Consider the following 96,777-nt stretch of genomic DNA (forward strand, 5'->3'; position numbering starts at 1 on the left):
CTTCAGCCGGCACGCCGACCGGCAGAGGCTCGCCGTCGAGTTCGGCGCCACCGACATCGTCACCGAACGCGGCGACGAGGGCGTGGCCAAGATCAAGGAAATGACCGGCGGGCTGGGCGCGCACTCGGTCATCGAAGCGGTCGGCACCCAGGAGTCGATGATGCAGGCCGTCCGCTCCACTCGCCCCGGCGGGCACATCGGCTACGTCGGGGTCGCCCACGGCGTCGCGCTGCCCGGCCTGGAGCTGTTCTACGCCGCCGTGCACCTGCACGGCGGCCCGGCCCCGGTGCGCCGTTTCCTGCCCGACCTCATCCGGCTGATCTGGGACCGCACGATCAGGCCCGGCAGGGTCTTCGACCTCGAACTGCCGCTGGAGCAGGCCGCCGAAGGCTACCGGGCCATGGACGAGCGCCGGGCCGTCAAGGTGCTGCTGCGCCCCTGAGAACGGCCGGCTTCCGGCCCGTGCCGCGCGTTCACACGGCACGGGCCGGGCGCGTCACTTGCGCTTCTCGATCTCCTCGGTGAGCTGCGGGACGACCTGGAACAGGTCGCCCACGACACCGAAGTCGGCGATCTCGAACAGGGGCGCCTCGGCGTCCTTGTTGATCACGACGATGGTCTTGGAGGTCTGCATGCCGGCCCGGTGCTGGATGGCTCCGGAGATGCCGGCCGCGATGTAGAGCTGCGGGGAGACGGTCTTGCCCGTCTGCCCGACCTGGAACTGGTGCGGATACCAGCCCGCGTCGGTCGCGGCCCGCGAGGCGCCCACCGCCGCGCCGAGCGCGTCGGCGAGCTTCTCGATGATCGCGAAGTTCTCGCCCGAGCCCACGCCCCGGCCGCCGGAGACCACGATCGCGGCCTCGGTCAACTCCGGACGGGCGCCCTTCTCCTGGACGACCCGCTCGACGATCCTGGCCGCGCGGGCGGCGTCCGACAGCGCGACCTCCACCTTCTCCTCGGCGCCGGCCGCGGGGGCGGCGACGGGGGCGGTGCTGTTCGGGCGGACCGTGATGATCGGCGTGCCCTTGGTCACGCGGCTGTGGACGTTGACGCCACCGCCGAAGATGGACTGCTCGGCGACGAAGCCCTCGCCGACGCCCACCGCGTCGGAGATCACACCGGAGTCCGTCTTGATCGCCAGGCGGCCGGCGATCTCCTTGCCCTCACCGGTCGCGGCGACGAAGACGGCTGCCGGGGACCGCTCGGTCACCAGATGCGCCAGCACCTCGGCCTTGGGGGCCGCCACGTAGTCGCCGATCTCGTCGGCGTTCGCCACGTAGATCTTCTCGGCGCCATACTCGGCGAGCCTGGCCTTCGCGGCGTCGGAGTAGCCGGGGCCTGCCCACACGGCGGCGGGGGTGCCCAGCGACCGGGCCAGGGTCAGCAGTTCGAGGGTGACCTTCTTGACGTCACCGTCGACGTGCTCGACGAGAACCAGAATCTCACTCATCACGGGGCCCCTCAGATGAACTTCTTCGACGCGAGGAACTCGGCGGCCTTGGCTCCGCCGTCGCCCTCATCCTTGATCACGGTGCCCGCGGCACGCGGCGGGGCGGCGGCGAAGTCCACGACCTCGCTCCAGGAGTTCGCGAGGCCCACCTGGTCGGCCGCGATCTCCGCGTCGGCGACCCCGAGGGTCTCGACCGGCTTCTTCTTGGCGGCCATGATGCCCTTGAACGACGGGTAGCGCGGCTCGTTGATCTTCTCGACCACCGACACGACGGCCGGCAGCGACGCCTCGACCTTGTCGTAGCCGTAGTCGGTGATCCGCTCGACCCGGATGGCCGTGCCCTCGACCTCGACCTTGCGGGCGAGCGTGAGCTGCGGCGCGCCGAGCCGCTCGGCCAGCATCGCGGCGAGCATGCCGGTGCGGGCGTCGGTCGACTCCGACCCCAGGATGACCAGGTCGAAGCCGATCTTCTTCAGTGCCTGGGAGATGGCGTAGGAGGTGCCCAGGGCGTCCGACCCGTGCAGCGCGTCGTCGTGCAGGTGCACCGCCTTGTCGGCGCCCATCGCCAGGGCCTTGCGGATGGTCTCGGTCGCCTTGGCGGGGCCCATGCTGAGGACGGTGACCTCGCCTCCATGGGCCTCCTTGAGCCGCAGCGCCTCCTCGACCGCGTACTCGTCGAGCTCGTTCACGACGCCGTCGGCGGCGTCGCGGTCGAGCGTCTTGTCATCGGACCTCAGCTTGCGCTCGGTCGCCGTGTCGGGGACCTGCTTCACGCAGACGACGATGTTCATGGCCGGTGGCCGACCTCCCCTTTCCGTACGGCTGACGCCGCGGTTCTCGGTACGTGGCGCGGGGTACGCGCACGTGATGCAAGACTGCCAGGTGCTAGCGGGCGCGCCTGTGCAGGTGGCCCGGGTGTCGAGCTGACCCTGGTCCCCCCAGGCGTATGTTACCCATCGGTAGCTTAGGTGCAAACCTCCAGGTTTTTACGGCCGCGTCCTTCGGCTGAGGAATCACCCAGAACCCGGTCACGCCCACTGCCACCCTACCGAACTATGTTCCGGAAGCATCGCGGAGGCCCCACGGCCGGAACTCACCCCCGCTCCGGCGTCCGATATGTTGGCATTTCTGCGGGCCGATCTTGGGGGGGTGCCGCCGGTGCGCAGGATGTGGGTGATCGTGGCCATGGTCGTGAGCCTGTCCGGCTGCGGCGTGGTCACCGACATGATCGCGCACCGCGCCGACGCGCCCAGCCCGCCCGCGTCACCACGGCCGGCGTCGAGCACCGCCCGCACTTCGTCCGCCGGCCCCACCTCCTCCGCCACCCCCGCTAACACCGCCACCGCCGGGACGGGGCTGACGCTCCCCGAGGCGAGGCAGGCCATGACGAAGTGGGTGGGCGAATACAACGCGACGCTGCGCAAGCGCAAATGGTGGAACAAGAACGACCTGCTCGACGCGCTGTTCATCGAGGCGGCGCTGCACGAGGGCGTGCTCGAACGCAACCACGAGATCTTCGGCTCGAAGCCGGGGCACAGGCCGATCCACGTGATCGGCACGCCGACGATCTACCTGCCCCGGCCGGAGCTGCAGCCGTCGATCGGCGACTGGTTCATCGCGCAGGCGACCTACAAGGACACCGAGGGCCACGCCCGCCCCCACGTGCTCGCGTTCTTCCGCTCACCCGGGCAGCCGTTCAAGCTGGCCGTCGCGACCCCGCTCCACTGGGGCCGGCGGATGCCCAAGCCGCGGCTCGACGCCGACGGCTACATCACCGACATGGACAACGACATGGCGCGCGCCGTGACCCAGGAATATCTGAACTTCTGGAACAACGAGAAGAAAGAGGGCGCCTCCGGCTATCGCCTGGCCAAGGACAGCTACAGCCGCAAGGCGTTCCCCGCCGTCAACAAGGGGGCGTACGTCGCCTTCGAGGGGCACGGGGCGGTCTTCGGCTTCCGTACGTCGGACGGCGGCTCGTTCTTCCTGTTCGGCATGGTCAACAACCCCCACCACGTCAACCAGGTGCTGAGCGAGGCGCTGGTGGTGCCCCGGGGCAGCCGGACCATCCAGGAGGTCGGCGCCGACTGGTTCTCCTAGCTCGCGACCACCAGCATGACGAGCAAGAACACCACCGTGCCGACGGCCATGAGGAGCGTCACAGTGCTGAACAGCGTGCTGAGCAGCGCCCACACCGCGACGGCCCCGACGCCGCCCGCGAGATCCACCACGAGCCGCCGCCGCGACCTGCCCAGCAGCCCGAACCCCGCGTCCACGAGCAGCGCGATGCCGTAGAGCACCAGCAGCAGGAGCGACACCTCGGGCAGGTTGGCCCGCGCCGCGGCGGCGAACAGGCCGACCACCACCGCGGAGCCGATCACCCAGCGGCGGTGCAGCTTCTCGCGGTGCGCGGCGCGCGGGTCGTCCACCTCTCCCCTGCGGCTCTCCCGCGCGGGCCGGCGCTCCCGCCGGTCTCCGGGCCGCCACTGCTGGGTGGGCGCCTCCGACAGCGCGGGCCGCGCCGGCTCGATCCCGTCCAGCACCGGCGCGGCCTCTTTGAGGAGCCCGGCCAGCTCGGCCGTCTCCGGGCGGTCCACCGGATCGGTGCTCAGGCAGCGCTCCACGATCGGGACGAGCCACGACGGCACGCCCGTCAGGTCGGGCTCGCGGTGGACGACCCGGTAGGCGATCGCCGCGGCCGGCCCGGTCCCGTACGGCTGCCGCCCCGAGGCGGCGTAGGCCAGCGTCGCCCCCCAGGCGAACACGTCGGCCTCCGGCCCGGCCTCCCGGCCTTCCAGCACCTCGGGGGCCAGATAGCCGGGCGTGCCGACGACGGCGCCCGAGGCGGTGACCGAGGCCGACTCCAGCGCGCAGGCGATGCCGAAGTCGATCACGTACGGCTCGCGCTCGGAGACGATCACGTTGGCCGGTTTGAGGTCGCGGTGGACGACCCCGGCCGCGTGGACGGACTCCAGCGCCTCCGCCAGCCCCAGGGCGAGCCGCAGCAGGTCGGCCCCCGCGACCGGACCGTCGTTGGCCACGACCGCGCTGAGCGGCCTGCCCTGGACGTACCGGGTGACGATGTAGGGCCGCTCCCCCGACAGGGAGGCGTCCAGCACCTCGGCGACGTGGGCCCCGCGCACCCGGCGCATGGTCTCCACCTCGCGGGCGAGGCGGGTGATGGCGAACCCGTCGGAGGCGACGTGGGGATGCAGGACCTTCACCGCCACCGTGCGCCCGTCGGGGTCCAGTGCGAGGTGGACCTCACCGAACCCCCCGGAGCCGAGGGCGGAGACCAGGCGATAGGGACCAAGCTGTTCCGGCGTGCCCAAACTGTGTCTCCCGCTTCGCTCGTCGGGACGCTCTCATCCGATGGTCGCGCCGAAAGCGCGCGTCGAACACTTCCCTCGCCGCTCGGAGTCGGTCGTCCCTCGCTCCACTCGCTCCTCAGTCCGGGCACCGGGCGCGCCCCTCCGGCGTGCCGGTGCCGTTTCGCTCCATGCCTTGCGGTTCACTATCGGGATCGGGCCGGTCAGGTCCAGAAGGTCAGGAAGCCCAGGCCGATCCTGTCCATGATGTCGCCGATCACGCCGCCGATCAGGTTGACGACCGTGTTCTGACCCCTCTGTTTGAGGTCGGCGACGATGTGGTCCACCGCCACCGACGGCGGCCGCCAGGGGATCCACGAGGCGTCCGCCGACAGCGCCGTCATGACCGCGAACAGCGCGACCGTGCCGACCGCGATCGTCACGATCATTCCCGCGCCGGGGCTCCGGATCACCGCGCTCAGCGTCCGGGAAACCGCCTTGCGGGGGGCCTTCCCGCCGGGCAGGAGGAACAGCCCGGCCACGAAGGCGCCCGCGGCGTACGCCGCGGCGGGGTCGGGCCTGACCCCGCCGAGGTAGTGGAATCCGCCCCAAACGCACATCGCGAACATCAGGGCCAGCGGCACCTGCACCACTGTCGCCAGCCCGGCCTTGATCAGCGCCCACGGCGTGCCGAGCACCGCGAGGAGCGGGTCGGCCCCGCTGCTGCCCCGCGCCGCCCGGCGGTCGGCGAGGTCGCCGAGCAGATACTGCCCCACCCGCAGGCACAGCGCCGCCACGACGGCGAACAGGCTCACCACGACCGGCAGCAGGCAGGCCAGCGCCACGATCGTGGCCAGCAGCAGTGCCGCGAGCACGGGATGCGGGGCCCGGTAGGGGGCCCGCCTCGCCTCGGGCTCGTACGGCGTGGCAGGAGGCGGCGCGACCCGGGGCTCCGGGTAGCCCGCCACCCGCTGGTCGGTGTACGGCTGGTAGACCGGCGGCTCGTAGGGCGCGGACTGGTAGGGCGGCGGCGCCTGGCCGTACGGCAGGGCCTGCGGGTGCGCCGGGGGCGGCGCGGACTCGGGACGGCGCTGCCTGGGCGCCCGCGACTCCCTGGGCTCCCGGCGGGGCCGCTCCGGCTCCACGTAGTTCACCGGCGGCAGCAGGTCGGAGTAGCTGTCGTCGTCGGCCGGCAACATGCCGGTGCGGCTCCCGCCGGCGCCGTTCAGTGTGCCGGATCCGTTCACCGGGCCGCCGTCCCTCCGCGCCACTTCGTCGAGCACGCGCGTGCCGTCCAGGATCCGCGTCCCGCCGTCGCGCGGCGGCTCGTGGGCCGTCTCCCTGAGCACGGTGACCGAGGGGTCGAGCTGACGGGTGAGCCTGAGCAGCGACGCGGCCGTGGGGCGCGACGTCGCCTCGGGCGTCATAGCGAGGCGGAGCCAGTTCCGCATCCAGGCCGGCGCGAGGTCCACCTGCGCCTTGCCTTCGAGGATGTTGTAGCAGATCGACTCGAACGTGCCCGAGCCGAACGGCGCCTTCCCCGTGGCCGCGAAGAAGACCGTGGCCGCCAGCGCGTGCACGTCGGCGGCCTGGGTGATCTCGGTGTCCCGGATGATCTCCGGGGCGAGATAGCCGGGCGTGCCGACGAACATGCCCGTCTGGGTCAGCCGGGTGGCGTTCACCAGGTGGGCGATGCCGAAGTCGATCACGAGCGGCTCGCCGTCCACGAGCATCACGTTGGCCGGCTTGAGGTCGCGGTGGATGACATCGGCCGCGTGGATGGCGACCAGGGCCTCGCACAGGCCCACCGCGAGCCGGATCACGCCGTCGTCGCTGAGCGGCCCGTCTTCCAGCACCGTCTGCTCTAAGGTCCGCCCGGGGGCGTACCGCGTCACGATGTAGGGAGCGGCGCCGGTCAGGTCGGCGTCGAGGACCTCGGCGACCCGCTTGCTGCGCACCCGCCGCATGGTCTCGACCTCGCGGGTGAGCCGGTCGCGCGCCTTGAGGTCGGTGGCGACGTGCGGGTGCAGCACCTTGACCGCGACCTCGCGCCCCTCCGCGTCAAGGCCGAGATGGACCACCCCCATGCCGCCCTCGCCGAGCTGCCGCAGCAGCCGGTAGGGCCCGATCCTCTCCGGAGCCTCAGTAGCCGACATGTCGTCCCCCGTCACCCGTTCCCCGCCTGGTTACGCAGGTCTTCCAGTCGTTCCAGTAATGACACAACGTCGATTGGGCCCCAGAAGTGCCCTGCTGTCTGATTACCCAGAAGGCTGGAGAGCGCGACCGCCGCCGTCAGCACCGCGAGGGCGCCGATCCCCCAGGCGAGCCCCCTCGCCGCCCCCTCCCCCGGCACCAGGGAGGCCAGGGTCCGCCGCATCTGCCTGCCCGGGCCCACCACTCCGGGCCCCGCGCAGATCGTCCACAGCGCCGTCGCGACCCCCCAGCTCAGCGCCGCGAGCCGGAGCGCGGACGTGTCGCCGAGCAGGATCGTGAGCAGCAGCGTCACCGGCAGCCCCAGGATCAGCGCGTACGGCACGAGCGCGATCGTGATGCCGATCGACTTCACGAGCTCCGCCGGGCGGCTCAGCACCCGCAGCACGTCGGCCGCCGCGGCGCCCGCGGGACGGCGGGAGTTGAGGTGCGGCTGGGCCAGGTCGGCGGCCCGCAGCAGCACCACGGCCGGCACGGCCACCAGGCACACCAGCAGCGGCGCCACGACCGCGAGCGACGTCATCACGACGAGCAGCAGCGCGCTCGCGATCCCGTACGTCTTGGAGCGCTGGAACAGCCCGCCGGGCGAGAACGGCATGGGCGGCGGGGGCGGCACCCGCACCGTCGGCATGAACGGCGTGGGGTTCGGCTGGTGGACCTGCGGAGTCCGCTCGTAGATCTCGGGCGCGTGCCCGAAGATCGCGTGGTCACGCGCCGCCACGTCCCCCTGCTCGTAGGACCCGTGCTGTGCGGATCCCTGCTGTGCCGTCCCGTGCTGTGCCGTCCCGTGCTGGGCCGTCCCGTGCTGGGCGGGCCCGGGGGATGCCGCGCGTGCTCCCGTGGGGTCGCCGGCGACGGCCTGGCGCACCTCCTCGGAGGTCACCCGCCGGGTGGGGATGTCGCCCTCAGGGTGCAGCATCGGCGTGGGCCACTCGTCCGCCGGCCGGACAGGCGGCGCTGCGGACGGCCCGCCGGTCGCGACCCCGGGGCCCGCCACGGGCGTGCCCGGGAACGCGGGCGGCCCGGACGGACCAGAGGGACCGGACGGGCCGGTCGGCGAGGGGCGGGGCGGAGCCATCCGGGTGGGGATGTCGCCCTCGGCCGGGCCGTGCGGCGCGCTCGGACCGCTCGGGCCGTTCGGACCACTCGGGCCGCTCGCCGGACTGGTCGCCGGGCCGTTCGGCCCGAGGCCCGCCCGGCGCAGGTCCTCTCCGGTCACACGGACGGTCGGGAAGGGGTCGCCGCCCTGGCCCGCCGCCGGGGTCTCGCGCAGCAGCGAGACGAACTCCTCGGCCTTGCCGCCCGGCTGGGACGGCGTGACCGGCGGCGTCGCCACGGGCGCGACCGGCGGGCCGACCGGCGGCACCGGCGACCCGCCCGGCGGCGGCCCTGTGACCGGCCCTGTGACCGACCCTGTGACCGACCCTCTGACCGGCCCTCCCGGGCGGCCTGGCCCGGGGACCTGCTGACCGCCGGTGTCGTCCACATTGGGCACCGTCGTGATCTCGTCGGGCACGCGGGGCCTGCCGCCCGGCGACTGGGGCAGGAGCCGCGAGAGCTGCCGTACGAGCTCGGCCGCGGTCGGCCGCCGGGCCGGGTCGCGGTGGAATGCGGCACGCAGCATCGGCTGGATCGGCCCGGGGGCGGCCTCGACGTTGGCCCGGCCGGAGGTGATGTTGAAGAAGATCATCTCCAGCGTGCCCTTGCCGAACGGCGGCTGGCCGGTGGCGGCGTAGAGCACGGTGCCGGCCCAGGCGTGCACGTCCACCTGCGGCCCGGCCTCGTGCCCCTCGATGATCTCCGGGGCGAGATAGCCGGGCGTGCCGATGAACATGCCGGTCTGGGTGAGCCGGGTGGCGTCGACCGCCTGGGCGATGCCGAAGTCGATCAGCACCGGCTGGCCGTCCAGCATCAGCACGTTGCCGGGCTTGAGGTCGCGGTGGATGACCCCGGCCGCGTGCACGGCGGCGAGCGCCTCGGCCACCCCGACGGCGACCTTGAGCAGGGCGTCCAGGGGCAGCGGGCCGTCGTTCTTGACGATCTCGTCGAGCGGCCGGCCCGGCACGTAGCGGGTGACGATGTACGGCCTGCGTCCCGTGACGTCGGCGTCGACGACCTCCGCGATGTTCGGCCCGCGCACCCGCCGCATGGTCTCGACCTCGCGCGACAGGCGTCTGCGCGCGACGTCGTCGCCCGCGACCTCCGAGCGCAGGACCTTGACGGCCACCTGTCTGCCCTGCGGGTCGAGGGCGAGGTGCACCACGCCCATGCCGCCCTCACCGAGCCGCCTCAGCAGCCGGTACGGGCCCAGTCGGTCGTCCTGATTCATTGCCTAAGCACCATACCGACTAAAAGAACGCCCATGAGTGAACCATCGCGCCACATCTCCAGTCAGCACAACGGAGAAAAGACGCCGACGGTTTCCCGGCAGTCGGTCAAATGGTGAGCGCGAGAACCTCCCCACGCGTCGCCGCGACCAGCGCCTCGCCGGAAAGCGCCAGCTTGGAGCGGCGCACACCGCTGCCGATCACCACGAAAGGCCGCCGGGTCACGTTTTCGTCAACGAGCACCGGCCAGCCCTCGGGAAGGCCGATCGGAGTGATCCCTCCATACTCCATCGCGGTCAGTTCGACGGCCTCCGTCTGCGGAGCGAAGGACGCCTTCCGCGCGTCCAGGTGGCGACGGACGATTCCGTTGACGTCGGCCCGGTCGGTGGCGAGCACCATGACGGCGGCGTACCGCGTCTGCCCGCCCCGCTTGGCGGCGACGATGACGCAGTTGGCCGAGTCCTCCATCGCCACGCCGTACCGCTCGCAGAACGCGGCGGTGTCGGACAGCGCGGGATCGATCTCGGCGACCTTCACCGTGACGTCGAGCGAGGCCACGGCCTTGGCGACGGGATCGGCGAGCAGGTCCGGCCGGTCGGACGCGGGAACCCATTCGAGCGGCATTCAGCCCTCCTTGACGGCGCGCTCGTGCAGTCGGGTGACCACCCTAGAGGCAGCTCCGAGCAGGGCGGGCGTCAGCCGTACCGGCCGCTGCCGCAGGCGACCTGGCCTCCGATCATGGAGAAGAGCCCGAACACCGCCATGATCTCGTGGTAGTCGTCGGTGGTGAACTCGGTGTGCCGAGTTCCGGCGAGCCGTACGCCGGGCACGATCGAGCAGGCCGCGGCGATGGCGGTGGAGTTCCACTCCACACCGAGCGTGTACGGCGGCTCGACCACGTAGGGCCGGAAATCGGACAGCCTGCCCAGGGCACGGGCCGCGGCCTCGCGAATGCGCCGCGAGGCGACGGCCGGGGGCAGCAGCTCGGCGGAGAACTTGTCGATGCCCTTCTTCACGGCGACCGTCTCGACGTCGCCGAGCAGTTCCCTGGCCTCCTCGCACACCGCCTCGTCACCGGTGACGAGCGCGACCGGCACGCCCAGCGAGCCCGCGAAGCCGGCCACGATCCGGGTCTCGCCGCAGACCTCGCCGTTCAGGTAGACGTTCTGGATCTCCTTGCCCATCCACGTGTGGTTGAGCACCCCGTGCGGCACCCCGGCCCGTGCGTGATAACCCGCGAAGCAGGCGGCGTCCATGCCGGCGACGAGGCCCTGACCCATGCGGTGCGGCTTGCCCGGACCCCTGATCAGCGTGGCGCGCTCGTCCAGCAGGTCGATCCTGAGGTTCTTGGTGGACCCGTGGGCGTCGTTCACCAGCACGGACGCGGCGCCCGCGTCGAAGGCGCCCTGGATCACCGCGTTGGCGTCGCCGGTCATCAGCTCGCAGCCGCGCTCGTATCCGCGGCCCCCGAGGTGCATCTCCTCGGGGTCGGTCAGCCCGGTGACCCCCTCCATGTCCACCGACAGGTAGATCTTCATATCGCCGCCCATGCCTCCACCTGGCGCTGCTCGTCCGCGGTCATGAGCCCGACCTGCTCCCGCATGTACGCGCCGACTCGTTCGCGCCAGGGCTCCGGCGTCTCGTCGATCGAGGGCGGGTAACAGCGGTCCATCCAGCGGGTGGACTCGACAGTCGCCTTAAGGTACTCCGCCGCCTTCGCGAACGGTGTGTCCTCGATCCCCGGCACCCGCGCGCAGCCGTACTCGATCGTCTCCTGGCCAGAGTACGGCGGCGGCTGCTGCCAGGCGCGTGCGGGGACCGACCGGGCGGTGAGCGTCGTCGTGATCGGCCGCCCCTCGACGGCGGCGAGGATCAGCTCCTTGCGCAGGCACTTGCCGCACTTCCGGCATGGTCCCGAGGCGTCGCCCCGCAGGCACCAGCGCACCAGGTGCGCGAGGTCGGAGCCCAGCGCCATGCGCATGGTCACGGGCTCGCTCACGCCCCCGACCGGGAGCACCAGCGGGAGCCCCGCGGCCGCGTACAGCGGGGCCCATTTCCCCTGCGGCGCCCACATGGGGTTGTCCGGGGTGTAGCGGTTGACGTAGCGGTCGCTGCCGAGCCAGCGCGACCCGATCTCGTAGCCCAGCGCGACGCCGCCGAGGTCGAGGTCGTCGGCGAGGAGCAGCGCCCCCACCGTGACGGCGTGGTGCTCGGGGAAGCCGGGCCGGGGACGGCTCAGCAGGAACTCCAGGTCCGACTGGGCGATGTGGAGTTCGCGGCCGGTCTGCCGGGCGAGCTGGGCCAGCACGTCCGAGCGGTAGTGCGTCCACCGGTTGGGCACCCGGGGGTGACTGACCCGCTGGAAGTGCACGAACGGCGCGTCGGGGAACATCGCGGCCACCGCCATCGAGTCGGCGCCCCCGCTGTAGGAGATGGCGAGGCGGGTGCCGCGCCTGGCGTCCGCCCCGACCGGCCCGGCGTCCACGCCCCACGCCGTACGGAACGCCTCGGCGAGCCCGGCGGAGATCGGCCGGTCGAAGGTCACCCGCCGCCTGGTCCACGGCGCGACGACGGTCCACGCCGCGACCGCGAGCAGGTCGGGATGGGGGGACGCGCCGGCGTCCCCTGTCCGGACGTGGCAGGAGTTGGTCCGCAGTTCGACGGGGTGACCGTCGGTGCAGGCCCCCGTCGTCTCGTCCTCCGGGTCGAGCCGGAAGACCAGCCGCCACACGTCCGCGTCACGCGTCCATCGCACCCGCACGACCGGTCACCCCGCCCGCCCGGGAGCGCCCACCCGCGCCGACAGGTCGTCGATCGCCTGCCAGATGCGCATCTCGTTCTGCAGCAGCGTGTCCACCGCCGCAGCGATCTCGGTGGCCAGCCGGTGCGCCTCGGCCGCCTTGGGGTCGGCGGCCGGGGTGGGCGCGGCGGCCGGTTTCACCGGCGCCGTGGAGATCCGCCGCAGCCGGTCGACCTCCTCACGCAGCCCCACGACCTCGCGGCGGAGCATCTGGACCTCCCAGATGGCGTCCTTCAGGTCCTGCCGGTGATCGGGTTTGGTGACGTATCGAGAGTCGAGCCGGGACAGCAGCGCCCGGCGCAGCCGTGACAGGCCCAGCACTCGCAACCGCATCATGGACCGCCACGATAGTGGCATTTTGGAGCGTTTCTTGACGCAAAATTTGAAGTCGCTCAAAGGACCCTGGGAAGCCGCGATAAGGCCGGTTCGCGTCGGTCGCGCCTCTCACCACGCAATACAGTCGGCGGTTGTGCTTTACGGCAGATCGGCGGAGACGGCCGCGATAGACGACCTGATCGCCCGGGCCGGGAAGGGTCAGGGCGGCGCGCTCGTGCTGCGCGGCGAGGCCGGTGCGGGCAAGACGGCGCTGCTCGACCTGGCGGCCTCCCGCGGCGCGCCCATGCGCGTGCTGCGCACCACGGGGGTCGAGGCGGAGGCCGACCTGGCGTTCGCCGCCCTCCACCAGTTGCTGCTGCCGGTGACCGGGCTGCTCGACGCGCTGCCGGAACCGCAGGCCGAGGCCGTACGCGGCGCGCTCGGGCTGGCCCCCGCCGGTTCGGGCGACCGGTTCCTGCTGGCGGCCGGGGTGCTGTCGCTGCTGGCCGAGGCCGCCGCGCCGGACGGGCTCATCTGCGTCGTGGACGACTTCCAGTGGGTGGACCGGCCGTCGGCCGACGCCCTGCTGTTCGCCGCCAGGCGGCTGCGCACCGAACCGATCGCGATGCCGCTGGCCGTACGCGGCGACACGCCGGTGCCGGGCCTGCCCTCGCTGGAGATCGCCGGGCTGGCCGAACCTGCGGCCGCCGAGCTGCTCGACGCCGGCTTCACGCTCGCGCCGCCGGTCAGGCGCGAGCTCGTGGCGCTGACCGGGGGCAACCCGCTGGCGCTGCGCGAGACGGCGCGGCTGCTCACGGACGCCCAGCGGGCCGGTCGGGAACCGCTGCCCGACCCCCTGCCCGGTGGAAGCCGGCTCTTCGGCGACCGGGTGGCCGCGTTGTCCGCGGGGGCACGGCTGACCGCCCTACTGGCGGCGGTCGAGAGCGATCTCGGCCTGGTGCTGCGGGCCGCCGAGCGGCTGGGCGCGGACGAGGCGGCGCTGCCCGAGCTGGAGTCGGCCGGGCTCGCGGGCGTGTCCGGGACGCGCGTGCGGTTCCGCCATCCGCTGATCCGGTCGGCGGTGTACGAGGCGGCCTCCCCCGCCGCACGCCGCGAGGCGCACGCGGCACTGGCCGAGGTGTCGGATGCGTCCGAGATATCTGAGGGAGACCGGCGGGCCTGGCATCTGGCCGGGGCCGCGCTCGGTCAGGACGAATCGGTCGCCGCCGCCCTCGCGCGGGCCGCGGAGCGGGCCCGGGACCGAGGCGGCTATGGCGCCGCCGCCACCGCCCTGACCAGGGCCGCCGAGCTCACCCCCGCACCGCTCGTGCGCGCCCGGCGGCTCACGGACGCCGCCGAGGCCGCGTGGCTCGGGGGCCGTCCCGGCCAGGCCGAGTCGCTGCTGGCCGAGGCGCGCGAGCTCGCCGGGGCGGACACCGCGCTGACCATGGAGATCGCCCGGCTCCGCGGACGCTTCGAGCTCAACTCCGGCAACGCCGCGGAGGCCGTACGGATCCTCGCGGCGGGCGACACCCTGGACATGCTGGCCGACGCCTCGGAGGCGGCGTCGTACGTCGGCGACACGGCGGCCATGATCGAGATCGGGCGGCGGGCGGCGGCCTTCCCCGAAGGGTTCCTGCGCGACGTGGTCGCCGGCATCGGCGCGACGCTCGCGGGCGACGGCGGGCACGACCTGCTCAGGCGGGCGCTCGGCCGTACGGGTGAGCTGCGCGAGGCGGCCGATTTCCTGTGGGCGACGGCGGCGGCCAGCCATCTGGGCGAGGTGGACCTGTCCGCCGAGCTGGCCGAGCGGGCCGGGCGCGTGGCCAGGGTCTCGGGGATGGCCGGCCAGCTTCCCGTGGTGCTGGAGTTCGTCGCCACCGCGGAGCGGCTCGCCGGGCGCCTCGCCGAGAGCCGGGCCGTCTCGGAGGAGGGCCTGGAGCTGGCGCGCGAGGCCGGATATGCGAACACCGTGGCGGCCCACCTGGCCAACCTCGCGGCCGTGGCGGCCCTGCGCGGCGAGGAGGAGGCCTGCGCCCGGCATGCCGGGGAGGCGCTCGCCATCGCCGTCCCCCACCGGGTGGGCCTGCGCGCCGGGCTCGCGGCGTACGCCCTGGCCATGCTCGACCTGTGCCTCGGCCGGTTCGCCGCCGCCCACGACCGGTTCACCGCGATCGCCGCCGCGGGCCCGGGAGCCGGTCATCCCACCGTGGTCTGGCGGAGCACGCCCGACCGGATCGAGGCCGCCGTCGGCGCGGGCGACGCCGACGCCGCCCGTGCGGCCCTGGAGGCGTACGAGCGCTGGTCGTCCCATGCGGGGACGGCCGAGTCGCGGGCGCTGCTCGCCCGGTGCCGCGGCCTGGTCCTGCCGGACGACCAGGCGGTCGAGGCGCTCGGCGAGGCGTCGCGCCTGCACGCCAACCCGTTCGAGGCGGCCAGGACGGGACTGCTGCTGGGCGAGCGGCTGCGCCGTACGCACCGGCCGGGAGAGGCCAGGGCGCACCTGCGAGCGGCGCTGGAGACGTTCCGGCGGGCGGGAGCCGATCCGTGGGCGCGGCGCGCGTACGGCGAGCTGCGCGCGGCGGGCGAGAGCGTCCGGCCGGAAGAGAACGGGCCGGAGGAGAACGGGCCGGAGACGCCCGTGGCGGTGCCGGACGTGCGGGGGACGGCGCTCGACGCGCTCACCCCGCAGGAGCTGCGCATCGCCACCCTGGTGGCGGACGGCGCGACCAGCAAGGAGATCGCCGCCCGGCTGTTCCTGAGCCCGCGCACGGTCGAATATCACCTGTACAAGATCTATCCGAAGCTCGGCATCACCTCGCGTACGGAGCTGGCGCGGCTAGTAGTTCTACGGAAGGCGCCGGCGGCCCCGCGCAGCATGCTTTAGCCCATGCCAAACATCTGGAGTGAAGAGTTCGGGGCCGCGGCCGACGCGCCGATCGTGCTGGTGATGGGGTCGATGTCGCAGGGGATCCTGTGGCCGGACGCGTTCGTGGGCCGGCTCGTCGCGGGCGGCCGGCGCGTGATCCGCTACGACCACCGCGACACCGGGATGTCCGACGTCGTCGACTTCTCGAAGGATCCGTACACATGGGATGACATCAAGGACGACGTGCTGCGGGTGATGGACGCGCACGGATTGGACAGCGCGCATCTGGTCTGCCACTCGGCGGGCGGGCTGCTCGGGCAGCTGATCGCGGTGGAGCGGCCGGAGCGCGTGCGGACGCTCACCGTCATCGCCTCGTCGCCGCTCGGCGGTGGTGAGGGCGCGGTGCTCATGCGGGCGCTGATGGGCGAGCCGCAGCCCGAGGGCAGCCTGCCCGAGCCCACGCCGGAGTTCGTCGCGTTCTACCGCGAGGTGATCGCCGCGCCGCCGCCGCGCGACCGGCGGGAGCGCATCGAGCGCATGATCGCGGAGGACCGCGTGCTGCACGGCACCGGCCTGCCGTTCGACGAGGACGCCTCGCGCAGGCTGGCCGAGCGCGTGTACGACCGGGCGCGGGACCTCGACGCGGCGGCCAACCACCGGCTCGCGGCGGCGGCCAAGCCCGGCTTCGAGCCGGTGGGCGTCCTGCACCGGATCGAGGCGCCCACCCTGGTCGTCGAGGGCACGCACGAGCCCGCCAAACCGGGCCACGGGGCCGTCATCGCCGAGCGGATCCCCGGCGCCCGGCTGATGACGGTCAAGGGAATGGGCCACACCCTGCCGCCCGAGGTGCACGCCGAGCTGGCCGGCGCCGTCCTCGCCCACACGGCATGACCCGTCAGCGGCCGGTGAATTTGGGGCGGCGCTTCTCGGCGAAGGCCGTCATGCCCTCCCGGGCGTCCTGGGTCGCGAACAGGCCGGAGAACTGGAGGCGTTCGATCTCCAGGCCGGTGTCGAGGTCGGTCTCGAGGCCGTGGTCGATCGCGAGCTTGGCCGCCCGCACCGCGGCGACCGGCCCCTGGGCGAAGGTCGCGGCGAGTTCGAGCGCCGCGGTGTAGACCTCGCCGTCGGGCACCACCCTGTCGACCAGGCCGATGGCGAGCGCCTCGGCGGCGTCAACGTGCCGCCCGGTGAAGATCAGGTCCTTGGCCCGGGCGGGCCCGACGAGCCGGGGCAGGCGCTGGGTGCCGCCCGCGCCGGGGATGATCCCGAGGGTGATCTCCGGCTGGCCGAGCTTCGCACTCTGCCCGGCCACCCGGAAGTCGGCGCACAGCGCGAGCTCGCAGCCGCCGCCCAGGGCATATCCGGTGATCGCCGCGATGACCGGCTTGCCGATCCGCGCGACCGCGGTGAAGCAGTCCTGCAGAGCGCGCGAGTGCACGGCCATGTCGGCGTAGGACATGACCGCCATCTCCTTGATGTCGGCGCCGGCCGCGAAGACCCGTTCGCCGCCGTAGACGATGACCGCGTGCGTGCTCGGATCGGCGTCCACGAGGCGCGCGGCCTCCGCGATCTCCTCCTGGACCTGCCGGTTCAGCGCGTTCATCTTCGGCCGGTCGAGCCGGATCGTGGCGACGTGCTCGGAGATCTCGACCCTGACGAATTCACCCATGGCCCCCACCATAAGGGGGAGATCAGCGGCCGAGCGGGAGGGGCCGCGAGGGCGTGGCCGCCATCGCGGCGGTGACCTCGTGGTAGACGCGCTCGTATCCTCTGATCATCACGGGCACGTCGAAGTGCCGGACGACGCGGTCGCGCACCGCGTGCGGGTCCAGCGCGGAGACCGCCTCGATCGCGGCGGGCAGCTCCTCGGGCGTGTCGCGGATGTAGCCGGTCACGCCGTCCACCACGATCTCGGGCGCCGCGCCCCGCCGCAGCGCCACCACCGGGGTGCCGCAGGCCATCGCCTCGATCATGACCATGCCGAAGGGCTCGTCCCAGAGCAGCGGGAACACCAGGCACCGGGCCCGGGAGAACAGGTCGCTCTTGAGCCGCTCGTCCGCCTCCCCCAGGTATTCGACGCCGGGCCCGAGCAGCGGCTCGATCCGTTCGCGGAAGTAGGCCCGCTCCGCCGGCTCGGTGCGCCTGCCGACCAGCAGGATGCGGCGGCCCGCCGCCCGCGCCGCCTCGATCGCGAGGTGCGCGCCCTTGTCGGGGCTGAGCCGCCCCAGCCACAACACCCAGTCGTCCTTGCGCTCCCGGAACGGCCACGCGGCGACGTCCACCGCGTTGTGCACCCGCCCCACCCAGTTGAGGCCGGGCGCCTGGGCGCGCTGGGCCGAGGAGATGGCCACCAGGGACACGTCCGTGCCGAGGCTCCGGTAGTAGTCGCCCAGCTCCCCGCTCACGTCGCTGTGGCAGGTGACGACCGTCGGCACGAGCCGCCCCCCGGCGGTGAGCGGCCCGGCCAGCGAGTGGTCGTGGACGACGTCCACCTCCAGGCCCCGCAGGAGGCGGGCCGCCTCGGCCGCGTGCACCACCTCGGGGAAGGGCTCGCCGATCCGGTCCGAGGGCGGCTCGTCGTAGGTCCGCAGATCCACCTCGCGGCCGGCCCCGATGACGGTGACCCGGTGCCCGCGCGCCCGCAGACCACGGACCAGCGTGGCGGTCACCGCCTCGATGCCGCCGTACGCGCGGGGCGGCACGTCATACCACGGCGGGGCGATCATCCCGATGTGCAGGGCCTGTGCCATGGTGCTGGTCTTACCCCTCCCACCTGCGAAGAAAGCAGGAGGGAGGGGTGATCGATCAGCGCAGGGTGCCGTTGGTCATGCCGACCGGCTCCTCCGGTACGGCGATGAGGCCGAGCTCGGCCACGGACGCCATCAGCGGGTGGAACGGGACCACGCGCACGGTGTAGCCGAACGCGCCGGTGCGGTCGAGCGGCACGACGCCGGTGTAGTGCGCCCGGCCGTCGTCGCCCACCGAGTCGACCTTCAGCGTGACGTAGCTCGGTGACAGCAGCTCGTCGTGCGCGCCCACCCGGCCGTAGGCGGCCTGGACCTGGACGTCATCCGGCGACAGCTCGCCGAGGGCGATCGTGGCCCCCAGCTCCAGCCGGGCCCCCAGCTCGGGGGTGTCCCCGACGCCGGTCGCCTCGACGTGCTCGACGCGTACACCCGGCCAGGCCTTGGCCACGCGCAGCTTCCACGCCGCGAACAGCCGGGCGTTGCTGTAGCCGTCGGCCGCGAGCGACCGGGCGGAGACGGCCGCCGGGGTGTACAGGTCGGTCACGTAGTCGCGCAGCATGCGCCCGGCCAGCACCTTCGGCCCGAGCGAGCTCAGCGTGTGCTTGACCATCTCCAGCCAGCGCCGCGGCAGGCCGTCGGCGGCCCGGTCGTAGAAGCGGTCGGCCACCTCGCGCTCGATGAGGTCGTACAGCGCCGTGGCCTCCAGCTCGTCGCGGCGCTCGGGGTCGTCCACTCCGTCGGCGCTGGGAATCGCCCAGCCGTTGTTGCCGTCGTACCACTCGTCCCACCATCCGTCGCGGATGGACAGGTTGAGGCCGCCGTTGAGCGCCGCCTTCATGCCGGACGTGCCGCACGCCTCCAGCGGGCGCAGCGGGTTGTTCATCCACACGTCCGAGCCCGTCACCATGAGCTGCCCGAGCGCCATGTCGTAGTCGGGCAGGAAGACGATGCGGTGCCGCACGTCCTCCGAGTCGGCGAAGCGGACGATCTGCTGGATGAGCTTCTTGCCGCCCTCGTCGGCCGGATGCGCCTTGCCGGCGATGACGATCTGCACCGGCTTGTCCGGATCGAGCAGCAGCCTGCGCAGCCGGTCGGGCTGGTTCAGCATGAGAGTCAGCCGCTTGTACGACGGCACCCGCCGGGCGAAGCCGATCGTCAGGACGTTCGGGTCGAGCGCCTCGTCCACCCAGCCCAGCTCGGCCTCGCTGGCGCCGCGCTGGCGCCACGACTTGCGCAGCCGCCGCCGCGCCTCCACGACCAGGCGGGCCCGCAGCGTGCCCCGGATGCCCCAGATATCGGCCTCGGACAGCTTGTGCGCGCCCTCCCAGCCCTGCGCCTTGTCGATCAGCGAGGGCAGCTCCGCGCCGGCGAGCTCCATCATCTCCCGGCCGACCCAGGTCGGGGCGTGGACGCCGTTGGTGATCGAGCCGATCGGCACCTCGTCGACGTCGAAGCCCGGCCACAGGCCCTGGAACATCTCCCGGCTGACGCGGCCGTGCAGCTCGGACACGCCGTTGACCCGCTGGGCCAGCCGCATGCCCATGACGGCCATGTTGAAGACCGACTTGTCGGCGTCGGGGCCGTCGGGCTCGGCGCCGAGCTCCAGGATGCGGTCGACCGACACCGTCGGCCAGGCGTTCGACCCGCCGAACTGCCGGGCGATCATCTCGGCCGGGAACCGGTCGATGCCCGCGGGGACCGGGGTGTGGGTGGTGAACACGGTCCCGGCGCGTACGGCCTCAAGGGCCTCCTCGAACGACAGCCGGGCCTCGGTCAGCTCGCGGATGCGCTCAAGGCCGAGGAAGCCGGCGTGGCCCTCGTTGGTGTGGAACACCTCGGGCTCGGGGTGGCCGGTGATCCGGCAGTAGGCCCGGATGGCCCGCACGCCGCCGATGCCGAGCAGCAGCTCCTGCATCAGGCGGTGGTCGCCGCCCCCGCCGTACAGGCGGTCGGTCACGTCCCTGGCGACCGCGTCGTTCTCGGCGACGTCGGAGTCGAGCAGGAGCAGCGGCACCCGGCCGACCTGGGCCACCCAGATCTGGGCGTGCAGCACGCGCCCCTCGGGGAGGCCGATCTTGATGCGCGCCGGGGCGCCGTCCTCCTCCTTGAGCAGGGTGAGCGGCAGGCCGCCGGGGTCGAGGGAGGGGTAGTGCTCAAGCTGCCAGCCCTCGGCGGAAAGGGACTGGGTGAAGTAGCCGTGCCGGTAGAGCAGGCCGACGCCGAGGATCGGGACACCGAGGTCGCTGGCGGCCTTCAGGTGGTCGCCGGCGAGGATGCCGAGGCCGCCCGAATACTGCGGCAGGGCGGCGGAGATGCCGTACTCGGGCGAGAAGTAGCCGATCGCCTTCGGCGCGTCCTCCAGCGACTGGTACCACCGGGGGGCGGTCATGTACTCGCGCAGGTCGTCGGCGGCGTCGGCGAGGCGGCGCAGGAAGCGCCGGTCCTGGGCGAGCTCGCGCAGTCTTTCGGCCTCGACCGCGCCGAGCAGCGCGACGGGGTCGTGATCGACGCGCTCCCAGACCTCGGGATCCACCTCGGCGAACAGGTCCGTGGTCTCGGGGTGCCACGACCATCTGAGATTTTGGACCAACTCGCCCAAAGGTGCGAGCTGTGAGGGAAGGACGGTTCGGACAGTGAACCTGCGGATAGCTCTCACGGGGCCAGACCCTAGTTACTCAGCGCCACGACGCGCGACCGAATCAACCTTGCCGTACTGCGAAGCCAGTTCTCGAACGCTTTCACCACCATCAGACCGGTTCAAACCTCACCAAAGTACCCTTGACCTGGTGATGTGCGTGCCGGACTGCGGCGGCCGGCACGCAATGATCGATCTCCCCGCGGAGTCATCCCAAACACGCGAGCGGTCTTTCGTTCCGCAGGGGTAAGAGTGGACTATTAGGGCAACCCCTGTATGATGAGAAAGGACCGCGGCCAGTGGTCCGTGTCTCGTGCTGCCGCCTGACCAGAGCTGTTCCTGCCCCGCTGACCCCGGCGGCACCCGGTGTGCCGCCCCCGAGTACGAAGTGACGATGATCGGACGCATTCCCATCCTGGACATCCAGCCCGTCGTCGACTGCGGCCAGTGGCCCGCCAAGGCGGCCGCGGGAGAGACCTTCGAGATCAGTGCGACGGTGTTCCGCGAAGGGCACGACGCGGTCGCCGCCGGCGTGGTGCTGACCGACCCGAGCGGCACGCCGGGCCGGATGCTGCCCATGCGCGAGGTCGCGCCCGGCACCGACCGGTGGAGCGTGGAGGTCACGCTCCCCGCCGAGGGCCTGTGGCAGTTCCGGGTGGAGGCGTGGAGTGATCCGATCGCCACGTGGATGCACGACGCGGGCATCAAGATCCCGCGCGACCTGGACGCCGACCTCATGTGCGAGGAGGGCGCCCGGCTGTTCGAGCGGGCGGCCAAGGGCGTGCGGGCGGCGGACTGCACGGCGGCGGAGGCGGGCGGCACCTGCGGGCACCGGGCCGCGCTGCTGGCCCTCGCGGCCCGGCTGCGCGACGACGCGGTGGACCCCAGGGCGCGCTTCGCGGTGACCCAGCTGCCCGAGACCGCCGCGCTGATCGCCGCGCACCCGCTGCGCGACCTGCTCACCCGTTCGGGCCGCAACCGCGTGCGGGTGGACCGGCGGCGGGCGCTGTTCGGCTCCTGGTATGAGTTCTTCCCCCGCTCCGAGGGCGCCGTGGTGGGGCAGGAGGGCGTCGCCCCCAAGTCGGGCACGTTCCGTACGGCGGCCAGGCGGCTCCCCGCGATCGCCCAGATGGGCTTCGACGTGGTCTACCTGCCGCCGATCCACCCGATCGGGACGCAGTTCCGCAAGGGCCGCAACAACACCCTGACCCCCGACCAGTACGACCCCGGGTCGCCCTGGGCCATCGGTTCCCAGGAGGGCGGGCACGACGCGATCCACCCCGATCTGGGCACGATCGAGGACTTCGACGCGTTCGTCGCCAAGGCCCGCGAGCTGGGCATGGAGGTCGCCCTCGATCTCGCGCTCCAGTGCTCCCCCGACCATCCCTGGGTCAAGGAGCACCCGGAGTGGTTCAACATCCGGGCCGACGGCTCGATCGCGTACGCCGAGAACCCGCCGAAGAAATACCAGGACATCTATCCGCTGAACTTCGACAAGGACCCCGAGGGGATCTACGCGGAGGTCAAGCGGGTGGTCCGGCACTGGATGGACCACGGCGTGCGGATCTTCCGGGTGGACAACCCGCACACCAAGCCGGTCCGGTTCTGGGAGCGGCTGATCTCCGACATCAACACGACCGACCCCGACGTGCTGTTCCTCGCCGAGGCGTTCACCCGCCCGGCCATGCTGCGCACGCTCGCCAAGGTCGGGTTCCACCAGTCGTACACCTACTTCACCTGGCGCAACTCCAAGCCCGAGCTGGAGGAGTATCTGTGGGAGCTGTCCCACGAGACCTCGCACTACCTGCGGCCGAACCTGTTCGTCAACACGCCCGACATCCTGCACGAGTATCTCCAGCACGGAGGCGTTCCGGCGTTCAAGATCCGGGCGATTCTGGCCGCGTTGATGGCTCCTACGTGGGGTGTGTACTCCGGGTATGAGCTGGCCGAGAACGTCCCGGTGCGTCCCGGCAGCGAGGAGTACCTGGACAGCGAGAAATACCAGTACAGGCCGCGTGACTGGGCCGAAGCGGAGCGTGAGGGCCGCAGCCTTGCCCCGCTCATTACCCAGCTCAATTTGTTGAGAAGAGCGCACCCGGCGCTCCAGGAATTGCGTAACCTACGGTTTCACAACGTCGACCAGCCGGACGTGATCTGCTTCTCCAAGCGGCTGCCCGGCGCCTATGACACGGCCTCACGACGGCACGGACTAGGCGATGTCGTGCTGGCCGTCGTCAATCTGGATCCACACAACACACACGAGGCGACGGTCCGGCTCGACATGCCGGCCCTCGGTCTCGACTGGCATGCCGAGTTCGTCGTGGACGACCAACTGTCGGGCGAGTCGTACCGCTGGGGGCAGGCGAACTACGTGCGCCTCGACCCGCACGTCCATCCCGCACACATTCTCACGCTCCGCCACGGGTCAGCGCACCGCCCGTGAGCGCAGCTCGGCACATCCGGGGAGTCAAAAGGTGAGCTCGACGACACCTCAGCCCAGTCACACCCAGCCCAGCCACACGCAGCCGGTCCCCAACACCTTCACCGAGGAGGAGCCGCGGGACAAGTACTGGTACAAGCGGGCTGTCTTCTACGAGGTGCTGATCCGGGGCTTCGCCGACTCGAACGGCGACGGCACCGGCGACATCCGTGGCCTCATCGAGAAGCTGGACTATCTCCAGTGGCTCGGCATCGACTGTCTTTGGCTGCTCCCGCTGTACGAGTCCCCCCTCAAGGACGGCGGGTATGACATCTCGGACTACATGAAGATCCTCCCGGATTTCGGTGATCTGGGGGACTTCATCAAGCTGGTGGACGAGGCGCACAAGCGCGGCATCCGGGTCATCGCCGACCTGGTCATGAACCACACCAGCGACCAGCACCCCTGGTTCCAGGCGTCCCGCACCGACCCCGAGGGCCCGTACGGCGACTTCTACGTCTGGAGCGACACGGACGAGAAGTACAAGGACGCCCGGATCATCTTCATCGACACCGAGGCGTCCAACTGGACCTTCGACCCGGTCCGCGGGCAGTACTACTGGCACCGGTTCTTCCACCACCAGCCGGACCTCAACTTCGAGAACCCGGCCGTGCAGGACGCGATGCTGGAGGTCATCCGCTTCTGGCTCGACCTCGGCATCGACGGGTTCCGGCTCGACGCGATCCCCTACCTGTTCGAGCAGGAGGACACCAACTGCGAGAACCTGCCGGCGACCCACGCGTACCTCAAGCGGGTGCGGGCCGAGGTCGACCGGCTCTACCCCGACCGGGTGCTGCTGGCCGAGGCCAACCAGTGGCCGGCCGACGTGGTGGAGTATTTCGGCGACCCGGTCACCGGCGGCGACGAGTGCCACATGGCCTTCCACTTCCCGCTGATGCCGCGCATCTTCATGGCGGTGCGGCGGGAGTCGCGCTACCCCATCTCGGAGATCCTGGCCCAGACGCCCAAGATCCCTGAGAACTGCCAGTGGGGCATCTTCCTGCGCAACCACGACGAGCTCACGCTCGAGATGGTCACCGACGAAGAGCGCGACTACATGTACTCCGAGTACGCCAAGGACCCCCGCATGCGGGCCAACGTCGGCATCCGCCGCCGGCTGGCGACGCTGCTGGACAACGACCGCAACCAGATCGAGCTGTTCACCGCGCTGCTGCTCAGCCTGCCCGGCTCGCCGGTCATGTACTACGGCGACGAGATCGGCATGGGCGACAACATCTGGCTCGGCGACCGGGACGGCGTCCGCACGCCGATGCAGTGGACGCCCGACCGCAACGCGGGCTTTTCGAGCTGCGACCCCGGCCGGCTCTACCTGCCGGTGATCATGGACCCGATCTACGGATATCAGGCGATCAACGTCGAGGCGCAGCAGAAGAGCGCCAGCTCACTGCTCCACTTCACCAAGCGGATGATCGAGATCCGCAAGCGTCACCCGGTGTTCGGCCTCGGTGAGTTCACCGAGCTGAACTCGTCCAACCCGAGCGTGCTCGCGTTCGTGCGCGAGCTGGGCGACGACCGGGTGCTGTGCGTCAACAACCTGTCGCGCTTCCCCCAGCCGGTCGAGCTCGACCTGCGCAGGTTCGAGGGGTCCACGCCGGTCGAGTGCATGGGCGGAGTTCCGTTTCCCCCGATCGGCGAGCTTCCGTATCTTTTGACGCTCCCCGGGCATGGGTTCTATTGGTTCACACTGCCCGTCACGAACAGGACGGCCGGCACGAAGGAGGAGTGACGACTTCACTTCAGGGACTCCTGGCCGGCTGGATCACCGGACAACGGTGGTTCGCCGGCAAGGGGCGCGCCATCGACGACCTGTCCATCGACTCCGAGATCGAGATCGCCTCCGGCGACCCGGCGCTGGTCCATCTGATCGTGTGCGTGCGGCAGGGGGAGCGCCACACGCGCTACCAGATCCCGGTCGGGCTGCGCGAGCACCTGCCCGACCGGCTCGGTCACGTCCGGATCGGCACCTGCCGCCGGGGCGACGGCCGCGAGGTCGAGATGTACGACGCGCTGCACGACTCCGTCCTGACGGCGCACCTGCTGGAGGGGATGGCCGGCGACCGCCGGTTCGACGGCCTCGGTTTCCACCCCGCGCACGGGGTGGAGATCGACACCTCGCAGCGCAGCCTCGTGCTGACCGCCGAGCAGTCGAACACCTCGCTGGTGTACGGCGACAAATACATATTCAAGCTGTTCCGCCAGCTCAACCCGGGAGTCAACCCCGAGCTGGAGATCATCACGGCGCTCGCGGACGCGGGCTCGGCCCACGTGGCCAAGCCGTACGGCTGGATCGAGACCGAGCTCCAGGGCGAGCCCACCACCCTGGCGATCATGCAGGAGTATCTGCAGAACGCAAACGAGGGCTGGTCGATGGCGCTGACCAGCGTGCGCGACTTCTACGCCAGCCCCGAGGGCATGCCGGCGGAGGACGCGGGAGGCGACTTCGCCGCCGAGGCGCGGCGGCTCGGGCTGGCCACCGCGCGGGTGCACCGGGAGCTCGCGCGGGCCTTCCCCACCGGGACGATCGAGCCTCCCGAGATCAAGCGGATGACCGAGCGGTTCCGCCGCCGCCTCGACAAGGCGGTCGCCGAAGTGCCGCCTCTCGGCGAGCACGCCGCCGTGGCCGCCGAGGCGTTCGACCGGCTGGCCGACCTCGGTCACGAGATCCCGGTGCAGCGCGTGCACGGCGACTACCACCTCGGCCAGGTCATGCGCACGATGACCGACTGGGTGGTGCTCGACTTCGAGGGCGAGCCGGGCCAGCCGCTGGCCGAGCGGCGGGCGCTCGACTCGCCGCTGCGCGACGTGGCGGGCATGCTGCGCTCCTTCGAATACGCGGCGCGGCATCTGCTGGCCGGGCATCCCAACGCCGAGGCGCTGGAGTGCCGGGCCCGGGAGTGGTCCGAGCGCAACCGGGCCGCCTTCCTGGCCGGCTACTCCGAAGGCGGCGGGCACATCCGAGGCGACGACGCGGTGCTGCTGCGCGCGCTCGAACTGAGCAAGGCGGTCTACGAGGTCGTCTACGAGGCGCGCAACCGCCCCTCGTGGCTGCCCATCCCGCTCGCGGCCTTTCGCTGACAAGATCGGGGTGTTCGGAGGGATATATCTAGGGCAGGTTGGGCGACATGGACTTGGACCGGCTGGCCGGGGGCGCGCATCACGACCCCCACTCGATCTTGGGGGCCCATCCCGGGCCCGACGGCGTCACGATCAGGGCCCTGCGCCCCTTCGCGGAGAAGGTCGAGGTGCTGGCCGACGGATCGGCGCACACGATGAGCCATCGCGCGTTCGGGGTGTTCGAGGTGACGCTGCCCGGCGTCGACAAGGTCCCCGGCTATCGCCTGCGCATCACCTATCCCGACGCTCCGCCGTACGAGACGGACGACCCCTACCGGCACTGGCCGACGCTGGGCGAGCTCGACCTGCACCTGATCAGCGAGGGACGGCACGAGCGGCTGTGGGAGGTGCTCGGGGCGCGCGTGATGCGTCACGAGGACGTCGACGGGACGGCCTTCTCGGTCTGGGCGCCGAACGCGCAGGGCGTGCGGGTGATCGGCGACTTCAACCACTGGAACGGCGCCGCCCACCCCATGCGCTCGCTCGGCCGGTCGGGCGTGTGGGAGCTGTTCCTCCCCGAGATCGGCGAGGGCACGCGCTACAAGTTCCAGATTCTCGGCCTCGACGGCATCTGGCGGGAGAAGGCCGACCCGATGGCCCGCCGCACCGAGGTGCCCCCGGCGACGGCCAGCATCGTCGAGAGCTCCGCGTACGAGTGGCGCGACGAGGAGTGGATGACCGCCCGGCCGTCGCACGACGCCCTCACCGAGCCGATGAGCATCTACGAGGTGCACCTGGGCTCCTGGCGCCCCGGCCTGTCCTACCGCGACCTCGCCCGCGAGCTGGTCGAGTATGTCAAGGACATGGAATTCACCCACGTGGAGTTCCTGCCGGTCGCCGAGCACCCGTTCGGCGGCTCGTGGGGATACCAGGTGACCTCCTACTACGCCCCGACCTCGCGGTTCGGCTCCCCCGACGACTTCCGCCACCTCGTCGACGAGCTGCACCGGGCCGGCATCGGCGTGATCGTCGACTGGGTGCCCGCGCACTTCCCGATGGACGAATGGGCGCTGGCCCGCTTCGACGGCACCCCGCTCTACGAGCACGCCGACCCCGCCCGCGGCACCCACCCCGACTGGGGCACGTACGTCTTCGACTTCGGCCGCAACGAGGTGCGCAACTTCCTCGTGGCCAACGCGCTCTACTGGCTCAAGGAGTTCCACGTCGACGGCCTGCGGGTGGACGCCGTGGCCTCGATGCTCTACCTCGACTACTCGCGGCGCGAGGGCGAGTGGACGCCCAACGTGTACGGCGGCAGGGAGAACCTCGACGCGATCGAGTTCCTCAAGGAGATGAACTCCGTCGTCTACCGCGAGGAGCCGGGAATCATGACGATCGCGGAGGAGTCGACCGCCTGGCCCGGCGTGTCGCGGCCCGTCCACCTCGGCGGGCTCGGCTTCGGCTTCAAGTGGAACATGGGCTGGATGCACGACTCGCTCAGCTACATGTCCCGCGAGCCGATCTATCGACAGTATCACCACCACCAGATGACGTTCTCCCTCATGTACGCCTTCTCGGAGAACTTCGTGCTGCCGCTGTCGCACGACGAGGTCGTCCACCTCAAGGGGTCGCTGCTGGGCAAGATGCCGGGCGACGAGTGGCAGCGCTTCGCCAACCTCCGCGCGTTGTTCGGCTTCATGTGGGCCCACCCCGGCAAGCAGCTGCTGTTCATGGGCGGCGAGTTCGGCCAGGGCGCCGAGTGGTCGGAGGCCAACGGCCTCGACTGGTGGGTGCTCGACTTCGACTACCACCAGGGCGTACGCCGCCTGGTGAAGGATCTCAACCACCTCTACCGGGAGTCGCCCGCGCTGTACACGCGCGACCACACCCACGAGGGCTTCCGCTGGATCGACGCCGACGACGCCTCGGGCAACGTGCTGTCGTTCCTGCGCTACGGCGCGGACGGCTCGGTGCTGGCCTGCGTCGCCAACTTCTCCGGCGCCCCGCACGAGGACTACCACCTCGGCCTGCCCACTCCCGGGCGGTGGGAGGAGATCCTCAACACCGACGCGTACGAGTACGCCGGGAGCGGCGTCGGCAACATGGGCTCGGTCGAGTCGGTCGAGACGCCGTGGCACGGGCTGCCCTGCTCGACCCGGCTGCGCGTGCCGCCGCTCGGCGTGGTGTGGCTGCGCCCGGTGGAGAGCCCGACGGCCGTGAGCCCGGAGATGGACGCGCGCGCGGAGACGACCGGGAAGGCGGACACCGGGAAGGCCGGCGCGGAGGAGGCGGACTCCGAGCCCGGGGGCGCGGTCGCCGGGTCCTGAGCCCCGCCGGCGGCTTACGGCTCTTTCAGCAGCGCCTCCTTGGCCGCGGCGGCGAGCCATCTCTCCGCGCGTTCGAAGTCCCAGCCGCGTTCGCCGACGAGCAGGAACCAGGAGCGCTGCCCCAGGTAGAACTGCCGCCGCTCGGCGTCGTCCGACCGCGGCCGTGGAGAGCCCCGCAAGGCCGGTCAGATCGTGACGACGACCTTTCCGGCGGCGTGGCCCCGCTCCACGTACGCGACGGCCGTGGGGAGCTCGCCGAACGCGTAGGTGCGGCCGATGACGGGGGTGACGTCGCCGTCCTCGACGAGGTCGGTCAGCCGCATCAGGTCGCCCCGGGCCTTCTCGCCGTACGCCACCTGGGCGGTGACCACACGCTGGGACACGAACGGCGACGCCGCGAGCGTCCCCATGATGTGACGGACCGGCTGCAGCCACCGCCCGGCAGGCCCGCCGACGACGACGTGCGTCCCCCGGGGCTTCAGCACCCGCGCGCAGGCCGGCAGCGCGCGGGTGCCCGCGATGTCGATCAGCAGGTCGTGACGCCGTCCGCGCCGGGTGAAGTCCTCCTTCGTGTAGTCGACGACCTCACCCGCGCCGATCGACCGCACCAGGTCCGCGTTGCGCCCGCTGCACACCGCGGTGACCTCGGCGCCGAACGCCTTCGCGAGCTGCACCGCGAAGGTGCCCACGCCGCCCGAGGCGCCGTTGACGAGGACCTCGTGCCCCGCCTGGACGCGTCCCAGGTCGAGCGCTATCAGCGCGGTGACGGCCGCCATCGGCACCGCGGCCGCCTGCTCGAACGACAGGTTCCCCGGCTTGCGGGCCAGCGCGCCCTCCGGCACGCACACATACTCGGCGAAGCCGCCCTGCGTGAGCAGCGCGAACACCCCGTCGCCCGGACGGAACGCGGTGACGCCGGCGCCGACCGCCTCGACCTCTCCCGCCACGTCGGCGCCCAGGATGCCGATGCGCGGCCTGCGCGGGCCGACCGTGCCGCCCATCAGGCGCGCGACGTACGGCTCGCCTCTCATGTGGTGCCAGTCGTACGGCTGGACGGAGGTGGCGCGCACCCGCACCAGCACCTCACCGGGGCCGGGCGCGGGCGTGTCTACGTCGGTGAGCTCCAGGACGTCGGGCGGACCGTACGAGCGGATGACGTACGCCTTCATCGCATTCTCCTCGTCACCTCGGCGGTGGGAGGGCCAGCGTAAGAAGCGCCGCATGCGGGGCGTATCGGCCGAAAGTACGCCCGATCGGCAGCCGATCGGGTGGCGCGAGTCCGGCCGTTCCGCCGATGAAACGCCGCCCCCGCGCGAACGACGATCGCCCCATGACCGAATCCATGGAACGCCCCGCGCTCGGCAGCTTGCCGGGCCGGAACCGCAGGGCGGGACGGCTCGTGCCCGCCGCGCTGATCGCGCTCAGCGCCGTCCCGGTGATCGCCGGCTCCACCCGGCTGGGGCAACTGGCCGGGGGCGGGCCGATCACCCACGACAGCGTCCGCTATTTCGCGACGCCCGCGCCCGTCGTCGCGCACATCGTCTCCGTCACGCTCTTCAGCATCCTGGGGGCGCTCCAGTTCGCCCATGGACTGCGCCGCCGCAGGCCCGCCTGGCACCGCACCGCCGGGCGGCTCGTGGTGCCGTCCGGGCTCGTCAGCGCGGTCTCGGGGCTGTGGATGACGCTGTTCTATCCCCCGTTGCAGAACGACAGCGCCCTGCTCGTCGGCCTGCGGCTGGTGTTCGGCACCCTCATGATCGTGTCTCTCGTCCTCGGCTTCGCGGCGATCCGGCGGCGGGACGTCACCCGGCACCGGGCCTGGATGACGCGGGGCTACGCGATCGGCATGGGCGCGGGCACCCAGTTGCTGACCGTCGGTCCCTGGGTGGCGCTGGCCGGCGAGCCCGGCCCGCTCCCCCGGGCGCTGCTCATGGGCGCCGGCTGGGTGATCAACCTCGCCGTCGCGGAGTGGGCCGTACGCAGAGGCTCCCGGCTCCCGTACCGGAGGGTGAGGTAGGCGGCCCGTGTCCCCGCCGTCAGGCGCGGCTCGGCGCGGGCCCCGGCTCGGGCTCGCGCTCGCGCTCGGGCTCGGCGTGGGGCTCGGGCTCGGGAGGGGGTTCGGCCGTGGAGTCGGCTGTGGAGTCGGCTGTGGAGTCGGCAGGGTGCTCGGCGGGAAGTTCGGCAGGCAGTTCGGCAGCGTGCTCGGGAGTCGTCGCGGCGCGGCGGGGAAGCAGCAGCGGGGTCGCCAGCAGGAGCACACCCGCCAGGCCGATGGCCGTACGCGGGCCGAGCAGGCCGCCCAGCACACCCCAGACGGCCGTCAGCAGCGCGATCGACGCCTTGGTGGTCACCGTCCAGGCGGACAGCATGCGGGCGATCCGGCCGGGCGCGGTGCGTTCGAGGCGATAGGTGGCGCAGACGGGATTGAAGACCCCGCAGCAGAAGACGAGCCCGAGCTCGACGCCCATCACCAGCAGCATCCCTCCGGTGCCCGGCCCCACGAAGGCCAGGCCCACGAGCCAGAGCGCGCGCAGCGCCCCGCTCGCGACCAGCACCCGGTGCTGCCCGAACCGGGTGACGAGCGGCCGGGCCAGCCGCGAGCCGAGCAGCCCGCCGATCGAGGGCGCGGCGAACGCGAGGCCGTACTGCCACGGCGCGAACCCGAGCCGGCCGAGCATCAGGACGGCCAGCAGCGCATCGGCGGCCATCACCAGGCCGTTGAACACGGCGGCGTTGAAGAACAGCGGACGCAGCGTCGCGTCGGCCAGGATGTAGCGCCAGCCGTCGAGCAGGTCCCCGATGCGCATGCGAGCGGCCTGCCTGCGCTCGGGGCGCCGCTCCCCGCCGTCCGTCGCACGGATGCCCAGAGCCGAGAGCAGGTAGCTGACCGCGTCGGCCACCACCGTCGCCACCGGGCCGAGGAGCCCGATCGCGGCGCCGCCCAGCGGCGGTCCGATGATCGCGCTCGTCCAGGCCGTGGACTCGAACCGTGCGTTGGCGACGAGCAGGTGCCCGGCCGGCACCAGCGTCTTCAGGTACGCCCCGGAGGCGGCGCGGAAGGTGATGTCGGCCGCCGCGACGACGACCGAGACCAGCAGGAGCTGGACGAAGGACAGCACGCCCAGCGCGTACGCGGCGGGGATCGTCAGCAGCGCCGCGCACCGCACCAGGTCCGTCCCGATCAGCACCGGCCGCTTGCGGCGGAACTCCACCCACGGGCCGAGCGGCACCGCCACGGCCGCACCCACCGCGGCCCCCACGGCGGACAGCGCCGCGACCTCCGCCGGCCCGGAGTGCAGCACCTGGACCGCGATCAGCGGGAACGCGCCGAAGGCGAGCCACGTGCCGAGCGCGCTGGTGCCGTACGCCGCCCAGAGCCACCCGAACCGCCGCCCAGCCGGTGCCCCGGCCGGTGTCCGTTCCGCAATGTCCGACGTCCCCTCGTCACTCGCCCGCACAACCCGATCCCGTACGACCGATGCCGTACGACCGATGCCGCACAACCGATTCGCGATCGGCAGCATCAAAGCGAGCCCGATGACCAGGGATCAAACAACCGCTAGGCCCTTCCATGACAACCACCGGTTGTACGCCCAGGAAGCACCGGACGAACGCCGCCCGTCGCGAGGGCGACGGAGCGAAGAGGCGCCGCCCGGGCCCCGCACAGCAGGGCACAAGCAGGACGCAGCAGGACGCAGCAGGACGCAGCAGGACGCAGCAGGACGCAGCAGGACGCAGCAGGACGCAGCAGGACCATGGTGTGCCGGCCACGACCTAAGGTGTCCGGATGGACCTCGACGCCGTCCGGACCTTCGTCGCCGTCGCCGACGCGGGGCAGTTCCAGGAGGCCGCCGCCGATCTGGCGGTGACCCAGCAGGCCGTCTCCAAGCGCATCGCGGCGCTGGAGCGCGACCTCGGCGTGCGGCTCTTCCTCCGCAGGCCGCGCGGCGCCGAGCTCACCATCGACGGGCAGGCGTTCCTGCCCCACGCCCGCGAGCTGCTGCGCGCCGCCGAGCGGGCCGTCGCCTCGGTGCGCGCCGGCAGCCGTGCGCTGCGCGTCGACGTGCTCAACTCGCGCGGCGCGGCGTCGAGCCTCATGCGCGGCTTCCACCGGGCGCACCCCGAGATCGAGCTCGACGTGGTGATGCTGTTCGACATCGACAGGGCCGTCGCCGCCATCCGGTCCGGCGCGATCGACGCGTCCTTCCGCGCCGTCGCCGAGCCCGGCCGGCCGCTGCCCGATGACATCGAGGCCGTACGGGTGACCGACGAGGCGCTCCAGCTCGTCACCGGCCCCGCCCACGCGCTGGCGGGCGCCCGGTCGGTGACGCTCGCCCAGCTCGCCGGGCACCGGATCTGGATGCCCGGCATCGTCCCCGGCACCGAGTGGGCCGCCTACTACGACGACCTCTACGCCGAGTTCGGCCTCACCATCGAGGCGACCGGTCCCAACTTCGGCTCCGACGCGCTCCTCGACACCATCGCCGACACCCCGTCCCTGGCCACGTTCATGGGCGCGCAGACCCGCCTCGTCTGGCCCGCCGGGCACGGCCTGCGCCGCATCCCGGTGACCGACCCCACTCCCGTCTATCCGCACGCGCTCCTGTGGCGCCGCGACAACCCCCACCCCGCGCTGGCGACCCTCCGCGCCCACCTCGCCGCCGCCACGGCCGGGCAGGACGCGGCCGGGACCTGGACACCCCGGTGGGCGATCCCCCGCTGAACGCCGCGACTCCCCGCCGGGGTCCGGTCAGCTTCCGGCGCGGCCGGTCTCGTACGCCCAGATGGCGATCTCCACCCGGTTGCGGGCGCCCAGCTTCGCCATCAGGCTGGCGACGTGCGTCTTGACCGTGCTGAGCGAGATGTGCAGCTCGGCGGAGATCTCGCCGTTGGTCCGGCCACGCGCCACGGCGGCGAGGATCTCCTCCTCCCGATAGGTGAGCGCCTCGACAGGCTGCGCGGGCGACGCGGCGGGACCGGTGCGGGCGAACGCCCCGAGCAGCCGCGCGGTGACGCTCGGGGCGATGAGCGCGTCGCCTCCGGCGGCGGCGTGCACGGCCTGCGCGAGCATGTCGGCACCGGCGTTCTTCAGCAGGAACCCCCGGGCCCCCGCCCGCAGCGCCGCGTAGACGTACTCGTCGAGGTCGAACGTGGTGATCACGACGACGGCGAGCGGATCGGCGACGTCAGGACCGGCGAGCGACCGGGTCGCCTCGATGCCGTCGGTGCCGGGCATGCGGATGTCGAACAGGCACACGTCGGGTCGCAGGCGCCGGGCCAGCTCGACGGCCCGGCGACCATCGGCTGCGGTGCCGACGACCTCGATGCCCGGCTGGGCGTCGAGGATCATCGAGAGCCCGGTGCGGACGATCTCCTGGTCGTCGGCGATCAGCACGCGGACGCCGTGCCCATCGGCTCGCTCGCTCATGTGGCCCCGGCCCGGGGAAGCACCGCGGTCACCGCCCACCCCCGATCGCGGTCCGGGCCGGCCACGCACGTGCCGCCGAGCAGGTTCGCGCGCTCGCTCATGCCGATGAGCCCGTATCCCGGCGGCGCGGCCGGGCGCGTGGCGCCCCCGTCGCCGTCGTCGCGCACGCACAGGCGCACCGCCGTCTCGTCCGCCGCGACGCGCACCTCGACCCGGGTGGCGCGGCGCGCGTGCCGTACGGCGTTGGTCACCGCCTCCTGGGCGATGCGGTAGACCGCGGACTCGACCGACGGCGACAGACCGTCGAGGTCTCCCGTTATCTCCACCTCGACCGCCGGATGGTGGGAGCCGCCCCGGCCGGCGAGCCGTTCGATCTCGGCGATGCGCGGGCCGGGGGTCAGCTCCGCCGGACGGTCGCGGCGCAGGACGCGGACGATGGCGCGCATCTCGTCGAGGGCCCGGGCCGCCTCGGCCTCGATCACGCGGAGGGCCTCGGCCGCGGCGTCCGGCCGTGACGCCGCCGTGGCGAGCCCGGCCTGTGCGCGGATGGCCATCGCGGAGACGTGGTGCGCGACCGTGTCGTGCAGGTCGCGGGCGAGCTGCTCGCGCATCAGCAGCTTGACCTGGTCGAGCTCGCGCATCCTCGCCCCGGCCCGATAGCGGAACGCGCCGCCCAGGCTGGTGGTCGCGAGCATGACGGCGAACGGCCCGACCGCGTCGGGCAACGCGGCGTGGTCGGCGAGCACGGACAGTCCGGCGGCGGTGAGCATGATCCCCAGGCCGGCCACGATCTCCCTGCCCGACCCCCACCGGACCACCGCGTACGGCAGGAGCAGCATGTATCCCAGCGTGTACGTATCGAGCGTCGTGCCGGTCGCGATGATCGGGATCACCCCGGTGACGACGAAGCAGATCGCGAGCATCGCCAGCGGCCGGGTGCGCCGCCACAGCAGGGTGGGCGCCAGTCCGGCGGTCACGGCCACCGCGAACAGCCGCCAGGGAAGGTCCGGCCGCAGCACCCCTTCGAGCACCGCGAGCGGCACGAGCACCCCGACGAGCGCCCAGTCCCGCCACACGCGTACGGGTGGATCGGGGGGACGGGGCTCGGACCACACGGAGCGGACGAAGCCGTGCACCGAATCATGGTACGAGAGCCGGCGTCCGCCGCGCCGCCCCCGTGTGGAGACTGTCCTGTCGCCCGGCCGGCTCGACTGGCCTGATCTCGCTCGGGCAGCCGTTCTCACGGCTTTGCCTGCCCGCCCCTCGGCACCGAGCCCGGCTTCCGCTCCGCAGGTGGGTGTGGAAGCCGGGTTCGGCGCGGGTGGTTACTTCGATTCCAGTCGTCCCAGCGGGTGGGAGTCACCGGCGAGGGCGGCCTGCGCCCTTTCCCAGTCGGCGTGGTCGATGCCCGTGACGTGGCGCAGGTAGGCGAGGGTGACCTGCTGGACGAGGGCGACTCGGCCGGGATCTTCGTCGGTGGTCTCCGCCGCCTCGTAGCCGGAGATGCCGCCGAGGGAGTGCCGGCCGCCGTAGACCGTCAGCAGGCTCTTGCCGCCCCGGCTGAGGGTGTAGGGGTCGGTCGTCCAGGACGGTCCCCGGGTGGAGAGCGGAAGCTCGTCCTTGTCGCCGGCGACGACGAGTCCGGGCGCGGTGATATGGGAGAAGTCCTGGTCGCGCAGCCAGGGAGCGCTCTCGTGGGCGAAGGGGGTCAGTTCGTCGCCGCCCTTGCCGGCTGTGGCCAGCTGGATGCTGGCCATGACCCGGGAGTCGGACATGTCCTGCGCGGTTCCGGTCCTGGGGTCCGTAACGCGCAGACCCACGAGGATACCCGCGGTCTGGCCGCCGAAGGAGTGTCCGGCCGCGACGATTCGACTGCGGTCCACCCGGCCGGCTAGGCCGGGCACGGATGCCTCCAGGGTGTCGAGTTCGTCGAGGATCTGCTTCATGTCCTGCACGCGGTAGCGCCACACGTCGGGCTTGCGGGGATCGTCCGCGGCGATGTCGAGGCGCCTGGAGTCGAGGTGAGTGGCCTGGATCACCACGAAGCCGTGGGAGGCCCAGTGGTCGACCAGAGGGGCGTAGCCGTCCAGGTTCGAGCCGAATCCATGTGCGAACAGCACGATCGGCAGCTCAGTGCCGACGACCGGTGCGGAGACGCGTACGTGCAGGTCCTCGCCGCGCCGCGGCGCGGGCAGCACGACCGGTTTCACCGATACGGTCGGGGTGGACGCGGGGCCGGTGAGGCCGGTCGTCTTGTACGTGGTCATGCGTGTGCTTCTTTCAGGTGTCGTGCGGATGGGTGAGGTCGGGCTGTCTTCTCGTGGAGGACGCGTTCGAGGCGCCCCTCTCGCTCACGCCCTTGTGCGCCGGGAGGCCGGCCAGGAGAAGGTCCCCCGCGGAGGCGCCCGCCGGTTACGCTAAAAGCTGACGTTGACGTCAGAGGCAAGTCACGTGATGGATGTCACCAGGAGACGAGATGCGCGTCGGAGAGCTCGCAGCCCGGACCGGCGTCAGCGTCCGGGCCCTGCGTTACTACGAGGAGCAGAATCTGCTCAGCGCCGAGCGCAGCCCCAGCGGCCAGCGCCACTATCCCGAGAGCGCGGTCGACCGGGTCCGGCTGATCCAGCAGTTGTATGCAGCCGGGCTGTCCAGCAAGACAATCGTCGAGCTCATGCCGTGCGTCATCGACGGCCGCGCCACTCCCGCCCTGCTCAAGCGGCTGGCGGCGGAGCGCGAGCATGTCGACCGGCGCATCACCGATCTCATGCACGCCCGGGACCGGCTCGACTCCGTCATCACCGCCGCCGGCAGCAACATGGTCACCGGCGCTTCTTGCAGGCAGGAGACCACCGCCTAGCCCGGCCAGGGCGGGCCGGATTTCCCCCAAGACGGCGCTCCGACCTTAGCGGAGGCTTAAACGACCCTTAGCGGCGAACGAGGGCGTTGACCCCCTCCCTGTCTGCGCTTACTCTCCTAACTAATAGGAAACTTTCCTGTCCTTTACCCCCCAAGAGCAGGAGCTCCGGTGCGAAAGATCCTCCTCGGCTCCCTGATCGCGGGCGCGGCGTTACTCGCGCCGCTCGCGCTCGGGACCGCGACCGCCGCCACCCCCGCCACCGCCACGTACTCCGTCGACTCCGACTGGGGCACCGGCTTCCAGGGCAAGTTCACCGTGAAGGCCGGGTCGGACGCCCTGCCGAGCTGGACCGTCGAGATCGACATGCCCTCGGGCGCGTCGATCAGCTCGGCCTGGGACACCACCATGACCAAGAGCGGCAACCACTACACGTTCAAGAACCCCTCCTGGAGCGGCGGCCTCGCGGCGGGCGCGACGGCGACCTTCGGCTTCATCGGAGCGCCCGGCGGCTCGACCCCGATGAACTGCACGCTGAACGGCGCGCCCTGCACCGGCGGGCCCACCAGCTCCCCCTCGGCCAGCCCGAGCAAGAGCCCGAGCGCCAGCCCGTCCGCCTCGCCCTCGGCGTCTCCCTCGGCCTCGCCGTCCGCGTCTCCCTCGGCGTCCCCCTCGGCGAGCCCCACGCCCCCGCCGCCCGGCGGCAGGAAGGTGCTGGGCTACTTCGCCGACTGGGGCGTCTACGCCCGGCAGTACTTCGTGAAGAACATCGTGAGCAGCGGCTCGGCCGCCAAGCTCACCCACATCAACTACGCCTTCGGCAACGTGACCAACGGCCAGTGCGCGATCGGCGACTCCTACGCCGACTACGACATGGCCTACACCGCGGCCAACAGCGTGGACGGCAAGGCCGACACCTGGGACAACCCCAACGCGCTGCGCGGCGCGTTCAACCAGTTGCGCAAGCTCAAGGCGATGTATCCGAACATCAAGGTCCTCTACTCCTTCGGCGGGTGGAGCTGGTCGGGCGGCTTCGGGCAGGCGGCGGCCAACCCCACCGCGTTCGCGAACTCCTGCTACAACCTGCTGAAGGACCCGCGCTGGGCCGACGTGTTCGACGGCATCGACATCGACTGGGAGTACCCGAACGCCTGCGGCCTGAGCTGTGACTCCAGCGGTGCGGCGGCGTTCAAGAACCTGATGGCGGCCCTGCGGGCCAAGTTCGGCTCCAGCTACCTCGTCACCGCCGCGATCACCGCGGACGGCACGAACGGCGGCAAGATCGACGCGGCCGACTACGGCGGCGCGGCGCAGTACGTCGACTGGTACAACGTGATGACCTACGACTACTTCGGCGCCTTCGCCCCACAGGGCCCGACGGCGCCCCACTCGCCGCTCACGTCCTACTCCGGCATCCCCACCGCAGGGTTCTACTCCGACGCGGCCATCCAGAAGCTCAAGAGCAAGGGCGTGCCGGCGAGCAAGCTCCTGCTGGGCATCGGTTTCTACGGCCGCGGCTGGACCGGCGTCACCCAGGCCGCGCCCGGCGGCAGCGCCACCGGCGCCGCGCCCGGCACGTACGAGGCGGGCATCGAGGACTACAAGGTCCTCAAGAACACCTGCCCGGCCACCGGCACGGTCGCCGGCACCGCCTACGCCAAGTGCGGCTCGAACTGGTGGAGCTACGACACCCCCGCCACGATCGGCGGCAAGATGACCTACGCCAAGAACCAGGGTCTCGGCGGAGCGTTCTTCTGGGAGTTCAGCGGCGACACCTCCAACGGTGAGCTGATCACCGCGATGTCCAACGGATTGAAGTAACCGAAGTAAGCGCCTCGCACCGTCATGGGCCCTCGCGCGTCTCGCGCGGGGGCCCTGATCATCCGGCCACCCCGGCGAAACCTTCGCTTATGGTGGCATTTATGGACGCGACGAGGACGATCGTAGAAACGGTCGGCAAGCTGCGGCAGCGCCGTACCGCGCCGCTCGTGCTGGAACTGGACCTGACCGAGGGGTTGTCGGAAGGCCCGCCCTCCGACCCCGTCACCGCCCTGCTGTCCATGCGCAAGGCGCGCCTCACCGAGGTGCTGTCGGGCCTGCGCCGCGCCCGCAAGGACCCCCGCGTCACCGCGCTGATCGTCAAGATCGGCGGCAACCCCCTCGGCCTCGGCATGGTGCAGGAGCTGCGTACGGCCGTGGTGAAGCTGCGCGCCGCGGGCAAGCACACCGTCGCGTTCGCCGAGACGTTCGGCGAGTTCGGCGCGGGCACCGTCCCCTACTACCTGGCCAGCGCCTTCGAGCGGGTCTACCTCCAGCCCTCCGGCGACGTGGGTCTGACCGGCGTGGCGCTGGAGCAGCGGTTCCTCCGCGACGCGCTCGCCAAGGCCGGGGTGGAGTATCAGCTCGGCCAGCGGCACGAGTACAAGACCGCGGCCAACACCTTCACCCAGAACCACATGACCGACGCCCACCGCGAGTCGACGGGGCGCATCGCCGAGTCGGTCACCGAGCAGATCGTCGCGGGCATCGCCGAGGGACGCGGCCTCGACCCCAAGCGGGTGCGCGAGCTGATCGACCAGGGCCCGTTCATCGGGTCGGAGGCCGTCGAGGCCGGGCTCGTGGACGAGCTGAAGTATCGCGACGAGGTCTACGCCGAGACCGTCGACGAGGGCGCGCACCTGCTCTACGTGTCGCGGTACGCCAAGAGCGCGCTGTCGGGCAGGCTCCCCCACCCCGGGGCGGCCACGGTCGCCCTGGTCCACGGCACCGGCATGATCCGTCTCGGCCGCAGCGGACGCTCGCCGCTGGGCGGCGGGGGCGCCATGGGCTCCGACACCATCTGCGCCGCCCTGCGCTCGGCCCGCCGGGACGAGAAGGTCAAGGCCATCGTGTTCCGCGTGGACAGCCCCGGCGGATCGTACGTCGCCTCCGACGCGATCTGGCGGGAGGTCGTGCTGGCGCGCCAGGCGGGCAAGCCGGTCATCGTGTCGATGGGCGACCTCGCGGCCTCCGGCGGCTACTTCGTGTCGATGGCCGCCGACGTGATCGTGGCCCAGCCGGGCACGCTGACCGGCTCGATCGGGGTGTTCGGCGGCAAGCCCGTGGTCGGGGAGCTGCTCGGCAAGCTCGGCGTGGTGACCGAGTCGGTGACCGAGGGCGCCAACGCCGGGATGTTCTCGCCGTCCACCGCGTTCTCCGACGAGCAGTGGCAGCGGGTGAACGCCTGGCTCGACCGCATCTACGACGACTTCGTGGGCAAGGTGGCGCAGGGCCGTGGCCTGAGCAAGGAGCGGGCGCACGAGCTGGCCAGGGGCCGGGTGTGGACCGGCGCCGACGCCAGGACGGCCGGTCTCGCCGACGAGCTCGGCGGCCTGGAGGACGCCCTCGCCCTGGCCCGCCGCCGGGCCGGGCTGCCCGGCGACGCACCCGTACGGACCTATCCCCGCATGCACCCCCTGGAGCGGCTGCGCCCGCCGGAGTCGAGCGAGGACAGGTCGGCCGCGCTCGCCCGGGTGCGCCTGGAGGCGTGGGGGCCGCTGGCGCGGATGGCCGGGCAGCTCGGTCTCCCGGCGTACGGCCCGCTGGTGCTGCCGGGCTGGTGGACGATCAGGTGATCGCGCGGTAGCGGGAGCGCAGCCGTACGAGCGGGGCCCTGGACGCGTCGACGTAGTCGACGCCGAGGACCTCGCCGATGAACAGCGTGTGATCGCCGGCCGGGACGACCCGGGCCGTCTCGGCCTCGATCGCCGCCACCCCTTGCTCCACGACGAGCGCCTCGCTGTGCGGGCCGCGATGGTGGGCGACCCCGGCCAGCAGGAGCCGGGCGCCCGGCCGTCCGGCCGTGGCGAACCTGGAGGCGATCGTCTGCTGGCCGTCCGCGAGGACGCTCGCGGCCCAGCGGTCCCTGCGCAGCAGCACCTCGGCGAGATATCCGGCCGAATCGAGGCTGATCAGCACGAGCGGCGGGTCGAGCGACACCGACATCAGGGTCGCGACCGTCGTGCCCAGGTCGTCGCGGTCGTCCTTGACCGTCACGACGGCCACGCCCGCGGCCACCTGCGCCATGGCCTCGGTGAACAGTCCCTGTGCAGGTCCCACGCCCCGGCTCCTTCCCCTCCGGCGTGCGACTGTGCCACCGGGGACCGGGACGCGCAACCGAGCTCCCGGCTGTGCACGGGTCCCGGCCTTCGGCGCCAGCGAGCGCCCGCGTCCGGGCGACGCCCTGCGGAAAAGGCCGAATCCCCCTCCTTACCAGGCCCGAGGGCATTGGTCCGGACATTCTGATGTCAGCTACCGTCGAATCGTGACCGTCACCCGATTGGACATCGACATCGACCGGTCGAGTCCCGTGCCCCTCTATTTCCAGGTGGCCGAGCGGATCTCCGAGGCCATCAAGGCCGGCACGCTGCCCCCCGGCTCCCGGCTGGACAACGAGATCCAGCTCGCCGAGCGGCTCGGTCTGTCCCGCCCCACCATCCGCCAGGCGATCCAGTTCCTCGTCGACAAGGGCCTGGTCGTCCGCAAGCGCGGCGTCGGTACCCAGGTCGTGCACGGCCAGGTGAAGCGCTCGGTCGAGCTGACCAGCCTGTACGACGACCTGCGCAGGGCCGGGCAGAAGCCCGAGACCCGGGTGTCGTCCCTCGAAACCGTGCCTGCCGGGGAGGAGGCCGCCGCGGCGCTGGGCGTCGAGCCGGGCGCCGAGGTGCTGCGGCTGGAACGGATCAGGTTCGCCATGGGAGAGCCGCTCGCCCTGCTGCACAACTGGCTGCCGGTCGGGCTGGCCCCGCTGTCCGCCGAGTCGCTGCAGGAGCGCGGGCTCTACGAGTTGCTGCGCCAGACCGGCATCCGGATGCGGGTGGCGCACCAGCGCATCGGCGCCCGCGCCGCCACCGCATCGGAGGCGCGGCTGCTGGAGGAGCGGCGCGGCTGCCCGCTGCTCACGATGGTCCGCACGACGTACGACGACCAGGGCCGTGCGGTCGAGCACGGCTCGCACGTGTACCGCGCCTCGCACTATTCCCTTGAGGTCACCCTCGTCGAGCGCTGAATCACCCTTTCCTCATCCATGGGGCGGGTCGGGGCGGACCTCTATCCCCTGCAGGTCGGGGTCTCCCTGCGGCAGGTGACGTCCTTCGGCGAATACCTGGGCGGCAGCCCGGCCAACGTGGCCGCGGCCGCCGCCCGCCTGGGCCGCCGCAGCGCCGTGATCACTCGCACCGGCGCCGACCCGTTCGGCGAGTTCGTGCACGACGCGCTGCGCGAATGTCGAGACCGTCATGACGCGGGGTTCCGCGCGGGGACTGCCCCCGCACCCGGGGAACGTCCCTGATGGAGGGGCAGGAAAGGGGGGACGCCGGGCATGCGTGAGGAGGACCGCCGCCGCCTGCTGGACGACCGGGCCTGGCACCCGGAGCGGGCGCTGCTCTGCCCACCGGACGACGACGTCGCCGCGGCCGTGGACGCCGCGGTCGCCCTGCTGGAGGCCACATGACCCACGTTCCGTACGGCACGGCCGCCTCCGGCCCCTGGGACGTCGAGATCACCCCCGAGGCCGCGGGCTGGACGTACGCCGGGCTGCGGGTCGTGAACCTGACGGACCGGCCGGTGGAGCTGTCGACGGGTGAGGAGGAGATGCTCGTCCTGCCGCTGGCGGGCGCGTGCGAGGTCGTCGCCGACGGCCTGCGGCTGTCGCTCACCGGACGCCCCTCGGTGTTCTCCGGGCCGACCGACTTCGCGTACCTGCCGATCGACACGCGGGTCACCGTCACCGGCAGGGGCAGGATCGCGTTTCCGGCCGCCCGGGCCACCCGCCGCCTGCCCGTCAGGTATGGCCCGGCCGAGGCCGTGCCGGTCGAGATCCGGGGCGCGGGGCAGGCGACCCGGCAGGTGAACAACTTCTGCTCCCCCGAGGCGTTCGGCTGCGACAAGCTCGTGGCGGTCGAGGTGATCACGCCGGGCGGCAACTGGTCGTCCTATCCGCCCCACAAGCACGACACGGCGTCGGAGCACGAGTCCGTGCTCGAGGAGATCTACTACTTCGAGGGCGGCCCCGGCTACCAGCGGGTCTACGGCACCCACGAGACTCTGGCCGAGGTGTCGGCGGGCGACGTCGTGCTCGTGCCGCACGGCTATCACGGCCCGTCGATGGCCGCACCCGGCTACGACCTCTACTACCTGAACGTCCTGGCCGGCCCGGCGGACAAGCGGTCGATGGCCTTCTCCGACGACCCGAGGCACGCGTGGATCCGCGGCACGTGGGCCGGTCAGCCCGTCGATCCCCGGCTGGGAGGTGTCTCATGACGGACACGACGAGGCTCACGGTCGCGCAGGCGCTGGTGCGGTTCCTCGCGCGGCAATGGACCGAGCGCGACGGCGTCGAGCACCGGCTGATCGCCGGGTGCTTCGGCATCTTCGGGCACGGCAACGTCGCGGGCGTCGGGCAGGCCCTTGCCGAGCAGGGCGCGGGCACGCGCGACCCGCTGCCCTATTACCTGGCCCGCAACGAGCAGGCGATGGTGCACACGGCCGCCGGTTATGCCCGGCAGTCCGGCCGGCTGTCCACGCTCGCCTGCACCGGCTCGATCGGGCCGGGCGCGACCAACATGTTCACCGGGGCCGCGCTGGCCACGATCAACCGGCTGCCGGTGCTGCTGCTGCCCGGCGACCTGTTCGCCACCCGGGCCGCCACACCCGTGCTGCAGGAGCTGGAGGACCCCCGCTCGTACGACGTCAGCGTCAACGACTGCCTCAGGCCCGTCAGCCGCTTCTGGGACCGGATCAACCGGCCCGAGCAGCTTCCGGCGGCCCTGATGGGAGCCATGCGGGTGCTCACCGACCCCGCCGAGACCGGCGCGGTGACGCTGGCGCTGCCGCAGGACGTGCAGGCCGAGGCGTACGACTGGCCCGAGGAGCTGTTCGCCCGCAGGGTGTGGCACGTGGCCCGGCCGGTCCCCGAGCCCGCCGCCCTGGCCAGGGCCGTCGCGCTGCTGCGCGGCTCGCGCCGCCCGCTGATCATCGCCGGGGGCGGGGTCGGGTACAGCGACGCCTGCGCCGAGCTGGCCCGCTTCGCCGAACGCCACGGCGTGCCGGTGGCCGAGACCCAGGCCGGCAAGGGCGCGCTGCCGTACGACCATCCGTGCGCGGTGGGCGCGATCGGGCACACCGGCACCCGCGCGGCCGACACCCTGGCCCGTGAGGCCGACCTGGTCATCGGGATCGGCACCCGCTACAGCGACTTCACCACCGCCTCGCGGACGCTGTTCCGGCGGGCCCGGTTCCTCAACGTCAACGTGGCGGCGTTCGACGCGGCCAAGCACGCGGCCGAGATGCTCGTCGCCGACGCGCGGGAGGCTCTGACGGCGCTCGACGCGGCCTTCGGCGACGTGGACTGGCGGGCCGACCCCGGCTGGACGGCCCGCGCGGCCGAGCTGGCCGCCGCCTGGCAGGCGGAGATCGACCGGTTCCGCAGCGGCACCGAGCTGACCCAGCCGGTCGTGCTCGGCGTGCTGAACGAGGTCGCCGCGGGCGGGGTGGTGGTCAACGCCGCAGGGTCGATGCCGGGCGACCTGCACCGGCTCTGGCGGGCCTCCGACCCCGGGCAGTATCACGTCGAATACGGCTACTCCTGCATGGGCTACGAGATCGCCGGGGGCCTTGGGGTGAAGCTCGCCGCCCCCGAGCGCGAGGTTTTCGTGCTCGTCGGCGACGGGTCCTACCTGATGATGGCCCAGGAGATCGCCACCGCCGTGCAGGAGGGCGTCAAGCTCGTCATCGTCCTGGTGGACAACCAGGGCTTCGCCTCGATCGGCGCGCTGAGCGAGTCGGTCGGCGCGCTCCGGCTCGGCACCGCCTATCGCAGGCGCGGCCCCGGCGGCCTGCTCGACGGGGAGCGGCTGCCGGTGGACCTCGCCGCCAACGCGGCCAGCCTCGGCGCCGACGTGCTGACGGCCACCGACCCACAGACCCTGCGGGCCGCGCTCGCCAAGGCGGTCGCCTCCCCCCGTACGACCGTGGTCTACGTCGAGACGGTCCCCGGCCCCGCACCTGCCGCCGAGGCGTGGTGGGACGTGCCGGTGGCCGAGGTGTCCGGGCTCCCCGAGGCGCGCGCCGCGCGCGAACGCTACGAGGAGGCCAAGCGCGACCAGCGGCCCTACCTCTGAGGACCCGGGTGTCTCTGCGGGCCCGGGTGTCTCTGCGGGCTGGGCGCTCGGCGATCCCGGACGCCGCGAGACGCCCCGAGACGCCGTGAACGAAGCCGAGGCCGTTCTCAGCGCTTGGCGGTCGCGGTGATGCGGGCGTAGCCGATGACGTGGGAGGACAGGGCGAAGGAGGCCAGGGCGGGGGTGGCGTTCCGCGGGACTTCCGCGTCGGCCACGTCCAGCGCCAGGACGGTCACCTCGTAGCGGTGCGGGCGGTCGCCCGCGGGCGGGCACGGGCCCAGGTAGCCCCTCTCGCCGGTGTCGTTGGCCCCGGCGGCGACGCCCTTGGGGATCGACGTGGCGGAGGCCGGAATGCCGCGGACCGCCCAATGCCAGAAGCCGCTGCCGGTCGGAGCGTCCCGGTCGAACATGGTCACCGCGAAGCTCTTGGTCCCGGCCGGGGCGCCTGACCATCTCAGCCGGGGAGCGACGTTTTTGCCGGTGCAGCCGAAGCCGTCGGAGAATGCCTTGGCCGGGAACGTGCCGGCGGCCAGGTCCGGGCTTTCCACATGGAACCCGGCGACGTGGGCGGGGACGCCGGCGCGCACCTTGTGGTAGCCGAAGGCGGGCGTCCCGGTGGGGGCCGCCGAGGCGGTCTGGGTGCCGGCGGCCGCGGTGGTGGCCGCTGTGGTGGCCGCTGTGGTGGCCACGGTGACGGCGGCGACGGCCAGGGCGGTGAACGTGCGCTTCATGACTGCTCTCCTCAACGTGTCGGGATGTGCTCGTCACCCTTCCGCCCCGGCTCGGCGCGTGACCAGGCGCTCGGGAGCCTGGTATCCGGCGTACCTCCCTGGGGACACGCCCCTTCTGCCACGCTTGTCGGCATGCGACGTGACGAACTGGGCGCGTTCCTGCGGGCGGCCAGGGAACGGCTGACCCCTCAGGAGGCCGGGCTGCCCGTCCGTGGGCGACGGCGCACACCGGGGCTGCGCCGCCAGGAGGTGGCCGAGCTCGCCGCGGTCAGCGTGGAGTGGTACATCCGGCTGGAGCAGGGCCGCGTCGGCATGCCCGGATCCGCCGTGCTGGACGCCGTCGCCACCGCGCTGCGGCTCAGCCCTGCCGAGCGGAGGCATCTCTACCTGGTCGCGCGGGGCGAGGCACCGCCGCCGGAGTACGTTCCCGCCCCGCTCTCGCCGTCGCTGCGCGCGCTGCTGGACGGCATGCCGTTGCTGCCCGCGTACGTCATGGACTTCCGCTTCGACATCCTGGCCTGCAACAACGCCGCCAAGGCGCTGTTCGGTGACGAGTTCGGGGCCGGGCGGCTGGGCAACACCGCCCGCATCCTGTTCTGCGAACCGGACCTGCGGGAGGGGCAGCTCGACTGGGAACGTTTCGCCCGCGAGACCGTGGGCAATCTGCGCGCCAACCGCACCCGCCACCCCGGCGACCCGGTGCTGGCCAGGCTCGTGGCCGATCTGCGTGCCGAGAGCCCGCAGTTCGCCGCCTGGTGGGCCGACCAGCACGTCGAGGAACGCTCCCGCGGCACCAAACGCATCCTGCGCCACGACGTCGGCCTGATGACTCTGGCCTATGACACGTTCCACGCGGTCGACAGCTCCGACCAGCGCCTGTTCGTCCTCACCCCTGCCGACCAGGCCACCGAGAACGCCCTGCGCACCCTCGTCACTGCCCGCTCCGCCGCTCTGACCGCCATCGCCTGACCACCACCGCCTGACCACCAGCGCCCGACCACCAGCGCCCGACCACCAGCGCCCGACCGGGGCAGCGGAACCCGCCGTGGCGGGAATGGCGGGCGACCGGCCCGGGGTCATCGTATGGTTATCGCATGACGACGAGGGCTGTCAGTGTGACGATCGAGGAGCACCTGCTCGAGTACGCCAACGCGGAGGTCGCCGCCGGGCGGGCCCGGTCGGTGTCGGCGGTGGTCAACGCCGCGTTGGCGCGGCGGGCCGAGGCGGACCGCGAGGCCGACGCCGCGGTGCGCGCCGCCGCCCAGGCGGTGCGGTCGGACCCCGCCGCGTCGGCCAAGGTGGCCCGGATGACCGCCCACGTGCTCGCGCAGCGGGAGCGGCACCTGGCACAGGCAGCCGATGAGTGAGCGCGGCTTCGTCCTGGACACCACCGTGGTGTCGGAGGTCGCCCGCGGGGACATGCCGCTGATCACATTGCTGCTGGAGCTGGACCAGCAGGGCCTGCGCCTGACGGTGCCCGCACTGGTCGTCGCCGCCGTGGCCGCGGAGATGGGCGGCAGCGACAAGACGGGGTTCCTGCCGGCGGTGCGCGGAATCGCCCGCCTCGACCACGGGGCGTACGGCCCGCTGGGCGACTTCGACGACGCGCTCGAACTCGGGCAGGCAGCCGCGCGGCTGACCGGCGACGGCAGGCCGTCGTGGGAGGACGCGCACACGGTGATGCTCGCCCGGCTGGAGGGGGCCGACATCCTCACACTGGACGCGGGCCGGTGGGCAGGGCTCGACCTGGACGGCGTGCAGGTGACGGAGATCTCCGACCCCGATTGACGCGCTCCCCGGCCTGAAGGCCGGAGCACTGCGGACGAAACCGGTAGCCGGGGCGAAGGCAGGCGGCCGGGTCAGGCGTGACGCCCACTGTGACAGGTCGTTACTGCCGGACGGTGACCTGGCTCGGCACGGCCGACAGTGGCCTGGCTCGGCACAGCCGACAGTGGCCTGGCTCGGCACAGCCGACGGTGGCCTGGCTCGGCACAGCCGACGGTGGCCTGGCTCGGCAAAGCCGGCCGACACCACCGGCACCGGCACCGGCACCGGCCAGCGGAGACCGCGCCGGGCCGAGCGCCGTCGGGGTGCGGACAGCCGAACGCCTCCCGGCGGGGAGCATGAGCATGCTCCGGCCGGGAGGCGTTCGGCTACGTGGCCGCCGTCAGACCAGGCCGTTCTGGGTGAGCCAGTCCTTGGCCACCACGGGCGGGTCGTCCTTGTCGACGGCGATGCGCTTCATCAGGGTGACCAGCGTCTCGGTGTCCAGCTTGGCGGAGACCGCGTTCAGCGTGGAGGTCACGGTGTCGTTGACCCCGGCCTTGTAGACGAGGGGCGTCACGTTCTCGGAGCCGAAGGCGTTCTTGTTGTCCTGCAGCGGCACGAGGTCGTTCAGCACGATCTTGGGGTCGGTGGTGAACACGTTGCCCACCTGGACCGTGCCGCTCTTGATCGCGTCAGCGGTGGTGTCGCCGGTGGGCTTCCACTGCTTGAACTCCAGGCCGTAGACGTTCTTGAAGTTCTCCTCCTGGCGCTGCTTGAACTCCGGCGGCCCGCCGACCACGAAGTCCTTCGCCACCTTGGCGAGGTCTTCGATGGTGGTGAGCTGGTATTTGTCGGCCGTGGCCTTGGTGACCGTGAGCGAGTTGTTGTCCTCGGCCGCCGCCGGCTCCAGGATTTCCAGCTCCGGGGGCAGCTTGGCCTTCAGGCCCGCGAGGATCTCGTCCTTGGTCCTGGCCGTGCTCGACTTGTCGACGAAGGCCAGCAGCGACCCGGCGTACTCGGGCAGCACGGTCAGGCCGCCGCTCTTGACCTGGTCGTAGACGACCTCGCGGCTGCCGATGTTGGGCTTCTCCTCGACCGTGACCCCCTTGGCCTGGAGGGCCTGGGCGTACATCGAGGCGAGCAGGACGCTCTCGGGGAAGTTGAACGAGCCGACGACGACCTTCGTGGCGGCGGCGTCGCCCGAGCCCGACTCCGACGGGGCGGCGGACGCGGTCGTGGAGAGCGGGTCGGAGCTCCCGCAGGCCGATAACGTGAGCGCCGCGGTCAGAGCGACCGCCGCGACGCCGAAGATACGCCTCATAACAGAAAATCCCTTCATTATAGGGGGATAAAATCGAGATTAGCGGACCTGGCGGACACCGGGCGAGACGATCACCCGGTCGAGCAGGACGAAGGCGAACTGGACGGCCAGGGCGAGCGCGGCCACCAGGACCGCTCCCCCGACCACGTCCGCGTAGGTCTTGGTCGCCAGGCCGTCGATGATGAACCGGCCGAGACCACCCAGCCCGACGAACGCCGCCACGGTGGCGGTCGAGACGACCTGGATGGCGGCGAGGCGCAGGCCCAGCAGGATGAGCGGCAGCGCGACCGGGGTCAGCGTGCGGAACAGCACCTGACGCCCGCGCAGGCCCATGCCGTACGCCGCGTCGCGCAGGTCGGCGTCCACCCCCCGCACGCCCTCGTAGGTGTTCACCAGGATGGGCGGCACCGCCAGCACGACCAGCGGGATCAGCACCGGCAGGACGGTCCCCACGCCCGCCAGCAGCACCACGAGCACGAGCAGGCCGAGCGTCGGCAGCGCCCGGGCGGCGTTCGCCGCGACCACGACGAGCAGCGCGCCGCGGCCCGTGTGGCCGATGAGCATGCCGAGCGGCACGGCGATCAGCGCCGCGATGAGGAAGGCCGCGGCCGAGAACTCCAGGTGTTCGAGCAGCCGGACCGGGATGCCGTCCGGGCCCGACCAGTGCCCCGCGTCGCCGAAGAAGTCGGCCAGCCAGTTCACGCCGTCCTCCTCGCCCGGGACCAGGGAGTCAGCAGCCGCTGGGCGAGCACGAGCAGCCCGTCGGCGAGCACGGCGAGCAGGACGATGAGCGCGATCCCGACCACGATCGGCGTGTAGAACTGCCGCTGCCAGCCGTCGATGAACAGGTTGCCCAGCCCGCCCTGGCCGATGAGCGCGCCCACGCTGACCAGGCTGATGCTGGACACGGTCGCGACCCGCAGCCCGGCCAGCACCACCGGCGCCGCGACCGGCAGCTCGACCCGCAGCAGCCGGCGCGCGGGCCGGAACCCCATCGCCACCGCCGACTGCCGTACGGAGTCGGGCACCGAGGCCAGGCCGTCCACCACGGCGGGGATCAGCACCGCGAGCGCGAAGAACGTCAGCGGGATGACGACGGTCGACCGGGTGAGCCCGGTGATCGACAGGAAGATCGAGAACAGGACGAGAGACGGCAGCGAGTAGGTGACGTTCATCAGCGCGGCGGTCGGCTGGTAGAGCCAGCGCCAGCGTACGCAGGCCAGGCCCAGCGGCAGCGCCACGACCAGCCCGAACAGCACGGGCAGGAAGGCCATGACGACGTGGTTCTCCAGCAGGGCGCTGATCGCGGTGGGGCCGCCGTTGTCCCAGTTGCGCGCGATCCAGTCCCAGCGGACCAGGGGCTCGTCGGTCACGTGGGCGCCCCCTCGGAGGCGCCGCCGCTCGAAGCTCCGGGTGCGGGGCCTGAGGCGGGCGGCGCGTACTCGGCGAGCAGTTCGTCGATCGCGTCCCGGCCGGCCACGCCGCGCATGCGGCCCTCCTCGTCCACGGCGATCGCGGTGCCGTTGGGGGACAGCAGCGCCGCGTCGAGCGCCGCGCGCAGCGAGTCGGTCTCCGGGTTGAAAGTTCCGTGGGCGGCGAGCCCCTCCGCGGTACGCCAGCCGAGCGGCCTGCCGTCCTCGTCGGTCACCAGATCGGGCGGCGCCGGGCGGAGGCGCACCTCCTTGGCCGAGATGAACGACAGCCGCCGGATGCCGCGGTCGCGGCCGAGGAACTCGCGGACGAAGTCGTCGGCGGGCTCGGTGAGCAGCGTGGCCGGGCCGGCCATCTGGGCCAGCCGCCCGCCGACGCGCATGACGGCCACCGTGTCGCCGAGCTTGACCGCCTCGTCGATGTCGTGGGTGACGAACACGATCGTCTTGCGCAGCTCCGACTGCAGCCGCAGCAGCTCGTCCTGGAGACTGGCCCGCACGATCGGGTCGACGGCGCTGAACGGCTCGTCCATGAGCAGCACCGGAGGATCGGCCGCGAGCGCCCGCGCCACGCCGACGCGCTGCTGCTGCCCGCCCGAGAGCTGGAAGGGATAGCGGCCGGCCAGGCCGGGATCGAGCCCGACCAGGTCGAGCAGCTCCATCGCGCGGGCGCGCGCCTTCTTCTTGTTCCAGCCCAGCAGGTACGGCACCGTCGCGACGTTGTCCACGATCTTGCGGTGCGGGAACAGGCCGGCCTGCTGGATCACGTACCCGATGCCGCGCCGGAGCGTCGGCGGGTCGATCTCGCGCACGTCCTGACCATCCAGGGTGATGCGGCCGGAGGTGGCGTCGATCATGCGATTGATCATCCGCAGCGACGTGGTCTTGCCACAGCCGGACGGGCCCACGAACACGGTGATCGCACCGGTGGGCACCTCCAGGCTGAGCTCGTCCACGGCCACCGTCCCATCCCGGTAGCGCTTGGTGACGTCTTCGAACGTGATCACGCCATCTCGCCCTTCGAAAGAGTGTGCGATCAACCCAACACCGGGAGGCCCCCTCGCTCTTCCCTCCGAACCCCTCGGATATCCCACGCGCCCCGATCCGGACACAACACCCGCCGGTCAGCCTACGGCGGGATCACCCGAAATCCGGGCCTAGATATCTATCAATAGGGCATCTCATGATGCGTGACGCGGTGATGTGTTGGCATGATTACTCTCACGCCTCTCCCGTCCCTCCGCCGCGTCCCTCAGAACGGACCAGCCAAGAAACTCAGAGGAGCCGGTCGTGACTGCACCGCTCACCGGTCTGCGCTCCAGGAGCGAGCTCATCGCCGAGCTCTACGAGCGTCACGCGGCGGGGTTGTTCGCGTACTGCCACGACCAGCTCGGTGAGACGGCGTCCGCCGCCGACGCCGTGGTGGCCGTCTTCACCACCGTACCGACCGCCGAGCCGCCCTCGCGCGCCGCGCTGTACGCGCTGGGTCGGCGGGAGATCTACCGCCGCGACGTCAGCTACGCGATGCCGGCCGTCGACTCCGTCGCCGACCCCGCCACCTCCTTGATCGAGCGGGTCTTCCGTGACATCCGGCCGCACCAGCGCGAGGTCCTGCTGCTGGCTGAGGTGTGCGGCCTGACGGCGCACGAGCTGTCGGTGGTCCTCGACGTCGCGGCCGACACCGCCGAGGAGCTGATCGCGGGCGCGACGCGCCGCTTCGCCAAGACGCTGGAGACCGCGGTGACCGCCGCGAGGTCGGCGCCGTTCGTGCCGCCGGGCGTCGCGGAGGTCTACGACGCCATCGGCGTCTCCCCTCTCGGCGACGTGCTGGCCCGGCTGCCCTGGCGCCGCCCGGCCGCGTCCGTACGCGACCGGGTGCTGGCGGCGCTGCCGTACAACGAGCCGGGCAGCGCCACGACGGAGAAGTCCTCCGGGCTGGTCACCAAGAAGCTGTGGCCGACCACCCCGACCTGGCCGCTGCCGCTCAGCGACCCCGACCAGGTCACCAACACGTGCGTGGTCAAGGCCGACGCCATCGGGCAGCCGCAGGGCTCCCGGCGCAAGGCGAAGCACGAGGCGGCCACCGAGCCCATGCCCCGGCTGCGCGGGGCGCTGCTCAACTCGCTCGGCGAGGGCCGGCTGCGCAGGAAGCGCGCCGCACGGTCCGCGCCCACAGAGCGGCCGGACGAGCGCGCGGACAAGCGGCCGGCCCAGCGCCCGGCGGCCCTGACCGCGCCGGTGGAGCCGCAGGCGTCCCCCCAGGCCTCCCCTCCGGAAGCCGCGCAGAGCCCGCAGAGCACGCAGATCACGCCCATCGCACCCGCCGCACCGCCGCCCGCTCCGGACGTCGCGCCTGCTCCCGAGCCGTTCGACGCCTTCGGCACCACCCCTCCCCGTACGGATCCGTTCGAGGCCTTCGGCACGGGCGCGCGCCCCTTCGACGCCTTCGGGACGTCCGGCACGCCCCATCCGGTGGAACCGTTCGACGCCTTCGGCAGCGCGCCGCCCACGGAACCTTTCGATCCCTTCGGCACGGCACACCGCCCTGCGGAACCGTTCGACGCCTTCGGCACCGCGCGGCCCACCGAGCCGTTCGACGCCTTCGGAGCCACGCCGCAGACGTCCGGCACGCCTCGTCACGCGGAGCCCCTCGACGCCTTCGGCACCGCACCGCGTCCCGCGGTGCCTTCGGACGCCTCGGGGGCCGCCGGCCCGTCCCGCCCGGCGGAGCCGCTGGACGCGTTGTTCGACACGCTGCGTTTCGCCGTGCCCTTCGACGCGTTCCGTACGGCCGATCCCGCGGACACGTCGCGACAGGGCGAGTCCACCGGCACGTTCCCGACGACCGAGGCGGCGCCAGGCTTCCCTGGGACCCAGGAGTCGTCCGGCTTCCCCCGGGTCGAGGAGCCGGCCGACGAACCTCCGCTGACGCCGCCCGCCGAGGCGCTCTTCCCCGCTCCCTCCCCTGCCGCCTCCCCTGTGGACGCGTTCGCTCCCGCGCCGTGGGAGGCCGCGCGACCGGCCGAGGAGCCGCAGGTGGAGACGGCGGAGCCGGTGAAGCCGGTGGAGACGTACGGTGCGCGGGCCGTCGAGGCGTCTTCGACGGAGAACGACGTCCTGATCCACCCGGCCGTCGCCGCGCTCTCCGTGCCCCGGCCCGCCGCCCCGCGCCGTCCCGCCCGCAAGCACGCCGGCCGGACGTCCGGCGGCAGCGGCGCGAACAAGAGCAAGAGCACCGGCAACGCGACGCGCAAGAGCACGAGCAAGAGCAAGGGCACAGGCACGGGCACCCGCAAGAGCCGCCGGGGCAAGGGCGACCGGCACTACGACTGGCTGTGGGAGGCCGTCGGCATCCTGATCTGCCTGATCATCGCGCTGATCGTCTTCTTCAACGTGCCGACGGTCTTCACGCCCTGATCCCGGAACGCCCGCAACACCCGGGACACCCGGAACGCGCGCACCCCCCGAAAACCGCTGCCGGGCGCGTGCTCAGCGGGGTGGTCTGGGCAGCCCGAGCCCGAGCATGGCGATCAGCTCCCGCTGCACCTCGTTGACGCCGCCGCCGAAGGTGAGCACGAGGCCGCCCTTGACGCCCCGGTCCACCCGCTCGATCAGGTCGCGCGTCTCCTCGTCGTACGGGTCGCCGAAGCGGGCCAGCGTGTCGCCGACGATCCGGCCGACCTCCTGCACCCGTTCCGAGGCGTAGATCTTGGTGGCCGACGCGTCGGGGGCGCCCAGCCAGCCGAGGTCCATCGACGCCGCGACCTGCCAGTTGAGCAGTTCGTTCGTGCGGAAGCACGCGTACACCCCGGCGACGGCCCGCCGTACGTCGGGGTGATCCCACAGCGGCGCGCCGTCGCGTCCCCGGCCGGTCTTCGCCCAGCGGGCGAACCGGTCGAGGGTGTGCCCGATGGCGCCGGCGGGCCCGAGCGTGACGCGTTCGTGGTTGAGCTGGCTGACGATCAGGTCCCAGCCCTTGTCCACCTCGCCGACGACCATGTCGAGCGGGACGCGCACGTCCGAGTAGTACGTCGCGTTGGTGTGATGGCGGCCGTCCATCGTGACGATCGGCGTCCAGGAGAACCCGGGGTCGGTGCAGTCGACGATCATCATGGTGATCCCGCGGTGTTTCTTCGCCGCCGGATCGGTGCGGGCCGCCAGCCAGATGTGGTCGGCGTGGTGCGCGCCCGAGGTGAACACCTTCTGGCCGTTGACCACGTAGTGGTCGCCGTCGCGCACCGCCGTCGTCCGCAGCGAGGCGAGGTCGGTGCCCGCCTCGGGCTCGGTGTAGCCGATCGCGAAGTGGCACTCCCCGGCGAGGATGCGCGGCAGGAAGAACTCCTTCTGCGCGTCCGTGCCGTAGCGCATCAGCGTCGGGCCGACCGTCTGCAGCGTGATCAGCGGGTAGGGCACCTCGGCCCGGGCGACCTCGTTGGCGAAGATCTGCTGCTCCACCGGGCCGTATCCGCCCCCGCCGTACTCCTTCGGCCAGCCGAGGCCGAGCTTGCCGTCGCGGCCCAGCCTGCGGCAGTGCGCCAGGTACGCCTCGCCGAACGGGTCGCGGGCGATCTCGGCGCGCTGCTCGGGGGTCAGGCACGACGCGAAGTAGTCGCGCAGGTCGTCGCGGAGCCGCCGCTGGTCCGCCGTCAGCTCGATGAACATCAGATCAGCGCTCCGATCAGGTCGAGCTGGGCCCGCTCACCGCCCAGCAGGTGGGCGAGGTGCTTGCCCAGGCCGAAGTAGCGGTGCAGCGGATAGGTCACGTCGAGACCGATGCCGCCGTGCAGGTGCTGACAGGTGTAGAGCGCGCGTACGGCGTCCCCGGCCGCGGTGTGGGCGGCGACGGCCAGGTCCCGCTCCGCGGGCAGCCCCTCGCCCAGCCGCCACACTCCCGTCCACATGGCGACGTCGAGCGCGCGTGCGGCGATGTAGACGTCGGCGATCTGCATGGTCACGGCCTGGAACTCGGCGAGCACCCGGTCGAACTGCCGGCGCGCGGCGATGTGTCCCTTGGTCAGCGCGAGCGCGCCCGCGAGGACTCCGGAGGCGGCCGCGGTGACCGCGGCCAGGGTGTTCAGCCGCAGCGCGGCGACGGCCGCGCCGTCCGGCTCCCCCACCATCTCGCCCGGCGCGTCCTCCAGGACGACCGCGGCCGCGGGCTCCCCGGCCGCCGTCGAGGCCGGCAGCAGCCGCGCGTCCGCGGGCCGCACCAAGAACAGCGCGGTCCCGTCCGCCGACCGCGCGGGCACGAGGACGGCCGACGCCTCGGCGGCGTACGGGACGACACCGGGCCGCCCGGTGATCCTGCCGTTCTCGGCGATCGCGGCGGGCGGGTCGCCCGTGCCCGCCCCGGCCTCGCGGAAGGCGACGGTGAGCACCTCGTCTCCCTCGGCGAACGGCGCGAGCGCCCGGCGCTGGGCGTCCGTGCCGTGCGCGGCGACGGTCAGCGCGGCGATGAGGCCGGGCAGCGCGGGAACCGGCGCGACGCGGGCCCCCGCCTCGCGCAGGATCACCGCCATCGCGAGCGGGCCGAGCCCGGCGCCACCCGCCTCTGGCGGCAGGCACACCCCGAGCAGGCCCGCCTGTGCCAGCGCCTTCCACGCCCCCGCGTCGTACGGCCGGCCGCCGCGCTCGTGCGCCTCGATCCTGGCCTGGTCCGCCTCCCGGTCCAGCACCGACGCGGCCAGCGCGCGCACCTCGGCATGGGTCTCGTCGAGGTCGAAGTCCACCGGACCTCCCGCGTGTTCCACGGACCTGCCTGCGGGGCGGGAATCCGCCCAGAACCGCAAACTAGAACGGATTCTAACCTGTGTCCAGGGTAGGGCTCACGAACCGGTAGCGACGCACGGCCGAAACAAGAAAGTCATAAAGCCGCCAGCGCCTTTTGTGACCGGCGGGTAACCATCCGGAAGGGGCGGAAATCAGATAACGTGTTCCTATGCGCACTTCGCATGCACTCGCCGACGCTCCACCACCACTTCCCGAGGGCCCCTCCTCTGCCGGCGGCCATCCGGCTCCGGCCGCTCCCGGGGTCCGCACCCGGAGCCAGCACCAACGGCGCCGGCGCATCGTCCAGGCGGCGGCCGCCCTCGCCTCCCGTGGAGGCGTCGAGGCGATGCAGATGCGCACGGTCGCCGAGCGCGCGGGCGTCGCCCTGGGAACGCTCTACCGCTACTTCCCGTCCAAGATGGACCTGGTCGTGGCGGTGGTCGGCGAGGAGATCGACCTGCTGGAGTCCAGCATCGAACGGCGTCCGCCGCAGGCCGCCAACCCCGCGGGCCGCGCGGTCGACGTGCTGATGCGGGCCACGCGGGGCCTGATGCGCGAGCCGGAGCTCGCCGACGCGCTCATCCGCTCCCTGATCATGGCGGAGGTGGAGGCGCCGTTCGGCGACCGGATGGCGAGCCTGCTGCTGCGGGTCGCGACCGAGGGCCGCACGGTGAGCCTTCCCCCGGAGGACCAGCTCGCCCTCACCGGCTCCCTGGCGGGGGTCTGGGTGCAGGAGTTGCTGGAGATGCTGCGCGGGCGGCGCACCTACGAGCAGATCCAGCACCGGATCGAGATCGCGGCCGATCGGCTGCTGGCGGGTTTCTAGAATTTCCTTCCGTCGCCCGATGAAATCCGGCGATACACCGGCCACGCCCTCGGGTAAGACGGATATGCACGATAGGGTGAGCCGTCGTCTCCTGCTAGAACGAGTTCCACTCCAACTGGATTGAAATTCCAATTGCCCGAAAGCGCTTGGACCGGGTCTGCGGGTTCTGGTTCCATGACAGGATGACGAGCCCCCCTGACATCCCGGCGGCCCGGCAGGACGCCGCCGCTCCCCCCACTCCCTCCGTCCGCGCGGCCTGGGGACCGCTTGCCCTGTCGTACGCGACGGCACAACTCGTCGAGGTGTTCCTGCACGAGGGGTCGCACGCGCTGGCCGCCCGCGCGCTGGGATTCCATCCTGCCATCGGCCAGTTCGTCGAGTTGCACGTGCCCTCGCCGGAACGGGCGCACGAGGCCCTCGTGGCCGCGGGCGGCCCGATCGGCAGCCTCGTCACGGGCCTCGTCTGCTGGGCGCTCTACCGCCGGCGCGGGCCCTCCTATCCGCGCCTGCTGCTCATGTGGCTGGCGATGACCGGCATCACGGCGTTCCTGGGCTATCTGGTGGTCATGCCGCTGCTCACGGTGGGCGACACCGGCGTCATCGCCCGGCTCTACAACGTGCCCGTCGCCGTGCAGTTCCTCGTCACCGCCGCTGGGATGGGGCTGCTCTATCTGGTCACCCGGCCGTTCAGCCGGATGTACCTCGACTCGCTGCCCGCGAGCGTGCCGCTGGACACGCCGCGCGACCGCAAGGCGTCCGTGACCCGCCTGTGGATCCCCTACCTGATCGGCCTGGCGCTGCTGGTGCCCGCCGGGCTCGGCGGCGACCCCGAGGTGGTCTTCTACGGCATTCTCGGCTGCTGGGGGCCGGGAATGGCGCTGGTCGGATTCATGACGGTCAATGCGGGCCGGCCGTACGAACGCGAGAATCGGACGGACGCGGGCTGGCGGCTTCCCCTGTGGGCGTTCGCCGGCTACGCCGCCGTGGTGGCGTTTTATCTGCTCGTGCTGCGGCCCGGCCTGAATATCTGACCCCCGCAATACGTATACGTACGCTCCCGCATCGGAATACGTAATAACCGGAACCGCGCTGGACGGCCCCCGGAAAGATGGCCGATGATGCGTTCGGCGCATTCTTTTCTTTCCGGGGAGCCGTCATGGGACTGAGCAACATCCGCCTCATCGTGCCGCTGGTCTACGCGGTCGCGGTCGTCGTGTCGCTGATGATCGACACGACCGTGGGCACGGTCGTCGTGATCGTCGGCGCGCTCCTCGTGGCGGCGTTCTTCATCTGGTTCCGTCCCCGGAGCGGCACCGGCCGTCCCTGACGCCGAACAGCGCGCCCCACGGGTCGCGCAACACCGCCTCCCGCCCGTCGTCCGCCGCCTCGGCGACCCCGCCGCCCGCCCGTCGCGCGGCCAGGGCCGCCGAGTGCACGTCGTCCACGAGGAAGTAGGACACCCACTGAGGGGACGCGCCGGCCGGCACGCCGCGCAGCTCCCGTCCGGGCGCCGCCTCCTCCCCGAAGAGCCCGGCGTAGAACGCGCGGGCGCCGCCGGGATCGGCCACCCTCAGCTCGTGGCCGCAGGTCGCGCCGCACTCGTCGACCACGACGATGCCCTCCGCCCAGTGCCCCTGCCAGAAGCCGACCGACGCGCCCGTCGTGTCGACGGCGAACAGGAACCGCCCGTTCTCCCCGGCCGGGAGCGGCCCGAGCACCACCGCGCCGCCGAGCTCCTTCACCCGCGCGGCCACCGCGTCGGCGTCCTTGGCCGCCAGGTAGGTGTTCCAGGTGGCCGTCAGCCCCCGCCCCGGCGGCACCTGGCCGAACCCTCCGACGACCTCCCCGGCCCGCCGCGCCAGGCGGTAGCCGTACTCCTCGGGCTCGTCGAAGGTCCAGCCGAACAGGGCCGCGTAGAAGTCCCGCGCACCCTCCGGGTCGGCCGCCATGTAGTCCACCCAGCAGGGCGAGCCCTGCGCGTACGTCTCACGCCTGGGCATCCACCGGGCTCCTCTCCAGATGCGACCGGATGAGCCGCGCGGCGGCCTCCGGGCGTTCGATCAGGCACAGGTGACCGGCGTCCGCCATCTCGGCCACCCGGCAGCGGGGGACGAGCGCGCCCAGCCGCTCGGCGTTGGCCGCGAACGTCGGCATCTCGGCGTCCCCGACGAGCACCAGGGTGTCGGCCCTGATCGAGGCGAGCGCCTCGTCGGTGTGCGTGTGCCGGTGGAACGCCGCCATCGCGCCGGTGCGCAGCTCGTCCCAGCCGTGCCGGGCGATGACGGTCCGCAGGCTCGCCCGCAGCCGGGGGTGCGCCTCGGTGCCGCGGAAGATGTCGGGCGGGGAGGACATCCAGACGTCCGCAAGCGCGGCGCCGTCCGCGCCGATCCGCCGCAGCGCCATCAGCTCGCGATAACGCGGGGCCGTCCCCGGCTCGCTGGGGGCGCCCGCGATGGTGGGGGCCGCCACGACGAGACGCCGTACGACGTCGGGGGCGTCGACGGCGAGCTGGATGCCCACCAGCGACCCGAACGACAGGGCGACGACGTCGTGCGCGCCCTCGGCCCGCGCGACATCCGCGATCTCGGCCGCGAGGCCCGGCAGCGTCGTGCCGGGCCGCATCGGGCCCGACCCTCCGTGGCCCGGCAGGTCGATGCCGACGTGGCGGCGTCCGGGCAGCAGCGCCCACAGGTCGCGCCAGGTGGTGGAGTCCATCGTGTAGCCGTGGATCCACAGCACGGCCGGGCCGCTCCCGATCGCGTGCACCCGCATCACGACGGCTCCCCGGTCGCCGAAGGGGTTCCGGCCGGCGGGACGGCGCCGAAGGTGGCGCAGAACCGGCGGAAGGCCAGCACCGGCCGGTCTCCGGCGTCGTAGCGCTGCGGCGCGTCCGGATCGAGGTGGTCCCAGACGACGCGGTCCTGCTCGAAGGCGTACTTCGCGCCGTGGACCAGCGCGTCGAGCGCCTCCGCGCGCTCCGGCCGCAGGGCGATGGCGACCCGCCCCACGCAGCCCTCGCGGGTGGGCACGGCGCCCGTGATGATCGTGTACGGCGCGTCGGCGGTGCCCAGCTCGGTCATGACGAGGCTGGGGCTGAAGGCCCGGGCGTAGAACCGGGAGGCGAAGTCGAGCCGGCGCTCCCGCTCCCACGGCGGGGCCTTGGTGCGGAACTCCCCCTCGATCGCCATCTCGCCGTCCGGGCCGGGCGAGACCCGCATGCCGACCACCCGGGGCACGAGGTGCACCTGGTGGAAGTGCTCGGCGTCGAAGGCGTTCTCCACCACGTATTCCGAAGGGACCGCCACCGGCTGGATCACCGCGCTCACCACGATGTTGCCGTCGGCCACCTCCTTGATGGCCCGCTGGAAACCGCGGTCGTCGTCCGCGGACAGCCGTACGAACACGGCCGCGCCCGCCCGCTCGACCGCGTATTCGGCGACCGACCAGCGCCGCGCCGTGTCGCCGAGGGACACCCGCTTGCCGTGGAAGGGACAGATCACGCAGTCGCCGTCCAGGGTGCCGCCGTGGCCCAGGGCCGCGCCCCGGTGCGGGCACAACCCGTCGAACACGCGGACGCGCGACCCCTCCCGTACGGCGAGCAGCCTGCGCCCGCCGAGCATCAGGGGGTTCAGCCCCTCGGCGAGCTCCTCCTCGAACGCCAGCAGATACCAGCCCGTGTGCACCTTCATCGCCCTACCGCCTCCAGCACCTCTCCGGCCGCGCGGTCACCGCTGGCCATGGCCGCCTGCACCATCGGGACGCCGGGGGCCGTGGCCTCTCCGGCGAAGAACACCGTCGCGCCCATCGGCTCCGCCCACGCCGCCCGCGCCCACAGCGCGCCGACCCGGGGATAGGTGAACGCTCCGGTCGCCCAGGCGTCCGCTCCCCAGTCGGCCGCCTCGACGTGCTCGGGCCGGGCGTTCCCGGCCCAGGGCAGCACCCGGCCCAGCGGGGGCGGCCCTTCGCGGGCCGCCTCGCGCGCCCGCGCGGCGGCCCTCGCCTTGGCCACCACCAGGACGCGTGTGCTGCCCGCGGTGCAGGTGACGAAGCCCAGGCCGCCCTCGGCGTCGAACACGACGGCCGACTCGGGGGCGGGCCGCGACAGCGTCACCACCCCGCACCAGGCGTCGCCGAGGCGCAGCGACTCGGCCGCCGCCCGCTTGCGGTCCGGCAGGCCCGCGATCGTGAGCGTCCCGTCCGCGACCACGGGCGGGGGCACGGTCACCACCGCCGCCGCGGCCGTCACCGCGCCGTCGTCGAGACGGGCCTCCACCCGGCCAGGCGACCAGGCGATGCTCCTGGCCGGGCAGCCGGGCCGTACGTCGAGGCCGTGGGCGAGCGCGCCGGGCAGCCGGTCGAATCCGCCGCGTATGGCGTAGCGGCCCTCGCCGACGTCGTCGGCGAGGCGTCCGGCGGCCATGCCCGCCGCGCTGAGCGACTCGGGGTCGGCCGCCCAGTTCTGCCGCAGCCATTCGGCCTGGTCTCCGGAGACGAGCCGCCCCGCGACGGGCACGTCCTCGCCCGGGTCGCGCAGCAGGCTCTGCTCGACGGCCCACGGCGGCTGTCCGCGCCGGGCGAGCACGCCCAGCGGCAGCACCCTGCCCTCCGCGGCGACGAGGGCCTTGCCGGGCCGCACCGGCTCGGCCGCGTCCGGTTCGAGCACGTCCCAGACGGGGTTGCGGTCGCCGTGGACGACCTGCGCGCCGAGCTCCATCTCCGGCCCGCCGTCGGCGGGCCGGTGGGTGCGCACCCGCCCGCCGACGCGGTCTCTGGCTTCCAGCACCGTGACGGTCAGACCGGCGGCGCGCAGCCGCCGCGCGGCGGTCAGGCCGCTGACGCCCGCGCCCACAACCACTACATCGACCCGCATCGCTGCCTCCCATGCGCCCGTCCGGTCCGCAGTTGTTCGCATTCATCCCGGCGGCGACGGCTCTGTAGTAGCGTGGCCGTGCCGTGATCTTGTGACTTGTGATCGTGCGACTCGTGATCTTGTGACTCGTGATCTTGTGACCTCAGCCCCAGGGGATCGCCGATGACCGCTTTCCGCCGGCTTCCGGCCGGTCTGGCCCATCCGTTCTCGCCGGCCGGCAGGTCCGACCCGTATCCGGCGTACGACTGGCTGCGGGCCAACGATCCGGTCCACTTCGACGTCACGACCCGGATGTGGCTGCTCACGGCACACGAGCACGTCGCGAGCGCGCTCAAGGACCCCCGGTTCTCGGCCGAGCTGGGGCAGCGCGAGCGGGTGCGCGACGACGACCTGCCCGCCTCGATGCTGACCACCGACCCGCCCGACCACAACCGGCTGCGCGCCCCCGGCATGGCCCTGCTCGGCCCCGCCGCGGTGCGCGAGCTCGCCACCGGCATCACCGCCGTCGTGGACGGCCTGCTCGACGGGCTGGCGGGCGAGATCGAGGTCACCCGTGACCTGGGTGAGCCGTTCGCGACCGGCGTGCTCGCGCGGACGCTGCTCGTGCCGCGCGAGGACGAGGCGGCCTTCGCCGACCTGGCGCGGCGGGCCTCGGTCAACCTCGACCCGCTGGCGGGGCCCCAGGCCGCGCGGGAGGGCCGCGTCGCGATGGGCGAGCTGACCCGTTTTCTCGACGCGCACGTGGCGCGCGGGCCCGGCGGGTCGATCGCGCGGCTGGCCGCGGACGAACGGCTGACGCGGCCCGAGATGCTGGGCATCCTCTCGCTGGCCGTCGTCGGCGGCTGGCGCCCGCTGGCCGAGATGGTGGGCAACGCGCTGTTCTGGCTGCTGCCGCGCCCCGAGGCACTGGCGGCGCTGCGGGAGGGCGGCGACGACGTCGCCCGTACGGCGGTCGACGAGCTGCTGCGGCTGGAGGCGCCGATCCCCTTCACGGCGAGGGTGACGACGGCGGAGGTGTCCTTCGGGGACGCGGTCATCCCCGCCGGCGCGCGGGTGCTCGCCGTGGTCGCGGCGGCCAACCGGGACCCCGCCGTCTTCGACCACCCCCACGACCTGGTGCCGACCCGGTCTCCCAATCCCCACCTCGCCTTCGGCGCCGGCACCCACTTCTGCCTGGGCGCGCCCCTCGTCCGGCAGGCCGGCGCGCTGCTGCTGCGCGGCCTGGCCGGACGTTTCCCCGCGATCCGCGCGGACGGCGCCCCGCCCGCCTGGGCGCCCGTGCTCGTGCCGCGCCGGCTGGGCGAGTTCCGGGTCCGGCTCTCCTGAGCGTCAGCGGACGTTGGGCCCGCGCCAGCGGAAGGTCAGGAAGCTCAGCGCGAGCCCGGCCAGGCACCACGCGGCCAGCACGAGCGCCACGCGGTCGAGCTCCCAGACGCCCGCCGGCTCGACGTGGGCGAAGTCGTTGGGCAGGAATACCGAGCGCAGCCCCTGGGTCATCCACTTGAGCGGGAACAGCGCCGCGACCGTCTGCATCCACGCCGGCAACTGGCTGTAGGGGAAGAACACCCCCGAGATGAACTGCAGCACCAGGAACGGCAGCGTGACGATGGCCGAGGCCGACCTGGCGTTGGGGATGACCGAGCTGAACGCCACGGCCAGCAGCGTGCAGGCCACCCCGCCGAGCAGCAGCACCCACACGAGCGTCTCCCACCGGGCGGCGGTCGAGGGCAGCGGCAGCCCGAACGCCAGCACGGCCACCGCGAGCAGCAGCACCGTCTCCAGGGTGCCGGTCACGGCCACCCTGACCACCTTGCCGACGAAGTAGGCCGACTTCGGCATCGGGCTGGAGGCCAGCCGGCGGATCATCCCGGTGTCGCGCTCGATGGCGACGCTGATGGCCAGCCCGTTGAAGCTGACGCTCATCACGCCGCAGGCGATGATGCCCGCGATGAACATCTGCTTGAAGTCCGTGTGGGTGCCGGGCACGGTCCCCGAGAAGATGGAGCCGAGCACGACCAGCAGCACGATGGGCAGCAGCAGCGTGAAGACCAGCGACTGCCGGTTGCGGAAGAACGACTTGAGCTCGACCGACGAACGCGAGACGGCCGCCCGCCACAGGATCGAGCGGGCGGGATTCAGCACCATCCCGCTCTCCTGGGTGAGGACCGCGTCGGGAGCGTTCATCACACGACACCGCCTTCCTGGTTGCTCCGGATGAGGTCCAGGTAGATCTCCTCCAGCGACGGCCGGTGGATGCGCAGGTCCGGCAGCTCGCGCACGCCGGAGGCGGCCGCCCAGGGCAGCAGCGCGGCCATGGCCTCGGTGGGGTGGTGCGTGCGTACGACCACCAGGCCCTCCGCCTCCTCCACCACGGCGTCGTCCGGCAGCGTGGGCAGGCCCGCGGCGAGCCCGTCCGTCCTGGTGAAACTGACGGCGGCGGGTGTCGCGCGCCTGCCGCCCAGCTCGGCGACCGGGCCCGACTCGACGACCCGCCCCCCGACGATGACGGCCGCCCGCTGCGCGAGCGCCTCGACCTCGTCCAGGTAGTGGGTGGTGAGCACGGTCGTCTTGCCACGGTCGGCGAAGTAGCGGACGAGGTCCCACGCCTCCCTGCGGGCGACGGGGTCGAGTCCCGTCGTCGGCTCGTCCAGGAAGATGAGATCGGGGTCTCCGACGACGCCGACCGCGACGTCGAGCCGCCGCGCCTGCCCGCCGGAGAGCGACTGCGCCTGCTTGCGCGCCTGTTTGCCGAGGCCGACCATGTCGATCACCTCGGCCACCGGCAGCGGCGCGGGGTAGAACGCCGCGAAGTGCTCGACCACCTCGCGCACGGTCAGGTCGGTGTACGCGCCCGTGGTCTGGGGGACGACGCCGATCCTGGCACGCCACTCGGGCGCGTCCTCGGCCGGATCGCGGCCGAGGACGCGCACGTCGCCGGATGTCCGCCGGCGAACCCCCACCAGGATCTCCACCGTGGTGGTCTTGCCGGCGCCGTTCGGCCCGAGGAGGGCGAAGACCTCGCCGCTCCGCACGTCGAGGTCCACCTCCTCGACCGCGTTCACCGGGCCGTACCGCTTGCGCAGGGAGCGCACGTGGACGGGGTTCGCCTGCTCGGCGACCATGGACATGGCCTAGCCCTCCGAGTGGTGGTGGTGACGGTCAGGTGACGATCAGGTGCAGCAGCAGCAGGGGCAGCAGCAGCAGTTGATGTCGATCGCCTCGACCGCGGACGCGCCGGCGGCGATGGAGTCGAGGTCGCCCTCGCTCAGCTCGGCCATGTCGACCTGAGGCGTCTCGGGGATGTGCAGCTCGAAGCGGCCCGTCTCGAGGCCCCTCTCCCAGAGCGCGACCTGCACCTCGATGTTGCTGTCGTGGTGGCCTTCGGGAATGTTGCGGACGAGGACGACCTCGGCTCCAGCGGGCAGCTCCAGCCCGGACTCGGCGAGAGCCGCGCGGGGGTCGGAGTCCAGCCGCGCCGAGTATTCCTCACTCGACCACGCGGTGATGAGAACGCGGGTGTAGGCGTTCACGAATTCCGCGCGCTGTCTGGGGTCCAAAGACATTGCCTGCCTCCCGGCTTTCTTTACGGCGATGTCCGCCGCTTTCGAAATGAAGTCTTACACGGCGATGCGGGAACGGCACAGACTTAATTTTCCCGCCGCCGGCATAAGTATTGAGGCCTCGAACGGCGCGGACTATGCTCCGATCAGGAAATATCACCGAGTACGTATTCGCAGTCGATCGCATGCGCAATTCATAAGCGAATACGTATTCAGAAAAAGTGAGGGTGGGCATGGCCGATACGCACAGCGGTTACGTATCCCTGCCGCCGGGTCCGGACGGCGCCCAGAGTCTGCGCAGCATGCGGGAGGACCCGCTGCGCTTCGTCACCGAGATGGCCGCCTGGGGCGACGTGACGAGACACGAGGCCGAGGGCGCGCCCGTCTACATGCTGCACCGGCCCGACCTGGCCCGGCGCGTGCTGAAGGACAACGGCGCCAACTACACCAAGGACCGCACGCCCGACGACGACATGCTGCGCCCTCTGCTCGGCAACGGCCTGCTGACCAGCGGCGGCGAGGAGTGGGCCAGGCAGCGCAAGATGATCGCCCCGGCCTTCCGCCCGACGGAGGTCGAGCGGTTCGACCAGATCATGACCGACGCCGCGGCCCACCTGGCCGAACGGTGGCGGCGGGCCGGCGAGAACGGCGAGGCCGTACGCGTCGACCACGACCTGACCGCGCTCACGCTCACCGTCATCGCGCGGGCCATGCTCGGCGCGGACATCGCGGGCGTCGGCGACGGCTTCGGGCGGGCGGTCGACGAGGTCAACCGCTTCATCGGGCACTTCGACCCCGCCTCCGAGGGAGGCGGACGGGAGGGGTTCCGCCGGGCTAAGGCGTTCCTCGACGCCGTCACCCGCACGATCGTGGCCGCCCGCCGGGCCACCGGCCAGGAGAACGACGACCTGCTCGGCGCGATGCTGGCCTCGGGGCACGCGATGACCGCGACCGACCTGCGCGACCAGGTGCTGACGATCGTCATGGCCGGCCACGAGACCACGGCCAAGGCCCTGACCTGGACGCTCTACCTCCTCGACCGTCATCCCGGCGCGGCCCGGGCCGTACGCGCGGAGGTGGACGAGGTGCTGGGCGGCGGCCGCACCCCCACCGCCGCCGACCTGCCCCGGCTGACCGCCTGCCAGCGGGCGATCAAGGAGGCCATGCGGCTGTATCCGCCCGTGTGGCTCATCTCCCGGCGCTCCGTCGAGGCCGACGTCGTCGGCGGATACGCCATACCTCCGGGCACGCTGGTGTGCGTCAGCCCATACGTACTCCACCGGGATCCTCGGTACTGGCCCGACCCGGAGACGTACGCACCGGACCGGTTCGCGGCCGAGCACACCCACGCCGGGCACCAGTACCTCCCCTTCGGCGGCGGCCCGCGGGTGTGCGTCGGCCGCCATTTCGCGCTGGTCGAGGCCACGCTCGTGCTGGCCGTGCTGCTGCGCGCCGTGCGCCCCGAGCTCGTCCCCGGCTTCCCGGTCGAGCCCGAGGCCCTGGTCACGCTGCGCCCCCGGCACGGCATGCTCATGGTCCCGCGCCCCCGGGACGGGCGGAGCGAGCCGTGACCGCCGCGACGGGCGCCGGGTCGTACGACCCGGCCACGACGACCGCCGGGGGGCTGCACGGCGAGCTGGCCCGCCTGGAGGCCCAGGCCGAGCTCTCCTTCGACGAGGAGCTGCGGATCCTGCTCGACGTCGGCGTCCCGGCGCCCCTGCTGGAGCTCGGGGCGGGCTCGGGCGCGGTCACGCGGCGGCTGCGGGCCGCCCTGCCGGACCTGCCCGTCGTGGCCGCCGACATCGACACCGCGCTGCTCGCGCACGCGGCGGACGCCCGGGCCCCCCTGCTCGGCTGCGACGCCGTACGGCTGCCGCTGGCGGACGCGTCCGTGGGCACGGTCCTGCTCCGATACGTGCTGCAGCACGTGGCCGACCCCGCCGCCGTGGTGGCGGAGGCGCTGCGGGTGCTGCGGCCCGGCGGGCGGCTGGTCGTGGTCGAGGTGGACGCGATGCTGTGGGGCCTGGCCGACCCGATGTATCCCGAGATGGCCGGCGTGCACAACCGCATGACCGGCGCGCAGCGGCAGGCCGGCGGCGACCGGCTGATCGGGCGCAAGCTCACCCGGCTCCTGCGCCGTGCGGGCTTCGGCGGCGTGGTGCTGCGCCCGTTCGCCACCACCAACGACGACCGCCCCACCGAGGCGTTCGCCCCTCACCTGGGCCCGGAGCGGCTGGCGCCGCTGGTCGCCTCCGGTGCCCTGACCCTGCCCGAGCTCGCCCTGGCGGCCGACCGGTGGCGGCGTTTCCGCGCCGACCCCGACGCCTGGGTCATGCTGCTCGGCCTCGTCGTCGCCGGGACCGCACCGGGTGGTCCCGCCGCATCCGAACGGAGTACGTCATGAGCCCCTTCTGGAAGATCTTCGTCGCGATCTTCTGCTACATCAGCGGCATCGTGGGCCTCGGGCTGGCCGTCGCCAACGCCAGCGTGAAGCCGCCCGCCACCACCCACGCCTTCGTGTACGGCGGGCTCGGCGTGGTGTTCCTCATCGCCGGAATCGTGCTCAGCCGCAGGCCCCGCTACTGACCGCACACCAACCGCCGGCGACACCAACGCAGGTTCGCACCCTGGACCTGCCACCAGCAGAACAGCAGCCGAGAGGCCCTCCGGGGCCTCTTCTGCCTTCCTGGCCCCCGCAGCCGACGAGGCCGCACGAACCCGGAGGGCAGGAGTGCACCAGCCGCAGCGTGTGCGCGCGGATCTCCCGGAGCTGGTCTCCGGTTAGCTGGTCGACCAGCCGGTGCATGTCCTCGTACTCTTCAGGGGCGGCAGCCGTCATGGCACCGAGGTTACGTGCTGGAACTGATCGTTTCCGTGGGCTCAGATCTGGCGGCGGGCTCAGATCTGGCGGCGGGCGAGGCGGGCGAACAGGCCGTCGGAGTCCTCGAGCAGCTCCTGATATCGGCCCTGCTGGACGATGCGCCCGCGATCGAGCACCACGATCTTGTCGGCGTCCGTGATCGTGGACAGCCGGTGGGCGATGACGATGCGGGTGGCGTTGAGCTGGCGGGTGCTCTCCGTGACGATCTTCTGGGTGGGGTTGTCCAATGCGCTGGTCGCCTCGTCGAACAGCACGATGCGGGGATGCGAGACGAGGGCACGGGCGATCATGATGCGCTGCCGCTGACCGCCCGACAGCGTGTTGGTGCCCTCCGACAGCACCGTGTGCATGCCCATCGGCATGTTCGCGATGTCGTCGGCGATGCCCGCCATGGCGGCCGCGTCCCAGGCGTCGTCGATCGTGTGGTCGGTGCTGCCGATGATGTTGGCCTTGATGTCGCCGGCGAGCAGCGAGCTGTTCTGCAGGACCACCCCGCACTGGCGGCGCACCGCGCCGATGTCGAGCTCGCCCAGGTCCTGGCCGTCGTACAGCACCGTTCCCGAGCTCGGCGACTCGAAGCCGAGCAGCAGCCGCAGGATCGTCGACTTGCCGCTGCCGGTCGGGCCGACGATCGCGACGAACTCGCCGGGCTCGACCGACAGGTCCACCCCGTCCAGGACGAGCGGGCCGTCCTCGCCATAGCGGAACGACACCCGCGACAGCTCGATCCGGCCCGACAGCTCGCCCGGGTCGGCCTTGCCCGCGTGCTCCTCCGGCTCGGCCGCCAGGATCGGCCGCAGCCGCTCCAGCATGGGCACCACGCTCATCGCGGTGATCGCCGCGCCGGTGAACTGCAGCACCGAGGCCAGCAGCAGGTTGAACGCGGCGAAGAACGCCAGGAACGCGGAGACGGACACGTCCCCGAGCATCGGCCCGGCCACCACGGCGAAGACGATGACCGAGGCGACCAGTGGGAAGCCGGCGTTGAAGGTCGTGACGAGGTTCTGCACCCGGCGTGCGGACACGCCGATGCTGCGCGCCTTGAGGAACTCCGCCGCCCAGACCCCGAAGCCCCGCTCCTCGGCCGCCGCCACCCGCAGCTTCGGCACGGCCGTCAGAAGCTGGAAGACCCGCGACGACAGCCGCTGCTCCTGGGTGTAGAGCCGGCGTTGCAGCCGCACCTCGAAGTAGCCCGCGACCGCGCACACGAGCACCCCTACCAGCACGAGCGTCGTCGCGATCAGCGCGAGCCGTACGTCGTAGAAGTAGACGAGCACCAGGTTGGCCAGGCCGGCGAACAGGCCGAGGGCCGCCGTCGTCATAACACCGGACAGCGTCTCCTGCACCACGCTGACGCCGAGGACCGTGGTGCCCAGCTCGGCCGTGGAGTAGTCGGTGAAGAACGTCGCGGGCAGCGACAGCAGCCGCATCCAGGCGCCCGCCTGCAGTCGGGCCGACGATCTGCCCTCGATGCGCAGCGCGGCGAAGTTCTGCACCACGGACAGCGCGGCCGCCACGAGCGAGCCCGCGATCACCAGCAGCGCGCCCTGCACGATCATCTCGCGCTCGGCCCTGGCCACGTACGTGCCGAGCACGAGGCCGGTCATGGCCGGCACCAGCAGGCCGATGCAGGCCACCAGCGTCCCGAGGCTGAGCAGGGTCCACAGGTCCTTGCGGTTCTTGGCCAGGCCGAAGCGCAGCAGCCCGCCCACCCCGGTGACGGCCGGCGGCAGCGGCTCGTACAGCACGTCCGCGTGCCGGGTCAGCGTGCCGGCGACCGCCGCGGTGACCGGGGTGACGCGCTCCTCCCCCGGCGCGGCCATGACATAGCGCGACCCGATGGGCAGCAGCGCCACCGGCTCACCGTCGGAGGAGCGGTAGCCCACCATCGGCCCGATGTCCCGCCGCCACCAGCGATCCTCCAGCCTGATCCGGCGGGTGCGTACGCCCGAGGCGAGCGCGATGGCCTGCAGCGGGTCGATCCGGCCGCCGTGCGCCGTTCCCGGCGGGGGCGCGACCACCGAGAACCCGGCGTGCGAGGCCACCAGGCGCGCGGCGGCCAGCATGGGCGGGTCCCCGGCCACATCGGTGAGGCGCACCCGCGCCTCGGTGTCGCGCACCAGCGTGTCGAACCCGCGGGCGGTGGCGCGCAGCACGTCGCCGCCCCGTTCGGCCCGGCTCGTCAGCGCCCTCAGCTCGGTCGAGTTCCGGCGCTCGATCCGCCGGTCGATCATGTAGAGGAAGCGGGTGGTGTATTCGACCCACCGGTGCCACAGCTCGCCCGCGCCCAGCAGGTCGAGGGTCGAGCGGGCGCGCAGCCGGGCCGGGCCGAGCGCCACCAGCCAGTCCCGCTCGGTGACGCACACCTCGGCGCCCGCGCTGAGCTGACCGGCGACGCCGTCCGGCATCTCGACCACGCCGTCCTCGACGGTGATCCACCGCAGTCCGTCGACCGACCGTACGGCCTCGCCCTCGCGGACGACGGTCGGCTCGTCCGGTGACAGGGGGACGAAGTCACGCGGGGGCAGCGTGTCGCGCATCGACGCGGCGAGCGCCACCACGCCGGCCTCCAGGCCCTGGACGAACTCGCGCACCGCCATGCCGTACTCGCGGGTGGGCAGGGCGCGGACCGCCTTGCCCGACGCGGACGGGCCGTCGACGCGCCGGGCCGACAGGCCCTCAAGCCGGGCCAGCGGCAGGCTCGACACGCGGGCGCCGAGCACCGGCCGCCCGACGATGCTGTGCCTGGGGCCGCGCGGCGAGCCGAGCACCAGCGCGCCCTGCCGCACCCGGCACAGGTAGTTCCACCTGCCGACCGGCCTGCCGTTCTCCAGGCGTACGGCGAACAGGTCGACCGCGCCGCGCTCGACCAGCAGCACCTCGCGCAGGTCGGCCAGCACGAGCAGCCGGTCGGCCGAGTAGTCGATGGGTGTGGCCGCGTCGGTGAAGAACGCCGAGAACGTCGAGGACGGCGTCGCGGTCGAGACGCTCATCGGTCCATCCCCTCACCGCCCGGCCGGGCGTTCTCGATCAGGCGGGCGTAGTGGCCGCCCAGGCGCATGAGGTCGTCGTGCGTGCCGCGTTCCACCACCTCGCCCTGGTGCAGCACGAGAATCTCGTCGGCGTCGCGTACGGTCGACAGCCGGTGGGCGATGATCAGGCAGGCGCATCCCCGGCGGCGCAGGTTGTCGGCGATGACCCGTTCGGTCTCCGGGTCGAGGGCGCTGGTCGCCTCGTCGAGCACGAGCAGGGTCGGCTGCCCGGCCAGCGCCCTGGCCAGCTCAAGCCGCTGGCGCTGCCCGCCGCTGAAGTTGCGCCCGCCCTCGCGCACCCGGCTGTTGAGGCCGCCGGGGCGGGCGGAGATGACGTCGAAGATGGCCGCGTCGTGCAGCGCGGCGGTGACGACCTCGTCGGAGATGTCGTCGCTCCACAGCGTGAGGTTGTCGCGCACCGTGCCCTCGAACAGCGAGATGTCCTGGTCCACGTACGCGACCGAGGCCGCCAGCTCGGTCCTGGAGATCTCCTCGCGGTCGCGCCCGTCGAGCAGCACCCGGCCCGACGCCGGCCGGTAGAGCCCCGCCACGAGGCGGCCGATGGTCGATTTCCCGCTTCCCGAGCCCCCGACGATCGCCACCCGCCGGCCCGGCACCACCGAGAACGACACGTTCTTGATGACCGGCTTGGCCAGCGGGTTGTAGCCGAACGTCACGTCCTCGAAGGTGATCGACCCGTCGAGCCGGCTTCCGGACGGCCGGTCCGGGCGGTCGAAGACGGGCGAGCGGGGGTGGCGTTCCACGTCGTACAGCCGGGTGATGTCGGCCGAGATGTCCTGCAGCCGCCCGCCGAGGTTGGTGAGCTGGGTGACCGGCCGCGAGAGCGCGCCGAGCAGGCTCTGGAAGGCCACCAGCAGGCCGACGCTGACCGCGCCGTCCACCACCCGCAGGCCGCCGACGAGCAGGATGAGCCCGCTGTTGACCCCGGCGAGCAGCGGGGGCACGACCGTGATGACCGCGCTGGGCACGCCCAGCCGCTGCCGGGCGGTCACGGCCTTGGCCAGGAAGCCCGCCCACCGCTGGAACGCGCTGGGCTCGGCGCCGGTGGCCTTGACGGTCTCCACGAGCTGCAGCGTGTTGAAGGTGGCCGACGTGAGGTTGCCGAGATCGGCCCGCAGCGCGGCCACGGCGTCGGTCCTCGCCCTGGACACCTGCCGCAGCACGAGGATGTTGAGCAGCGCCATGCCCACACCGATGAGGCCGAGCAGCACGTCGTAGCGGATCAGGACGACCGCGTAGAAGAGCACCAGCACGAGGTTGACGACGGTGACCGCCAGGTCCCTGGACAGGATCTCGGCGACCATGTCGTTGGCCGACACCCGCCTGGCGACCTCGGCGGGCCTGCGTTGCAGGAAGAACTCCACCGGCAGGCGCAGCAGATGCCGGAAGAAACGGGCGGAGCTGACCAGCCCCATCCGTATTTCCATCCGCAGCAGGTAGTGCCGCTGCACCGAGGTCAGCACGAACATCGCCAGGGCGGTCACCGACATCGCCACCAGCAGCGGCAGGATGAAACCGGGATCGCGGCCGGTGAGGATGTGGTCGATGAACACCCGGCTGAACGCCGGCGCGATGATCCCGGGCACGACCAGCAGCAGGCTGGCCAGCAGCACCAGCGGCAGCGCCCGGCCGGAGGGCATGCGGCGCGACAGCAGCGCCTCGGCCACCCGGGTGGGCCGGCCGCCGGGCCGGAACCCGGGCCCGGGCTCGAAGGTCAGCACGATGCCGGTGAAGCCCGAGTCGAACTCGTCCCAGTCGACCAGGCGCGGGCCGCTCGCGGGGTCGTTGACCGCCACCACCGGCCTGCCGAAACGGGTGCGGATGCCCTCGACGACCATGAAGTGCTGGAACGCCCAGAAGATGATCGCCGGTTTGACGACGTCGCGCAGGTCCTCCAGCTCCATCTGGAAGCCCTTGGCGTTCAGGCCGTACTTGCGGGCGGCGGCGATCACGCTGGACGCCTTCGCGCCGTCCCGGGACACCGCGCACGCGGCCCGCAGCTCCTCAAGGGGCACGAACCTGCCGTAATGGCCGAGGACCATGGCGAGGGCGGCGGCCCCGCACTCGACGGCCTCCATCTGGATCACGGTCGGCGTGCTCACGCGCCCCCGTCTGCGGGGTTCGCGCCGGCGCGGGGCGTCGGGCGGCGGGGCGTCGGCGCGAGAGGCCGTGACCTGGCTCATCCGTCTCCTTCTCAACGTCCGAGGAGCAGGTTGAAAGGCGTCTGGCTGCCGAGCGTGACGGTGCCCGTCACCGTGACCTGCGACCGCAGCTCCATCGGGGGACCGGTCTCGGTCGTCCAGGAGTATCCGGAGATCGTGCGGGGGTCGGGCAGGAGATCGACGACCACCAGGCGGGGCGGCTCCGCGGTGAGATAGCCGCGAGCCGCGAGGTCGCCGCCGACCAGGGCGGCGACGCCCTCCGCCATCAGCGGATAGGGGCTGATCGAGGTCACCCTGCCGCGCAGCAGCCCGAACACGCCGGGCGGGGCGTCGGAGACCGCGAGGTCCACCGTACGGCCGGGGGCGATGCCGAGCGCGTGGTCGCCCGGCACGAACAGCATCGCGACCAGGCGGTCGCGGGGGGCGTCGGTCCGCTCCATCGCGAGCAGCCCGTCGCCCTCGCGGACCATCGCGCCCTCGCTCGCCGAGGTGGTCACGACCTCGCCGGAGAACGGGCTGCTCACGGTGCGCACGGTGCCGTCGGCCCGCAGGACCTCCGCCACCGCCTGCCCGCGCACCACCCGCAGGCCGGGGCTCACCATCATCGTCCGCACGGTCCCGGTGTACGGGCTCTGCAACTGGGCGGTGCCCGCCGGATGGGTCAGCAGCCCCTTGGCGGTGACGGTGACCGGCAGCCTGCCGACGAACGACCACACCCCCGCGGCGACGACCACGATGAGCACGACGAACGTGGCGATCCAGCCGCGCGGGGAGGCGAGCAGGGTCGGGGAGTCGAGCTCGTCGGGCTCCCGCATCCGCTGCAGTGCCTTCAACCGGAACTTCATGACGGCACCTCCGGGGACCATCCCGGCGGCGTCCCCGCCACACCGCCCTTCCTGCTGCCGAGCAGCAGCTCGCCCACGCTGCCCTCCGCGTGGGGGTCGAGCCCGCTGGCCGCGGCGAACTCCGCCGCGTCACCGCCGCCGAGCCCGCAGACCGCCAGGCCCATGGCCGTGGCCACCAGGTAGAAGGTCTGGTAGAGCACGCCCACGTGCTTGAGGATCAGCGAGTAGGCGATGGTCTCGTACTTCCACATCACCCGCCCGAAGCGGGCCGTCACGATCAGCAGGACCTGCGGGTCCTCGGTCATCATGGCCGCCGACCTGGCCCGGTCGAGCAGCGTACGGGTCGCCGGGCCGGGATCGGCCACCCGTTCCAGCGCGTGCGCGTGGGCGGCGTAGTGCCACAGGCCGGGCTCCAGGCCCTCGCAGGAGACGACGAGGGGATAGACCTCCAGCTCGTGGACCGCGCCGCCGGACGGGTAGGGCCGGTCGGCCAGCTCCTGGCCGTCCTCCCCGGTGAAGGTGCGCCGCTGGCGCATCGTGCGGTAGAGCAGCTCGCCCAGGCGGTCGAGGGTGATCGGGGCGGCGGCGTCGTGCTCGCGGATCGAGCGGCGGGCCTCCAGCACGTCGGTCAGGCTCGCCTCGGTCTTCGCTATCGCGTCCAGGTCCGGCGGCTCCAGGGCGATCCGGGGGCCGGCGAAGGCGGGCGGCGCCACCGGCAGCGGATCCTGCACGCCCCGGAGCGGATAGGTGCCGCCGTAGCGCCCGGTCGTACGCGGCTCCCGGGTGCGGGTGTGCAGCCACAGGTCGGCCGGCGACCACTGGGCGAGCGGGGCGGCGCCGCGCTCGGGGTCCTCCCCCTCCGGCGTCGGCCGCACCAGCAGCCCGGCGTCGGCGAACAGACCGAGCACCGCCGCCGTCGTCTCGGCCGGCAGCCCGGGGCAGGCGAGACCGGCCGGGGTCGTCCAGTCCGCGAGCAGGCCGAGCAGCGGCGCGGCGGCCGGGGCTAGCTCGACCCCGAGGGGGCTGCGGGGCACGCGCACCACGAGCCTGCCGTCCTCCGGCACCGCGATGGCGAACCTCGACAGGCGGACCCGGGCGTCGGCTGCGAGCGGCGCGGCCGGGCGCAGCGGGCCGCCGCCGAAGGGGCGCAGCACGGCCACCGGCTCGGCCCCGGCTGTCGCCATCTCTCCGCCGGACGGCACCGTTTCTCCGCCGGACGGCACCGTTTCTCCGCCGGACGGCACCACGGCCTCTCCGCCGGACGGCACCAACAGGACGGCCCGCTCCAGCAGCGCGCCGGCCGACAGCTTGCGCAGCAGCAGGTGCCAGCGCAGCAGCCCGCCCTCGCCGTCGTGCTCGGTGACGGTCCTGGCCAGCTCGTCCTCGCTCGTGCCGCCGCGGGCCAGCGCGCGCAGCGCGGCGACCGCGCCGGGCGGCAGGCCCCGCAGCGTGGCGGGGCCGAACGGCGTGGCCAGGGTGACCACCCCCGGCGTCTCCTCCGGTTCGGACAGGCCGGCGTCGCGGCGCAGCCGCACCTGAACGGTGTGCATTGCTCCCCCTATCGGGTCAGAAGAAGACGCTGGTGGGGTTGAGCTCCTCCTCCAGAGCCGGTTCCGTCCGCCAGCCGAGGGCCACCGGCACGTCGTACAGGCGGCCCGGGCCGAGCCGTCGCCAGAAGTGCCGCATGCCGGGGACCAGCACCCGGGCGACGTTGAGCTCCAGATCCGGCCGCGTCTGGTCGAGGACGATCACCTCAAGGCCGCAGGCGGCGGCCCTGGCGACGCAGGTCTCGACGTCGGCCGCGAGGTCTGCCCCCTCGGGCAGCCGATAGTCCGCGAGCGTGCGGGCCCGCTGCGCGGGGTCGGGCAGCAGCCAGGGGTCGCTGTCGAGCGTGGTCTCCTTCCACCAGCGGAGCGTCGCGATGTCGTCGTCGTGATAGATCGTCTCGCCGTTCTCGTCCCTGCGGCGTACGGACGGGAGGAACTGGTTGACCTCGGTAAGCGTGCGCAGCGCGGCGATCCGGGGATCGAGGTGGGCGCCGAACCCCACGATGATGTCCTGCACCGGGTGGTCGAGCCGATGGGAGACACCGGCGAAGGCCGGGACGCCGAGGTCGCTGGTCAGGTCGAGCAGCCACAGGCTCCGGCCCATGTCGGCGTAGAACTCGCGCAGCGTGTCAACGTACGGGTCGTTGAGCGAGTCGAGGTCGAAGGCGGGCCGCCGGACCCGGTTGTACCACCACAGCGCGACCGCGTCCCGCTCCACGACCTCGCAGAACCCCTGGAGGATCGCCTCCTCCAGCGTGTTGCCCGAGGCGCTGCCGTTGGAGTCGCCGACGCAGTAGAAGTGGCGTTCGAGGTCGGGATGGCCATACCAGGCGTAGCCGGCGGGGACCAGCCGCTCCTCGTCGGCGGTCAGCGACCAGGCCCGCGACCAGTCGAGCGGCAGGTCCGTACGGAACCTCTCGGGCACCAGGTGCAGCCGGTGGGACGGGTCACTGTTCCAGGCGTCCCTGTCGCCGTACTGCTTGTCGGAGAACAGCAGCAGGTCGGCCGGGTGCACCGCGAGACCCTCGTCGAGGTCGGCGTAGGCCGCCTTGATCACCGGCTCCTCGCCGCGCCACACGCCCGAGTAACGCTCGATCGCCTCGCACACGGCGCTGACCTTGGCCTGGATCTCGGTGCGGCCCTTGCCGCCGCTCTGCCCGCGCAGGTTGCGGCGCAGCAGGTCCATGTTGTCGCCCAGCATGGCGAAGTTGTGACCGGCGGTGAAGCTGTAGGTCACGCCGTTGTCCTCGTCGGCCCACGGCCGCAGCCGGGTGACCGCGCCCAGGTAGGGGCTGATGTGCCGCTCCAGCCGGGCGTACGTCGCCGAGGGCTGCTCGACCCGGTAGCCGCCGTCGGTCGCGTGGCGGGCGGTCCGCGCGGCCAGCGCCACCTTCGGCTCGCGGTCGCGGATCAGCGAGGGGTCGCCGCACGACGGGCACTGCGGCAGCCGGACGAGCTGGTGCTCGGCGCTGGTGAGCGTGCGCAGGTCGAGCGTGATCATCTTGCCCTGGAGGGTCGAGGGCCTGCCGGTGGCCGCCGTACGGGCGAGCTCGGCCGCGAGCAGCCCGCCCACCGCCGCCGCACCGCCCGGCAGGGCCTCGCGGACCGGATGCGTCGGCCGCCCGTCGCCCCGCTTGCCCGCGAGATAGCGCTCGACCTGCCGGTTGCCCTCGATCCGCTGGGACATGCAGGCCCAGCAGCCCGTCTCCCCCGGCTGGAACAGCGGCCCCAGCCAGGCCACGGTGCCGGCCGGCCTCACCAGCACCCAGGGCCGCCCGGCCGCCAGGCACTCGGCGTTGAGCTCCGCCAGGCCCGGGTCGAGGTAGTCGTGGACCACCGCCACGACCGGGCCGTCGCCGTCCGGGGCGGTGCGCAGCCCGTGCTCGTGCAGAAGCGCCTCGATCGGGCGGGGGTCGACGCCCTCGCCCGCGAACAGCCGGAAGGACGTCCGCTCCAGGGCCGCGACGACGGCCGCGGGGTCGATGCCCTGCGCGTCCCAGAAGGCGAGCACCGGATCGGCCAGGGGCGGCCTGCCCTCGGTCAGATGGCCGGCGGCCTCATAACGCCGTACGGCGAGCACCGCCTGGGCCGGGGACAGCTCACCGGCGAGGGCCTGGACGATGTCCATCACCGTGTGCCGGCCGTCGAGATAGGGGAGGACGCGGCCCGAGCCCGCGCCGCGTACGAGATAGTGCTGGCCTTCCGCCAATAGGAAGACTTTCGCGTCGTCGAGGACTTCGGTGGTGAAGTGCGCCTTGAGCCGTGGCCGTTCCATGCCCTCCGCCATTCACTCCGCGATTAGCCGATGAGCGGAGAATTCCATTGACTTGTGGAAAAAGTAAAGACGTATTTGTCGGTTCACGGACGCATACGTACAACCGGCGCGCACAAAGCGCGATCCGGACCTGTGCGTACGATGATGCGTATCGCCGGCGGCACGGCGGAATACGTATGCGCACCACCCCTCAGGGCCGCGCCCGCCGACCTGCCGCTATGATTCGGCCGCCCGGATTGCCTACGCCATAGGGGTTTTGGCACAGTGGGGCGGAAATCCCCATCCGATTGACCGGAAATCCTGACGCCATGTCACTTAAGCGGTCAGTATCATTATGTTTACTAGTCGCGATTTCAAGTATTGACAACCCTCTGGCCCTGTCCGGCATGATCCCTATGTCGAGAAAAATCAGTACATGGTCCGGGGGTAGGGATGGCCTCAGGGCGACCGGTACTACTGCACCGAGACAAGGAGCTAGGGGTCGTCGACGAGGTGCTGGCCGGGCTTCACGAAGGAAGACCGGCCGTACTGGTCATTCAGGGCACGCGAGGGATCGGGAAGACCCGGCTGCTGCACGCGGCACTGGCGCGCAGGCCGGGCGGCGTCGTGCTGAGCGCCCGCGGCCACACCGACGAGCGCTCCTTCGCGTTCGGCATCGTCCGGCAGCTGTTCGACCCGATGATGAGCGGCTCGGGACGGGCCGAGCCCGGCGCCCCCGCCGCCGTCCTCGACGGCGGTGCGCGCGCGCCGGCGCTGACGGCGGTGCCGTACGACGGGAGCGCGCCCGCCGTGCCCGCCACGCTGCTCGACGACCTCTACCGGGCCACCCGCTCGCTGACCGCGGGACAGCCGCTGATCATCGCGGTCGACGACCTCAACCACGCCGACCCGCAGTCGGCGCAGTGGTGCTCCTACATCGCCAGGCGGCTCGACGGCCTGCCCATCGCGATGATCCTGACCTGCGACGTGGAGGACCGCACCGGCGGCGACGCGGTACGCGACATCCTGGCGTTGCCGTACGCGCGCTCGCTGCGGCCCTCGGCGCTGTGCCGCAGATGCGCCGCCACGCTCCTGGAGTCGGCGCTCAGCGCCCCGGTGGACGACGAGATCGTCGCCGCCTGTCACCGCCTGACCAAGGGAAACCCGCTGCTCCTGCTGGAGACGGCCGGACGGCTGGCCGCCGCCGACGTCCTGCCCCAGCGGTCCGAGCTGCCCCGGGTGATGCGGATCGGCGCGACGGCCCTGTCGGAGACCGTCCTGGAATGGCTCAGCGGCCGATATCCGTCCCTGCTCGCCCTGCTGCAGAGCCTGGCCATCATCGCGCCGTACGCCGGGCTTGAGACGGCGGCGATGCTGGCCGGCTACGGCGCGGTCGCGGCCGAGGAGGCGGGCCACGCGCTCGCGGGGGCGGGCCTGCTCGAGGGCAGCCCGCCGCAACGGTTCACGCACGACCTCGTCCAGTCGACGATCCTCGCCCGCATGGACCCCCGGACGCGCGACGAGATGCACCGGCGGGCCGCCTCGCTGCTGCACCGCCTCGGCTCGCCCCCCAAACGGTCGGCCCGGCACCTGCTGTCGGCCAGCCCCACCGGCGACCCGTGGGCCGTGTCGGTGCTGCGCGAGGCGGCGCGGGAGGCGGTCTCCGAGAACGCCTGGGAGGACGCGACCCGCTATCTCCACCGCGCGCTCGCCACGGCCAAGGACCACACCGTCCTCCAGGTGACGGCCGAGCTGGGCGCCGTCGAGGTGCACCTCGACATCCCCGCCTGCCTGCGGCACCTGCGCACCGTGACCGCGCTCGCCGGCGACGCCGGTGAGCGGGCGGACTCCCTGGCGCCCTTCGCCACCGCCCTGCTCACGCTCAACTCCTCCGAGGCCGCCGCCGCCTTCTGCGACATCGCCCGGGGCTTCGACGAGGACCCGCCCGGCGGGCTCCCCGACCGCGAGGTGCTGCTGCGGCTCAGCGCGCAGGCGCTGCTGACCGGCCAGTCGTACGGCTCGCGCGCGGCGATGCGGCAGCTCAACGCCGAGCCCGGCGCCGCCACCAGTGCGGGAGCGCAGGACTACCTCGCCTCCGCCGCGCTGTCCGGCGCGGCCAGGGGCAGGAACCGCGGCCGCACGCTGGCCCTGGCCCGGCGCTGCCTCGACGGTGGCGGCTCGATCCCGCCGACGCTGGTCATGGCGCTGGTGTGGGCGGGCCGCGTGGACGAGGCGGCGTACTGGTCGGAACAGGTGGCCGCCGAGGCGCGAGCGCGCGCCTCGATGACCGGGCAGGCCCTCGCCGTCACACTGCAGTCGGACATCGCCTACCGCAGAGGCGAGCTGCGCGCGTCACTGGCGCACGCCCGCGAGGCCGTCCACTTCGCCCGCGGCTCGCACGCCTCCGGGCTGCACGTCGCCGCCGTGTCGTGCATGGCCCGTGTGCACCTCGAACGCGACGAACTCGACGTCGCCCACGCGCTGTTCGACGAGGTCACCACGCGCGAACCGGTGCACCCCCTGCTGCAGGCGGCCCTCCTTGAGACCCAGGGCCGCGTGGCGATCGCCAGGGGCGACGTACGCGAGGGACTGCCGGCCCTGCTGGAGGCCGGGCGGCAGCTCCTGTCGGCGGGGGTGGTCAACCCGGCGTGCGCGGGCTGGCGCGGCCAGGCTGCCCTCGCCTACCTGCGGATCGGCCAGCGCGGGCCGGCCCACCGCCTGGCCGAGGAGGAGCTCGAACTCGCCCGGGCCTGGGGCGCTCCCGACTGCGTCGGCCGCGCGCTGAGCACCGCGAGCACGACCACCGAGGGCACCCGCCGCCTCGACCTGCTCAGCGAGGCGCTGTCGGTGCTCGACGGGCCCGGCGGCATCGAACGCATCCGGGCGATGGTGCGCCTGGGCATCGCCCTCCGGGCCGCCGGGGAGACACGCCGCGCCCACGACACCCTCAGCGAGGCGTACGACCTGGCCGACGGCTGCGGCGCCGTACGGCTCGCCGCGCTCGCCGAGCGCAACCTCGCCACGATCGGCAGCCGGGCCCGCGGCGCGCAGTCCGACGGCCCGTCACCCCTGACCGCCGGGGAGATGCGGGTCACCGACCTGGTCCTGCGCGGCATGAGCAACCTCCAGGTCGCGAACGAGCTGTCCATCAGCAAGCGGACCGTGGACACTCATCTCGCCCGCATCTACCGCAAGCTCGGCATCCACACCCGCGCCGAGCTCGCGGAGGTCGTCAGACGGCTCCGCGAACACCCGGCCGAGCCTCGCCCCGCCCCTGGTCACGGCCACGTCCACGGCCCCGACCAGGAGGAATGGCCCGACCAGGACGCTTAGGCCACGGGTCTCGGATAGGACGCCTGGCGGACGTGTCCACAAGCCTTGAGTACGTCGGTCACCGCACCAGAAGGCCTCGGTGATGCCTGGCGGACAGGTCGGCGGACCTTGAGCAAGTCGGTCACTGCGCCGCAAGGAAACTCCGGTCCTCGCGAAACCCGCTTCGCTGGGCCTTCGCTGCGCTCCTCGTTCCCTTCCGCTCCGCTCCCTCCACCCCCAGTGAACATTGGCGGACAACGCACCAAGACCCTGCCGGCACCGATCGCCCGGCCAGGAGGCGTAGGGCCCGGGCTGCGGCGGTGAACCACCTGGGCTATGACCGGGCTTCGTAGGCCTCGACGAGGGTCTTCGGCGCGGTCAGGCACCATGCCTCGGTCACCAGCTCGAACAGCTCGTCAGCGTCGATCTTGGCCAGATGGACCACGACCCAGCCGAAACGCCCGGCGGTGAACTGCGGCTCGAACACCTCGGGCCGCTCGGCCACTAGCGCGATCTGCTCCTCGATCGTCGCCTTGAGGCCCACCGTCTCGGTGCGCTCCCACAGGTAGCCGAAGCCCTTGCCGCGCACCTTGAACGACACCCAGTCGCCGCCCTCACCCTGGCTGACCTCGGGCAACCGGCCCAGCATGGAGAGGAACTCCTCGACGCTCACACCCATGCGCCCAGTCGTACCAGAGCCCACCGACATTTAGCCTCGCGGCAGCGATCCTTCACCCGAGGGTCGCTTGACGCGCCGTCGGCTCCGTAATAGAACACGTTTCAGAAACAGTGCGGGCAAGCGCGCGACCGGGACGACCGTCTCTATTACCACGGGCAGCCAAAACCCGATTAGGTGAGGCCATGGAAATCAACCTCGTCGACATGGACCGCTACGCGCGCAGCGGGGTGCCGCACGACCAGCTCCGCTGGCTGAGGGACAACGCGCCCGTCTACCGGCACGAGGGAGAAGGCGACTGGCCCGGATTCTGGGCGGTCACCAAGCACGCGGACGTCGTCCACGTCTCCCGTCACTCCGACCTCTTCTCCTCCGCGCGGAAACTGGCCCTGTTCGACGAGATGCCCGAGGAGCAGCGCCAGTTCCAGCGGCTGATGATGCTCAACCAGGACCCGCCCGACCACACCCGGCGCCGCTCGCTGGTCAACCGCGGCTTCACCCCGCGCCAGATCGGGCGGCTGGAGGAGCACATCAGGGACATCTGCCACGCCCTGGTGGACGAGGTGCAGGGCAAGCCCGAGGTCGACTTCGTGCGGGACATCGCCGCGCCGCTCCCGCTGTACGTGATCTGCGAGCTGCTCGGCGCGCCGGTCGAGGACCGGGACAAGATCTTCGAGTGGTCCAACCGCATGATCGGCAGCGACGATCCCGACTACGCCGGCAGCCCCGAGGAGGGGCAGGCCGCCGCCTTCGAGGTCTACTCGTACGCCCACACGCTGGCCGCGGCGCGCAGGCAGGAGCCGCGCGACGACATCGTCACCAGGCTCCTGCAGCCCGACGAGAACGGGCAGACGCTGACCGAGGACGAGTTCGACCTGTTCGTCCTGCTGCTCATCGTGGCGGGCAACGAGACCACGCGGAACGCGGCGTCCGGAGGCATGCTGACCCTCTTCGAGCACCCGGACCAGTGGAAGCGCCTGGTGGACGACCCTTCTCTCGCGAGGACGGCCGCCGACGAGATCGTCCGGTGGGTGTCCCCGGTCAACCTGTTCCGGCGTACGGCCACGGCGGACACCGAGATCCGCGGCCGGAAGATCGCCGAGGGCGACAAGGTGGTGGTCTTCTACGCGTCGGCCAACCGGGACGAGGAGGTCTTCGAGCGGCCCGAGGAGTTCGACATCGGCCGCGACCCCAACCCGCAGATCGGCTTCGGCGGCGGCGGGGCGCACTTCTGCCTCGGCAACCACCTGGCCAAGCTGGAGCTTCGGGTGCTGTTCGAGGTGCTGGCCGAGCGCCTGCCCGGAATCCGGCAGACCGGCGAGGCCACCCGGCTGAGGTCCTACTTCATCAACGGCATCAAGACGCTGCCCGTCGCCCTCGGCTGACCGGCAGCGTCGGCAGCGGAGTCAGGGGCAGGCGCGGCCGGGCCTGCGCCGTGCCCCGCCCGCCGGTGGTGCGGGACGAGTGCCCGCCGCGTCTGTCGGCGGGTGACTCCACAAGGCCGCCAGCCCGTGAATCCGCGGGACCGCCCGCCAATGAGTCGGCAGGACCGCTGGCGGGTGTAGCCGCGGGGCGGGGCTCCGGCTCCGCCGTCGGGTAGCGCGACAGCAGCGGGGACTCCCCGAGCGCCAGGGCGACGCCGCCGAGCGCGCCAGCGACGTCGCCGAGCGCCGCCCGGCGCAGGGTCAGCCGATGGCGCGAGATCGGCACCGCCCCCGCGTCCAGGGCCTTCCGCACGGGCTCCAGGAGCGGGGCGCCGAGCTCGGCCAGCTCGCCACCGATGACGATCACCCTGGGCCCGATCGCGTTGGACAGCGTGGCGAGCACCCGCCCGATCTGGCCGCCCACCTCGGACAGCAGACCGAGGGCGATCGGGTCGCGCGCCTCCACGGCGGTCCTCAGCGCGGGCAGGTCGTCGCCCCGGCCGCCCCTGGCGCGGTACGCGTCGAGCACCGCCCTGATCGAGGCCACGGTCTCCAGGCATCCCGTTCCGCCGCACTCGCAGGGCCTCCCTGCCGGGTCCACCGGAACGTGCCCGATCTCCCCCGACACTCCGTCGGCCCCGCGGTGCAGCACTCCTCCGGCCACCACGCCGCCGCCGACGCCGTACGACAGCCGCAGATAGAGCGCGTCCTGGTCACCGGCCGCCGCGCCCCACGTCGATTCGGCGAGCGCCGCGAGCCTGGTGTTGTTGTCCAGCAGCACCGGCCCGCCGAAGCGCTCCCCGAGCAGGGCCGCGACGCCGGACAGGGCGCCGTCCCGCGCTCCGTCCCCGGCCAGGGGGCCCACGACGCCCACGCCGACGCCCTTGAGCGCCATGCGCCACAACCCGCCGCCGAGCAGCCCGCGGACGAGGCGCTCGGCGAGCGCCACCCGGTCGGGCCACGGCAGGCCGGGCGCGTGCGCCTCCCCCGCCGTGCCCACGATCTCGTACGTCACGCCGACGGCGGCAACGTGCACCGCGCGGCGGGAGAAGTCGATGCCGAGGGCCTGTCCGGCCGCGGGGTTGAGTGCCAGCCGCTCGGCGGGACGGCCCCGGCCGCGCGGCGCCTCGTCCGGCGTCGCGGTGACCACCGCGCCCGCGGCCAGCAGCCCGCTGAGCGTGTCGTGCAGGGTCGTCCGCGACAGGCCGCACCGCCGGCTGAGCTCGCCCCGGTTGAGCGGGCCGTACGCGCGCAGCAGGCCCAGCACGGCCTGCTCGTGCCCGCGTCGCGCCGGCGGCACGACCTCTGGCGTGATTTGCCGCATGCCAAAAGCATGCACAATTGGTAGGTTTTATGTCAATTTGAGGTCCGTGGCGGCTCGTGCTGGTCACGACGATCAGTACGGACGAGGCGCCGCGCGAGGCGGAGTGGCGGGCGGTCGCCCGGCACTGCCCGGCACGTGCCCGGTGACCACGACGTCCTGCGGTCCGCTCAACGGACCGGGGAATTGCGCTCGCGCATATGAGTAGGGGGATACTCAGGCGAGCCGGCCGCGATTCTTCGCACCATTTCTCGAGAAGCCCATCATTCGGGAAGCCCATCATTCGGGAAGCCCATCATTCGGGAAGCCCATCATTCGGGAAGCCCGTCCCCGTTCCTCTCGGACAACCTCGACTCGCTCCGGAGACGATGATGCCGGTACGCCTGATCGCGGCCCTCGCCCTGGCCGTCGCCGCGTTCTGGGCCACCCCGGCGCAGGCCGCGAAATGCCCGCTCCCGCCCAACGTGATCGGTCAGACGTACGAGCAGGCGTACGAGACGCTCCACAACCATTTCGGCTATGGGATCGTGACCGTGCCCGATCCCGTTCCTCCCGGGACGAGTTACGTGAGCGGCGCGGAGACGCTGTCGTGCATCGAGTTCAAAATCACGGGGGTCCGCGTTTACCTGGAAGGGCAGGTGCCCGACCTGACCGGGATGACGCTGACCACGGCCACCACCGAAGCGGAGAAGGCCGGGTTCGGCGTGACCACCGGGCAGCCGGAGGCCACCGGCGAGTGGAAGGTCGCCGAGCAGACTCCCGCACCCGGCGGGCGGCTCGCCTACGGGCAGGCCGTCAGCCTGCTCCTCGACGGCTCCACCGAGGTGCCGTACCTCATCGGCCGTACGGTCGAGGAGGCACGGCAGATGGCGGCGGACCGGGGGCTGACGCTCGGCGGAGCGGACGACGCGCGCGACGACCAGATCGTCGAGGACCAGAGCCCTCCAGGCGGAGGCGAGCTGACCATCGGCGATGCCATCTACGTCGTCCTGAGCGAAGCGTCCCTCGTGAGCCCAGCGGTGAGCCCGCCTGCGAGTCCGCCTGTGAGTCCACCGGCGAGCCCGGAGGACAGCCCCTCACCGAGTCCAGCGGAGTCGCCGCGGCCGGAGGAGTCGCCCGAGGAGAGCCCTGAGGCTGTGCCGACCGAGCTCTCCCGCAAGGAGACGGGCTCCGGCTTCGATGTGCCGCCGGGGCTCGCCCTCGTCGCGGTCGCCGCCGCACTCCTCGGCCTCGCCGGGTGGAAGGCCCGGGGCGGCCGGCGCGCGCCCGACCGGGACCAGGACCGCCGCCGGGCGGTGCGTCTCGTCTCCCGCGCCGACCCGTCCCCGAGCGTGCGGATCCACGAGAGCCGCGGCCCCCGCCCGGCCGTACGTCTTCACGTCGTCCCCGACCCGGGGCGGCAGGAGATCCGGGAAGGCCTGTCATGAACCTGACCATCAACCCGAATCCGGGCACGGCCGCCCTCGCGCTTTACGACAGCGCGCGCGGCGCGGTGGCGGCGGCGGCACGCGTCGTCCGCGACCCCCAGGTGATGAGCACGATCTGCCGCGACGCCCCGGCCCTCGCCGGGCAACTCGTCGCCCAGCTGCCCGAGGCCGGCGCCGGCCTGCTCCACGGGATCACCCTCGGGACGGTCCTGGCGGCCGGGTGGCAGAAATCCCGCGAGCTGCGGGCCGCCGCGGTGCGCAGTCACGAGGACGGCCGCCGGGGGAAGATCGAACCGGTCTCCCTGGCCACGCACTCGATCACCTCGGAGCACCGCCCGTACGTCGAGGTCTACGCCGACGAGCGCAAGGTGTTCACGATCACGTTCTCCGTCGACCTGACGTTCACGATCGGGCTGCTGAGCGCGGCGATCCGCGACGGGCGGCTGGTGACTCTCCGTCCCGGCGGGGACTGCGAGGTCGCGGTGAGCTGGGGAGTGGACGGATTCAAGATCGGCGAGAGCAAGGTGCCGATCCGCATCCCATCCGTCGCCGTTCCCCTCGGCGCCGGAATCCTGCTGGCCCGGCCACCCTCCTGAGCAGGCCGGCCCAGCGTGGCCGGACGAGCGTGCGGGAGATCTTGACACCGCCTGTCAGGCGGCTCACGATGCGCTGGAACCACCCTTCCCGCCCCATCTTCCCGCATCGCGGGTGTGCGTCCCGAAGGGGAATCCATGCGCTCTTCCCGCACGTCGTCCGCCGCGGCTCCTGGTCGCCCGGAGAGCCGCCGGTGAGCGCCGGCTCAGAGGTTGACGATGTCGACGCCGGCGATCTCCGAGGTGTGCGCGTCGCACTGCGCGGCCGACACGCCGCTGCCGTAGACGATCGATCCCCTGGCGTAGTAAAGGCTGCCGTTCCTGAAGCGCGAGCAGGTGAGCTGGAGCTGCCACCCCGACTGGGTGGGGTTCCAGCAGTCGGCGGCCACGCGCCCGATGGACAGGTTGTAGCTGAACTGGCAGTTGGCCGGGTTCACGGCGGCCTGGGCGGGTCCGGCGGTCACCGTGAGGACGCTCATCGCGCCGATGGCGACGGCGGCGGCACCGGCACGTGCGCGGAGGACACTGAACATGGTCACCTCTCCGTGTTCGATGTGATCCGAACGTATCCGCGCTCGTCCCCGGCGGAGTCTCAACCGGGTCTCAACCCCCTCGACCCCGCCCGGTGCGTCGTCAGGGCGCTGGACGAGGCGGACGGCGGGCCCGGGGCGGCGATCGTCAACGTGGTGGGCCCGCTCGGGGTCGGCAAGAGCCGGCTGCTCGCGACGCTGGCGTACGACTTCGTGGACCTCGACCGCACACCGGCAGGGGGGCGCGGGCCGCTCGCCATCGACGGGGTCGACACCGACCACCGGGCGGCCGCGGCGGCGCGTTTCGTCGACCGCACCGGGCACGGCCGGTTCGTGATCGCCGGTCGGCTGCCCCTGGCCACGCGGCCCGGATGGGCGCACCGGCCGCTCGTCACCGTCGAGCTCGGGCCGTGGCCGCCCGCCGGCATCCGCGCGCTGGCCGCCGCGCTCGGCGTGACCGGCCCGGCGCACGCCGGCCTCGTCGTACGGCTCAGCGGCGGGATCCCGCTCGTCACCGACTCGCTGTGCCGGGCGATCCGCAGGGACGCCGAACCGGAGCCGCCGGAGGGCGCGCTGGCCGACGCGGCCGCCACCGAGGTGCTGCGCCGCCTGGGCGCGGAGTCCCGGGGCATCCCTCCCGAGGCGCTGCCGATCGTGGCCGCCGTCGACGGGGCGGACGAGGATCTCCTCACCGCCCTGATCGGGCTGCGGCCCAAGGCCTTCACGCGGCTGAGACGGCTGAGCGTGATCCGCCCTGATCGTCACGGGCTGACCGTCGCCGAGCCCTACCGCACGCTCTTCGATCTCGCCTATCGCTGGCGTCATCCGGTCCGCCGCGACGAGCTGGCCGCCCGGGCCGCTGAGCATCGGCACCGCCAGCTGGCCCGCACCGCCGATCCGCCGCTGCGGGCCCGGCTCGCCGACCAGGTCCTCTATCTGTCGGGGAGCCGGCGCGCGCGCCGCGACCTGTACGCCGACGAGCGCGCCGAGTTCTCCGTCCGGCGCGCCGTGGACGGCGACGACGAGGCGATCGGCCGCCTGATGCGGTTGTGGGGCGAGCACGAGGGGCTGGCGGAACGCCAGGTCGAGCGGATGCGCGAGCTGTGGCTCTCCGGCGCCGACCACGGTTTCCATCTCGCGGTGGACACCGACGATCACCCGGTGGGCATGGTCAACCTCACGCCGCTGGATCCCGTCGGCGCACCGGCGCTGGAGCCGCTGCTCCAGCAGCACGCGGACACGCTGCTGGACCTCGGAGGATCGGTCGTCGGCATGATGGCGGTCGAGCCGCGGGCCGCCCGGGCCCAGGCCGCGCTCGTCCGCCACATCCTCACCACGGGAATCGCCGGCGGGCGGCTCGTCGTGTCCACGCCGTGGGTCCCCTACCAGGAGATGTCGGCGCGCTTCGGCCTGCGCCGCGTGGGCGACACCCGGCACGACCTCTACCGGTGCGGCCGGCCGAGCGCCCTCTACTCCCGCACGTTCACCGGACGCAACCTGCCCGCGTGGCTGCACCGGATGCGGGACCCGTACGCCGAGGGACCGGGCCGGGCGGCCGAACTCGTCCGCACCGCGCTGCGGGACCTACGCAGGCGGGGCCGGACGGCCGCCTCAGGCCCGCAGGCGCCGGCCGTCCTCCTGCGGGAGGCCGTGGAGGCGCTCGCGTCGTCGGCGTCCGCCGTGGACGCCGAGGCCGGGGAGATCCTGCGCCTCTACTACCTGAGCCGCGCCGGAGGCCACGACCTGCTCGCGCACCGCCTCCACCTGTCCAGGGCCACCTATTTCCGCCGTCTGGAATACGGCATCGGCAAGGTCGCGGAGGCGGTCGGACGGGCGCTCGATCCGCCGTAGGCCCTGTCCGATCAGGCCCAGGAGGAGTCCTGCTCCGGGTCGCCGCCGTCGGCGAGCAGGCGCAGGTCGGCCTCGACCATCATCGCCACGAGCTCCTCGAACGACACCGTCGGCTCCCAGCCGAGCTGGGTGCGGGCCTTCTTCGGGTCCGCGCACAGCAGGTCGACCTCCGCCGGGCGGTGCAGGGACGCGTCGCAGACGACATGCCGCTCCCAGTCCAGCCCGGCGGCGGCGAACGCCGCCTCGACCAGCTCGCGCACCGAGTGGGTGCGCCCGGTGCCGATGACGTAGTCCTCGGGCTCGTCGGCCGACAGCATCATGTGCATGGCCCGGACGAAGTCGCCGGCGTACCCCCAGTCGCGGCGCGCCTCCAGGTTGCCCAGGCGCAGCTCCGTGGCCATGCCGAGCTTGATCCGCGCGACGCCGAGCGAGACCTTGCGGGTGACGAACTCGGCACCCCGCCGGGGCGACTCGTGGTTGAACAGGATGCCCGACACCGCGAACATCCCGTACGACTCGCGGTAGTTCTGCGTGAGGAAGTGCCCGTACGCCTTGGCCACGCCGTACGGCGACCTGGGGTGGAAGGGGGTGCGCTCGGTCTGCGGCGTCTCCCTGACCTGGCCGAACATCTCCGACGACGACGCCTGGTAGAAGCGGATCTGCCCGGCCGACGAGCCGCGCGACGCGGTGATCCCCGAGCAGACGCGGATGGCCTCCAGCACGCGCAGCACGCCCATGCCGGTCACCTCGGCGGTCAGCTCGGCCTGCTCCCACGACATGGGCACGAACGAGATGGCCCCGAGGTTGTAGACCTCGTCGGGCTGCACCTTCTCCACCGCCGAGATCAGCGACCCCTGGTCGAGCAGGTCGCCGCGGACCAGCCGTACGTCCTGGAGGAGGCGGCGCACGCGCGGGACGCGGGGGTTGGCCTGCCCGCGGACGAGGCCCCAGACCTCGTATCCCTCGCTCAGCAGGTGTTCTGCGAGATAGGAGCCGTCCTGACCGGTGATGCCGGTGATCAGCGCACGCCTGGCCAACGGATCCTCCTCGTAGCGCCCAACTTGGCCTATGAGAGGCGAATGTACCGCCCTGCCCGGCCATGCCTATAGACGCGCCACTAGAACGTGTTGCACAGAATGGCGTTCGGGTAAGCTAACAGCCCAGGTCGGGCAGGGTGAGGGTCAATCGAGGACCCTTTCCACCTCACCTACCCCATCTAAGGTCAAATGGTAGTGTTCCTGGCAGCAGCCCCACGGGGGCACGGCGGGAAACCGGCTGGAAAGGGGTGCCTCTTGGCGGAGAGGCTGCGCGTCGCGCTGCTGTCCTACCGCAGCAAGCCCACCTGTGGCGGCCAGGGGGTGTACCTGCGCCATATAAGCCGCGAGCTCGTCGCCCTGGGCCACCACGTGGAGGTCTTCTCCGGCCAGCCCTACCCGGAGCTGGACGAGGGCGTGATCCTCAACAAGGTGCCGAGCCTGGACCTCTACCGCGACGAGGACCCGTTCCGCACGCCGAAGCGCGACGAATACCGCGACTGGATCGACGTGCTCGAAGTCGCCACGATGTGGACGGCCGGCTTCCCCGAGCCGCTGACGTTCAGCCTGCGGGCCTACCGCGAGCTGAAGAGGCGGCGCGGCGACTTCGACGTCGTCCAGGACAACCAGACCCTGGGCTACGGCCTGCTCGGCATCCAGCGGCTGTTCCCGGTGGTCGGCACCATCCATCACCCGATCAGCGTGGACCGGCGGATCGAGCTGAAGGCCGCCAAGGGCTGGAAGCGGCTGTCGATGCGCCGCTGGTACGGCTTCGTGCGCATGCAGAGCATCGTGGCGCCCCGGCTGAGCCCGATCCTGACCGTCAGCGAGTCGTCGCTCGCCGACATCCACCGCGACTTCAACGTGCCGCAGTCGAACATGCGGCTGATCCCGCTCGGCGTGGACACCCGGTTCTTCCACCCCCGGCCCGAGCTGCCGAAGCGGCCGAACTCGATCGTGGCCGTGGCCAGCGCCGACTCGCCCATGAAGGGCGTGGCGACCCTGCTGCGGGCGGTCGCCAAGCTCGCCACCGAGCGCGAGGTCGACCTCACCGTGGTGAGCAGGCCCACCCCCGGAGGCCCCACAGAACAGCTCGTCAACGAGCTGTCGCTGCACGACCGCGTGCGGTTCGTGCACGGCATCCCTGACGAGGAGCTGGCCGAGCTGATCGCCACCTCCGAGGTCGCGGTGGTCCCCTCGCTCTACGAGGGGTTCTCGCTGCCGGCCGTCGAGCACATGGCGTGCGGCACCCCGCTGGTCGCCTCCCGTACGGGCGCCCTGCCCGAGGTGGTCGGCGACGCGGCCGTACAGGTGACCCCGGGCGACCCCGAGGAGCTGGCCGCCGTGCTGCGCCGCCTGCTCGACTCCCCCGAGGAACGCGCGGAGTTCGGCCGGCGCGGCTACGACCGCGTGATGGAGCGGTACGCCTGGCCGGTCGTCGCCCAGCGCACGGTCGAGGCCTACCACGAGGCCATCGCGGCACGGCGCTTGTCCCGATGAGCGTCTCCCGCTAGGCGTCCCCCGATGAACGTCCCCCGGTGACTCCCCAGACCCCACGAAAGGCAGGCACCGAGTGCTGACCGTCGACTTCAACCGGCTGCCCGTCGGACCGGGCGACCGCGTCCTCGACCTCGGGGCCGGCGGTGGCCGGCACGCCTTCGAGGTGCTGCGCCGGGGCGCCGACGTGGTCGCCTTCGACATGGACGCCGCCGAGATGGAGAACGTGGCGGCCATGTTCGCGGCGATGGACAAGGAAGGCGAGGTGCCGGCGGGCGCGACCGGGGACACCGTCGTCGGCGACGCCCTGCACATGCCGTTCCCCGACGCGTCGTTCGACCGCGTCATCGCCGCCGAGGTGCTGGAGCACATCCCCGACGACATGGCCGCGATGCGCGAGATCGTCCGCGTGCTGAAGCCGGGCGGCCGGGCCGCGATCACGGTGCCGAGCTTCCTGCCGGAGCGGATCTGCTGGGCCCTGTCGGAGGACTACCACACCGCCCCCGGCGGACATATCCGGATTTATACGTTGGCGGAGCTCCAGGCGAAGCTGAAGTCCTCCGGGCTCGAGGTCGGCGGCCACCACTACGCCCACGGCCTGCACTCGCCGTACTGGTGGATCAAGTGCGCGGTCGGGGTCAATGACGACGACCACCCGCTGGCCAAGGCCTACCACGAGCTGCTCGTCTGGGACATCATGAAGCGCCCCCTCGCGACCCGGCTGGCCGAGGCCGTGCTCAACCCCCTGATCGGCAAGAGCGTCGTGGTCTACGTGCGGAAGCCCGCATGACGCGGGTGCCCGACGTTCCGGGGATCATCACCGCCGAGCAGGTCGTCCGTACGGCCGAGAGCATCGCCGCGGTCCAGGACGACCAGGGCGGCGTCCCCTGGCCCGAGGGCCACATCGACGCGTGGAACCACATCGAGTGCCTGATGGCGCTGACCGTGGCCGGGCTGCGCGACGAGGCCCGCAGGGGCTACGACTGGCTCGTACGGCACCAGCGCCCGGACGGCTCCTGGCCGATGAAGGTCCGCGACGGCGAGCCCGCCGAGGCGGCCGGGGAGTCCAACCACGCGGCGTACGTCGCGGTGGGGGTCTGGCACGACCTGCTGGTGACCGGCGACGAGGACTTCGCCCGGTCGATGTGGCCGATGGTGACGCGGGCCCTCGACTTCGTCATCGGCCTGCAGACCGCGCGCGGCGAGATCCTCTGGCAGCGCGACGCCGAAGGAAGCCCGGCGGACTACGCACTGCTCACCGGGTGCTCCTCCATCCACCAGGGCCTGCGGTGCGGGGCGCTGCTCGCCGAACGGCTGGGCGACCCACAGCCCGACTGGGAGCTCGCCGCCGACCAGCTCGGCCACGTGATCGCCGGCCACCCGGAGGCGTTCGCCGACAAGAGCCGGTTCTCGATGGACTGGTACTACCCCGTGCTCGGCGGCGCCGTACGCGGGGCCGCGGCGGCACAGCGGTTCGACCTGGAGTGGGACACCTTCGTCGTACCCGGGCTCGGCGCGCGCTGCGTCTCCGACCAGCCCTGGGTCACCGGCGCGGAGTCGTGCGAGCTGGTGCTGGCGCTCGACGCGGCCGGGCTGCGGGAGCGCGCGCTGGCGGTGTTCGCCGACATGCAGCACCTGCGCCACGAGGACGGCTCCTACTGGACCGGGTGGCAGTTCGTGAACGAGCGGCACTTCCCCAACGAGCGGTCGGCCTACACGGCCGCCGCGGTGGTGCTCGCCGCGGACGCCCTCTCCCGCGCCACCCCCGGCTCGGGGATCTTCCGCGACGCCGGCGGCCGGGAGGCCCGCATCACCGGCGAGTGCGGCTGCGAACGCGCCCGCGCCTGATCACACTCTTTCGAGCACGCGCAGCGATCCGACGACCCGCACCTCGCGGAAGTCGCCCGACTCCAGCGCGCGCAGGTAGACCCGGTAGGGCGCCTGCCCGCCGTCCGCGGGATCGGGATAGATGTCGTGGAAGACCAGCGCGCCGCCCTTCATCACGTGCGGCGCCCATCCCTCGTAGTCGGCCGTCACCGGTTCCTCCGAGTGGCCGCCGTCGATGAACAGCACGGCCAGCGGAGTGGACCAGTGGCGGGCGACCGTGGCCGACGCGCCCACGACCGCGATCACCTCGTCCTCCAGGCCGGCGGCGGCGATCGTGGCGCGGAAGAACGGCAGCGAGTCCATCCGCCCGGTCTCCGGGTCCACGAGCTCGGGGTCGTGGTGCGGCCAGCCCGGCTGGATCTCCTCCGAACCCCGGTGGTGGTCCACCGTGAAGACCACCGTGCCCGCCCGCCGCGCCCCGGCGCCCAGGTAGATCGCCGACTTGCCGCAGTAGGTGCCGATCTCGCAGATCGGCCCGCGGGAGCCGTACGCGCAGGCGGTCTCGTACAGCGCCTCGCCCTCGGCGGAGGGCATGAAACCACGCGCCTTCTCGGCGGCGCGGCGCAGGTCGTCGGGCATCGGGGTCACCATGCCCGGCACCCTATCCAACAAGCCGAATGATGTTCGGGACTGCCCCTTGTCCACCCTGATGCAACGTGTTCTACTTTGCTTCGTGAACCAGCGCGCCCGCATCGCGATGAGCGAGGAAGAGGTCGCGGAGCTCCTGCGGGACGCCCGCAAACTCCAGCTCGGCACGATCAACCCCGACGGCACGCCCCACCTGGTCACGATGTTCTACGGACTCGACGACGGCCGCGTCACGTTCTGGACGTACGCCAAGTCGCAGAAGGCCCGCAACATCGAGCGCGACCCGCGCGTGAGCTGCCTGATCGAGACCGGGGACGAGTACGCGCGGCTTCGCGGCGTGCTCGTCTACGGCAAGGCGCGGCCGATCGACGACCCGGCGGCCGTCCTGGAGGTCGGCCTGGACGTCACGCGGCGGATGACCGGCGTGCCCGTCGACGGCCCCGAGGCGCGGGCCTACGTCGAGCACACCGCGCGCAAGCGCGTGGCCTATCTGGTCGAGCCGGCCCGCGTCGTCTCCTGGGATCACCGCAAGCTCGGCGGCGAGGGCTCCGGACGACCGCGATAGGCGCAAGATCCGCGGGACAGGCCCTAACGTGAGCTCCAGCGCGATGTGACGCACAGGAGGAGGACGCGCCATGAAGATCAAGGTCGACTACGACGTGTGCGAGGCCAACGCCGTCTGCATGGGCCTGGCGCCCGAGGTCTTCGAGGTCGACGACGAGGACGACCTCCACGTGCTGCTGCCCGAGCCGCCCGCCGAACTGCTCGACCGGGTCCGCCATGCGGTCCGGTCCTGCCCCAAGGCCGCGCTGTCGCTCGAAGACGAGTGACGCGCGGCGCCCCCCTGAAAGACCAGCCTGAAAGACCGGGAGGTCCCCCATGCGCGGCGCGCTTCTCCACGCGGTCGGCGACGAAAAGCTCGACATCAGAGACGACTTCACGCTGACGCCGGTGGGCCCGGGTGACGTCCGGGTGCGGGTGAAGGCCACCGGCGTCTGCCACTCCGACCTCTCGGTCCTCAACGGCGTGCTCCCCATGCCGCTCCCGATCATCCCCGGTCACGAGGGCGCGGGCGAGGTCGTCGAGGTGGGCGACGGCGTGACCACCGTGCAGCCGGGCGACCACGTCATCATCAACTGGACGCCCGCCTGCGGCGACTGCCCGAGCTGCGTGGGCGGTCAGCCGAATCTCTGCATGACGTACATGATGAAGAGCTTCACCGAGCCGCGCTTCCTGTTCGGCGGCGACACCCCGGCGTTCGGCATGGCCGGGTGCGGCACCTGGGCCGAGGAGATCATCGTGCCGTGGCAGGGTGCGATCAAGGTCGACCCCGACGTGCCGTACGAGGCGGCGGCGCTGATCGGCTGCGGCATCACGACGGGCGTCGGCGCGGTGCTCAACACCGCGAAGGTGCGCCCGGGCGCGACCGTCGCGGTCGTCGGCTGCGGCGGCGTCGGCCTGTCGGTGATCCAGGGCGCCCGCATCTCCGGCGCGACCACGATCCTCGCGATCGACCCGTTGGAGTCCAAGCACGCGCTCGCGAAGAAGGTCGGCGCCACCCACGCCTGCACCCCCGACCAGCTCATGGACGCCATCGGCACGCTGACCGGCGGCCAGGGCTTCGACCACGGCTTCGAGGTGGTCGGCAAGTCGGCCGCCATCATGACCGCCTGGCAGGCGACGCGGCGCGGCGGCGACGTCATCGTCGTCGGCGCGGGCGCCATGGACGACATGGTGCCGCTGAGCGCCTTCAACCTGCTGTTCGAGGGCAAGAACCTCCTCAGCTCGCTGTACGGCGACGCCGACGTCCGCAGGGACTTCCCGCGCTTCGTAAACCTTTACAAGTCGGGCAAACTCGATCTCGACAGTATGATCAGCTCTCGCATCAGGATCAGCGATCTGAACGACGCGGTCGACGCCCTGCGCGGCGGCGAGGTGCTCCGGCAGATCGTGCTGTTCGACTGAGGCCACCGGCCCGCCGGAGATCTCCCCGGCGCGGGGGATATCTCCGGCGGGCCGGGGTAACCCGAGCGGCGACATGCAGACGTTCCTGCCCTATCCGGGCTTCGCGGCCACCGCCCGCGTCCTCGACCCGCTCCGCCTCGGCAAACAGCGGGTCGAGGCCCTGCAGGTGCTGCGCACGCTGACCATTCCGGGGTACGGCTGGCGGCACCACCCGGTGGCGCACATGTGGGCCGGATACGAGGAGGCGCTGGTCCGCTACGGCCTGGAGATCGTGGCGGCCTGGTGCGACCTGGGCCGCGCCGACACCTGCGCCGCGACCATGACCAGGGAGCTGCTCGGCTGCCGGGGCATCGAGACGCCCCGCGTCCAGGAGGCCCTCGCGGAGGCGGGCGAGCTGCCGCCCTGGCTCGGCGACCCCGCCCTCCACCTCAGTCACCGCTCGGCCCTGCTGCGCAAGGACCCGGAGTTCTACGGCCCGAAGTTCTCCGGCGACCCCGACGACCTCCCCTACGTCTGGCCCGGCTCCGACCGCGTCAACGCCCTCCTCCCACCCCGCCGCACCGTGTAGCACGCCGTACTGTGTAGCACGCCGTCAGCATGCCGGAGGGCCGGGCGGCACCTGGGGGGTGCGCCCGGCCCGGGCCTCGCGAGAGCCGGGGAGAGAGATCAGCT

At 72.3% G+C, this 96,777-nt stretch carries 83 protein-coding genes and 1 pseudogene (1 of these 84 only partly in view); 41 read left to right on the forward strand and 43 right to left on the reverse strand.

What is annotated here, in order from left to right:
- Positions 1–442: the 3' end of a zinc-dependent alcohol dehydrogenase family protein gene (locus tag HCK04_RS07325; RefSeq protein WP_142646166.1), read on the forward strand. 581 nt of this gene lie to the left of the window's left edge; only the last 442 of its 1,023 coding nucleotides appear in the window; its start codon lies off the left edge, out of view; the stop codon is at positions 440–442.
- A gap of 54 nt (positions 443–496) precedes the next feature.
- Here HCK04_RS07325 and HCK04_RS07330 read toward each other — a convergent pair whose 3' ends face one another.
- The gene (locus HCK04_RS07330; protein WP_142646168.1) at positions 497–1,450 is read right to left on the reverse strand and encodes an electron transfer flavoprotein subunit alpha/FixB family protein; all 954 of its coding nucleotides are present in this window, start codon (positions 1,448–1,450) and stop codon (positions 497–499) included.
- 11 nt (positions 1,451–1,461) lie between these two features.
- Positions 1,462–2,241, reverse strand: a complete 780-nt coding sequence (locus HCK04_RS07335) for an electron transfer flavoprotein subunit beta/FixA family protein (RefSeq protein WP_142646170.1) — start codon at positions 2,239–2,241, stop codon at positions 1,462–1,464.
- Positions 2,242–2,608: 367 nt separating this feature from the next.
- Between HCK04_RS07335 and HCK04_RS07340 the strand changes: the two genes are divergently transcribed.
- On the forward strand, positions 2,609–3,550 hold the full coding sequence (locus tag HCK04_RS07340; RefSeq protein ID WP_168065710.1) for a hypothetical protein: 942 nt from the start codon (positions 2,609–2,611) through the stop codon (positions 3,548–3,550).
- On the opposite strand, the gene HCK04_RS07345 is transcribed toward HCK04_RS07340, so the two are convergent.
- The 7 genes from HCK04_RS07345 to HCK04_RS07375 form a co-directional block, all read right to left on the reverse strand.
- A complete protein-coding gene (locus HCK04_RS07345; protein ID WP_142646176.1) occupies positions 3,547–4,782 on the reverse strand; it encodes a serine/threonine-protein kinase in 1,236 nt (411 codons plus the stop codon). The genes HCK04_RS07340 and HCK04_RS07345 overlap by 4 nt on opposite strands.
- A gap of 200 nt (positions 4,783–4,982) precedes the next feature.
- Positions 4,983–6,914, reverse strand: coding sequence for a bifunctional serine/threonine protein kinase/MFS transporter (locus HCK04_RS07350; protein ID WP_142646178.1), 1,932 nt, complete (start codon positions 6,912–6,914; stop codon positions 4,983–4,985).
- Positions 6,915–6,925: 11 nt separating this feature from the next.
- Complete coding sequence (locus tag HCK04_RS42075; RefSeq protein ID WP_185948931.1) at positions 6,926–9,298, reverse strand: serine/threonine protein kinase; 2,373 nt, start codon at positions 9,296–9,298, stop codon at positions 6,926–6,928.
- A gap of 106 nt (positions 9,299–9,404) precedes the next feature.
- The gene (locus tag HCK04_RS07360) at positions 9,405–9,920 is read right to left on the reverse strand and encodes a YbaK/EbsC family protein (protein ID WP_142646179.1); all 516 of its coding nucleotides are present in this window, start codon (positions 9,918–9,920) and stop codon (positions 9,405–9,407) included.
- Between the two features lie 71 nt (positions 9,921–9,991).
- Positions 9,992–10,846 (reverse strand): M55 family metallopeptidase, encoded by an 855-nt coding sequence (locus HCK04_RS07365; protein ID WP_240971089.1) that lies wholly within the window; start codon positions 10,844–10,846, stop codon positions 9,992–9,994.
- On the reverse strand, positions 10,831–12,057 hold the full coding sequence (locus HCK04_RS07370; protein WP_142646181.1) for a DUF6395 domain-containing protein: 1,227 nt from the start codon (positions 12,055–12,057) through the stop codon (positions 10,831–10,833). Before HCK04_RS07370 ends, HCK04_RS07365 begins: the two co-directional genes overlap by 16 nt.
- 6 nt (positions 12,058–12,063) lie before the next feature.
- On the reverse strand, positions 12,064–12,432 hold the full coding sequence (locus HCK04_RS07375; RefSeq protein ID WP_240971091.1) for a hypothetical protein: 369 nt from the start codon (positions 12,430–12,432) through the stop codon (positions 12,064–12,066).
- Between the two features lie 133 nt (positions 12,433–12,565).
- On the opposite strand from HCK04_RS07375, the gene HCK04_RS07380 reads away from it, so the two are divergent.
- Together HCK04_RS07380 and HCK04_RS07385 are read left to right on the forward strand one after the other, a co-directional pair.
- Complete coding sequence (locus tag HCK04_RS07380) at positions 12,566–15,298, forward strand: helix-turn-helix transcriptional regulator (protein WP_142646183.1); 2,733 nt, start codon at positions 12,566–12,568, stop codon at positions 15,296–15,298.
- Positions 15,299–15,301: 3 nt separating this feature from the next.
- The gene (locus HCK04_RS07385) at positions 15,302–16,171 is read left to right on the forward strand and encodes an alpha/beta fold hydrolase (RefSeq protein ID WP_142646185.1); all 870 of its coding nucleotides are present in this window, start codon (positions 15,302–15,304) and stop codon (positions 16,169–16,171) included.
- 4 nt (positions 16,172–16,175) lie between these two features.
- On the opposite strand, the gene HCK04_RS07390 is transcribed toward HCK04_RS07385, so the two are convergent.
- From HCK04_RS07390 to glgP, 3 genes are read right to left on the reverse strand one after another with little or no spacing between them, the layout of a single operon-like run.
- Positions 16,176–16,949, reverse strand: a complete 774-nt coding sequence (locus HCK04_RS07390; RefSeq protein WP_142646187.1) for an enoyl-CoA hydratase-related protein — start codon at positions 16,947–16,949, stop codon at positions 16,176–16,178.
- 22 nt (positions 16,950–16,971) lie between these two features.
- Complete coding sequence (locus HCK04_RS43425; protein WP_142646189.1) at positions 16,972–18,030, reverse strand: glycosyltransferase family 4 protein; 1,059 nt, start codon at positions 18,028–18,030, stop codon at positions 16,972–16,974.
- A 55-nt stretch (positions 18,031–18,085) separates the two neighbouring features.
- On the reverse strand, positions 18,086–20,683 hold the full coding sequence (gene glgP, locus HCK04_RS07400; RefSeq protein ID WP_142646191.1) for an alpha-glucan family phosphorylase: 2,598 nt from the start codon (positions 20,681–20,683) through the stop codon (positions 18,086–18,088).
- A gap of 373 nt (positions 20,684–21,056) precedes the next feature.
- Here glgP and HCK04_RS07405 point away from each other — a divergent pair, with 373 nt between their 5' ends.
- The 4 genes from HCK04_RS07405 to glgB are packed head-to-tail and all read left to right on the forward strand — an operon-like array spanning position 21,057 to position 28,543.
- Positions 21,057–23,105: an alpha-1,4-glucan--maltose-1-phosphate maltosyltransferase gene (locus HCK04_RS07405; RefSeq protein WP_142646193.1), complete on the forward strand. Its 2,049-nt coding sequence runs from the start codon at positions 21,057–21,059 to the stop codon at positions 23,103–23,105.
- 31 nt (positions 23,106–23,136) lie between these two features.
- Positions 23,137–24,888: a maltose alpha-D-glucosyltransferase gene (treS, locus tag HCK04_RS07410; protein ID WP_142646195.1), complete on the forward strand. Its 1,752-nt coding sequence runs from the start codon at positions 23,137–23,139 to the stop codon at positions 24,886–24,888.
- Entirely contained in the window at positions 24,885–26,237 is a 1,353-nt protein-coding gene (locus HCK04_RS07415; RefSeq protein ID WP_142646197.1) for a phosphotransferase, read from the forward strand. The genes treS and HCK04_RS07415 overlap by 4 nt, the downstream gene beginning before the upstream one ends.
- 47 nt (positions 26,238–26,284) lie before the next feature.
- Complete coding sequence (gene glgB / locus HCK04_RS07420; protein ID WP_142646199.1) at positions 26,285–28,543, forward strand: 1,4-alpha-glucan branching protein GlgB; 2,259 nt, start codon at positions 26,285–26,287, stop codon at positions 28,541–28,543.
- A 14-nt stretch (positions 28,544–28,557) separates the two neighbouring features.
- Here glgB and HCK04_RS07425 read toward each other — a convergent pair whose 3' ends face one another.
- Positions 28,558–28,722, reverse strand: a complete 165-nt coding sequence (locus tag HCK04_RS07425; protein ID WP_168065712.1) for a hypothetical protein — start codon at positions 28,720–28,722, stop codon at positions 28,558–28,560.
- Between the two features lie 6 nt (positions 28,723–28,728).
- Positions 28,729–29,712: an NAD(P)-dependent alcohol dehydrogenase gene (locus HCK04_RS07430; RefSeq protein ID WP_142646200.1), complete on the reverse strand. Its 984-nt coding sequence runs from the start codon at positions 29,710–29,712 to the stop codon at positions 28,729–28,731.
- Between the two features lie 161 nt (positions 29,713–29,873).
- Between HCK04_RS07430 and HCK04_RS07435 the strand changes: the two genes are divergently transcribed.
- The gene (locus HCK04_RS07435; RefSeq protein WP_240971093.1) at positions 29,874–30,560 is read left to right on the forward strand and encodes a DUF2306 domain-containing protein; all 687 of its coding nucleotides are present in this window, start codon (positions 29,874–29,876) and stop codon (positions 30,558–30,560) included.
- A gap of 19 nt (positions 30,561–30,579) precedes the next feature.
- On the opposite strand, the gene HCK04_RS07440 is transcribed toward HCK04_RS07435, so the two are convergent.
- Positions 30,580–32,001, reverse strand: coding sequence for an MFS transporter (locus tag HCK04_RS07440; RefSeq protein WP_260617154.1), 1,422 nt, complete (start codon positions 31,999–32,001; stop codon positions 30,580–30,582).
- Positions 32,002–32,330: 329 nt separating this feature from the next.
- On the opposite strand from HCK04_RS07440, the gene HCK04_RS07445 reads away from it, so the two are divergent.
- Entirely contained in the window at positions 32,331–33,266 is a 936-nt protein-coding gene (locus HCK04_RS07445; protein WP_142646204.1) for a LysR family transcriptional regulator, read from the forward strand.
- A gap of 27 nt (positions 33,267–33,293) precedes the next feature.
- Here the strand turns inward: HCK04_RS07445 and HCK04_RS07450 are convergent, their stop codons facing one another.
- The 3 genes from HCK04_RS07450 to HCK04_RS07460 all read right to left on the reverse strand — a co-directional run bounded on the left by HCK04_RS07450 (position 33,294) and on the right by HCK04_RS07460 (position 36,238).
- Positions 33,294–33,971 (reverse strand): response regulator transcription factor, encoded by a 678-nt coding sequence (locus tag HCK04_RS07450; protein ID WP_142646206.1) that lies wholly within the window; start codon positions 33,969–33,971, stop codon positions 33,294–33,296.
- On the reverse strand, positions 33,968–35,107 hold the full coding sequence (locus tag HCK04_RS07455) for a sensor histidine kinase (RefSeq protein ID WP_142646207.1): 1,140 nt from the start codon (positions 35,105–35,107) through the stop codon (positions 33,968–33,970). The genes HCK04_RS07450 and HCK04_RS07455 overlap by 4 nt, the downstream gene beginning before the upstream one ends.
- Before the next feature lie 189 nt (positions 35,108–35,296).
- A complete protein-coding gene (locus HCK04_RS07460; RefSeq protein WP_030506152.1) occupies positions 35,297–36,238 on the reverse strand; it encodes a chlorophyllase in 942 nt (313 codons plus the stop codon).
- Between the two features lie 209 nt (positions 36,239–36,447).
- Here HCK04_RS07460 and HCK04_RS07465 point away from each other — a divergent pair, with 209 nt between their 5' ends.
- The 3 genes from HCK04_RS07465 (at position 36,448) to sppA (ending at position 40,439) form a co-directional block, all read left to right on the forward strand.
- Positions 36,448–36,828 (forward strand): MerR family transcriptional regulator, encoded by a 381-nt coding sequence (locus tag HCK04_RS07465; RefSeq protein WP_030506153.1) that lies wholly within the window; start codon positions 36,448–36,450, stop codon positions 36,826–36,828.
- 168 nt (positions 36,829–36,996) lie between these two features.
- On the forward strand, positions 36,997–38,646 hold the full coding sequence (locus HCK04_RS07470; RefSeq protein ID WP_142646209.1) for a glycosyl hydrolase family 18 protein: 1,650 nt from the start codon (positions 36,997–36,999) through the stop codon (positions 38,644–38,646).
- A 101-nt stretch (positions 38,647–38,747) separates the two neighbouring features.
- Positions 38,748–40,439, forward strand: a complete 1,692-nt coding sequence (sppA, locus tag HCK04_RS07475) for a signal peptide peptidase SppA (protein WP_142646211.1) — start codon at positions 38,748–38,750, stop codon at positions 40,437–40,439.
- Here sppA and HCK04_RS07480 read toward each other — a convergent pair.
- Positions 40,432–40,923 carry a flavin reductase family protein gene (locus HCK04_RS07480; RefSeq protein ID WP_260617155.1) on the reverse strand — a complete coding sequence of 164 codons (492 nt, stop codon included), beginning with the start codon at positions 40,921–40,923 and terminating at the stop codon, positions 40,432–40,434. The genes sppA and HCK04_RS07480 overlap by 8 nt on opposite strands.
- A gap of 205 nt (positions 40,924–41,128) precedes the next feature.
- Between HCK04_RS07480 and HCK04_RS07485 the strand changes: the two genes are divergently transcribed.
- The 5 genes and pseudogenes from HCK04_RS07485 to iolD all read left to right on the forward strand — a co-directional run bounded on the left by HCK04_RS07485 (position 41,129) and on the right by iolD (position 44,984).
- Positions 41,129–41,872, forward strand: a complete 744-nt coding sequence (locus HCK04_RS07485) for a GntR family transcriptional regulator (protein WP_142646213.1) — start codon at positions 41,129–41,131, stop codon at positions 41,870–41,872.
- An 18-nt stretch (positions 41,873–41,890) separates the two neighbouring features.
- A pseudogene (locus HCK04_RS07490) lies at positions 41,891–42,085 on the forward strand (PfkB family carbohydrate kinase); the annotation flags it as partial.
- A 99-nt stretch (positions 42,086–42,184) separates the two neighbouring features.
- Positions 42,185–42,316 (forward strand): hypothetical protein, encoded by a 132-nt coding sequence (locus HCK04_RS43430; RefSeq protein WP_260617156.1) that lies wholly within the window; start codon positions 42,185–42,187, stop codon positions 42,314–42,316.
- Positions 42,313–43,125 (forward strand): 5-deoxy-glucuronate isomerase, encoded by an 813-nt coding sequence (gene iolB, locus HCK04_RS07495; RefSeq protein ID WP_142646214.1) that lies wholly within the window; start codon positions 42,313–42,315, stop codon positions 43,123–43,125. Before HCK04_RS43430 ends, iolB begins: the two co-directional genes overlap by 4 nt.
- Entirely contained in the window at positions 43,122–44,984 is a 1,863-nt protein-coding gene (iolD, locus tag HCK04_RS07500) for a 3D-(3,5/4)-trihydroxycyclohexane-1,2-dione acylhydrolase (decyclizing) (RefSeq protein ID WP_142646216.1), read from the forward strand. The genes iolB and iolD overlap by 4 nt, the downstream gene beginning before the upstream one ends.
- Before the next feature lie 107 nt (positions 44,985–45,091).
- Here iolD and HCK04_RS07505 read toward each other — a convergent pair whose 3' ends face one another.
- Positions 45,092–45,715, reverse strand: a complete 624-nt coding sequence (locus HCK04_RS07505; RefSeq protein ID WP_142646218.1) for a YbhB/YbcL family Raf kinase inhibitor-like protein — start codon at positions 45,713–45,715, stop codon at positions 45,092–45,094.
- A gap of 132 nt (positions 45,716–45,847) precedes the next feature.
- Between HCK04_RS07505 and HCK04_RS07510 the strand changes: the two genes are divergently transcribed.
- The 3 genes from HCK04_RS07510 to HCK04_RS07520 all read left to right on the forward strand — a co-directional run bounded on the left by HCK04_RS07510 (position 45,848) and on the right by HCK04_RS07520 (position 47,503).
- Entirely contained in the window at positions 45,848–46,684 is an 837-nt protein-coding gene (locus tag HCK04_RS07510; protein ID WP_142646220.1) for a helix-turn-helix transcriptional regulator, read from the forward strand.
- Positions 46,685–46,809: 125 nt separating this feature from the next.
- Complete coding sequence (locus HCK04_RS07515) at positions 46,810–47,082, forward strand: type II toxin-antitoxin system ParD family antitoxin (RefSeq protein WP_142646222.1); 273 nt, start codon at positions 46,810–46,812, stop codon at positions 47,080–47,082.
- Positions 47,075–47,503: a hypothetical protein gene (locus HCK04_RS07520; RefSeq protein WP_142646224.1), complete on the forward strand. Its 429-nt coding sequence runs from the start codon at positions 47,075–47,077 to the stop codon at positions 47,501–47,503. The genes HCK04_RS07515 and HCK04_RS07520 overlap by 8 nt, the downstream gene beginning before the upstream one ends.
- A 379-nt stretch (positions 47,504–47,882) precedes the next feature.
- Here the strand turns inward: HCK04_RS07520 and HCK04_RS07525 are convergent, their stop codons facing one another.
- Genes HCK04_RS07525 through HCK04_RS07540 form a run of 4 tightly spaced genes read right to left on the reverse strand, consistent with a single transcriptional unit; the run spans position 47,883 to position 51,240 of the window.
- On the reverse strand, positions 47,883–48,803 hold the full coding sequence (locus HCK04_RS07525) for an ABC transporter substrate-binding protein (protein WP_142646226.1): 921 nt from the start codon (positions 48,801–48,803) through the stop codon (positions 47,883–47,885).
- A 39-nt stretch (positions 48,804–48,842) separates the two neighbouring features.
- A complete protein-coding gene (locus tag HCK04_RS07530; RefSeq protein WP_142646228.1) occupies positions 48,843–49,505 on the reverse strand; it encodes an ABC transporter permease subunit in 663 nt (220 codons plus the stop codon).
- The gene (locus HCK04_RS07535; RefSeq protein WP_142646230.1) at positions 49,502–50,176 is read right to left on the reverse strand and encodes an ABC transporter permease; all 675 of its coding nucleotides are present in this window, start codon (positions 50,174–50,176) and stop codon (positions 49,502–49,504) included. Before HCK04_RS07535 ends, HCK04_RS07530 begins: the two co-directional genes overlap by 4 nt.
- The gene (locus HCK04_RS07540) at positions 50,173–51,240 is read right to left on the reverse strand and encodes an ATP-binding cassette domain-containing protein (RefSeq protein ID WP_142646232.1); all 1,068 of its coding nucleotides are present in this window, start codon (positions 51,238–51,240) and stop codon (positions 50,173–50,175) included. The genes HCK04_RS07535 and HCK04_RS07540 overlap by 4 nt, the downstream gene beginning before the upstream one ends.
- Before the next feature lie 283 nt (positions 51,241–51,523).
- On the opposite strand from HCK04_RS07540, the gene HCK04_RS07545 reads away from it, so the two are divergent.
- Positions 51,524–53,650 (forward strand): hypothetical protein, encoded by a 2,127-nt coding sequence (locus HCK04_RS07545; RefSeq protein ID WP_142646233.1) that lies wholly within the window; start codon positions 51,524–51,526, stop codon positions 53,648–53,650.
- Positions 53,651–53,722: 72 nt separating this feature from the next.
- Here HCK04_RS07545 and HCK04_RS07550 read toward each other — a convergent pair whose 3' ends face one another.
- A complete protein-coding gene (locus HCK04_RS07550) occupies positions 53,723–54,895 on the reverse strand; it encodes an acyl-CoA dehydrogenase family protein (RefSeq protein WP_142646235.1) in 1,173 nt (390 codons plus the stop codon).
- On the reverse strand, positions 54,895–55,962 hold the full coding sequence (locus HCK04_RS07555; RefSeq protein WP_142646237.1) for an acyl-CoA dehydrogenase family protein: 1,068 nt from the start codon (positions 55,960–55,962) through the stop codon (positions 54,895–54,897). The genes HCK04_RS07550 and HCK04_RS07555 overlap by 1 nt, the downstream gene beginning before the upstream one ends.
- A gap of 209 nt (positions 55,963–56,171) precedes the next feature.
- Between HCK04_RS07555 and HCK04_RS07560 the strand changes: the two genes are divergently transcribed.
- The 3 genes from HCK04_RS07560 to HCK04_RS07570 all read left to right on the forward strand — a co-directional run bounded on the left by HCK04_RS07560 (position 56,172) and on the right by HCK04_RS07570 (position 58,155).
- Positions 56,172–56,828 carry a TetR family transcriptional regulator gene (locus HCK04_RS07560; protein ID WP_142646239.1) on the forward strand — a complete coding sequence of 219 codons (657 nt, stop codon included), beginning with the start codon at positions 56,172–56,174 and terminating at the stop codon, positions 56,826–56,828.
- Positions 56,829–57,010: 182 nt separating this feature from the next.
- The gene (locus HCK04_RS07565) at positions 57,011–57,859 is read left to right on the forward strand and encodes a hypothetical protein (RefSeq protein WP_142646240.1); all 849 of its coding nucleotides are present in this window, start codon (positions 57,011–57,013) and stop codon (positions 57,857–57,859) included.
- A gap of 125 nt (positions 57,860–57,984) precedes the next feature.
- Entirely contained in the window at positions 57,985–58,155 is a 171-nt protein-coding gene (locus HCK04_RS07570) for a hypothetical protein (protein ID WP_168065714.1), read from the forward strand.
- On the opposite strand, the gene HCK04_RS07575 is transcribed toward HCK04_RS07570, so the two are convergent.
- Genes HCK04_RS07575 through HCK04_RS07590 form a run of 4 tightly spaced genes read right to left on the reverse strand, consistent with a single transcriptional unit; the run spans position 58,115 to position 61,740 of the window.
- Positions 58,115–58,828 (reverse strand): VOC family protein, encoded by a 714-nt coding sequence (locus HCK04_RS07575; RefSeq protein WP_142646242.1) that lies wholly within the window; start codon positions 58,826–58,828, stop codon positions 58,115–58,117. The genes HCK04_RS07570 and HCK04_RS07575 overlap by 41 nt on opposite strands.
- Positions 58,815–59,600: an alpha/beta hydrolase gene (locus HCK04_RS07580; protein WP_240971162.1), complete on the reverse strand. Its 786-nt coding sequence runs from the start codon at positions 59,598–59,600 to the stop codon at positions 58,815–58,817. The genes HCK04_RS07575 and HCK04_RS07580 overlap by 14 nt, the downstream gene beginning before the upstream one ends.
- Positions 59,600–60,517, reverse strand: a complete 918-nt coding sequence (locus tag HCK04_RS07585; RefSeq protein ID WP_142646246.1) for a Rieske 2Fe-2S domain-containing protein — start codon at positions 60,515–60,517, stop codon at positions 59,600–59,602. Before HCK04_RS07585 ends, HCK04_RS07580 begins: the two co-directional genes overlap by 1 nt.
- Positions 60,514–61,740: an FAD-dependent oxidoreductase gene (locus HCK04_RS07590; protein ID WP_142646249.1), complete on the reverse strand. Its 1,227-nt coding sequence runs from the start codon at positions 61,738–61,740 to the stop codon at positions 60,514–60,516. Before HCK04_RS07590 ends, HCK04_RS07585 begins: the two co-directional genes overlap by 4 nt.
- 120 nt (positions 61,741–61,860) lie before the next feature.
- Here HCK04_RS07590 and HCK04_RS07595 point away from each other — a divergent pair, with 120 nt between their 5' ends.
- Positions 61,861–63,024 carry a cytochrome P450 gene (locus HCK04_RS07595; RefSeq protein ID WP_142646250.1) on the forward strand — a complete coding sequence of 388 codons (1,164 nt, stop codon included), beginning with the start codon at positions 61,861–61,863 and terminating at the stop codon, positions 63,022–63,024.
- Between the two features lie 3 nt (positions 63,025–63,027).
- Here HCK04_RS07595 and HCK04_RS07600 read toward each other — a convergent pair whose 3' ends face one another.
- From HCK04_RS07600 to HCK04_RS07610, 3 genes are read right to left on the reverse strand one after another with little or no spacing between them, the layout of a single operon-like run.
- Positions 63,028–63,882: an ABC transporter permease gene (locus HCK04_RS07600; protein ID WP_240971095.1), complete on the reverse strand. Its 855-nt coding sequence runs from the start codon at positions 63,880–63,882 to the stop codon at positions 63,028–63,030.
- Positions 63,882–64,826 carry an ABC transporter ATP-binding protein gene (locus HCK04_RS07605; protein ID WP_240971097.1) on the reverse strand — a complete coding sequence of 315 codons (945 nt, stop codon included), beginning with the start codon at positions 64,824–64,826 and terminating at the stop codon, positions 63,882–63,884. Before HCK04_RS07605 ends, HCK04_RS07600 begins: the two co-directional genes overlap by 1 nt.
- A 42-nt stretch (positions 64,827–64,868) precedes the next feature.
- The gene (locus HCK04_RS07610; protein ID WP_205829950.1) at positions 64,869–65,261 is read right to left on the reverse strand and encodes a hypothetical protein; all 393 of its coding nucleotides are present in this window, start codon (positions 65,259–65,261) and stop codon (positions 64,869–64,871) included.
- Between the two features lie 230 nt (positions 65,262–65,491).
- On the opposite strand from HCK04_RS07610, the gene HCK04_RS07615 reads away from it, so the two are divergent.
- The 3 genes from HCK04_RS07615 to HCK04_RS07625 are packed head-to-tail and all read left to right on the forward strand — an operon-like array spanning position 65,492 to position 67,844.
- Positions 65,492–66,829 carry a cytochrome P450 gene (locus HCK04_RS07615; protein WP_142646252.1) on the forward strand — a complete coding sequence of 446 codons (1,338 nt, stop codon included), beginning with the start codon at positions 65,492–65,494 and terminating at the stop codon, positions 66,827–66,829.
- Positions 66,826–67,662 (forward strand): methyltransferase domain-containing protein, encoded by an 837-nt coding sequence (locus HCK04_RS07620; RefSeq protein WP_168065716.1) that lies wholly within the window; start codon positions 66,826–66,828, stop codon positions 67,660–67,662. The genes HCK04_RS07615 and HCK04_RS07620 overlap by 4 nt, the downstream gene beginning before the upstream one ends.
- Complete coding sequence (locus HCK04_RS07625; protein WP_079320568.1) at positions 67,659–67,844, forward strand: hypothetical protein; 186 nt, start codon at positions 67,659–67,661, stop codon at positions 67,842–67,844. Before HCK04_RS07620 ends, HCK04_RS07625 begins: the two co-directional genes overlap by 4 nt.
- A gap of 312 nt (positions 67,845–68,156) precedes the next feature.
- On the opposite strand, the gene HCK04_RS07630 is transcribed toward HCK04_RS07625, so the two are convergent.
- The 5 genes from HCK04_RS07630 to HCK04_RS07650 all read right to left on the reverse strand — a co-directional run bounded on the left by HCK04_RS07630 (position 68,157) and on the right by HCK04_RS07650 (position 78,021).
- Positions 68,157–71,132 (reverse strand): NHLP bacteriocin export ABC transporter permease/ATPase subunit, encoded by a 2,976-nt coding sequence (locus HCK04_RS07630; RefSeq protein WP_142646260.1) that lies wholly within the window; start codon positions 71,130–71,132, stop codon positions 68,157–68,159.
- On the reverse strand, positions 71,129–73,294 hold the full coding sequence (locus HCK04_RS07635) for an NHLP family bacteriocin export ABC transporter peptidase/permease/ATPase subunit (protein ID WP_205829951.1): 2,166 nt from the start codon (positions 73,292–73,294) through the stop codon (positions 71,129–71,131). Before HCK04_RS07635 ends, HCK04_RS07630 begins: the two co-directional genes overlap by 4 nt.
- 92 nt (positions 73,295–73,386) lie before the next feature.
- Positions 73,387–74,199 (reverse strand): HlyD family efflux transporter periplasmic adaptor subunit, encoded by an 813-nt coding sequence (locus tag HCK04_RS07640; RefSeq protein ID WP_168065718.1) that lies wholly within the window; start codon positions 74,197–74,199, stop codon positions 73,387–73,389.
- Positions 74,196–75,749 (reverse strand): SagB family peptide dehydrogenase, encoded by a 1,554-nt coding sequence (locus HCK04_RS07645; protein WP_142646265.1) that lies wholly within the window; start codon positions 75,747–75,749, stop codon positions 74,196–74,198. The genes HCK04_RS07640 and HCK04_RS07645 overlap by 4 nt, the downstream gene beginning before the upstream one ends.
- A gap of 16 nt (positions 75,750–75,765) precedes the next feature.
- On the reverse strand, positions 75,766–78,021 hold the full coding sequence (locus HCK04_RS07650) for a TOMM precursor leader peptide-binding protein (protein WP_168065720.1): 2,256 nt from the start codon (positions 78,019–78,021) through the stop codon (positions 75,766–75,768).
- Positions 78,022–78,453: 432 nt separating this feature from the next.
- On the opposite strand from HCK04_RS07650, the gene HCK04_RS07655 reads away from it, so the two are divergent.
- The gene (locus HCK04_RS07655; protein ID WP_142646269.1) at positions 78,454–81,333 is read left to right on the forward strand and encodes an AAA family ATPase; all 2,880 of its coding nucleotides are present in this window, start codon (positions 78,454–78,456) and stop codon (positions 81,331–81,333) included.
- Between the two features lie 313 nt (positions 81,334–81,646).
- Here the strand turns inward: HCK04_RS07655 and HCK04_RS07660 are convergent, their stop codons facing one another.
- Complete coding sequence (locus tag HCK04_RS07660; protein ID WP_142646270.1) at positions 81,647–81,991, reverse strand: MmcQ/YjbR family DNA-binding protein; 345 nt, start codon at positions 81,989–81,991, stop codon at positions 81,647–81,649.
- Between the two features lie 182 nt (positions 81,992–82,173).
- On the opposite strand from HCK04_RS07660, the gene HCK04_RS07665 reads away from it, so the two are divergent.
- The gene (locus HCK04_RS07665) at positions 82,174–83,373 is read left to right on the forward strand and encodes a cytochrome P450 (RefSeq protein ID WP_142646272.1); all 1,200 of its coding nucleotides are present in this window, start codon (positions 82,174–82,176) and stop codon (positions 83,371–83,373) included.
- On the opposite strand, the gene HCK04_RS07670 is transcribed toward HCK04_RS07665, so the two are convergent.
- Positions 83,345–84,736 carry an ROK family protein gene (locus HCK04_RS07670; protein ID WP_142646274.1) on the reverse strand — a complete coding sequence of 464 codons (1,392 nt, stop codon included), beginning with the start codon at positions 84,734–84,736 and terminating at the stop codon, positions 83,345–83,347. The genes HCK04_RS07665 and HCK04_RS07670 overlap by 29 nt on opposite strands.
- Before the next feature lie 365 nt (positions 84,737–85,101).
- On the opposite strand from HCK04_RS07670, the gene HCK04_RS07675 reads away from it, so the two are divergent.
- Positions 85,102–86,160 carry a PASTA domain-containing protein gene (locus HCK04_RS07675; protein ID WP_168065722.1) on the forward strand — a complete coding sequence of 353 codons (1,059 nt, stop codon included), beginning with the start codon at positions 85,102–85,104 and terminating at the stop codon, positions 86,158–86,160.
- The gene (locus tag HCK04_RS07680; RefSeq protein WP_142646278.1) at positions 86,157–86,756 is read left to right on the forward strand and encodes a hypothetical protein; all 600 of its coding nucleotides are present in this window, start codon (positions 86,157–86,159) and stop codon (positions 86,754–86,756) included. Before HCK04_RS07675 ends, HCK04_RS07680 begins: the two co-directional genes overlap by 4 nt.
- Before the next feature lie 203 nt (positions 86,757–86,959).
- Here the strand turns inward: HCK04_RS07680 and HCK04_RS07685 are convergent, their stop codons facing one another.
- The gene (locus HCK04_RS07685; RefSeq protein ID WP_142646280.1) at positions 86,960–87,286 is read right to left on the reverse strand and encodes a hypothetical protein; all 327 of its coding nucleotides are present in this window, start codon (positions 87,284–87,286) and stop codon (positions 86,960–86,962) included.
- 21 nt (positions 87,287–87,307) lie between these two features.
- Between HCK04_RS07685 and HCK04_RS07690 the strand changes: the two genes are divergently transcribed.
- The gene (locus HCK04_RS07690) at positions 87,308–89,134 is read left to right on the forward strand and encodes a hypothetical protein (protein WP_142646282.1); all 1,827 of its coding nucleotides are present in this window, start codon (positions 87,308–87,310) and stop codon (positions 89,132–89,134) included.
- An 11-nt stretch (positions 89,135–89,145) separates the two neighbouring features.
- Here the strand turns inward: HCK04_RS07690 and HCK04_RS07695 are convergent, their stop codons facing one another.
- On the reverse strand, positions 89,146–90,171 hold the full coding sequence (locus HCK04_RS07695; RefSeq protein ID WP_142646284.1) for a GDP-mannose 4,6-dehydratase: 1,026 nt from the start codon (positions 90,169–90,171) through the stop codon (positions 89,146–89,148).
- A gap of 255 nt (positions 90,172–90,426) precedes the next feature.
- Here HCK04_RS07695 and HCK04_RS07700 point away from each other — a divergent pair, with 255 nt between their 5' ends.
- From HCK04_RS07700 to HCK04_RS07710, 3 genes are all read left to right on the forward strand, one after another.
- A complete protein-coding gene (locus HCK04_RS07700; protein WP_240971098.1) occupies positions 90,427–91,668 on the forward strand; it encodes a glycosyltransferase family 4 protein in 1,242 nt (413 codons plus the stop codon).
- Positions 91,669–91,741: 73 nt separating this feature from the next.
- Positions 91,742–92,455, forward strand: coding sequence for a class I SAM-dependent methyltransferase (locus tag HCK04_RS07705; protein ID WP_142646288.1), 714 nt, complete (start codon positions 91,742–91,744; stop codon positions 92,453–92,455).
- A complete protein-coding gene (locus tag HCK04_RS07710; protein WP_142646291.1) occupies positions 92,452–93,513 on the forward strand; it encodes a prenyltransferase in 1,062 nt (353 codons plus the stop codon). Before HCK04_RS07705 ends, HCK04_RS07710 begins: the two co-directional genes overlap by 4 nt.
- On the opposite strand, the gene HCK04_RS07715 is transcribed toward HCK04_RS07710, so the two are convergent.
- On the reverse strand, positions 93,514–94,143 hold the full coding sequence (locus tag HCK04_RS07715) for a class I SAM-dependent methyltransferase (RefSeq protein WP_205829952.1): 630 nt from the start codon (positions 94,141–94,143) through the stop codon (positions 93,514–93,516). It lies immediately after the preceding gene.
- Between the two features lie 82 nt (positions 94,144–94,225).
- Here HCK04_RS07715 and HCK04_RS07720 point away from each other — a divergent pair, with 82 nt between their 5' ends.
- The 4 genes from HCK04_RS07720 to HCK04_RS07735 all read left to right on the forward strand — a co-directional run bounded on the left by HCK04_RS07720 (position 94,226) and on the right by HCK04_RS07735 (position 96,673).
- The gene (locus HCK04_RS07720; protein WP_142646293.1) at positions 94,226–94,705 is read left to right on the forward strand and encodes a pyridoxamine 5'-phosphate oxidase family protein; all 480 of its coding nucleotides are present in this window, start codon (positions 94,226–94,228) and stop codon (positions 94,703–94,705) included.
- A gap of 70 nt (positions 94,706–94,775) precedes the next feature.
- On the forward strand, positions 94,776–94,970 hold the full coding sequence (locus HCK04_RS07725; RefSeq protein ID WP_142646295.1) for a ferredoxin: 195 nt from the start codon (positions 94,776–94,778) through the stop codon (positions 94,968–94,970).
- Between the two features lie 49 nt (positions 94,971–95,019).
- Positions 95,020–96,105, forward strand: a complete 1,086-nt coding sequence (locus tag HCK04_RS07730) for a Zn-dependent alcohol dehydrogenase (protein ID WP_142646297.1) — start codon at positions 95,020–95,022, stop codon at positions 96,103–96,105.
- 73 nt (positions 96,106–96,178) lie between these two features.
- The gene (locus tag HCK04_RS07735) at positions 96,179–96,673 is read left to right on the forward strand and encodes an MSMEG_6728 family protein (protein WP_142646299.1); all 495 of its coding nucleotides are present in this window, start codon (positions 96,179–96,181) and stop codon (positions 96,671–96,673) included.
- The last annotated feature ends 104 nt before the right edge of the window (positions 96,674–96,777 follow it).

Origin of the sequence: Microbispora sp. CL1-1 (genome assembly GCF_012034195.1) — a bacterium.
In the GTDB taxonomy this organism is placed as follows: domain Bacteria; phylum Actinomycetota; class Actinomycetes; order Streptosporangiales; family Streptosporangiaceae; genus Microbispora.

Excerpts from the sequence above, each read along its gene's own strand:
- HCK04_RS07505 (WP_142646218.1), bottom strand. The coding sequence starts at position 45,715 with ATGAAGCGCACGTTCACCGCCCTGGCCGTCGCCGCCGTCACCGTGGCC.
- HCK04_RS07680 (WP_142646278.1), top strand. The coding sequence starts at position 86,157 with ATGAACCTGACCATCAACCCGAATCCGGGCACGGCCGCCCTCGCGCTT.
- HCK04_RS07550 (WP_142646235.1), bottom strand. The coding sequence starts at position 54,895 with ATGTTCATCGAGCTGACGGCGGACCAGCGGCGGCTCCGCGACGACCTG.
- HCK04_RS07515 (WP_142646222.1), top strand. The coding sequence starts at position 46,810 with ATGACGACGAGGGCTGTCAGTGTGACGATCGAGGAGCACCTGCTCGAG.
- HCK04_RS07735 (WP_142646299.1), top strand. The coding sequence starts at position 96,179 with ATGCAGACGTTCCTGCCCTATCCGGGCTTCGCGGCCACCGCCCGCGTC.
- HCK04_RS43430 (WP_260617156.1), top strand. The coding sequence starts at position 42,185 with ATGCGTGAGGAGGACCGCCGCCGCCTGCTGGACGACCGGGCCTGGCAC.
- HCK04_RS07640 (WP_168065718.1), bottom strand. The coding sequence starts at position 74,199 with ATGAAGTTCCGGTTGAAGGCACTGCAGCGGATGCGGGAGCCCGACGAG.
- sppA (WP_142646211.1), top strand. The coding sequence starts at position 38,748 with ATGGACGCGACGAGGACGATCGTAGAAACGGTCGGCAAGCTGCGGCAG.
- HCK04_RS07430 (WP_142646200.1), bottom strand. The coding sequence starts at position 29,712 with ATGAAGGCGTACGTCATCCGCTCGTACGGTCCGCCCGACGTCCTGGAG.
- HCK04_RS07685 (WP_142646280.1), bottom strand. The coding sequence starts at position 87,286 with ATGTTCAGTGTCCTCCGCGCACGTGCCGGTGCCGCCGCCGTCGCCATC.
- HCK04_RS07390 (WP_142646187.1), bottom strand. The coding sequence starts at position 16,949 with ATGGGTGAATTCGTCAGGGTCGAGATCTCCGAGCACGTCGCCACGATC.
- HCK04_RS07585 (WP_142646246.1), bottom strand. The coding sequence starts at position 60,517 with ATGAAGGTGCACACGGGCTGGTATCTGCTGGCGTTCGAGGAGGAGCTC.
- HCK04_RS07385 (WP_142646185.1), top strand. The coding sequence starts at position 15,302 with ATGCCAAACATCTGGAGTGAAGAGTTCGGGGCCGCGGCCGACGCGCCG.
- HCK04_RS07465 (WP_030506153.1), top strand. The coding sequence starts at position 36,448 with ATGCGCGTCGGAGAGCTCGCAGCCCGGACCGGCGTCAGCGTCCGGGCC.
- HCK04_RS07675 (WP_168065722.1), top strand. The coding sequence starts at position 85,102 with ATGATGCCGGTACGCCTGATCGCGGCCCTCGCCCTGGCCGTCGCCGCG.
- HCK04_RS07565 (WP_142646240.1), top strand. The coding sequence starts at position 57,011 with ATGACGAGCCCCCCTGACATCCCGGCGGCCCGGCAGGACGCCGCCGCT.
- HCK04_RS07670 (WP_142646274.1), bottom strand. The coding sequence starts at position 84,736 with ATGCGGCAAATCACGCCAGAGGTCGTGCCGCCGGCGCGACGCGGGCAC.
- HCK04_RS07405 (WP_142646193.1), top strand. The coding sequence starts at position 21,057 with ATGATCGGACGCATTCCCATCCTGGACATCCAGCCCGTCGTCGACTGC.
- HCK04_RS07730 (WP_142646297.1), top strand. The coding sequence starts at position 95,020 with ATGCGCGGCGCGCTTCTCCACGCGGTCGGCGACGAAAAGCTCGACATC.
- glgB (WP_142646199.1), top strand. The coding sequence starts at position 26,285 with ATGGACTTGGACCGGCTGGCCGGGGGCGCGCATCACGACCCCCACTCG.
- HCK04_RS07375 (WP_240971091.1), bottom strand. The coding sequence starts at position 12,432 with ATGATGCGGTTGCGAGTGCTGGGCCTGTCACGGCTGCGCCGGGCGCTG.
- HCK04_RS07510 (WP_142646220.1), top strand. The coding sequence starts at position 45,848 with ATGCGACGTGACGAACTGGGCGCGTTCCTGCGGGCGGCCAGGGAACGG.
- iolB (WP_142646214.1), top strand. The coding sequence starts at position 42,313 with ATGACCCACGTTCCGTACGGCACGGCCGCCTCCGGCCCCTGGGACGTC.
- HCK04_RS07660 (WP_142646270.1), bottom strand. The coding sequence starts at position 81,991 with ATGGGTGTGAGCGTCGAGGAGTTCCTCTCCATGCTGGGCCGGTTGCCC.
- HCK04_RS07645 (WP_142646265.1), bottom strand. The coding sequence starts at position 75,749 with ATGCACACCGTTCAGGTGCGGCTGCGCCGCGACGCCGGCCTGTCCGAA.
- HCK04_RS07650 (WP_168065720.1), bottom strand. The coding sequence starts at position 78,021 with ATGGAACGGCCACGGCTCAAGGCGCACTTCACCACCGAAGTCCTCGAC.
- HCK04_RS07525 (WP_142646226.1), bottom strand. The coding sequence starts at position 48,803 with ATGAGGCGTATCTTCGGCGTCGCGGCGGTCGCTCTGACCGCGGCGCTC.
- HCK04_RS07590 (WP_142646249.1), bottom strand. The coding sequence starts at position 61,740 with ATGCGAACAACTGCGGACCGGACGGGCGCATGGGAGGCAGCGATGCGG.
- HCK04_RS07725 (WP_142646295.1), top strand. The coding sequence starts at position 94,776 with ATGAAGATCAAGGTCGACTACGACGTGTGCGAGGCCAACGCCGTCTGC.
- HCK04_RS07450 (WP_142646206.1), bottom strand. The coding sequence starts at position 33,971 with ATGAGCGAGCGAGCCGATGGGCACGGCGTCCGCGTGCTGATCGCCGAC.
- HCK04_RS07655 (WP_142646269.1), top strand. The coding sequence starts at position 78,454 with ATGGCCTCAGGGCGACCGGTACTACTGCACCGAGACAAGGAGCTAGGG.
- HCK04_RS07715 (WP_205829952.1), bottom strand. The coding sequence starts at position 94,143 with ATGGTGACCCCGATGCCCGACGACCTGCGCCGCGCCGCCGAGAAGGCG.
- HCK04_RS07575 (WP_142646242.1), bottom strand. The coding sequence starts at position 58,828 with ATGCCCAGGCGTGAGACGTACGCGCAGGGCTCGCCCTGCTGGGTGGAC.
- HCK04_RS07330 (WP_142646168.1), bottom strand. The coding sequence starts at position 1,450 with ATGAGTGAGATTCTGGTTCTCGTCGAGCACGTCGACGGTGACGTCAAG.
- HCK04_RS07605 (WP_240971097.1), bottom strand. The coding sequence starts at position 64,826 with ATGTCCATGGTCGCCGAGCAGGCGAACCCCGTCCACGTGCGCTCCCTG.
- HCK04_RS07665 (WP_142646272.1), top strand. The coding sequence starts at position 82,174 with ATGGAAATCAACCTCGTCGACATGGACCGCTACGCGCGCAGCGGGGTG.
- HCK04_RS07445 (WP_142646204.1), top strand. The coding sequence starts at position 32,331 with ATGGACCTCGACGCCGTCCGGACCTTCGTCGCCGTCGCCGACGCGGGG.
- HCK04_RS07350 (WP_142646178.1), bottom strand. The coding sequence starts at position 6,914 with ATGTCGGCTACTGAGGCTCCGGAGAGGATCGGGCCCTACCGGCTGCTG.
- HCK04_RS07580 (WP_240971162.1), bottom strand. The coding sequence starts at position 59,600 with ATGCGGGTGCACGCGATCGGGAGCGGCCCGGCCGTGCTGTGGATCCAC.
- HCK04_RS07600 (WP_240971095.1), bottom strand. The coding sequence starts at position 63,882 with ATGAACGCTCCCGACGCGGTCCTCACCCAGGAGAGCGGGATGGTGCTG.
- HCK04_RS07630 (WP_142646260.1), bottom strand. The coding sequence starts at position 71,132 with ATGAGCGTCTCGACCGCGACGCCGTCCTCGACGTTCTCGGCGTTCTTC.
- HCK04_RS07335 (WP_142646170.1), bottom strand. The coding sequence starts at position 2,241 with ATGAACATCGTCGTCTGCGTGAAGCAGGTCCCCGACACGGCGACCGAG.
- HCK04_RS07460 (WP_030506152.1), bottom strand. The coding sequence starts at position 36,238 with ATGACCACGTACAAGACGACCGGCCTCACCGGCCCCGCGTCCACCCCG.
- HCK04_RS43425 (WP_142646189.1), bottom strand. The coding sequence starts at position 18,030 with ATGGCACAGGCCCTGCACATCGGGATGATCGCCCCGCCGTGGTATGAC.
- iolD (WP_142646216.1), top strand. The coding sequence starts at position 43,122 with ATGACGGACACGACGAGGCTCACGGTCGCGCAGGCGCTGGTGCGGTTC.
- HCK04_RS42075 (WP_185948931.1), bottom strand. The coding sequence starts at position 9,298 with ATGAATCAGGACGACCGACTGGGCCCGTACCGGCTGCTGAGGCGGCTC.
- HCK04_RS07595 (WP_142646250.1), top strand. The coding sequence starts at position 61,861 with ATGACCGCTTTCCGCCGGCTTCCGGCCGGTCTGGCCCATCCGTTCTCG.
- HCK04_RS07560 (WP_142646239.1), top strand. The coding sequence starts at position 56,172 with ATGCGCACTTCGCATGCACTCGCCGACGCTCCACCACCACTTCCCGAG.
- HCK04_RS07710 (WP_142646291.1), top strand. The coding sequence starts at position 92,452 with ATGACGCGGGTGCCCGACGTTCCGGGGATCATCACCGCCGAGCAGGTC.
- HCK04_RS07610 (WP_205829950.1), bottom strand. The coding sequence starts at position 65,261 with ATGTCTTTGGACCCCAGACAGCGCGCGGAATTCGTGAACGCCTACACC.
- HCK04_RS07365 (WP_240971089.1), bottom strand. The coding sequence starts at position 10,846 with ATGGGCGGCGATATGAAGATCTACCTGTCGGTGGACATGGAGGGGGTC.
- HCK04_RS07520 (WP_142646224.1), top strand. The coding sequence starts at position 47,075 with ATGAGTGAGCGCGGCTTCGTCCTGGACACCACCGTGGTGTCGGAGGTC.
- HCK04_RS07570 (WP_168065714.1), top strand. The coding sequence starts at position 57,985 with ATGGGACTGAGCAACATCCGCCTCATCGTGCCGCTGGTCTACGCGGTC.
- HCK04_RS07615 (WP_142646252.1), top strand. The coding sequence starts at position 65,492 with ATGGCCGATACGCACAGCGGTTACGTATCCCTGCCGCCGGGTCCGGAC.
- HCK04_RS07435 (WP_240971093.1), top strand. The coding sequence starts at position 29,874 with ATGACCGAATCCATGGAACGCCCCGCGCTCGGCAGCTTGCCGGGCCGG.
- HCK04_RS07360 (WP_142646179.1), bottom strand. The coding sequence starts at position 9,920 with ATGCCGCTCGAATGGGTTCCCGCGTCCGACCGGCCGGACCTGCTCGCC.
- HCK04_RS07625 (WP_079320568.1), top strand. The coding sequence starts at position 67,659 with ATGAGCCCCTTCTGGAAGATCTTCGTCGCGATCTTCTGCTACATCAGC.